Here is an 82078-nt window from a genome sequence, read left to right as displayed (position 1 = left end):
GGACACGAACGTCGCGTCATCCAGGACCTCCCCCAGGTTGTCCTTCAGCACAACCCCGGTGATGGTGCCGCTGATACTCGTGGCCGTGACCGTGTACACGATGGTCTGCCCCGGGGTGACGGACCCGTTCGCGGGAACTCCCCCGTTGACCGTGGCGGTCTTTTTGATCTTCCACGCCGCCGGTGCGGTGACCTGCGCGTCATCGACCGCCGTGACGGGCAACCCCAGCGGCGGGTTCCCGGTGACCTTCGCCGTGTTGGTCAGCAACCCCGTGGTGACATCCGGCGCCGTGACCACATATGTCGCGGTCGCGGTCACGGACTGCCCGGGCAAAAGAATGCCCGGAAGGCCAGGCCAGGCATAGGACAGGGCCGACATCGTGCCGGTTCCGGAGAACTGCGTCTCCGTGATTACCACCGACGTGAGCGTCACGTTGCCCGTGTTTTTCGCCACGAACGTGTACGTGGCCGTTTCACCGGCCACCAGCGTGGTCTTGTTCACCGTCTTCACCAGCGTGATCGCCGGAGCAGCGGCCGGAGCAACAGTGAAGATGTAATCTTCCACTTCACCGGAATCGGAGGCACCGGTCGGAGATTGGACCTGACTGGTGGTGTAACCGATCCGGAACCGCGCATACGTCGTCCCTGCCGTCACCCCCGCAGGGACCGTCCAGGTCAGTGTCGCGGTCGTGGCGCCAGCCACGAAGGAGGCGCAGGCCTGCTCGGCAKGGTTGTCGAATTTCCCGTTCTTGTTGAAGTCAATCCAGCCGCAGGTCCTGCCTGTCTTGCTGGCTGCACTGATCGCCACGGTTGTGGAGTAGCTCGTGGCGCCCTGCGTCATCGGTGCGAGCGTCACGCCGTCGTCCATCAGGTCCTGGGCCGCCGTCGAACCCGCGTTCGGGGAGGTGGTGCCGTTGGCCACAGTCGCGTTGTCCTCAGTGACGTTCGCCCCAAGCGTCACGTCCGACAGAACAGCCCAGGCCGCGTTGCTTTGGTCATAAGTGGCCGGGGCATCACCGAAATCCTGCGGGACGGTCATCGCGATAATGTAGTTGTCCTGGTTGTGGGCCGGATCCTGGACGTCGTTGATGGTGTACGGCGGAAGCGCGCTGGTGGTCTGCACGAAGACCGCGGTGATATTGAAGGTCAGAGAGGTGACGATTCCGTTGATCCGTACAGACCCACACGCCGCGGTCGCTTGTGCGTTGACAGGCTGGGGATTGTCGTTCGTGACTGTCGTGTTGCACTGGGTACCCGCGTTGTCGTTGGTAGCCGTAATGGCATTTCCGGACACACTAAGGTTTCCGCCGGAAAGCTTGGTCATCGTCAACCCCGTGGTTGCGAGATTCAACACGGCATGGAGCTGGGACTGTTTGTCGACAGGTCCTTTCTTGTTTCCGTACGCGTTCACGTTTCCACCGAGGCCAGCGATGTTGAGCACAGGATTCCGCACCGGCTGGCTGAAAGCTATGGTGACAGTCCCCAAGCCGCTACAGGGGCCGGTTGCCGCGCAATTGTTGACTGCGTTGGTTGAGAATTCAAGAGCCGGGGTCCCGGTTCCGATGTTTTGTGAGAAATCAGAGGCCACATATCCACGGCTGCCCATAGTTGTCTGCCCCACGAGGTCAGTCAGTCCGGATTGATCATAGGTGGCCGTGAGACCGGATCCCGGCATCGTCAAAATGGCCGCCCCACCGGTGACGTTCGCCTGGTTGGTTGCTACTTCGTAAGCGTGAGCTGGTGCAGTCGGGTGGAGCACCCCCAATAAAAGTGCGCCAAAAACGACCATTAACACGGTAACGAAGGCAGTAATTTTCCCAAGCAGATACTTCAAGGGATTCTCTCCAATGAACAGTGACCGACAGACCCCACAGCCGACGGCCAAACATATGTTGCGGAGACTGACCGATTGCGTCCGGCAAGGTCGGTCTCCAGTCAAAGGAGTGCAGGATAGGAATAGTTCATGTCGCAAAATGCGAAACTTTTTGAGAGACAGCTCTCGGGCGAGGAGGCGAATCAGTCTGATTGGCGCAAGACAGCCTGAATGCTCTCTAAGTTTGCGATCCATCCAATGTAGTCATCGTCATCTTCCCCGAGCTCCGCCCATGTATCGTGACCGTCAACTTCCGGGTCATCGATGACCGCCTGGATCGCATCCGCTGCCCCCAGTTTCAAGGCGGATGACGGGGCCGGTCGGCCAGCACACCATTCGATAACATTCGGGTGAACGTCTGTATGTAGGTGTCCGCTCAGCACGGCCAAAACCGCGCCGGAGGCAATGATGCTCTCGGTCGAGCCGTTAGTCAAAGTCTCTTCAATGAAGGGCATTGCTTCAGGGGCTTCCCGCAGATCCCCAAACCAATCGAGAGCCTCGTCATTTCCGAATGGTCCGGGCGACCAAGTTCCCATTGCAAACTCCCGTGTTTTTAGTGCCGCTCGCTTAGGCAGCTCATCCTTGGAAGCAGTATCGCGTGTGCTTGCGACGAAATCCGCTGACTGGGCGTGACAACTCCATCAATTGCGCGCAGGCTGGTCCGATGGGGGAATGGGAGCGCGGGCAGGCCGATGGGCAGCGGAGCGATGCACCGTCGGCGTCGGTTGCCGTTGCGATCCTCTATATTGCCAGGGGCGTTACTTTTCTCATGATCGTTGGCGGGCTCGCTCTGGCCATCTGGATGTACGTGTGGTCCCGGGAGGTGATCGCAAAATACCCTGTCGAGCCTGACAATGACGTAACACGCGGATTCTTCATCGGCATGGCTGGCGGCCTTGGAATAGCAGGACTCTCCGTCGTGGCCCTTATCGGATTAAGCCGCGGAAGGCGCTGGGGCGGCATTGTTGACGTGTTCCAATGGGTTGTCATTTGGGTTGCCCTTCTCATTTGGGCTTCAACAGTTCTCAGCAGATGCCTTGGCGATCTCCACGACCGTATCCCTGGTAGGTGCGCTGGTGGGTATGCTGGCGTTCGTTGCTGCGCCGCGGCCGCCTCCTCAAGGGCGGGCTCGGCATGAGAATTGGACTTGAGACGTCTGAAACGGGTGGCCCACAGCTCTATCCTCCGCAAAATGGCAGGCGTAATCTGAGTGGAATTCACTACCACCCAGCATTGCCCGGCAGAAGGGGACGTCCACGGCATGAGCATTAAACACGAATGGAATCGGCTCGACTCCGAGACCCGAACATGGCTCTTGGAGAATCCGGCGTGCCTCGTTCTGCCCCAAGCCCTATCGAGCAGGATCAGCAACGAAGCATACAAGGACGTCGAGTACGACGTGCACGGGCAGGTTGTACTCACCCGCGATGATCACGACTTCCTTCGGGACAAAGCGGAGGCCGCCGGAACCATCCGCGTTCCGGACACGGAGTACCGATTCTTCGACACAGCGCCCTTACCCGTCATCGGGACACCGTCCTCTGGCAAAGGAAAACATACCCAAGAGTCGGCCAATAAAGGTCGGTAGGAGCAATTACCCAGCTTCCACACTTTGCCTATCCCCCCTGCTCTTCCACGGCAGCAGGGAACAGCCCGGCCCTGCGCGCGCTCGGCGCCGAGGTTCAGGCTGATACAACGGCCAAAGTGAGCGGTGCTGAGGGCTGCAAAGCCACCGCCATCCGCACCAGCCTTACGGAACGGTCGTCTGGAGTAGCCAGGACATGGCCTCATCGCGGGAGGTGAAATACCGAGTAGGACAAGGGAGTGTCCGCCGAGCCATAGCAAAGTTGGCAATGACACGAGTGACCGGACTTGAGCCAAGCAGGGCAATCCGTGAAGCGGCGCACTTGACGCTGAAAACAGTCCTGGCCTGACGGGTCACCGCCTGAGTGTTCGCTATGTCGATCAACATCGGGTACTCGGCACCGGCGGCAAGTTCATTGACCTTTGCCATCGCCGCATGTACGTCAGCAGCCTCCAGAACAGTCCCCGGATGCCACACCAGCTGGAGAACTTCTTCGGCATCGAGTTCAACTGTGCCCTTGCCGCCGTCAACAGTTGTTGGCTTCATTTACTCCCCCAGAGTCTTGTGGAGCTAAGACTAGCTGCCTGCTTGAATATGCGCACCGGAACGAACGGACAAAGGCGTGCAATTCGTCGCAAATGCTGCTTCTGAATGGACGTAGACGGTCAGTCTTGTCCGATTTCGTTGGATATGGGCACAGTGGTGTCAGGAAACGGGTGCCTGGAGCAGCCAGGACATCGCGTCATCGCGGGAGGTGAAATACCGAGTGGGACACGGGAGATTCCGCCGTGCCATGGCGAAGTTGGCAATGACCCGATTGAGTGGGCTTGAGCCAAGCAGGGCAATTCGTGAAGCGGCGCACTTGACGCTGAAAACGGACTTGGCCTGAAGGGTCACTGCTTGAGTGTTGGCTATGTCGATCAGCATCGGGTACTCGGCACCGGCGGCAAGTTCATTGACCTTTGCCATCGCTGCATGTACGTCATCGGCCTCCAGAACAGTCCCCGGTTGCCACACCAGGTAGAGAATTCCTTGGGCGTCGAGCTCCACTGTGCCCTTGCCGCCGTCGACGGTGATTGGTTTCATCTCTTGCTCCCCCAGAGTCTTGTAGAGCTAAGACTAACTGCCTGTTTAAAGATGCGCACCCAAACGACCAGCCAAAGTTGGGGGCGCCGGGAAGCTCCTATGACTTGACCTGACCGAGCGCCGGCTCTTGAGCGTCCGGATACCGAAGCGGATACTGGTTGGGTCAACAGGCTTAGGCCGTTGTAAAAATACCGACAAGGATGACGGGGTGTTCGATATGGGAGCTGCAGAAAACGCTGAACTCGTTCGGCGCGGCTACGAGGCCTTCAACACTGGGGATTTGGCGACCCTTGGCGAACTATTCGCGGAGGACGCAGTCTGGTACGCGGCCGGAAGCGGCGTGCTGGCAGGCAAGAAAGAAGGACGCGAAGCCATCCTGGCCTACTTTGGCGAGCTGGGCGCTCGCTCCCAGGGGTCGTTCCAGGCGAACGTCCAGGACATCGTCGGCGGGGAAAACCACACCGTGGGGATCCAGCAAAGCCACGCGGAAAACAACGGGAAGACTTTGGACGTGGCGTCAGCCATCGTGTTCGTGCTCCGCGACGGAAAGGTTGTCGAGGGCCGGGAGTTCTTCGAGGACACCGCCAAGGCGGACGAATTCTGGACCTGAGTTCTGGAATTGTCCAAGCCGGAGAATTGAGAACTCCAGGGGGTAAGGACCCCGATAGTCACAGCCCCAACACTCGATCCTGTTTATGAAGCTTAGTCGGCCAGCACTGCGCCATGGCCGGCTTCCAAAATGCGCATACGGTCATCGGCCGTCGGCCCAAGCTTGACGTGGACCGCTGCGATGAGGGCTTCCACCAACACCGTTGCCGGCACGATGCTGTCGAACGAACCTGCTGCCTCCACCCGCGCCGGCAGAACGACGTCCGCGACAAAGGAAACCGGAGAGAGCCACGGGTCCGTGATGAGGACAATCTTTGCCCCCTTCTCGCGGGCTGCCTTTGCCAGGTCAACGGTGTCTTTCTGATAGCGGCGAAAATCAAAAAACACGCAAACATCGCGTTTGCTGAGGTCAGCTATGAACGTGGAGTCATTGTTCGGATGCTGGGCGTGCACTACGGTGTTGGGTCGCATCAGGCGAAGGTGCAAGTCCAAGTAACTGGCCAGCAGGTGAGAGAACCTGCCACCGATCGAAGTAATGTTCAGTGACGTATTGCATAGAAGAGCAACGGCCCGGTCAAACTCATGCTCCGGGAGCGAGGCGACCGTGCTCTCGATGCCCTCGACTGCGGTTTCGGCCACCGACTGAGCCAGTTCCGGGGCCGCTGAATCAACTCGTATTGTGCCTTGGAGCGTCAGCGGGGACGCCCGCCGCGCCTGCACTTCTTCCCGTAGGGCATCCTGGAAGTCCCGGTACTTGTTGAAGCCCAACCTGCTGACGAACCTGAGCACGGTGGGAGCACTGACATTTCCTTTCTTGGCAAATTCAATGGTGGACTCGAGCCCTGCAGTCGGGTAGTTGGCGAGGAACACACGGGACAGCTTGTGCTCTGCCGGAGAAAGCGAACCCTGAATTTGACGGATTCGGTCCGCCAGGGTCAACCGGGCAGATTGGTTCTCAGACTGTTCAAACTGTCCGGACTGCGTCATGGCGTTCCTTTCTTGCACAGACGGCAAAGCTGGAAGTTAGTATGAACTCCACCGCTTTTATCCCCATTCAATCAGGAAACCCAGAACGGCTTGAGCAGTAGCCTGCCGTCAGCTTGTTGGAGCAGCGACCAGGGGCAGCTCGTGGGCGGGCAGTAACGTCCTGGCGGCGCCAACGTATCCAGCCAGCAGTGCATGCGCTACATCATGGACGTGAGAGTCATCGGGCACGAAAGTGCTTGAGTGCAGCCGTTCCCCGGTTCCGCTGGTACCCACGAACATCATCAATGAAGGCATCCTTTCCGAAAAATACGAAAAATCGTCGGAGCCTGCCGACCTGAGATTGCTGTCCACTTCCAAGCCCAGAGCCAGCAGTAGAGGGGCAGTCGCCTTGACGATGTGCACATCATTTTCCAGGACGGGTTCGCCTTCGGTGACGCTGACTTCGCCGCTGCAGCCGTGCGCAGCAGCAACCAGGTGCACTGTCTCGGCAAGGCGACGCAGCACTTCCTCCCTCACTGGGGTGGCCATGGTGCGGACAGTTCCCCGGGCGGCCGCGGTCCCCGGTATGACATTGGCCGCGCTACCAGCCTGAAGGGTCGCAATGGTGAGCACCACCGAGTCCATGGGATCCACGTTCCGGCTCACGATGTTTTGCAAAGAGACCACTACGTGGGATAGCGCCAGGACAGGATCCGCTGCAATGTGCGGGTAGGCAGCGTGGCCGCCCCTTCCACTGATGTTGATGATGAACTCGTCCGATGAGGCATTCACGGCCCCCGGCGTGCATGCCACTGTCCCTCCGGGTAGCAGCGGCTGAACATGGGCCGCGACTGTGGCACGCACGTCTTGCTCCGCCAGTATCCCTGTTGCGCAGATGTCCTTTGCCCCGGACGGGTACGTTTCTTCCCTGGGTTGCAAGACCAGTGCCACAGGAGCTGCACCGGGTGTTGAATGGAGAGCCCTCGCCAAGGCAACGACGGCAGCCAGATGGACATCATGCCCACAGGCGTGCATGACACCTGGCCTTTGGGAAGCCCAATCGACTTCGGAATCTTCCACCGCCGGCAGTGCATCCAGCTCAGCCCTGATAGCGATCGCCTTGCCGGGCCCGCCGATTCGCAGTACTGCCCCTGTTCCGGCCACAAACCTCGGTTGCAGGTCGCCAGGCAAGGCATTCAAGACCAGATCCAGGGTCGGCCCCTCGGAACCGGATAAATCCGGCATGCTGTGCAATTTGTGGCGCAGTTCTATTGCATGCGGAATTTCCTGGTCAATGCGTCTCCTGAGCACTTCAAACAGTTCAGAGTTCACTTCTCCCCCAGCTCATAGACGCGCACCGCGTTATCCCTTCCGACCATGTGAACCACTCGAATGGCATCCTCCTCAGCCCAGTCCCCATCACGAACCCAAGCCCCCAGGACCTTGCCCATTCCTTCGCGCCATAGTCGCGCCCCGAGATAATGGAGTTCCGGAGGCCCCCATGCGTCCGTTGAAAACAGGATTTTGGAGAACGGTGCCAACTCGAAAGACTCTTTGATCAGTTCCAGAGACTGAACGCCTGTGTAGTTGGTCCCAAGTCCGACATCGAAGTAGACGTGCGGGAACACCTGCGCAAGGTAGCCTGCATGCCGGTGGAACGGATAGCAGTGGAGAAGGAGTACGTCCACCTTCAACGATTCAATCAGCTTCAACCAGGGAACCAGCAGCAACGGGTCGCAGGCCTCCAGACGCAGGTCGGGATCGCCGTATCCAGTGTGCATTTGAATGGGCAGGCCACGGTCGACGCCGGACCAGAGAAAGAAGCGTAAAAGCACAGGATCCGAAACACGAAGCGAGTAGCCGGCTGCTACCAAACGGAGCCAGGAAGCAGCCGCCTTCACCACTTCTTCTTTGGACGGCCTGATTGGATCAAAGTCGAACCCATGTCGGTAGGCAATAATGCTCTTGACTCCCACCGCGTTCTGGGTTGCCAGCGCAAGCCGGGCCGTATAGGCGTTAGCGAAATCGGCGGCTGATACGCCTTCCCACGCCAAAGACTCCGCTATGGATTCCAGTCTGACAACCTCACCTACCGTGGCTGAGCTGATGCGCTCCATCCCCGAAAGGCCATGGATTTGATCACCGCGATATCCAGTCTCGACCAGGAAATGACCTATCCCCGCAGACTTGAGCAGGCGTGAGGTTACTTCCGACGTCCCGAGCCCTACACGCCGTTCAAAGTACGCGTCGGCACTCGCATGTGCAGGAAGGCCCAACAACGGCGCACACCAACGACGAATCGCGAATCCCAACTGCGAATCGAATTGCGTCATCCATTCAGGAATGGGCCTGTCCGACTCCGTCAGCAGTTCCTCCAGTGAGGACCGGTCAACGTCATCCTTCAACGCTCCATGGACATGGTGGTCCACCAAGGGGATTTCCTCGATGGTGGTCAGGAGATCTTCTACGGAATTAGTAGACATCAGATACCGCTTTGACTCGGGCAGCATCGTCGAGTGTGGCCACGTGGGCGAGCTCATGCCGTTTGACCGCCAAATACGTTGCCAACAGATCAGGATGGAACCACGACGCCACGCTCTGGTCCTTTTCCAATGCCAGGAGTGCGTCCTGGAGTGTATGAGGCAGTCGAGGTACGTCGTTCAATTCAGCCGGGCCGGCCGACTCAGGGAAGATGTAAGGATTGGGGTACTCGTCGCCGCCTACGATTCCGGCCAACCCGGCCCGGAGGAGGACACCAAGCGTGAGCCACGGGTTGGCCGTTGCATCGGCTGCCCTGTACTCAAGGTTGAACTGATGGTCCGGAGCAGATCCACCTGCGGAACTGGTTGGACAGATTCGAAGAAGAGCCTCCCTGTTTCGTTCTGCCAGGAATATTCCCCCTACGCTCCATCGATCCGGGGCCAGGCGCATGAAGGAAGCCGGGCTTGGGGCTGTCCAGGCCGTCAGCGCTTCGGCGTGACGCAGGATTCCTGCGCTGAATCTTGATCCGACTTCGGATAGGCGCCCCGGACGGGTGGCGTCGAACAGAACCGGAGTACCGCCGTCGTCGACCAAACTAATGTGGACATGGACGCCGGTACCGGTACCATTCGGTTCCTGAAGCGGTGCGAAGGAAGCTCTGAGGCCGCGTCGGATTGCCAAATCGCGGACCAATTCGCGCAAGAGCACCGCCCTGTCTGCTGCGGTGAGGGGGTCGCTCGGTTCCACCGTGATTTCAAACTGGTTCGCCCCGTATTCAGGCAACCAGTTCTCCGGTGCGAGACCACAATCCGTCAAGAGACGCAGGAGGTCCATTCCGAACGGATCGGCGTGGAGGTGCCTGCGCAAGGAAAACGGAGCCGATTGAGGCAGGCCCTCCACAACGAACTCGTGTTCGAAAGTGGCGATAACGCGCAGACCCGTTTGCTCTCGAAAGTCGCTGATGGCCCGGCGCAGGAAGGTCCTGGGACAGCAGTCCCAGTCGGTTCCGTCAGGTTGCGTTTGGTCGGCGAGCAGAATCCTTAGTCCGCCCTGATTGGGGCCATCGACCACGGTGATTTCCGTGGCCTCGTCCGGCATAAGGCGCAGGTCCCCGGTTGAACCGAAGGCGCTGCCAGGCACGATGCTGCCGAAAGCTGAAATGCCAAGGTTGGCCGGCACCCAGCCCAGTCCCGAGCGAAGGACAGAGCCGTAGGCTTCCCCGGGTGCGCCTCGTCCTTTGACCTGGCCAGCGAGATCGCAGGTTGCAACGAATATATCGGGGGTGTTCACGGGAGCCTCCGGCCGGTCGTGGGTGGATTGATGCTGGATTCAGTAGCCGAGACGCCGCAATAGTCCATTGCAGACAGGGCGTACGTCTTTACTGCGGTGATGATCTGGTGGATTGGCACGTACTCGTTTTCGGCGTGCGCGGTTCGCCCAACCCCAGGACCGTAAACGAGCCCGCCGATACCTTGGGCATCCATCCATGTGAGATCGCAGACCCCTAGGAACCCCTCATGCTTGGGAGGGGTGGCCAGGTCAAACCCGCCCACGGAATCACTGTGGGCCTTCATGACCGCGGGGATGAGCTCATGGCCGGCCGCGGCGGTGTACGGCGGCCAAAGGAGCTTCCAGTCGAATTCAGGACGGTGGGTGCTCAGCCACGGATCGTTGGCACAGGCCTGACGCACGGTTCGTTCGATCTCGTCGATGACTTCGTCGTTGCTTCGCTCAGGATGATGGTAGACGCAGTATTCCACTGTGAGCGTGTCGGCGAGGAAGAACGGTACCAGGACGCCCTCCGGGTTTCCACGGATCACTCCAGGCAACAGATTGAAGTAGCCCGGCTGGAAAAGGGGGTGCCTGTCGCGCCGCGCCCAAGTATCTTCCAACTGCCGCAGGGCCTGGTAAATAATCCAGAACTTATCGATGGTATTGACGCCCAAAGCTTCGCCTTCGAGGGTTGGATGAATAGTAAGACCCCGCAGTCCTGAGTGCGCAGCTTTGCCGACAAGAGACAGGGAGAACCACAACAGGCCCGGCGTCGTGGGAACCAGATTGGGGGCTGCGTCGGAGAAGTTCGACGGTTCGCAGACGATTGCGGCGTCGGCCCCGTATCCTGCCTGTAACGCTGCCGTTGTACCCGCGAGGTGGTCACCGACTTCTTCTCCGACGACCGCCTGCAGTACGAGATCTCCATTAAGCCGGATACCTGCGCTGGCTAATGCGATGGCAGCGTATGCCGTGGCGACTGTGCCGGCTTTGTTATCCGTAGCTCCCCTGCCATGAACCGCGTCATCGGTAATCAACCCGGAGAACGGCGCGTGGTCCCAAAGACCTTCCCGGTTGGGCGGCACAACATCGACGTGCCCGTTGAGCAGCAGCGAGCGGCCACCGCCCGTTCCGGCAATCCGCCCGCAAGCATTGTCCCGGCCTTTCTCAACTGTGACGAGTTCCGTAGAGGCTCCCGCTTCGCGATAAAGATCGTTCAAGAGCGCGCTCACCTCGCCCTCGCCGCCCACGAGCTTCTGGTAGTCCTGACCTGGATACTTGGGGTTTATGCTCGGGATCCTGACTGCGTCGGCCACGGACTGCACGATCCTGGGTGCCAGACGATCCACAGCGTCCAGGACCGCCTTTCGCTGGTACTGCTCTGATGGTGCAGTGGCATCAATGGACATGCGTGGTGTCCTCGACTTCCATAGTCTGGCGTGCGGAATTTCGTAGAGCTCTATGGGCGGATTTGTTCGGGCTTCCCGGAAGTAGCCTCCGTGCTCTGGTCCATAAATCTTCAAGGAGCCCGGAAATGCCGCGTGGAAGGAAAATGAGAACCAGAAGGGTTCCAACGCCGATGATGATCGCACGCGCAGGCCCAAGGTCCGTGAGTTGGCGGTCGACGACGGTGACTATCAATGCCCCCAGGACCGGACCCCAGATGTGGCCGGTACCGCCGAGGAAGATCATGCTCAAGCCAAGGGTGACGAATCCGAAACTGAAGAGTGTGACGTCCGCAACGCGGAAGTATGCGACATACAGGGCTCCGGTGACACCGGCAACGGCTCCACTGAGGATGAAGGCCAGGAGATGCTGCCTTATGCGGTTTATTCCGCGGCTTACGGCAAGGTTTTCATTGTCGCGAAGCGCGATGAGGCTCTTGCCGAACGGGCTGCGCAGGGTGGCCCGGAGCAGAACCAGGAGCAGGACCACTGCGCCGCCGAGCAACCATAAGTAACCCAATCCCGAATACTTCGCGAAGGAAAAATCTCCTACGCTCAGGGCAGGTACGCCTGTCAGTCCGCTGGATCCGCCGGTGATTCCAGGAACAGCCAACACCAGGTAGTAGCAGAGTTGCACGAAGACGAAGGTGATCAGTGCGATGTAGATGCCTCGCATGCGTATCACCGGGACATAGGCCAGGGCACCAGCCAGCCCACCGGCAACGGTTGCCAGCATGAGCCCAAGCCATGGATTCATGTCCCATGTCACTGTGGCGACGGCCATCGTGTAGCCACCGACACCGAAGAAGCCAACGTGGGCGAAGTTGAAGATACCGCCGATACCAAGCGTCAGGTTCCAGCTGGCAGCGAGCAGTGCGTAAATGAGCGCTGTCGCGGCGAGCAGGCGGGCAGAGCCGCTCATGACGGCATATGGCAGCAAGGCGGCGGCAAGCAAGAGCAACGGCCACATCGCGAAGCGCTTGAGGGATCCAAGAATGTTCATCACGAACGTCCTTTCACTAGACCTTGGGGGCGGACCAGCATGATGAGGACCAGGACGAGGAAGACGGCTACAGGGCTCCATTGCAGGCCCAGCCAGTACGTTGTGCCCGCCTCCAACAGGCCTATGGTGAAGGCCCCGACCAAGGTGCCCCACAAAGTGGCCGACCCGCCAAACACCAGGACGACAAAGGCAGTCAGCAGGGGTTCGAAGCCTTTGGTGGGTGTAATAGTGGTGGTCGTTCCGTAGACGAACGCAGCGGCGCAGGCCAGAATTGATGCCACCGCAAATACGCCGGCGTATATGCTTGCTGGCCTGATTCCAACGAGCATCGCCATGTCCCGGTTTTGTTCAACTGCCCGGACGGACATGCCCCACTTCGTCTTGCGCAGCAACGTAATCAGTCCCACGACCAGGACTAAGGCCAGGCCCAGGGCAATGAGCGTGGAGCTTGCGATTCTTACGTCGCCCAAGGCAAATGTTGAGTTGCTCACGGACTTTATCTGCTTGTTCTGTGGTCCCCAGATTAGTTGTGCCGCGCCTTCGACTGCGTTGGCGATGGCGAGGGTCGAAACCATGACCAAGAGAGTTCCGTTTGGCCTGCTGATGAATGGTCGCACGGCGACTAAGTCCAGAAGCATGCCCAGTAGGGCCAGCAAGGGAATCGCAGCGGCGAAAGCGAGGAGTACCGGGAGCCCGACCTTTTCTGAGAACGTCCAGATGAGATAAGCGCCCAGCAGCAGGAGCGCGCCATGAGCGTAGTTGAAGACTCCGAGCGTGGACCAGATGAGGGACAATCCGCTGGCCATCAATGAGTACAGCGACCCAAGTACGACGGCTGAGACCAGGATGGAAAGGAGCGCATCAGACATGCTTGTCTCCTTCAATATCGCTGGTAGCGGATGACGGGTGGGAACCGACGTACATATCCATGACTTCCTCGTGGCTGGGCTTGACGTCGGTGGTTCCGCTGGAGGCGATCCGCCCGAGCTCCACAAGATGCCAACGGTCCGTGAGTTCGAAGAGGAACTCAATATCGCCGTCGGCGACTATCAGCGACAGACCCAGTCGGCGGACTTCGTGGAGTGTGTCAAGGATTTCGTACCGGATCTTGGGTGCCAGCCCGAGAGTTGGTTCATCCAGCACCAGAAGCTTGGGCTTGGCCATAAGGCCCATTCCGATGGCCACCATTTGGCGTTCGCCTCCTGACAGCGTGCCCACAAGTTGTCCTCGGCGTTGCTGGAGCTTGGGAAAGAGTCCCTGGACCATTTCCAGAGTCTCTTCCCGCTGGCCTCTCGCTGCCGGGATCGCGCCTGCCAAGGCCAGGTTCTCCCTGACGGTGAGCCTCGGAAAGAGCTGATTGCCTTGGGGCACATGCATCATTCCCTGATTGACTACCGTATAGGCGGGCATCCCGGTGATATCGCTACCATCGAAGACAACCTGACCTGACGAGATCCTGCCCAAGCCCGAGATGGCGCGCAGGGCGGTCGTCTTTCCATGTCCGTTTGGACCCAACAGGGCCAGAGCTTCACCCGGGAGGACCTCGATGGACAGTGATCGGACCACAGGCAGGCGGCCATATCCGGCCTCCAGGTCACTGACTCGGAGCAGGGGGCTAACGGTCTGCTGATCGGTGTTCATGCTGCGGCCTTCCCCAGATATGCCTCCATCACCCGCGGATCCGAAAGAACGGCGTCGGGGGTTCCTTCAACGAGGACTTCGCCGGCCGACATGATGACCATCCTTTTGGCCAGGTCGCGGATAAGACTGAGTACGTGCTCAATGATCAGCAGTGTCAGGCCGCCCTTCTGAAGTTCTCGCAACAGCAGGATCAGTTCAGCCTGATCTTCATCGTTGAGGCCTCCCGCTGGTTCATCCAGCATCAAGAGCCGCGGCTGTGAGACGAGGGCGCTGGCTATCATCAGCTTCTTTTTTGCGAGCAAGGGTATGTCCGCCGCCCGATCATCCCTGTACCTGGTGATTCCGACGGTCTCCAAAGCAGCTTGCACGTCCCCTTTGCTTCGCTGGCGCCCGCCGAGGTACTGGTTGGCCACTGCAATGTTGTCCGAAACGCTCAACGAGCGGAACAGCTGTTCCGACTGGAAGGTTCGACGCATTCCCGAGCGAGCGATCCGGTGCGCGGGAAGCGTGTCAATCCGTACGCCGTCGAAGACAACCTCTCCGTCCGTCGGACCGAACGGCACCCCGGAGATCAGGTTGAAGAGAGTACTTTTTCCGGCGCCATTAGGACCGGCAATCCCCAGAATCTCCCCCTCGTCAACATTGAGCGTGACGTTGTCCACGGCCACGAATCCCCCGAAGCGCCGACTGACCCGTCGTACTTCCAGGAGGTGCCCTGTAGACGTGCTGGGGGCAGGTGACTTGGCGATCCTCATTTCATCCACTCGGGCCTCTGGAACTTGCCGTCGGCGAACTCTTCGGGAGCGATGTTCAGGCGTTTGCCGTTTTGGATTTGGTAGTACGTCATCGGGATACCGTCCTTGCCGGCTACGGCCAGATGGGTTGTGGGATCAAAATGGACACGCCCGAGGGTGGTTTGTTTGTCCAGCTTGCCCAATGCAGCTCCCACTTCCTCTCGTTTTTTAGGATCCCCGACTTCCTTGACGGCGTCGGCCCACAGATAGACCTGTTCATAAAGGCCATAGCTATAAAGGCTCGGTTCGTTCTGGTAAGCCCCCGTAAGCTTCCGGGTAAGGTCCCTGGTTTCCGGCAATGCCGGCAATGGGGCAAACGGCAGGTTGTAAAGCACCCCATCAGCGTTCTTCCCTGCAAGCTCAGTGAACTCCGGGACGCTCGGGGCATACTGCGAAAACACCAATGACTGCGTGGGATTCTGGCGGAATTGAGTGAGGAATTTTGATGCATTTGCAGTCAAGTAGTCGAGGTTAATGATCACAGCCGGATCGACCTGCCGGATTTTGGTAATTTGCGTCGTCCAGTCGTCCACTTCCCCAAAGGGAACAGTGTCAGGGCCGGTCACCTCCCAGCCTTTTGCCTTGAAGTTCTTGTCCAGGCCAGACGCGATGCCATTGGAATATGCGTTGTCGCTGGAGATGATGTAGACCCTGCGATTAGTCAGTGGGAACGTGCCATCGGCGTTCCAGGCATCCAGTTGTTCAGGGATTCCAGTGCTGTAGCCCTCGTATGAAGGGGCAAGGGACCAAACACCTGGGTACTTCTCGGGGTTCTTGGCAATAATGTCCTGCGTTTGGGCGCTGTTGCCGCTGAGCAGGTAAGGAATTCCAGCTTCTGCGAGCTGATCGATTTCGAAGTTGGTAGTGCTGGCGTAGCCGGTGACCACTGCCGCAACATCGGGGTCTGAGGTCAGTTGCGTCACAGCAGACGAGACCGCATCCGACTTCTGGTCCCGTACGTCAAGGGCTTTGAGTTCAACCTTCCTGCCATCGATGCCGCCTTTGGCATTGATTTCGTCGACCGCGAGCCGTGCACCCTGTTCCATGAGCTTGCCATCGGCAGCAGCCACACCTGTGAGTGGGGCCAACAGACCGAGCGTGATGGCATCTTCGGATGTCCCGGAGTCACCACCTTCGCCGGTGGGAACGGTACAACTCACCATCGAAATGGCCATGAGCGCAGCTGCTGATAGAAGAAGGGAAGAACGTAAGTAGGGCTTGATTGAGGTGGGCATAGCGCTCCGTGGGAGATGGGGATTTTGGTCCGGGTTTGGGAGTCATAGCTGGAAGCATTTGGTGGACGGAGTTAGTCGCCTAACCAATCGGTGATAAGACACCGACAAGACCGAACAGGTCTTTGGGATCGTCGGGATTGGCAACGAGGTCGATGTCTTCAAAGAACTCGGAACCATCCACGGAGTCCCGCACATAACGCAGGGCTGCGAAGTCTTCCACAGCAAATCCGACGGAATCGAAGATAGTGATTTGATCTTCTGATGTGCGCCCGGGTGCGGCGCCAAGGAGGACCTTCCAGAATTCGGTAACGGCGAAATCGGCCGGCATCTGCTGGATTTCGCCTTCGATCCGCGTTTGGCTCTCGTACTCGACAAAGACGTCACCGATTTCCAGGATCAACGGATCCAGTTCCGTCTTTCCGGGGCAATCTCCACCGATGGCGTTGAGATGGACGCCAGGAGCAATGTGCTGAACGCTGAGGATCGTGGCCTGGGCCTTGTCTGCCGTGCACGTCGTGATGACATCGGCGCCGTGAACGGCTTCCAGAGCAGATGAAGCCATGTCTATTTCGAATCCAAGCGGAACCATGTTTCGGATGAACTTCTGCACTGCGGCCGGATCGGTGTCCCAAACCCGCAGCTTCGCAATGCCCAAAGCCGTTCTCATGGCCAGTGCCTGGAATTCAGCCTGGCTGCCGGTTCCAATCATGGCCATGACCCTGGAATCCGGTCGAGCCAGCGCCTTCGCAACCATGGCGGACGTGGCGGCGGTGCGCAGCGCGGTAAGGATCGTCATTTCGGCAAGGAACGTTGGATAGCCGTTCTGGACATCTGCGAGGACGCCGAATGCCGTGACGGTTTGGTAGCCGCGTGCAGGATTGGAAGGGTGCCCGTTCACATATTTGAATCCGTAAGTCTCATGATCGCTGGTGGGCATGAGTTCTATAACGCCATACGGGGTATGACTGGCTACCCGTGGCGTCTTATCGAACCGCGCCCATCGGCGGAAGTCTTCCTCCATGTAGCGGATCAGATCTTTGATGATCGTCTCCGGACCCTGGGATCTGACCCAGCTGATCATGTTGTGTACATCAACAAAGCGCGTCATCTGCGCTCCCTTCTTGTTGGTGCCGCTCGCGTCCTCGGGAACGGCTGATTCCATGATGCGTTACAAATGAACCAAAGTCACTAGTTTGGCAAGATTTGTTACATTTCTTTCAGAATCCGTGGGTCCGAGAACGGGTGTCGCGCTTCCTAGCCAACGACGGCATGGCCGGTCACCTCCAGCCGGCCGGTCACTCACCTCCCGGATCAACGGACACCCGCTGCAACTTGGTGGGGTGCTTACTATGTCGCAGCTCGGCAGTACACTGAACTATCGAACATATATTCGAATAAAGGTGTGTTGTGGGCGTGATAGTTGGCCCCCGTGTGATAGATGCGGGACTCTCTCTGGTGAAGGTGTTGCTGGCACCCGTTGCGGTGGCAGCGGGCTACCCCTCGCCAGCCCAGGACTACTTTGACGGGCGGATCGATCTAAACGAACACCTGATCAAGGACGTGACCAGCACCTTTATCGTCAGGGTCACCGGCCAGTCCATGGAGCAGGCCGGAATCAGCGACGGCGACGAGCTGATCGTCAACCGCGCACTGGAACCCAAGGACGGTTCCGTGGTCGTGGCTGTCCTTGATGGCGAGCTGACCATCAAGCGGCTGAGGATCACCGCTCACGGTGTCATCCTGCAGGCCGACAACCCGGACTTCCCCGATATCAAGGTTCCAGCGCTCTCGGACCTGACAATCTGGGGCGTCGCGACACGGTGTCTGCATTATGTCTAAGCCCGCGGTCATGCACCGCATGCAGGAGATAGCGCACGTGGACGTGAACTGCTTCTACGCCTCAGCCGAGCGTGTCTTTAATCCCGCGTTGGAGGGTAGACCCCTCGTTGTGCTCTCCAACAACGATGGCTGCGCAGTAACCCGCTCTCCGGAAGCCAAGAAGCTCGGCGTTCCCATGGGTGAGCCGTGGTTCAAGCTCAGGCCCCGGGCCAAGGAATGGGGACTGGTGGCCCTATCCAGCAACTACGAGTTGTACGGAGACATTAGCTCCCGCGTCATGGAACTCCTGGGCCGCTACTCAGCCTGGCTGGAGGTCTACTCCATCGATGAGGCCTTCCTTGGCGTCAAAGGCGAACCCGATGAGCTACTGGCCCTGGGCCGGGAGATGAAAGCCGCCTGCCGGCGCCATGTCGGCGTACCGGTCTGCGTTGGCATTGCGCCGACGAAAACCCTTGCGAAGCTGAGCAACAAATGGGCGAAGAACAACCCCGCGTTCAACGGTGTCTGCCGCTGGGAATCAGTCCCGGCCGAGCAGCGCGAAGCGCTGATGGCCAAGCTGTCCGTGATTGAAATCTGGGGCGTGGCCACCAGATTGACCAAGCGCCTGAACGCGATGGGCATCTTCTCCATCCTGGACCTGACCCGGGCAAACCCTGTCGCGATCCGAGACAAGTTCTCCATCGTCATGATGCGCACCGTCCTGGAACTGCAGGGAACACCCTGCATCCCGATGGAAGAGGAACGGATCGGGAGGGACCAGCTGATCTTCTCCCGGTCCTTCTCCACGCCCATCACCACTACTGCGGGGTTGCGGCAGGTCATGAGCGTGTACGCGCAAATGGCCTCCGCGCGGCTGGCCAAACACGACCTGCAAGCGAAAGTGTTGACGGCCTTCGCGGCGACGTCGCACTTCAACCCGAACGAAAAGTCCTTCCCCTCGGTCTGTTTGGTCCTGCCGATGCCGACCGCTGAGCCGGTGCTGCTGACCAGGGCAGCCCACGCGCTCCTCGCCCAGGTCCACGAGGGAGTGAAGTATGTCCGGGCCGGGATCATGGTCACCGACCTGCGACCGTCCGGGAACCAGAAACCCTTGGAACTGTTCGAGAACCCGCACGAAGAACGCGGCATCGGGACCCTGCTGGAGGACGTGGCCAAACGATACGGCCGTGGGTCCATCGGACTAGGCCATGCCGGGATCAAAGGCGGACCGGACTGGTCCATGAAACGCGACATGCTCTCCCCCAGGTACACCACCCACTGGGACGAACTCCCCCTCGTCAAGGCCGCCTGACCGGCGTCAAGTAAGAAAGGACACCACCATGACCCTTGCACCTGAATCCCCTACGACCGGCCATGACGTCGATGTCCGGTTCAGCCCCGACGGCACCCCGTTGGCGATCCGTCACGACGGCCGGATCTGGATGGTTGATCCCGACATCCACACAGCCCGCTGGTTCACCAGGGACGCATGGTGGGAAACCCGGTACCGGGTCACCGTCGGCACCGGCGACCTGGTCAGCGTCGAGCACTGGCAAGTGCAGGCCCGATCCTCGGGGGCCCATACCGAGCTGCACACGTTCACGCTGCGGCGGGAGCCCTTGGCTGAACACTGGCAACTCGAGTCCATCAGCTAGTGCGAAGTGGTGCAAGACTCGCTGCAGACCTGATCTCACCAAGTGGCCGTCTTTAGTTGGAGCGCCCCCGGACCGCGCATCAAGGGAGAGACCGCTGAGCTTGCGACAAGGGGTCACGGTTCTAGCGCACAAGCTCCACTAGATCCGGGGCTGTCTCCTTCTGCCAGTCTCCGAGGAGTCTTCGGGCGACCTCATACTGTTCCTGAATTGGTGCTCGCTGCTCGATGAGTTTTGAGGGGTCGATGAAGTCGAATAGAGGAAAAATGCCGTCTTCGTCGCGTCGGAACCCGTCAATTCCGGCCAATCCAAGCCCAAATTCCTCCGCGAGGCGCAATGCGTCAAAGGCAATCTCGGACTTGATCAAGACCATTGACTCTTCAAGCGACACATGTTCGGGAAACTTGTCTTGGAGGGCTGAAGCAAAGTCATCTTCTACCTGGGGCTCTTCCAATCGGGTTCTATTTCGTCTTGAATTTGCACGATCATTCCGTCCTGGTTCGCCGGATGGACGACCACGTCAACAGGACCAGTCCCGGGTTGCGACCACGGTAGACGGCCAGCGTCCTCAAGTACCTCATTGGCGTCTGCCACCGCCGCTTTCAGGCGATACCCCTTTTCTTCTATTGTGATGACGAAAGGGACCTCTTGGGTACGCCAACGATCGAGAATGCCCGGAAGCAACGATCCGAAGGCACCTGCGACGGGAGAGGCGTCGGTGGCCCCGCGAACGGTTACCAAGTAGCCGTGCGTGTTCCCAAACCATTCCAGGTCCGAGATGAGGTCAATTGCTGCATCAAGTCCTGCAGTCCTGTAAGGGTACATAAACTTTGATTCGAGGTACTGGCAGAGGGCTGTAACGTCCGAAAGTCCCGAGAAGTCAAGTTCGAAAACCATCATCCTGTGTGAGCGCGCGTCAGCTTTGAGTTGATCAAGCAGAGATTCAGTAACTCCCAGATGAACGGCGTACTGTTTGCTGATTTCGTCGATTTTCACGGGCCTACCTGATCTGAACCGGTGGATTTATGGGGCGTCAATAATAGATCCGAAGTCAACGCCACGATGCCCAGAAGCACGGCGGTCGGGAAGAATGTACTCCAGTTATAGTGCGTTCCCTACAGCTCAATGCCATTTTTCACGAACAAGAGCGCCCATAAGGGATCCTGCTGCGTTCGTGAACTATGGAAAAGGTTTACCGTCAGAGCCAACGGAAAATGCTTTCATGGTTCCGCCTCCCCCGGCCCTGTAAGGTTCCTCCGGCGTGCCGATTGTGTTTACCTCAGCATGGCCGTTCAGCGAGTACGTGATGTCGAACCCGAACTCGTAGTAGCCATCCTTTGGGAAAACCGAAAGCGTAACCTCCGCTGCATCGTTTTGCGCCACAGTGAATGCTGAACCCGCAAACCCGGTGGGGATTGTCGCTGCAAGCGGACCGTTCCCAACACCCTTAATGACGCCTTTATCTACTGCTACACCCTTTCCAGACTGGAGAGTAACTTCATAGTTCCGTTGGTCGGCACCGCCACAGCCTGAGCCTGAGCCTGAGGGGGACGTAGTCCACTGGGCGGCACCCTCAATATGCTTGTACACACGCGGCGATATCGATTCAACCAGAAGGGTGTCAGCAGGTTGGCGCGCCGTAAGCAACAATTTCAGTTGGGCTGTGTTCCACGGCACTGTTACCCCCGATTTGGTAAGAACGAACGGGTCCAAACCTTGAGCCGAGGTAAGAAATTCCTGAGGGGAAGGACCGCCTGGAATCACCCCGGCAGTGACCTGGCCGCAAGCCACCCAGGGCCAGGAGCTTTCCTTGGCGATCAAGGCGGAATGTCCCAATGAGTCATCAACGACTTGAAATAGCCCGGGGATATACCTGTCGACTGCTTTTCCCAATGCAGGGCTCAGAAGGGCCCCTGCGAGAAATCCAAGCACCCCAACAACGGCAGCTGACTTGGGGAACTTTCTTCTCGGGATGTCGCGGCGCTTGAGGGGCTTGTCGTTACCGAAGGAATCTGCGTTCGACACTAAAGGGCCTCCTCAAGCTCACGTCCTTGAGGACTCAACCTACTCGCAAGAGGTATCCGCTGAGACGATTGACACGTTTAAGCGACGCGGACCATTGGCCCTCGGCAACGACGGTTCGGTCTCTGACGCAGCCCCTTTCCGATGGAAGTGGAATACCAAAAATGACATAGCCTTGGACACATCCTTGCGGAATTGCGGCTTGCCCGGTCAGCGCCGGCGATGAAACACTCTGGCCATGAATCCTTGGTTCGAACGCCAGAAGGTCACGCCGCCAGCGGTTGAAGCTACCGTGCACTATGTATCTGCTTCTGCCGTTATCAATGCATCAAGACAGCGGGTCTGGGACTTCATCAAGCCAGCGGAGAACAGCGTCCTCGTCTCCCCCGATGTTGTGCGAGGCTTCCGAGCTCCTGGTGAGGAGGGGGCTGGTGAGATTCAGGTCTTCATCTCCATGCGCGATGGTCTGGAGCATGTTTCAGCCATAGAAGTCGTAGAAGAGATTCCACTGGAACTGGCCATTACCCGGAACCTCGGTGACCAAGACCCACGAGCGCGTGGGCGGACTTTCCTGCAAGGCGAGGCGGATGGTACAACGGTCCTTGAACACGGGCGGTACTTCAGCCTGCCAGCTGAGGCCGCAGGCCACTTCCATCACTATGAAAAGCACTACAGGCTTCACTGCCGGCAGTACGTCGAACGGGTGAAAGCATTTGTTGAACAACCCCAAGCTGCTGTGGCAGATGCTCCTCCGGATACCGAGCAGCCAGGTCCTCCATTGAGCTAGACACCAATACCGGAGAGGTGATCATCCTACTGATTCCCGCAGGACCTTCCCGCAAAACTACCCGCTGAAGGTGTCGGCTACTCGGCGGTTGTTCCACTCCCATGAAAGGTGCGCGCCTCGCGGCCATGGTGCAGTGCTCGAATCCAACCGTCCCCTTGGACGCTTCCTCCACCGACGCCTCGGGCCAGAGCGCGTTCCTGTCGGACTCCGGAACTTGGAATCTGTTCCATAGGACATTTGACCAACTGGCATGGTGACCCCCCTAAATTCCCCTCTCATCTGTGAAGACGATTTCGAACTGCTGCGGGACCACGTTGAAGGTTGACGGGCTAAGACCCAATGGTGTTCTTGTAACTAACAACGTGGATCCTCACCCCGGCTTGGGCTATTTGATCCAGCGCTGTGGGGTCGGCACTCGGATCTGTCACGAGGTCGTCGATCTGGGTCAGGTCGGCCATTTTCGCCAGCGTCACTTCCCCTACTTTGGAGCCGTCCGCAACGACGATGACGCGCTTGGCTGCGTTAACCATCGCGTTGTTGGTGCGGGCCTCTGTGTCGTCGTGCGTTGTCACACCTCCCTCAGCACTGATCCCGTCCGTCCCGAGCACTGCCGTGCCGATGTTCATGGACCTAAAGGTTGCTTCAGCCAACGGCCCCACCGCTTCAAGAGAGCTGGAGCGGACTTTTCCGCCGGTCATGATGACATTAAATCGCGGGTTTGCCGCACAGTCTGTAGCTATGGTCAGCGCGTTTGTGATGACCGTCAGGCCTGTCCTGTAATGAAGCGCCCTGAGGACGTCGTGCGTCGTCGTGCCACCGTTTACGGCGAGAGCATGGGGTCCAGTGGGGATCATCTGGGCCGCCGTTCGGGCTATAAGAATCTTGGCATCGCGCGCCTGGGAATCCCGCAATCGCGCAGGAATCTCGGCGCTGGATTCGTTTGCCCGGGCGCCGCCATGCGTTCTGACCAGAAGCCCCTGCTCGTCCAACTCGGCCAGATCCCGCCGCAGAGTCGCTTTCGATGACCCGAGCCGAACCACCAAAGCTTCCAGTGAGACGGACTGCTCGGTATGCAGCACCGATAGGATCTGACGCATCCGTTCCAGGCGTTTTCTACTCACTGCTTGCGGTCGAAGCTCTTGGAGGGGCCGCGTAACCAAAACGATCATTCTCCTAATCCGAACAATATTTCTGCTCACTTTAGCAGTTTCTCGCTCAAAAGATTGATCGCTTCGCTCACTTTGCGCACAATGGACATGACGGGAATCACAGCGGATATGGGCCCAGGAGCGGCCCGGTGTTTCCCACTATCGACACCTTCAACGGTCCTGCGATGCCGCTGCACTCTGCCATCCGGACACTATGTCCGGCTGTCTGGGCGACTGCCAGCACCGTGCCGAATCGCCAAAGTAAAGGAAAAAATTGTGAATCATCTTGCGGAGATCGTGTCCCGCAACAAAGCCGGGGAAGGAGTAGGAATCTATGCGGTGTGCTCAGCACATCCATCGGTTCTGGAGGCTTCGATACGCCAGGCCCGCGAGGACGGGACGTATTTGCTCATCGAGGCGACGTCGAACCAGGTCGACCAGTTCGGCGGCTACACGGGCATGAGGCCCGAACAATTCCGGGACTTGGTCTTTTCGATCGCCGATGCAGAAGGCTTCCCTCGGACTCGCCTCATCCTGGGCGGAGACCATCTCGGCCCGAATCGCTGGCAGAGCCTGCCGGCGGAAGAGGCAATGATGAACGCTGAAGGGCTAATCGCTGCCTATGTGGAGGCCGGATACACGAAGATCCACCTTGACTGCAGCATGTCCTGCGGCGGAGATCCCGTGCCGCTCGGCGACCAGACGGTCGCTGAGCGTACTGCGCGCCTTCTTGATCTGGCGGAAAAGGTTGCTGCCCGGCGGTCTCCGCTCAATGAGCCCTTTTATGTCATAGGCACCGAGGTGCCTGTTCCCGGCGGAGCACACGAAAAATTGGAGGATCTGGCAGCCACGACACCTGAGGCTGCGAGAGATACGCTCGACCACCACCGAAAGGCGTTTTCAGCGAAGGGTCTGGACTACATCTGGCCAAGAATTGCGGCGCTGGTGGTTCAGCCCGCAGTGGAGTTCGATCACGCCCAAGTTGTCGATTACAGCCTGGATAAGACCGTCGGTCTGAGCGACGTGCTTAACGGGATGTCCAACACGGTATTCGAAGCTCATTCCACGGACTACCAGGACACAGCCCGCCTCACTGACCTCGTAAAGGACCACTGGGCCATCCTGAAAGTCGGCCCCGGCCTGACGTTCGCAATGCGCGAAGCGCTGTTTGCTCTGGCACGCATTGAGGACGAAGTCGTTCCGGCAGAAAATCGGTCCGACCTTATCGAAATAATCGAGCAACGAATGCTGGCTAACCCGAAATACTGGGGCAGTTATTACCACGGCGATGCTGATGAACAAAGAGTCGCGCGCCGGTTCAGCTACAGCGATCGAATCCGCTACTACTGGCCGGATCAGGACATCGATCAAGCCGTGCGCCGCTTGTACGAGAACCTCGACAAGTCCGGAATTCCACTCACACTCCTCAGCCAATTCCTGCCGGCGCAATACGCTCGGGTCCGCGCGGGGCATCTGGTGCCGGGCCCACACGAATTGACGATAGATAAAATCCGCGATGCCCTCCGTCCTTACGCATTCGCCTGCAACCCGCAGGTCCGCGAGCGAGTCAGCAATCCCTTAGGAGCAGTTCGTGTTTGAGATCAGCACGTCCACCGTCGATGCCGGCGCCAGCGCCACCATGCGCGAGATAATGCAGCAGCCCCAGGTTTGGCAGGAGCTCGCATCAATCATCGAGGCGGGTCGGAATGAGATTGATGCCTTCCTCGCCCCACTCCTGAAGCTTGCCAACCTTCGCATCATCCTGACCGGCGCTGGCACGTCGGCCTTCATCGGTGAGATTGCAGCACCGGCATTGTCGAAAAGCCTGGGGAGGCGGGTAGAGGCCGTCGCCACGACGGATCTGGTATCCAACCCGACACAACATTTCGCCGAGCGGCTCCCGACTTTGCTGGTTTCATTCGCTCGTTCGGGTAACAGTCCGGAAAGCACTGCCGCCACGAATCTGGCCGAAGAAGTGCTCGGATACAACTTGGTCCACCATCTGGTGGTCACCTGCGACCCGGCAGGCCTGCTCGCCTCAGAACATCGCGATCAGCCGAATTCACTGGTCCTCCTCATGCCCTCCAAGGCAAATGACGAAGGCTTCGCGATGACGTCCAGCTTCACCTCAATGCTGCTCGCCGGCCTGCTTATCTTTGATGGAAGAAACGACCACGCCATACAAGCGCTGTCATCTGCAGCCTCCGACGTTATTTCGACCCGCTCGAAAGAAGTAGAACTGCTCGTGCATCGGGCCGGCAATAGAGTCATCTATCTGGGCAGCGGGCCGTTGACCGGTCTGGCGCGTGAGTCTGCACTAAAACTTCTGGAACTTACCGCGGGGCACACGGTCACATATTTCGATTCGGCCTTGGGCTTCCGGCACGGACCCAAAGCTGTCATCGACAAAGACACCCTCGTCATTGTCTTCATCTCCTCCGACCCTTACACCAGCCGCTATGACACCGATATCGTGTCCGAACTCCGAACCAATCTGGGTGAAGACCACGTCATGACCATTTCGGCGGACCCCACTGGGGCCGGGGACGGACCGGGGTGGACGCTGGAGGGACTGAGCGGCTTGAATGATGCCTACCTCGCCGTCGCCTACGCCGTTTTCGCCCAACTCTTTGGCCTTAACTATTCACTTCGCCTCGGCGCCCATCCCGATAATCCGTTCCCCGACGGTGGCGTCAACCGCGTCGTTAAGGGCGTCATCATTCATCCTCTGGGAACCTCCCAGCCATCGATGAGCGAGGACAACTGACATGCGAACCTTCCTAGGTGTCGACGGTGGCGGATCCAAAACCGCGTTCGTCCTTATTAACGAGGCCGGTGACGTCCTTGCCGAGACAAAGGGCCCCAGCTCCTATTACTTCGAAGAAGGCATCGGCCTGGTGGAACGTGTCCTGGGTGAAGGCATCGACACCATTTCACGGCAGGCCGGTCTAGCCGCGTCGGATATCACCCAGTCTTTCTTCGGCCTACCCGGCTACGGCGAAGCCAGTGCTGATCTTCAAACACTGGTTTCCATCCCAGAGAGCTTACTCGGCACTACTCGCTACTCCTGCGATAACGACATGATCTGTGGGTGGTCCGGATCTCTCGCCGCAGCGGACGGAATCAACGTCATCAGCGGGACGGGGTCCATGACCTACGGGGAGCGGCGTGGGCGTACTCACCGGGCCGGAGGCTGGGGCGAGCTTTTCGGTGACGAGGGGTCCGCCTATTGGGTCGCGGTACGAGGGCTCAATGCCTTCTCCCGCATGAGTGACGGACGCCTGCGCAGGGGGCCTCTCTATGAAGCCATGAAGTCCCGCGCGGGTGTGCAGAACGACCTTGACCTGGTCGGTGTCGTCCTCAACGACTGGCACGGCCGCCGCACAGCAATCGCCGATCTCTCCAAAACAGTCGTCGAAGCCGCCGAACTCGGCGATTTCGTCGCCCGCGAAATCCTCAACGACGCATGCGACGAGCTGGCGCTCATTATCGACGCCACCGCCAACGAGCTTGGATACACATCCGAGGAAGTTGTCCCGGTCTCGTACTCAGGTGGAATGTTCACCGCGCCGCATATGCTCGAAATCTTCGAAACCTCTTTAGGGTCACGATCCCTCCAATACGAACTGCGCACCCCACTTCTCGGCCCAGACATCGGGGCCGCCCTCTATGCGGCGAAGGTAGCAGGAAAACCCTTATCTGGTAGGGCACTGAAAAAGCTGGAACAACATCCAATTCAATCCGACGCCTAAGAAAGCTGTCATGAAAAAGACCCAATCCTGGATTGTTTATGCATCACTTCTGGTCCTCTTTTGGGGCGTATGGGGAGCCTTCTCGGCGCTGCCGAATACTCTCTACGGGTACCCCAATGAAATGATTTATGTGATCTGGTCCCTCACCATGATCGTTCCCGCGGCCTTCGCATTACGTCGGCAAAAATTCGACCGACGACCCAAAGCCGCCCTTTACGGAATCCTCGTCGGACTGAGCGGCGCGGGGGGCCAACTCCTTCTGTTCAAGGCCCTGACCATCGGGCCCGCCTACCTTATCTTCCCGATCATCTCCATCTCCCCGGCAATCACCGTACTCCTGGCAATACTTTTCCTTCGAGAGAGGCTTTCCAAAATCGCTGTCCTGGGTTTGGCTGCCGTCCTCGTCGCGCTGGTCCTCTTCAGCATCACCAGCGGCGGCGAAGACGCCGGCACCGGCCCTTGGCTGATCCTCTCGATCCTGATCTGCATCGCCTGGGGTGTGCAGGCATTCTTCATGCGGAAAGCCGCGACGATCGGCGTGAACGACGCGACCACGTTCGCGTGGATGGCCATCACCGGGCTGCTGCTGGCACCCATTGCCATCCTTGCAGCCGGCGGACTTCCCATGGACGCGCCATGGCAGGCGCCGGCTCTCACGGCGGCAACGCAATTGCTCAACGCAATCGGTGCGCTGTTCCTCGTAATGGCGTTGAGCAGGGGCAAGGCTTCCATTGTGTCCCCGGTCACCAACGCACTGGCCCCCGCGCTTACGATCGTCGTCTCCCTCGTCGTCTACCAGACACTGCCCACTGTATTCGGGACAATCGCCATCGTCCTGGCGCTAGTTGGTTCAACGCTCATGGTCTACAGCGACGAACGCCGTGGTCAAGCCCTCAGCGAGGCCGTCCTCGAGGAAGACCGTGACGGCAAGCCTGTTTCGCCCTAATGAAACCAGATGAGGGGCCCGGACAGCCGGGCCCCTCATCTGACTCACGCAGTCGCCTCACCCAACCAGCACAAACCCGGACCTCCATACAAGGAACACAATGCCACTGCTATCAACTGCAGATCTCATGGGCGAAGCACAACACACGCAGCACGCCGTCGCCGCCTTCAACGTCATTACCCTCGAGCACGCCGAAGGAATCGCTTTGGGAGCAGAACGAACAGGAATGCCCGCCATCCTCCAGATAAGCGAAAATGCTGTGAAGTACCATGGCTCGCCATACGCCATCGCCGCAGCCAGCGCCGCCGTGGCACGCAACTCCAGTGCGAGAATATCCCTTCATCTGGATCACATCACCGACCCATCCTTGGCCTATCTGGCACCCGAACTATCAGTCAGTTCAGTCATGTACGACGGCGCTGCCCTTCCCTACGAGGAAAACGTCAGACGAACACGGGAAGTAGTTGAATGGGGCCACCAGCGCGGCATATGGATCGAAGCCGAATTGGGTGAAATCGGCGGAAAGGACGGAGCCCACGCACCCGGCGTGCGTACCGATCCCGACGAGGCCCGGCAATTCGTGCAGGCCACAGGCGTTGCTGCACTAGCTGTCGCGGTCGGCTCCTCTCATGCCATGACGTCTAAAACTGCGTCCCTTGACCATGACCTCATCAGGAGGCTCAATTCGAGCTTGGAGATCCCTCTCGTGCTTCATGGCTCCTCCGGAGTCTCAGATGATGAACTCAGACTCGCGGCGCAGGAAGGCATGGTAAAAATCAACATAGGAACTTCCCTTAACCTTGCGTTCACTGCCGCCGCCCGGCGCTACTTGAACGATAACCCCTTGGGCACCGACCCTCGCAAATACCTGCGGGCTTCAAGGGATGCAGTCTCGGAGGTCGCAGCCCATACGCTGATGACTCTAGCAACAGCCCGATGCCCGATCCCCGGTGGGCCACATGCAGTTACCCGGCAGGCCTAAACCGCATTGATCCGTCCCGGCAGGTTCAATATCCCCCGGCTGGCGCCGGGGGGGACGGGTAGATTCTCGCTCTTTAGGCACCGAGATCCTTTAGCCGAAGATGTGCGCCGTTGGAATGTCCATTACCCAGCGCTGCCCTGTGAAGCCTCCGATTCCGTTTCCCTGGTACAGCCATATGGTGCCGCCGTCGTCTTGGGCAATGACGTCGCCACGACCGTCGTTGTCGTAGTCCCCGGGGGCTGCGACCAGGTCCATGCCCTGCCAGCCCCACCCGATTTGAATGCGGTTTTGCCATCCACCCGCCCCATTGCCTGGGTAGAGCCAAAGCTGCCCGTTGGTGTCCCTGGCTATAACATCCGAGGGGCCATCGCCGCTGAAGTCGTGTCCGCTGAAGATCGCGTTCATGACGTTCCACCCCCAGCCCACCTGGACGCGGCCGGGAAACCAGCCTCCATCACCGTTGCCTTTGTACATCCACAGGGCACCGCTGCCGTCCCTGGCCAGGACATCCGGAGCTCCGTCGCCGTCCCAGTCCCCCGGTGAGGTCAGGGCTGTCATGACATCCCAGCGCCAGCCGATCTGGTTGATCTGCGTACCACCGCTCCACCCGGGCACCCGTAGTAACTGGCCGTCCGGGGTCCGAACAACCCAGTCAGCGTGGCCGTCGCCGTCCCAATCCCCTGGCATGAGCACGGCATCAACGGCGCCTATGTTTCCTGCTGCCCTCTGTGGCTGGCTCTCACCATTCGCTGCATAAACCTCTATTTGCCCGCCGTTACCAATGGTCACGAGGTCCGAGTAAACCTCACCGGCATCGGAAGGTTCCTGGACCAAGTTGTGCCAAAGAAAATCGTCTGCACTTGCAGTGGCAGGCACAGCCGTTCCAGCTACCAGCATGGAGAGAAGGGCAACAACGGACATCATGAAACGGCGCACTGAATCCCCCTGATCCGAACCCTTCCCGCCTGCCGGCGGAGCTCCTTGAGCTTATATTGCCCCCTGCGGACCAACAATACTGAAATGAAACGGCGGGTTCGCGAGCACTATTGATGAGTCTGGTCGCCTCTTGGGCTCCCGGTGGGACTCAAGCTACGCTGGCGGGGTGCGGATCGACGGCGTAAAACTCTGGGCACTGCTGTACGAGTTGGACGATCCAGCGCACCTGGAGACGCCGCAAGGATTCGACTGGGAAGCCGCGCGCCGACAGTTCGACCACCTGGTCGCGCGCCTCAACGCCGCTTTTCAGACCACGTGACGCGACGGATCGGAGCATCGAGGATGCCTCGTATCACGCCGAGCTGACCGTTCCTGCCGACGCAACCGCCACAGGATGCGATCTCGTCGTCCGGGTCTCGAACTTCGGCAATCTCGCCGTTCTGGTGCTTGAGAACCCGGGAGCTTATGACCAAGAGGAGTTCGACGCGCTCGTTCACGAGAGTGACCTCACACGCATCTTGGAGAGCCTTGACGAGGGAGATTACATCCTCGTTCCGGAAGAGCCGCTTTGGTCGCCCTACGACGGCCGCGTCTCCGCTTCGGTGTTCCTGCAAAGCAAGCCGAGCTGGTGGATCAGGTACTTCGACTACCTATAGGCGTGCCACCGACGATACTCCGGAACAGTCTCAAGTCGGCCGCAGGCAGCCCTTTGTCCTGGACGGTTCGGCGCTACCTCTAAAGCCTTCCCAAAAGCTCCGTCTTCTTGCTTTCAAATTCTGCTTCGGTGATGATACCGGCGGCCTTCAATTCTCCGAGTTTGGTCAGTTGCCCCATCACATCACCCTGGGCCCCTCGGGCAGCGGCGGGAGCCTGCGTTACAGGAAGCTCGTGTGCGGGAGCGCTGTCGTTGGGCTGTTGTGTCGGATGTGTACCAAGGATGAGCTGAGTAAGAACCTCTTTCACCTTCGCAGCTTCGGAATGCGAGACGCGGAAATCCACTGTGTTGCCGGAGGTAATGACAGAAACTTTGCTGTTCAGCAAGCCGTCCCGCGACGTGGTCACACTGGACATGCTTTTGACTGGGATCATTTCTGTCCCGGACTTACCGTTTTTGAACCCCGTCGCAAGCAAAGACACGCCTGCCGTGAGTACTCCTGCAGTGAGCTTTCCGCTCGATACTCCGCGGGGCTTTATCCATTCGATCCGGTCCTTATACACCGACACCTTGGCGTTTTTCCCGTCAATGTGCGAGGTAAAAGTGAAAAATGGCTGTGTTTCCAATTTCGTTCCCTCCATGTTCCGGCCAACGGCGTTGTCAGCGATCCTCCCCCAAGCCCAGGAGAACCCAGCCTCTTGGCGAGGATCTTAGCAATATGACGACCGGAAAAAGTAGGGGCCGTGGCCATGCGAGCCGCAGGACTCCTTCCTTCCTTGGACGATGAACCCTACGGTTGTCTCGTGGCCAGAATGACTCCCAAGGAAGCTACTGCCGTCAATGTGCTGCTGGGCTACTTTGCAGGTCGGTCCGAACAACCACCTGCAGAGATTGTGCGGTCGCTTGAAACGCTCGCCAACCGGGCCCATAATCGTTTGCAGGCAGGATGGAATGAAACCGCGGTGCGGCAACAGTGGCCCTATGCCTTTCAATTGGAGACTGACCAAAGCAACGAACAGGCGACTGAACAAGCACCAGCAGCTCCTGAGGCTGATTAGATCAGCATCGACGGCAGGCTGTTAAGGCATTCCTCCAGAAACACTGAAGCTCTCGCCTTGCTTGACCTTGACCTGTAGGGTCACCCCATGGACCTCGTCTCGCCCCAGTTTCCAGCCTCTGTCATCGGCCGGCTCGTCGATGAGTTGTCCTGGGAAGGCAGGAAAATCCGCAGGCTGAGGAACGGCGGCAGAGGGGATGAGAACGTCCTCACCGCCGAGGCCCTGCTGTTGCTCTCCTACCTTCCCCGGGAAGCTTTCCTCGGCGACGTCCTGGCAGCTTCCCATGGCGCAGAGCAGGTGCGGTCCCGGATTGGCGCTGGTTCGGAGCAAGCAACGCTGCAGATGTTCCCCACCGAGATCAAAATCCCAGGCACCAGCATCGGGGTGCAGGCCGATGCTGCGATCTGGCAGGAGCACTCGGCAGTGCTGGTTGAGGCAAAAGGTCCACGGGCAGGTGCGCAATTCCAGAAGACCCAGCTTGCACGGGAGTTCCTGGCCCTCATGGCAGATCCAAAGGAGCACAATCTCCTCCTGGTCATCCTGGGCTCCCCTCCCCCTGTCCGGATCCAGTCTTCAGGTCGCGTTGGGCTTTACGACGGCGTCGCCACAGGGCTCGAAGAGCTGTGCGCCCTCAGCGGACGACCGGCTGAGGACTATGAGCGCCTGCGCCAGTTGATTCCCGAGACAGTGAGCTGGATAACCTGGCAGGAAATAAGGGACGTCGTGGCGGCCACGGCCGCTGACTTCAGCTGCCCTGATCCCAGCGTCTCCAACACTGTTCAAAGACTCGCCGGGGACCTCGTGAACACCATCGACTGGCACTGCGGCGTCGGGACTCCAGTAAGCCCGAGCCCAGTAACCCAAGCATAGGTAGGCCCGTCAAGGACGCCCAACGAAGCCAAGCTCGCCCCTCGACGGATCATCTCGCGGGGATCAAGCCCGAGCGCCCGGAGATCGTTCTCGACCTTGCCACAAATTCAGTGCACGCTAAGGCATCCGATGTGGCCGTGAACGTAACGCCATATCTTGAGAGCCAGCTTTGGCCCACCGACACACCACGACCGCGAAGGCACTGCCAACAACGGGGCCAGTGAAAGCAGCCGCCACCCAACGATCGTATGTCAGGGGAAAAAGCGTGTAGTACGCATAAATGAGCGCGGCGGACACCAGCATAGCGACGATACCAGCAACGAGTGCCCGGGCTGTTGGGGGCATCACCTTCGGGAGCCGAAGCAGGACGGCCAGCACAGGAGCTGAAACGACCAGACCCAAGATCACCATGGTAGGTATCTCGAACAGGAAAAGATTAATCAAGATCCATGGAACGTAGGCGATACTAAAGCGCCCTATGTTGTAAGTAGCGCTGAGCCCCACAGCTCCACTTGTGCCAAGAATTGCGCCCAGGAGGAAAAGTCTCCAATTCAGGCTCCTGGAGCGCCACCAATTCTCCGGACGTCGCCTATCCGCCATAGTGCTCCACCTCTTCTAGTTTCACTTTAGTTTGCTCCAGGGGAGCTACGCTTCAGGGGATGTTGATGCCTGGTAGATGCTGGCGCCACGCCCCACTCACGATTCGGCTGAACGCCTCTGATTTTGTCTTGCTTATCCCAGCAGTTTGGAAGGGATGATGTCGACTTGGCGCCGAGTGAACGCGAAGCCTCCGCTGCCGTTGCCCGGGTAAAGCCAAAAGGCGCCAGCGCTGTCCTTGGCTATGACATCGCCGTAGCCCTCATAATCCAAACCGCCAGGAGCAACAAGCAAGTCCATGTCCTCCCAGCCCCACCCGATCTGAAGCYGGGCATTCCACCCTCCAAGCCCGTTGCCTGGGTAGAGCCACAGATTGCCCTGAATGTCGCTGTCCATGACGTCCCCTGCCCCATCGCCGCTGAAGTCGTGGCCGCTGAAGATGGACGTCATGATGTTCCATCCCCAACCAACCTGCGTCCTGCCCGGTACCCAGCCGCCGGTTCCGTCGCCGCGGTACCTCCAAAGGGCACCGGAACTGTCTCTGGCCAGGACGTCGGGCTCCCCGTCCCCATCCCAATCCCCAGGAGATGTCAGAGCCGTCATGACGTCCCATCCCCACCCGATTTGGGCGGTATACGGAGATCCGTACCCCTCCATCGACCCTCCACGTAGGTGCAGTCCGCCGTCGGCATTCCTAGACAGCCAGTCGGCGTAGCCATCACCGTCCCATCCCCGGGCAGAAGCAGGGCATCGGCGTCAGGGACCACCGTGTGGCCTGCCTCGAGCCGATTGCTTTCCCAAGTGGGTTTGCCCTCGTAGACCCACTGGTCCCCGTTGTCTTCAACGACCAGAAGGTCGGAATAGACGACACCGTTGTCCCACTAGATCTGGACGAAGTTGTGCCACGAGAAGTCATCGGCACGTGCAGGCGCTGCCGTTGCAGGAGCAGTTAGCAAGCAGACCAAGAGAGCGGCAATGGAAAAACTTTTGCGACGCACGGTACTCCCCCTCAAACCGATATCCCCACGCGTACGGCGGTTTCTTGACCTTATCCAGCAGCCAGATGCCAGGCAGTGGCCGGTGATTAACCGCGACCGGGCTTAGCATCGGATAGCTTTGTCTGTGGCATCTGTCTGTCCTTGCGCGTCGTTGGATCGGGACGTCCGGCAGAGACACTGAAGGGGGGCCCCGAATGGCCGCAAATGCGGGTGCTGAACTGCTCAGTGATCTTTACCTGGACGACAGCTATGTGCTGGACATTCAGGCCAGCCGCGGGCGGCTGGCCATCACTATGGAGTTCGCCCTCGCCCCGGAACGTCCCCCGTACTCTCCAGCCCTTCCCGGCGAGCAATACTGCTACCGCAAGGGAGTCTTGGTGTTCGAGGGAGTAACCGAGCTGAACTGGACCGGACAGCTCACTTCCAGGCCGTCGCGGGACCCTGACGGATCGATCGACTATGGCAACATTGACGCCCTTGTCATCGATGGGAATCACTACACCGTGGAAGGAGGCATGGGGAGAATCAACCTCCAAGCCGCAGCCATCAGGGTCGCCTTGGTCTCCGACGGCACAACCCGCACGCCGCCACAATAATGATGGCAAATACAAGTCAACAAAGCTTCGCCAGTCCCCGTACCCTTGGTAGGCAGTCATGAATTACATCCTCGTATTGCAATGGCCAGGTCGCACTGAGGCTGACTATGACGGACTTCTCGCCATGGAAGACCTTCTGCTAGCTGAACTCCCGGAAGCGCATGGACTGGTTGATGGGCACGATTTTGGGTCAGGCGAGATGAATATCTTCGTCCACACTGAACGACCGTTGGAAGCGTTCGCGGATGTGATGACGACGCTGGGTTCTCACGCACGATGGGCCGATGCCCGGGCAGCATACAGGAGCATTGACTCAGATGATTTTGTGATTCTGTGGCCAAAAAGCCTGGAACAATTTGAAGTGTCATGACGATGCAACGAAGTCTCTAGAGGCCGGCATTTGGGTCTGGTTCACAGCGGGCCGCGGACGTAGGTGCTGCCCGGGCGAGGCCCAACGACGGCGAAAGCAGAATTAGTGGGGAATCAGCAGGCGATCCATATTGTCTTGGTCCCCTCGGCGTCCCGGAAACAGGGAGGGAACTCGCATGAAGGCCCGGTACAGCAAAGCGACGGAGGATGCATTCTTCTCAACATTGGGTCCGTTCCATATCGGCTATTTACTCTTGGGGGGAGGGTTCCTTTTCCTTGCGATAGTCCAACCCAACCTGAACGATCCCGGCACCTATTGGGCTATTGGCCTAGGAGCACTTCTCATGATCGTCGGAGGCGTCCTAATCATAGGAAACGCAGGAAGACGATGGCTGCGAGTACGCCAATCAGTGAAGGAAGACCGCAGGCGCATCCAAGAGGGTCGACCTCTCGAACGAGAGGATCCACCAGAAGCAACGCCGGGCAACCAGGCGTAATATCGTCCTTTGGTATCGCCAACAACGCCCTCCACGAAAGTGGTAAACAATGATCGGTCCGATTCTGATGGGAGCCACGCTTATCGTCATGGGCGCTATGGGATATGCCGTATCAACCACGCTTGCAAGGTGGGGTGCAAACTGGCATTGGACGCTCCGAGACGAAGAAAAGCCCGCATATGCGAGTAGGAAGCGGCAAACGCTTAGAATCGGGGCGATCTGCTTCATAGCGCTGGGTGGTGCACTGATAGTCATGGGCCTTCTTACCGCCCTTGTGACCGGTCGCTGGGTGTGGAGTTTACTCGCCGTCTGATCATCGCCCACGATGTATATTGCACAGTGGCCGTGCGACTGCGACAAAATCACAAGGAGAAAAAACGATGGCGTCGGGAACAATATTTGGTCTGGCCTTGATAGGAGCCGGCGTACTAATGACGGCCCTCTCCACAGTCCTGACAGAAGCCGCTGCAAACACGCAATCCTACTTCCGACCCAACCTGGACAAGCCTGCTTTCAACGTCGAAACGTCAAGGTGCTGCGCGTCATGTTCGGCGCCTGGATTGTCCTGGGCATTATCTTAGCCCTCGTCGCTTGGATCTCAGGGCCGTGATGATCGGTCTGCAGCACCCTGGAGATCAAGCCAAGTCGGCAAGATGAGGATTTCGCCGGGAAGAAGCCATCCGGAGGCTATTCCGGGTAGCTCCTGCTCATATAAAGCTCCACGACTTTGCGGCTAACGGCTCCCCTCGACGCGACATGGATGCCGTTTTCTTTGGCCCAGGCCCGCACCTTCTCGTTCTCTGGTCGTTGAGGCTTTGTCTTCTTGGGCCCTTTCACGACGCGGGCAGCTGCAGCATACGGAGCAAGCGCTGAACGTAACTGCTCGTCATGGGCATCGTTGAGGTCGATTTCGTACGAAGTGCCCTCAACGGAGAAGGAAACCGTCTGCTGCGCTTCAGTTCCATCGAGATCGTCGTGCAGGGTAATTATTGTTTTCGTAGCCACCCTCCGACAGTACCTCGGGGAATAGCTGGTTTTGAAGCAATTATGCGTGAACTGCGGCCTTTAATTTTAGATGAGAAGAGACCATCTCCGCGAGCGCGATTTCCCTTACGGTTACAGTGTGTTCCAGCTCGCAATCCTTACGCGAAAAGCGTCAATAGATATTACGAGTAACGACGAAATCATTGAATTTACTCGGCGAATGCTCAACCCGTCCAGGGTTATGCCGCAGACTTTGCTTTTGACTACGTGCGACTCCCCTGCCCGTCCAAAGCTCCACCCAGCCCTGGCGAACAGGTTCAGTCCTGTTCGCTTCGATCCTGTCGCAGTGATCACGCCACCCCAACTCGACACTACTGCTCGGCGCAGCCCGTAAGGCACCGTCCGCTGGCAACTCCCAACCTTGGATGTTTATCGCCGGGCTACGAGGGGACAGCGTTCACTCAAGGCTGGTCCCGCATCTGGCCCGAAGATCCTCAGCGTGGGCACCCGCTGCATCGCTTTTGGTGGCAAACCTCGCGCAAATTCACGTCGAAGACACCCCCGATTGGGAGTACTCGGAATTCTCCCGCTATGACCTCGGCCAGGCCGTGGCATATATGAGCATCCAGGGACTCTCGCTGGGTCTGGACGCCCATCAGTTCAGGGCCTTCGACCGCGAAGCCGTGGCAAACGAATTCAGTGTGCCACTGCCTTGGGAGGTCACATCTATGACAGCATTCGGTGTCGCCGCGCACGCACCAGGGGCCCACAGCTCAACAGGCACCAACAGGGACCGCGCCAGCATCGACGACATCACATGGGCGCGGGAGCAGTAGCCCCATCAGCTGCTTCACCAGCGGCCAAGCTGCTAGTCGCTAGTCCCCGACGAGTCGACTATGTCGACATGGCAGGCTCACTCAGCAAGATCGATCGCGCCAATCAACGACCGGGAAATTACTGCGTACCCAGCGCCTGAAGTACCAGTTCGAATAATTCCTGTCGTGTCAAGGTATTCGTTTTACGCAGCCCGTTGGAGATGTGATTCTGAACAGTCCTAGGGCTGATTCTCAAATTCGCCCCAATGTCCGCGTCCGAATAATGGCCGGCAAGGGCAGCGATCTCCATCTCCCTGTCGGTCAACGACAAGGTGCGGGAGCTGACAAGTTCACCCGCGATTGCAGGTGGATATTGCCCCCCGGCCTCGAAGTCATCAGTACGTGCAACAATGCCCGCAGACTTCAGAACGTCGGGACTACTCGACGGCAATCCCCGGAGAGTATTACTGAGTGCACTGCGTAGTATCCGCCGATCCGTGAATCCTTCTGCCTGCGGAAGTACTCGCCAACTGTGGGAGGGCGGATGGCTACCTTGGGATCGGCTGTTTCGTTTTCGAGGTAAGTGAGAAACCCTCGTTGCTCAAGGCCGCGGAGCGAATGCTGGTCCACAACGCTTTGCAGTCTTGCCAGGTATATTGTGCCCGTGATGGCCAGGGCGTGGAGTGCCGTGATTTCGCCCGGACTCAGATCCACAAGCAACGACTCAACGGTGCCCCGAAGATGGGCATTCCACAAGGAACTGCCCGCGGCGCGCCACTTGCCCCTTGAGATTCTGAGTATGCCGCTAAGCGCCGCTGTTTCTGCCATGCGCTCGATGAGACGTGGATTGCCTGCCGATTCGGTGAGAAGCAGTAGAGCCGTCTCCGTTTCGAGGGGTGTCCCAGTACCTTCAGGGCCAGGGCTTGTACCTGCTCGAGCTGAAGGGACGGCAAGTGCAACAGCAGGTCACGGCCCTGGCTGAGAACGGCAGAGACGCCTTCAGAAAACGCCGGGGATTCTGCAGCCCTGAACACCAGCGGAACCTCGAACCTGAGCCGTATTGCCTCCAGGACGGCAAGTGACTCGTTATCGAGAAACTGGATATCGTCTGCAAGAAGTACGTCATTGCCCGAGCGGGCCAGCCTGAGAGCAAAGGCGTTGGTGCGGTCTACTACTCCGCCCCTTCCGGCCATGATCTCCAGATCGATCGGTATCAGGCCCGAGAACGGAATGGCCCGATGGGTCACAAGTCCGCAGACATGGTGGACATCGAATCCTGCGCTCTTCAATCTGGTCATGACGCCCCGCAGCACCGTCGTTTTGCCGCTGCCGGATACCCCCACAATCCGTATGCTGTAGCCAAGGCGGACGTAATTCACCGTTCTCCGAACAATATGCTCGAACACCCGCTAGCCTTCCACCCTCGATAACCCCAACTTGCCTCATTAATAGGTGTGCGAAGGTTGGCTAACGTGACGGCCTCCAGCAGTGGTGAAGGTAGCAGCGACAGTAGTGGTCGCTATGGGAAGCCCCTCCCGATGCCCCGATCAGGAGCACAGCTGTAGTCGCCCGAATCGGGTAAGACATCGAAATCGGACCGCTGGCGCTTCAGTGTGGCGAGCCCATCAGCGAATTGCAGTCCCCAAGAAAGACCGTGGCGTCAGTCGCTTTCGGCTGGCTCGTCCAAGGTGGCACGCAGTTTATACAGCCACTCCCCCGTCTCCACAGCAAATCCGGCCAGCATCTCGGTTTCCCGGATGCTGAGCATGTAGATTCCCAACCCTTCATGCCTGAGTTCATGGTCGAATGGGCGGCTGGAATTGTAGCGATTCCACACCTCACTCACCTCCATATAGTGCAGGTTGGCGCGTTCCCAACGGTGCCAGGCTGCTGCGAACGGCTCGATCATCATGCCAGGAGTATTGCAGATCGAAGAATTGGCTACATGCAACCTTCATGGGTGCATCCCCGAGTAAGGACCAGGTGCTGCGGTGGTTCCGATGAGGAGCTCTTTGGACAGTAATCTCTATACCGCGCCCAGCGAAGTACGGCCCGAAACTCTCCCATAACAGCGTCACATTGGTTTGGCGGTGAGGATGACCCGAAGGGTCGTGAAAGGCTATGTCCTCGTCGGATGCCTTCGTGGCAAGGACGAGGTGACCACCTGGGGCCAGACCAGATGGCGGCGGGTCGTCAGTAGTCACGTTGCGGATGGCCGGATTCACCGACAGCATCATGACTGTGTTCGGTCGGCCCAGAGCGTCCCGAACGCGTTTCATGTCTACCGTCCTGTGCACCGTTCCGCTCAATCCCCATCTGGAGCGGATGTAGTCCACGAACGGATGATAAATGAGCCCGGTAACCTGCTGGCCACTGACTTGGTAGGCTCCGGCCCGTACCAGATCCGAAGTAAGCTCCGCCGCAGTCGCCGCACCTGGCGGGAGGATCATACGGAGACAGGCAACTCCGCATGTATGCCATGCCCAAAACCCATAGTCCCGAGCTCTAGTCCATCCCGAATTTCTCCAATTCGGATCCTCCGTGGTTTCCAGACGGCCTTCCAAGAATTCGGTGACGAGCTCTGAGGATTCGAACTGCGAAATGTAGCGTAGATGCGCGCTCATGGACTGTTCCTGGGGCTTGAAGGAGAAATGGTGCAGGTTGCAAGTTCGAAGTGCCTGGCTAACTTGGCGGTTAGCGCAACGCAGTGATCAAAGTGAGCACCTGGCCATTTCCTTCGAAAGAATGCCTCACACACGGCTTCTATTGGCCACATGTCAGTCCGTCGGTACTCCCTGGCTTTTCCTAATCCGTTTCTGGGCCTTCGCAGTAGTGGCATCCCACTTCACAGCCATCCTGGGCAGCCACAGATCGTTGGGGAGCAGGTCTGGAACTCTGATGATGTGAAGGGACAGCGCTGCCGCCTTGGGCATTTCGGTCAGGAACCCGCCGTACTTTTCGGAAGGGGCTTGGGGTGCCACTCGGGATCGTAGCTGTCATTGGGCATTCCTTTGCAGATTGGTCGTCGTGGGCTGGCCATAGCGTCCGGAAATCGTGCCCTTCTCTTGTCAGAACCTCTGAATCCCGCCGTAGCTGAGGATGCGGAAAGGGCCGGCCGTCGGAAGCATGGCTTCGGAGACGCGGGTGAGTCAGTTCGGGTGAGGCGGTGAGGATTGGTGAGTTCGTCGTGGAATTCGAAACCCATCTTGCTTAGTCGGATCGCGGTGCCACGCGGGTGCCGACTCGGAGCCATTTCACGGTTCCTGAGGCGTCCCTCAGGAACTCCACACGCTCACCATCTTGGGTCTTCATGACATCGTCAGAGATCGGTCTCAAGAGTCCCCCATTGCTTGCCACCTCTGAGAACGAAGGTTCCATGCCAGAGAGCCAATCCCGTTTAATGCGGGTGTTCAGATGCAATCCTTCCGGGGTCAGTGTGACGCTATGACGCTCACAGTCACCGTCAAATGCACCGGCGCGTTCGCTGATATCGGCAGCCGTGAGTGCAGACACCGACCGCACTGAATCAGCATGCATCCCCAAGTACCGCTCCACCACCCATCGCCAGGTTCGTTCCGCCAGTTCGGCACCCGTCGTGGCGTTGGTCAGGATGGCCATGGCGAACCCTTCCGAGGGAAGCATCCTGGAAAAGGAGGGCTGACCATGGGCCCCGCCACCGTGCCCAACGATTGGAGTCAGACCTGTTTGGCCTAGACGCCATGTCAGGCCTATCCAGGGACTACCAAGCCGGAATTCCTCGTCGTCGAGCGCCGGAGCGGCCATCAGGGCCCTTGATTGCCGGCTAAGCACGTGACTCTTCGGCTCGACCTGACCAAGGTGGAACAGCAGGAAGGTCATGAGGTCCTGCACCGTGCAAATGACACCCCCCGCGGCGTTTGTTGACCGGGGCATCGCCCATGGCCTAGTTATACGCATGCCTCGACCAACGGGCGCATGGCCGACGGAATACTTTGATGTGATCACCTCGTGCGCGAAGAAAGTCGCGGAGTCCAAACCCAATGGTTCGAAGATCCTGCGGCGCATGACGACCTCGAAGGGGAGCCGTTCGATCACTTCGAGGATGCGTCCAAGAACGTAGAAGCCGGTGTTGTTATAGGAGAACATCTTGCCCAGCGGGTGAATCTGTTCCAGCCCGGCCATTCCGGCAACCATCTTTTCCAGCGCGTCCTCCCCTCCGCCATGGTCATCGAACCTGTCAGCTCCCGCCCACCCGACTGAATGTGTCATTAAATGGCGTACTGTCACGGTGGCGGCGACGTGGGAATCTGCGACGGTAAAGCCAGGGAGGTAGCGCTGAACTGGAGCGTCCAGCTCGATCTTCCCCTGCTCGACCAAAGACATGATGGCCGTTCCGACCATCGGTTTGGTGATCGATCCGATCTGGAAAAGCGTGTCCACTTCAACCGGTAATGGCGCGAGGGCATTCGTGATCCCTAGTCCAGCACTAGCTACCGCTCCATCGTGGGCAAGCGCAATGGCCACACCGGGTACAGAGAGCTCAGCCATCTCCTGACGAACGAAGGCCAACAACTCACCGTCCAGTTCCTTCGTCGGTGCGGATTGGGCAGTCCTCCGGTCCCTTGTGACCTGGAATGGTGTGGCACGGACTGCCCTCCCAGTGCCTGTTTTGGGAGGCGTTTCGCCAGAAAGGTCTTTGATCACTTCTTCGTGTCCTTTCAGACGTTCTCTTGTTGTGCCAGTTCGTGGATTGTCAGCGGTGTTAGTTCCCCTGCGAAATGGCATGCACTGGGGTGTGGGGAGCCAGGACGGGCTACGAGGGCGGGCACGTCTTGGGCGCAGATGTCCTGTGCTTTCCAGCATCTCGTGCGGAAGGCACAGCCGGACGGCTTGGAGGTTGCGCCTGGTATTTCTCCGGCCAGAACGATTCGTTCGCGGGTTCCGTGCTGCGGGACGTCGGGTGCTGCGACGGCCGAGATCAGAGCTTGGGTGTAGGGGTGGCTTGCATGGCTGTAAATGTCGTTCTCCGAGCCATTTTCGACAATTTTTCCCAGATACATGACGGCGACTCGGTCCGAAACGTGACGGACGATGGATAGGTCGTGCGAGATGAAGATGTAGGAGAGGTTGAATTCTTTTTGAAGGCTGGCAAGGAGATTGACCACTTGGGCTTGGACCGAGACGTCGAGGGCTGAGACGGGCTCGTCGCAGATAATCACTTCCGGCTTCAGTGCCAGTGCACGGGCAATGCCGATGCGCTGCCGTTGTCCGCCGGAGAATTGGTGTGGATACCGGTTCAGGTGATCCGGGTTCAGGCCTACAACGTCCAGTAGGTCCCTCACCGTGGCCTTGCGTTTGTTCCTGTCGACGACTTCCGTGTGAATCTCAAAGGGTTCAGCAACGATCTCCCCGACGGTCATACGTGGGTTGAGCGAGGCGTAGGGGTCCTGCATGACGATCTGGATTCTGCGCCGCATTCGGCGAAGGTCACCCCTACGGAGGTCGTAGAGGTTTTGACCGTCCAGCAGAACCTCACCGGAGGTGGGTCGGTCAAGGGCCATCAGCAGCCGGGCCAAGGTTGATTTGCCGCAACCTGACTCACCCACAAGACCCAGTGTTTCGCCTCTGCCAAGGGTGAGGCTGACCTCGTCGACTGCTTTGACCACGGTGGTTGTCCGTTTAAACATGCCMCGTGTGACGGGATAGTGTCTGACGATGTTGCGGACTTCCAAGATCGGCGCGGCTGCGGTGCTGGTCGATGGCATGAGCCTTGTGGCGTCGTTTTTATTTTGAGGCATCGAGAAGAACTTCCTCCCAGAAGTGGCAGCCCGAGGTCCGGCCGCCCGAGATGGACACCAAGGGTGGCTCTTCGACGCGGCAAATCTCCCGGGCGCGCGGGCAGCGGGGATTAAACGCGCAGCCGCTCGGCGCGTTTGCCGGGCTTGGGGGCGTCCCTGGTATTGATTTGAGCATGCTGCCCTTGTCTTGGGCTGTGGGGGTGGAGGCCAGTAGCCCCTCCGTGTACGGGTGCGCCGGCGCCTTGTAGAGGGCATCTGCCGGGGAAGATTCCACGACCCGTCCGGCGTACATTACCACGATTTGGTCGGCGACCTCAGCGGCGACGTTGAGGTCGTGGGTGATGAGCATCAGACCCATGTGGTGCTCGCGTTGCAAATCGACCAGGAGCTTCATGATCTGCGCTTGGACAGTGACATCCAGGGCCGTCGTCGGTTCGTCCGCGATCAACAGCGCAGGGTCCATGGCCAAGGCCATGGCGATCATAATCCTCTGCCTCATACCTCCCGAGAATTGGTGCGGGTAATCGTGGTACCGCTGGGCAGGACTGGGGATCCGCACTCGATCCATCAACTCCAGTACCCGCTGATATGCATCGTCCCGGCTGAGTTCTGAGTGTTCCTGGATGACCTCCTGTATTTGCTTGCCCACCTTTTGGACGGGGTTGAGTGCGGAGAGCGCATCCTGGAAGATCATGGCGATCTTCTTTCCCCTGTACTTGCGTCTCTCGTTGGGTGGGAGAGTCAGCAGATCGACGCCTTCAAAGTACATCTGGCCTGATGTAATTTTGGCGCCGCTGCTGCCAAGAAGACCCATGATCGCCAGTGAGGTGACGCTCTTCCCGGACCCGGATTCGCCAAGAACAACGACCGTTTCGTCTGCTTTGATGGTCAGTGAAAGATCCTTCACGATGTGAACGGCCCGCTTCCGGATGAAGAAGTCTACGCGAAGGTCTTTGACGGAGAGCAGCTCTGTTGCGCTCTTTTCGGGGGCGATGGTCATGGGGTTACCTAAGTTTCGGATCGAATGCGTCCCGGACGACGTCGCCGAGCAGAACAAAGCTCAGGACTGTGATGCCGAGAAACAGCGAGGGAAATATCAGCAAGTGGGGGCTCACAGTAAACAGTGACTGGGCTGCTGATAACTGCAGCCCCCACGAGATGGCCGGGTACTGCAGTCCGACACCAAGAAAGGTCAGTGTCGCCTCAGCGACGATGAAGGCCCCGATATTCAGTGTGGATAACACAATGACCGGGGTTACTGCGTTAGGAAGAATATGGCGGGTGATGATCCTCCAGTTGCTGGCCCCCAGACCGCGCGCGGCAAGAACATAGTCAACGTCGACTACAGATTTGACCGTAGAGCGCATGAGCCTTGCCAGCGTGGGCCACCCAAGAAGTGCCAAAACGAAAGACACCGTCCAAATGCTGCGTTCAGAGAAGCTGGTGAGCAGGATGAGCGCACCAAGAAGGAACGGGAAGCCGAAGAAGACGTCACTGATTCGGGAGATTACGGCGTCATACCATCCGCCGAAGAAGCCGGACAGAGATCCGAGAATGACCGCCAGGATGAAGCAGAATAGGGTCACCAAGAGCCCCACGCTGATTGATGCGCTGGCGCCGTGGACGACATTGGCGTAGACGTCGCAGCCTTGGGTGTCGAAGCCGAAGGGGTGTCCGGGGGCGGGCCCGTTGTTGCTTGTTGCCAGGTCGCATTGGCGGGGATCTCCGGAGCCGAACAAGCCTGCAAAGAGTGCCGGCCAGGCCGCCATGATCAGCATGATGATCACGATGGTGGCTGAGATCAGGAAGATCGGGTTGCGGCGCATGTCGTTCCAGGCGTCGCGGGCCAGGCTCGACTGTGCGTGGTCGTCCTTGGGTGTTACTTCCGGAAGGACCGTGGGATTGTCGCTTAGGACTTGTTCACTCATATCTGATCCTTGGGTCTAGTACGCCGTACAGAAGGTCCACCAAAAGGTTCGTCAACAGGAAGATGAGAACGAGCAGACTTGCCACACCGACAACAACAGCGCCTTCCTGAGCGGCGGTTGCTCTGAACAGGAGCTGACCGATGCCCGGCAGGTTGAACACACCCTCGATGACGATTGCCCCGCCCATCAGGTAGCCCAGGTCGATGGCGAGGAACGTCACGGCGGGGACAAGTGAGTTGCGCAGCACGTGGCGTGTCAGGACGCGGAAGTTGGACAAGCCCTTGGCATGGGCTGTGCGCGTATAGTCTGCCTTCAGGTTCTCGAGCACGCTGGATCGGACAAGACGGGCGACAGATGCCATACCAGTGGTGGCAAGGATGAAACCGGGCAGGATGTAACTCATCCAACCATTGCCGATACCGGAGACGGGGAAGATTCCCGCCTTAACGCCCAGAAGAATCTGCCCCATGTATGCCAGTACGAAGACAGGCAGGGAGATGATCCCAATGCTGAAGAACAAGATGACGTAGTCAGTGATCTTGCCGCGGACCGCGGCAATGGTGCCCAAGGCTATGCCGATGACGGCTTCGAAGAGCAATGCCGTCAAGGCCAGGTTAATAGTGACCGGCCAGCGGGAACCCATCTGTTGGGCAACGGACCGGCCGTTGAAGTCCGTCCCGAGGTCCCCACGCATAAGGTTGCCGATATAGGTGAAGTACTGCATGTAAAACGGATCATTGAGGTGGAATTGCTCCCGCAATGAGTTGATGGTGCTTTCGGACATGGGGCGATTGCCGCTTAGGGCACGAATTGGGTCTCCGGGTAACGCCCAGACCGCGGCGTAGATTATGAGTGTCACGCCGAAGAACACGAACACCATTTGGATGAGTCTGCGGACGGTATATCGTCCCATTGAGTCACCTCCTGCAAATAGATAGAGCTAGGTAGCAGCCAGGGCAGTGTGGGTTGGCAGGATTTCGCACCCGCCAACCCACACCGGCTGCTACTTGAGGGCGATCTGATCGAGCATCGGCCCGGACAGGGTGATCGTGGGCTTCTGAATACGGTCGCTGTATGCGTTGACCTGGGAGATGTTGTACATCGGGGCCACGGGGAAGTCCTTCATGATTTGGGCGTCTGCATCGTGGAATCGTGCGGTTGCCTCTTCGTCGGTTTTGGCGCTTTTCGCCTGTTCGATGAAGTTGTCCACTGCTTCAGTCCCGTAGAACCCGGATCGCGGGTTGTAGGCACTGGTCTTCTGGAAGACTCCGGAGAGAACATCAAGCGGTGTGGGAAGTCCTGCCCAGCCACCGCTGAAAGGTCCCTTTGCGCCGGCGGTGAGGGTAGTGAGGTATTCACTGGCCGTGGGCGATGCCACAAGTTTCACTTCTGAGATCCCGAGGTTCTGACGAATCCCGTTGGCAACGGCCTGGAAGTATGACTCAAGGCCCTTGCCGGCCTGATACTGGATTTCCATCGGACCTGACCATCCACCAGCGGATTCCAGCAGGGCTTTGGCCTTGGCCGGGTCGTACTTGCAGTACTCGCCGCAGCTGTCCGGAGAACCACCAAGCGTGCCTGGAGCCAACAAACCATTGGCGGGCGTATAAAGGCCTCCAAAGATCTTGGAGGTAATGGCTTCACGGTCGATCGCCATGGAAATAGCCTGACGCACCCGCACATCCGAGTAGCGTGGATCCGCGATGGGGAATCCGAGCCATTGGGTGTAGACCTGGTCGGAGGTAACGACACGGTCAGCGAAGTCGGTCTTCACCTGGCCGAGCTTGCTGCTGGGCAGCGTCGTGTAGGTGCCGTTGAGGTCGACGTTGCCGGCCAGCAGATCCGTGTATGCAGTGTCGGCACTGGTGTAGATCTTGAACTCTATGTTGCTGACTTTGGGCTTGGTCCCCTTGTAGCCGTCATAGGCCTTGACCTTGACGCTGCTTGTGGTGCTTTCCCAGGTGCCGTCCATTTGGAAGGGCCCGTCACCGATGGGGGCTTTGTCGTACGCCTTCAGGTCTGCGAGGGCTGCCTTCGGCAAAGGAGACCACGCCGTGACGGTCATTGCCATCTCTACTTTGAGCTGGCTGTCTGGGCTCTTCAGCGTCACTTCGAAAGTGTGGGGGTCGATGACCTTAAGCCCGGAGAGTGTCTTGCTGGTGGGTTCACCGGTCTTCGGGTTCAAGGCCTCATAACCTTCGACACCGGCCAGCTGATAGTTCTGACCCCAGGCATTTGGTCCGTAAGCGGCGGTGTTGATGCCGTCAACGTAGCTTTGCGCGGTTACTTCTTCTCCGTTGTGGAAGGTCCAGCCAGGCTTGATTTTGACGGTCCAAACCTTGTTGTCCGTGGTGGTGATGCTTTCAGCCTGGACGAGTTCTACCTTGTTTTCCGCGTCGAATCCGACGAGTGGAGCGAACAAGGCGTTGTCCACATCGATGTTGTATCCGTTTCCCCATCCAGGGGTGATGTGGTCGAGTTCGAACATTGCAACGGAGATGCTTCCGCCGGTAGCTGTTCCGTTGTCACCACCACTGCTGGTGGTGCTGCATGCCGTCATGGCAAACATGCCAACCGTCAGCATTACTGCCGCTCCGGTTCTTAGACCGGTGAACTTCTTCCTTCGTTGATTCAATTGACGCCTCCTTCAGATGAAACTGTGAATTGTGGGAATGCTTAGCCACAGCTGCGCGACTCGTCCGCACCTTTCCCGTCGTGTTCGGCCAACCATGTCGGGGACTCAAGCCAGCAGTTGCTGCAGTAATTCGGGTGACTCCGCCCAGCGGAACCAGTTGCTAAACCAGTGGCCACCGCTGAGGAACACCATTTCCTGGCCGCTTTGACTATGGGACCGGACCTCACCGGGTGAACGGTTCCCCTGCCAGAAATCGGCGGAGCCACGAGAGTTCTTGCTCCCACCGGCCGATCAGGCCCGGGAGGGATGCCCATTGCCGCTTTTAAGGCTTAGGCGCAAACATAAAAGCTCGCACCTTATGTGTAACACCTCACACCTTGGCTGTCTATGCCTGTTTAGTAAATGACTTGTGAGTCGCCTACGTGGTGATGAGGCAGGCGGTTGGTGAGCAGGCTACTGCCCGCTTCCGCGGACATTTGAGTCTTCTGTGCAGCGTTGTCACGGCAGGTGAATCAGACGAAGATCTGTCTGGTCGGGCATGGTGGAGGGGATCGGGAGACGCAGGCCTCTGGGGTTAGGACTCTTCCCATGATCGGGGGTGCAGTCCGTGCATTCCGGCATACTCAGGCAAGCCCGGGGACTTCCAGCCTGACAAAATCGAGTCGTCTACTTTGTACACTTCCACCCCGATCGGGCGGCACACCTCGATGGGGTCATGTGCGCCGGGCCCCCAAAGGGGAACAGACAAGTCGCCACCGGGGCACGTGGAGAGTGCCACCAGAAGATCGACCTCGGCGAAGAACTCGAAGTAGTCCCCAACTTTTGCCGGGCAGGTCTTCATAAAATACTGGTCCTTGTCGTTCAGGCCGGTGCACTGAAAAACGTTCAGAACGTCATGGACGTCGAATTCGGTCAGCCCGAAAGGAAGCACTGCGCGGGTCAGGTTTGAGTGACAGTGGTAGTCGAAGTCCTCGCCTGTCAGCATGCGGTTGACGTACGGATCGCATCGCGTTCCCAGCGTGTCGTGCACACGTCCTCCCTCACTGTCGACGCCATAGTTTTCCAAGGTGTCCGCGGTGATGGTAGCCAGTGGGCGCAGGTAGGGCAGGTTGGACCAGAGGCGGTCGAACGTGGTGACGTGGGCAGCCTGCAGCTGCCGGGTCCTTGCGGCCCAAAAGCGTTCACGTGGGTTGTTGAGGTTCCAGATGTTCAGGTCAGCTACTTGCGGGCCGTCGACAGTCAATAGCCGGCAGACGTGTCCTGCAGGGACCTTCCAGGCCTGACCGGAGCGGATGGGAATGGTGAATGACTCCACTTTGGTCCGGCTATCGGTTTCCGAACCAATCCGGCCGTAGAGGTTTTTGTCGACGCTGAGTGCGGGTCCTTTGTAGGCCGCCTCTGTCAGAGCGGTTGCGTTGTTCATGTAACTCCTTTGTATTCGAGGCGTTGATGCGCCTGGGCTGGAGGTCTGGTGAAGTGCCAGACCGGCTCTTGTGACCTATAAATGCCGCGACGGCTGACTACTAGCTGACCTGTACCCCCGCGGCCCGGAAAGTGCTCCCCAGCGATGGTGTGTTGGTTATCAGCTGGCGGGTGTAGGGCTGTTCCGGGGACGAAAGGACCTGAGCTGTGTCGCCATATTCGACAATGTTTCCGTCGGCGAGGACGGCGACTTTTTGCGCGATGGAGCGCACCAGGGGGAGGTTGTGGGTCACAAAGACCATCGAGACGCCGAGTTCGTGCTGCAGCTGGCCCAGCAGTTCGACGATGGCCGCTTGTACACTCACATCAAGGGCAGACGTCACTTCGTCACAGATCAGGACCGAGGGAGACGAAATAAGAGCGCGCGCGATCGCGACTCGTTGCCTTTCACCGCCGGAGAGTTGATCGGGATAGCGGTTGGCGTAGCTCGCGGACAGCGACACTTGCTCGAGCATCTCGGCCACACGGTCCTGGGCTTCGCGGCCCTTCGCGATGTTAAAGACCCGTAGCGGTTGGCCCACGGAGTCGCCCACTGTCTTCCGTGGATTTAGTGATCCGTAGGGGTTCTGGAAGATGTACTGGATCTGCCGGCGCGACTCTTTGCTTCGGGCACGGGCCGCTGTTTCCAGCTCCTGATCTCCCAGCAGGACGCTGCCGGTCCAGTTGTGGTGAAGACCGGCGATGGAGCGGGCCGTGGTGGTCTTGCCGGAGCCTGATTCACCGACGACGGCCAGACACTCGCGCTTGCCCAGTGTCAGGTTGATCGAGTGGAGTACTTCGGCCTTACCGTACCGGGCTACCAGGTTGCGGAGGGTCAGTACAGCTTCGTTCCCATCCGTACCGAGAGTGTCGACACGGTCACCAGCACTCGTTGAAACCTGCTTGACCACCTCGTGTGCGCGGATGCATCGGGCGCTGTGCCCTGTTCCGACACTCACCAAGGGAGGAACGTCTTCGTCGCAGGCCGGCACGTGCATTGAGCACCTCGGGGCGAAAGGGCAACCCGGTGGACGCTGTCCTGGTGATGGTGCGTGTCCCGGGATACCAACCAGAGCCCTGCCGCCAGTCAATCGTGGGATGGCGGACACCAGTCGGCGGGTATACGGGTGCGCTGATGAGTTGAACAGGTTCTCAGCCGGTCCCAGCTCCGCGATTCGACCGGCGTACATCACCGCGACACGCCGGGCCAAGGCCGCGACCACCGCCAGGTCGTGGCTTACATAAAGTGCCGCCACTCCATGCGCTGCTGCAAGTTCCCGAACGGTCGAAAGCACTGTTGCCTGTGTGGTGACGTCCAGGCCGGTGGTGGGTTCGTCGAGGACGATGAGCCGGGGCCGGTTTGCGAATGCCATGGCCAGGCCAATCCGCTGCTGCTGGCCGCCGGAGAGCTCGTGCGGGTACCGGTTTAGATACTTGGGGTCATCGGGCAGTGCAACTTCGCGCATCATTTCCGCTATGCGCTTGTCGTGCTCGCGCCGGCTGCCTCGGCCGTGGGCTTCCAGGACTTCCCTTAGCTGGATACCGATGCGCAATGCGGGGTTAAGTGACGATGCGGGGTCCTGGGGGACATAGGAGATCTCCGATCCCCGCATCCGTCGCAGCTGCCCCTCCTGCAGGTCCAGGATGTTTTGCCCGCCCAACAAAACAGAACCTCCGGTTATGCGAAGGCCGCTGCGTGTGTGACGGAGGAGGGCCAGCCCGACTGTGGTTTTGCCCGAGCCGGACTCGCCAACAACTCCGAGTACTTCTCCGGCAGCGATGTCGAATGAGACGTCGCTGACGACTTCGATACCGGATGTTGTGGAGATACACAGGTTCTTTACTTGGACGGCGGCGCTGTTGGCTGCGTCCGATGTCGGCTGTTGAATGTTCATGCGTTCTCACGCTTTCGATCGATGCCTGCTGCGGTGCGTGCGATTCCGTCGCCAATCAGGCCGGTACCCAGGGTAAGCAAGGCGATGGCGATGATGGGGAGGAGCGCACCCCAGGGCTGGAAGGACAGGGCAATCCTGTTCTGTTGAATCATCGTTCCCCAGTTCGGGGCGTTCGGGTCAGAGGTCAGCCCCAGGAACGCCAATGCAGCGATGGTGCCGATGGAATACGTCAGCCGCAGGCTTGCCTCCACCATCATCGGACCCAGGATGTTGGGCAGCAGCTCATCTGTCATGATGCGGGTCCGGGACTGCCCCATCGTCTCCATGGCAGCAACGAAATCGCGTTCAATCACAGGAAGTGCCGCGCCGCGGGCCACACGGGCAACGCGGGGGGCAGTGGTAAGCACGATGGAAGCGATGACAACCCATTTCTGTGGTCCCACGAGGCTGACAGCCAGAAGCACCAGCATGATCTGGGGAAATGCCATCACGACATCCATGCCGCGCATAAGGACATCATCCAGGGCGTTGCGCGAATAAGCTGCGATGAGGCCGATGGCTATTCCAAGGACGAGCCCAAGACCTGTCGAGACCGCTGCCGTGACCATGAGGTCGAGTCCACCGTGCAGAAAACGGCTTAGTACGTCCTGGCCAAGGTAGTCCGTTCCAAACACCGCTTCAGCCGTGGGAGGGGTATTGGGCAAGGTGACGAAATCGCTGGGGTCGTGCGGAGCGACATAGGGGCCGATAATTGCAACGGCTACCAGCACCAGCACGAAAAGCGAGCCGATTCTGGTACGCCACAATCTCAAGGACCGGGCCAGAAGCGTGGAGGACTTTACCGGCGGCGTCGGCGTACCTGCGCCTTCAAGGCGAGCAATGGCTTCTTCAGTGGTGCTCACAGACGTGTCCTTAAGCGCGGAGTAACAAGAATTGTGGCTACGTCAGCCATCAGATTCACGACCACGTAGACGGCCGCGATCAGCATGGCGAGGGCCTGGACGACCGGAACGTCGTGGTTCGCCACTGCATCCTGCAGGGCGCCTCCAATGCCGGGGTAATTGAAGGCGTATTCAACTACAACGATGCCGCCGGCCAGGTATGCCAGGCTCAGTGCGATCGACTGGAAGGCTGGGCCGATCGCATTGGGCAGCGCGTGGCGGACAAGGACGATCCGCTCAGAAAGTCCTTTGAGCCTGGCCATCTCCACGAAATCGCTTTCGAGTACCTCGATCATGGAGACCCGCATATTGCGTGCAATGTAGGGAACGACAGTCATGACGAGCGTGAGCGTCGGCAGGACGAGGATCGCTGGATTGTTCCACGGAAGCTGTCCCGGCGGCACGGGGCTGATAGCCGGGAGGACGTGGAAGACGGTGGTGGAAAAGAAGATGACCAACAGCACGGCAACTACGAAGTCCGGCAGGGAAGCGAAGACGAGCATCAGGTTTGAACTGATGGTGTCGACAAGCTTCTCACGACGCAAAGCGGCCCACGAGCCCACGGCGATGGACAGCGGGACGGCGACCAGCGCCGCGCAGAGCACCAGGACCGCCGAATTTACAAGCCTCCCGGAGAGCAGCTCGGCCACCGGCTTTTGGCTTGTCAGCGAATCTCCGAGTGATCCCTGCAGCAGGCCCCCTGCCCAGTTCAAGTACTGCTCGAACGGAGAGACATCGAGGTTGAGTTCCTGCCGCAGGGCTGCCAGCCGCTCCGGCGTAGCGTCCCGGCCAAGGAGCGCTTTGGCTGGGTCGCCCAGCGCCTGCGTCGCCACGAAAACAAGCACCGAGACAAGTGCAAGCACCAGAATGCCGAGCAGCACTCTCCGCAGGATGAAGGCGGGGATCCCGCCGTGCCTAAACCAGGTCATGAATGATCTTCCTCCTTAGGCGAGCCAAATGGTTCGGAAACCATAGCCATAGTTGTTCAGGCCCAAGGTGGTTTTGGCCTGCGTCAGTCCCTGCAAAGTGGGGGTATGACCGTCAAACTTGCTGGGGAAGTACGGAATGATGTAACCGCCGTTGTCGTACTCGAGCTGCTGCATCTTGTGCTGAACCTCAGCGCGCTGGGCTTCGTCTGTTGCTTCGAGCGCCTGGTTGTAGAGCTTCTCGAATTCGGGCCCCTTGTCGCTCTTTGCCCACTGGGTTTCCGGGTACAGGGAGTTGGACAGTCCGGACAGCTTGACCTGGTCCAGGTACGGGCGCCCGGCCCAGTACACCGATGAGAAGGGCACTTTGAGGTAGTACTCGTCGGAGTAGAACTTGTCGCTTGGGAGGGTCTTGACGTTGACGGTGACTCCGGCATCTTTCGCCTGCCTGGCAAACACTGTCGCCATGGAGACCATGCCATCGGTCAAGTCCGCCGTATAAAGGTCAACCGTAAGGTTCTCTTTGCCGGCATCCTTGAGCAGAGACTTCGCCTTCTCGATGTCACGCTGGCGCTGGGGCAGCTTGTCGAAATATGCGGCGTCGTAGCGGCCATAGACGTCATTGCCGATCTGCCCCTTGCCGGAGGCGACCTGATCGAGCATGGACTGGCGATCRACGATCAGCCGGAATGCCTCTCGGACCCGGTTGTCATCAAACGGTGCCATGGTTGTCACCATGGACAGACCGACCCACCAGCCCGTCTGCGATTCGAGAACCTGCTTGCCGCTGGCCTGAACAGCGGCAACCTGTGCCGCCGGCAAATCCGTCGCTGCATCGACTTGTCCGGCGAGGAGTGCGTTTACCTGCGCGGTCGCATCTGCGAAGTCGGTAATCGTGACGGTGTCGAAGTAGGGTTGGCCTTCCCGCCAGTAGTTCGGATTGCGCTCATGGACGCTTTCCTGACCTGGCGTGAAGCTCTTGAGCTTGTAGGGCCCGGTTCCGATCTGCGTCGAAGGATCTCCGGAGAAGGCCTTGTAGTCCACGGGGACAATGCCAAAGTAATACGCGGCCAAGGTGTCGGGGACCGTCGAGTCTGCCGTTTTCAGCGGTAGACGAACGGTGTAGTCATCCATCTTGGTGATGCCAGTGATGTCCCAGGTGGCCGTCGCAGTGTGGCCCCGCAGAGTTTTGTCGGTGCCAATCCGCTGTAGCGAGTAAATGACGTCATCGGCGGTCATCGTCTTGCCGTTATGGAATTGGACGCCTTGACGCAGCTTGATCGTGTACTGGGTGGGGGTGTCTGCCACGACGCTTTCGGCAAGACCGTCATTGGACAGGCGGAAGTTTTCATCCCGTGTCAGGAGTGTTTCGAAGGCAGTCATCAACCGGGGCGCATCAGGGAACACCACGAAATTCTGGCCGTCGAATATGTCCTTGGATCCGCCACCGATCACACCAACCCGGAAATTCCCTCCGCGCTTGGGTGTCCCACTGGCCCCGCCAGTGGGACTGGTTGATGTCCCGCCTGGGCTACATGCGGCCAAAGCCGCGGCAGCGCCCAGACCGCCGGCTCCAAGGAGAAGTTGGCGCCGGGTAAAACTTGCTGCCGCCCATAACCTCCTGGAGTCGCTTCCCTCGGGGGCAAGGATTCCGTCTTCTTTTGTCATGCTGAACACCTCTGTCATTGGGTTGGGCTTGTTCACGCTTTGGACCAGATCTTGTCGAAAATACGCATCCAGTTCTCACCGAGGACCCCTCTGATCTCCTCATCGGTGTAGCCACGTTCGACAAGGCGGTCCGTGAGTCGATGCAGAGTTGAGGGATCTTCGATGCCTGCCGGAAAGTTCCACGGGGGCGGTGGGTAGTTACCGGGGTGCCACAACCCATCAGAGATGAACTGCTCGTACTGGACGATTCCGCACTGGTAATAGTCAAGGCCCAAGCCCACATGTCCCGAGCCTGCGAGTGAGTCAATGTGGACCATGTGGTCGATCAGATCGTCCAGCGTCGGCGCTCCTGCGTCCCGGACGAAGGCTGGAAAGCCGTTCAGCCCTATCACTCCGCCGTTTCCTGTGACGGCCCGGATCAGCTCATCGGAAAGATTCCGTTTGCTCTTGTGCACACTGCTGCAGTTCGAGTGCGAAACGATGCACGGTGAGGCAGAGGCCTCGATCGCATCCAGGGAAGTCTGTACTCCCGTGTGCGCAAGGTCCACTGCGATGCCTAGGCGGTTGAGCTCTTCGACTACTTTGTGGCCGAACTCGCTCAAGCCTGCGTTTCCGGGTTCCTCGCAGCCATCGCCCACGGCACTGCGTTGGTTGTATGTCAGCTGCACAATCCGGACACCAAGTCGTCCGTACAGCTCGACAAGGTTGTAGTCGTACTCAATGGGGTGAGTGCCTTGGAACTGCATGACGACCGCCAGTTTTCCGTCAGTTTTAGCCTGACGGATCTCCTCAGTTGTCGTGGCCAAAACAAGACGGTCGCTGCTTTCACTGAGCAGCTTATAGAAGCCGCCGATGCTCTTCATGGTCTCTCGGGCCGATTCGGTGGAAGCGACAGTAACCACGCAACATGTGGCTCCGCCGGTGATCCACTGATCGAAATTTTCGCTCCAGTGATCCCCAGGGCAGGTGCCGTCCACAATAATCGATGTCCTGTGGAGAGCCTCCGCACGCTGCGCAGCTTCCGGAGCGACCCCTCCCTGGGGTGCGCTCACTCCCTGAGAGGTGGCCAATGACGTTTGGTTCATCGTTCCGGGTTCCTTCATTCGTGCCTTTGATTAAGGCAGGTTGCTGTTTCGGAGGGGTCCGTGTCCGCTGACCCGGACTGCGCGGCGGGCACCACGCCCCTATGACAATGGGGCCGGCAGAGCGGGGATGTTCATTGGTCACCCAAAGAGCGAAGGCTCTGTTCAAACACACGATCTCGCCAGCAACCCTCTGGGTATGTGAAGCAGGTCATAACCAGACTATAGCGATTGTTCAACGATCCCGTCAAGGTGTAGGGCGTAAGGTATCGCTGGTGAAGATCAGTCTTGCTTTTTCTGCGTCATACCTAGGTTCCATCTGGATTTTTTGGTTGCCGGATCGTTGAACAGTCTCTAGTATTTCGGTATGACCATAAGCGATGCGCCTGAGCGCTCACCCCTTTCTGCAGCGGAGTTTGTGCAATCTGACCTGCGTCGGGAAATTACCGAAGGACGTCTTGTCCCGGGTGAACGGCTGGTGGATTCATCGCTCGCAGATCGTTATGGGGTTTCCCGAAACACTGTCCGGGATGCGCTGCGGTTACTGACCGCCGACGGGCTGGTGGCAAGCATCCGCAATGCGGGCAGTTCGGTCCGGAGCCTTGAGGTTAAGGACGTGCGGGATATCTACACAGCCCGGCGTCTGGTGGAGGGCGCCGCCGTCATCCAGAGTGCCCGCGCAACCGAAGAACAATTGGCGCATCTGGACGCCGTCGCAAACGCGACTGAGCGTTTCATCATCGAGCGAAACTGGAACGATGCCGGTACATCGAGCTTGGCGTTCCATCAGGCCCTTGTTCAGCTCGCCAACTCAACCCGCGTGAATGCATTCTTCGAGAATCTGGTTGCCCAGCTCCGTCTCGCGTTTGCCTTCATGCCCGACGAGCGCCGCTTCCAACGTCAGTGGTCTGCCCGGGACCGGGAGATCGCCGACAGAATCCTCTCCGGTCAGCGGGATGAAGCGGACGCCCTGCTCATGAGGTACCTGAACGAATCCGAGGCAATGGTCCTCGACGGTATCCGCCAGGCCGCCCGGGCAAGTCAGCAGCCCTTGGCCCTGTCCCCCTGAGCGCCCCCGACGCTGCCCGGTCGGTATCTGCGCCAAAGTCTGCGGCACAAGGTCCGCGCCCTACTGATCAACTCCGGTCATGAGTGCCGCCGTGACGGCTCCAGCGCCGAAGGTCAGCAATCCCAATCCCACTGCCAGAACTAAAGTCGACTGCGCCGTGATGATGCAAACGATGCCAGCTGCAATGGCCACCAAGGTTGCCACAGAATAGGCGCGCATCATGGATTCTCCTGGTTCTTGGCGTCCCTGCGTACGGCGGCCGCTTCCTGATCGTCATTCACGGATTCCTGGGCTGGTCCCGCATAGACCCACAAAACGGTCTCGCCCTCATGCGCCGGCATCAGCTCACCTTCACTGACCATCCTCTGCCGTGAGGGGCACTCAGCCGGGGACCAAGCACCGCTCTGGGGGCAGTGGCTGCCTGTTGATGCGCTGAGGCTCAAGAAGCCGGTCTTTAAGCTACGTGCCAGGGGCCTGATTCTGGGTGTCATCCGCTACTCCTCGAAGGGGCTACTGCTGGGTAATTGAAAACGGACAGTTCGGGGATCGCCGAACGTGGCGCTGACAGTGCCACGGTCGGCCCGCCCAGGTGTTTCTGAACGGGCCAACCACTGCCGCGATCAGATCAACGTGTCGGAAAGGTCGTTGGGCGTGCCGAACCTGTGCGCGGTAATAGAGACAGCCTGTTCCTGAAGGAATGTCAGCAACTCGACACGGCCGGCAGCGACAACGTCGTTGGCGTAGAGGGCTACATCGGGCTTGCCATCAAGCGCCGATGCCGCGGCCTGCGATGACGCTCCGATCAGACGGATTCGGGCACCAGCATCCGGCCCGTTCTTGGCAGCGTAGGACGCAAGACGCTCTGCCAAGGCGTGCTCGTCTTCGGTGACCACGACGACTCCTGCATCATGGAGTACTTTCGTCACCATCGCGGGTAGCGAATTGTCGCTGCTGATGATGATGGCCTCCCGTGGTGCGGTACCGTTCCAGGCCGTAACTCCGGCAGAGGCGATGCGCAGCACCTCGGCCAATCCGTGTCCCGACGTAGGTCCCTCGAAACGGACAGTCACAGGAACCGGCTTGTAGCGGAAGACGTTCCGTTCGGCCTGCAGCCCGGAAACGTCCCTTGCGATCCCGAAGTCCGCGCTCCAGACTTCCGCGTCCGAGTACAAGGCCGACTGCAGCCACGAAACATCCGGGCCAGCAAGGGCCCCTGCCGCGGTAAGGGTCTTCGCTGCGCCAAGGATCTGTGCGGAGTGTGGAGGCAAGTGTCCGGAACCAGGGGCGTGGATTGGTGCGTCCTTCCACGATCCGAGTCCGACCAGGTAGTTCGGTCCCCCGGCCTTGGTGCCAGCGCCGACAGCCGATTTCTTCCATCCACCAAAGGGCTGGCGCCGAACGATGGCACCAGTGATGCCACGGTTGATGTAGAGGTTGCCGGCCTGGATGTTCTCCAGCCAGTACTTCAGTTCAGCCGGGTCCAGGGAGTGCAGCCCGGAGGTGAGGCCATAGTCGATGTCGTTGACGATGCCGACCGCTTCTTCCAGGGTTTCAGCGGTCATGACCCCCAGGATGGGTCCGAAGTACTCTGTCTTGTGATATTCGCTTCCCCGCTTCACACCTGCCCGGACGCCAGGGCTCCAGAGCTTGCCGCTGTCATCGAGTCTGCGGGGTTCAAGAACCCAGTTTTCCCCGGGGCCCAGGTTGGTGAGGCCATGGAGCAACTTGCCGTTGGCCGGTTCGATGATGGGGCCCATTTGAGTTTGCGGATCCACCGGGTAGCCGACCTTGAGTGAGCGGGCGGCATCGATGAGCTGCTGGTTGAAACGGCGGGAGGTGGCCACGGATCCGACGAGAATGACCAGTGAAGCGGCCGAGCACTTCTGCCCGGCATGGCCGAAAGCGGACTGAACGACGTCCCTGGCCGCAAGGTCCAGATCCGCGCTCGGGGTAACGATGATGGCGTTCTTGCCGCTGGTCTCCGCCAATAGCGGCAGATCCTTGCGGAAGGATCGGAACAGTTCAGCAGTCTCGTAGCCGCCGGTGAGGATGAGCCGGTCAACGGACGGATGGGAGACGAGCTGTGCGCCCAGGTCCCGTTTTGCGAGCTGGACGTATTGCAGGACGTCCCGGTCGACCCCTGCTTCGTCGAAGGCCTCCCAGAGGGCTTCGACCATGACCGCGCCGCAGCGGCGTGCCTGGCGGGCGGGCTTGATGATGACAGCAGAACCGGCTGCCAGCGCCGCCAATGCGGAACCGGCCGGGATAGCCACCGGGAAGTTCCAGGGCGGGGTGACAACCGTCAGTTTTGACGGGACGAAGTGTGCACCATCAACGGTGTCCAGTTCTTTGGCCAGTTCGGCGTAATAGTGGGCGAAATCGATGGCTTCCGAAACTTCCGGATCACCTTGTTCAAGGGTCTTGCCGCATTCAGAGGCCATGACCTCGAGTAGCTGCGCGCGGCGGGCTTCCAGGCGCACACCGGCACGATGGAGTACAGCCGCTCTCTCGGCGCCAGTGAGTGCACCCCATTTTGTCCCGTGAGACGTTGCGGTGCGGATGACGCTTTCGAGAGCATCCTTGGAATGCAGTTCAAAGGTATCGGCCGTCGCCCTGCCGAGGTTTGAAGCAGGCACGCGTTCGAGAATTGCTCGGCCCCATGTCCTGTTGGCCGGCAGGTCGGGGTCCGTATCAGGAGTGTTCTCGAAGCTTGCCGTTGGCCCGCCATGTCCGGAGCCTCCCATTTCCAAAGATGCCCGCCCGGTCTCTTCAGCGAGTTTTGCCTCAGCGTTGAATCGGGTACGGTCCTGGACGCGGTTGGGTCCCGGGACGGTGTTTCTGAGCCGGGCCAAAGAATCCAAGGAGGCCAGGAATCGCTGCTTTTCGCGCTCGAACAGGCCTTCATTCTTGTCCAGTTCGAAGACGGCGGACATGAAGTTTTCCTGGCTTGCGCCCTCTTCAAGACGGCGGATGAGGTAGGCGATAGCCACGTCGAATTCGCTGGGATGCACGACAGGGGTATAGAGAAGTAAGGATTTTACGTCGCGCTTGACGGCTTCTGCTTGGCCGGTCGCCATGCCCAGGAGCATTTCGAACTCGAGACCTGAGGTAACGTCCCTGGATTTGGCCAGCAGGTGCGCCAGTGCCACGTCAAAGAGGTTGTGCCCGGCAACGCCGATCTTGACGTTTGCGATTCGTTCCTTGGTCAGCGAGTAGTCCAGGACGGCTTTGTAAGAAGTGTCCGAACCCTGTTTGGTTCCCCATGTGGCCAGAGGCCAGCCATGGAGGTCGGCGTCAACCTGCTCCATGGGAAGGTTCGCACCCTTGACCACCCGGACTTTAACGGGGGCTCCACCGCCCGCTGAGCGCTTGGCAGCCCACTCCTGCAGGTCGATCATCGCCGCGAGAGCGTCTGGAAGATAGGCCTGGAGTACGATGCCGGCTTCAAGCTCGCGGAATTCCGGACGCTCCAGCAGCTTGGTGAACACAGCGATAGTCAGACCAAGGTCTTTGTACTCCTCCATATCGAGGTTGATGAACTTTCGCGGCTTCGCCGTCGCAGCCAGTCGATAGAGCGGGGCCAGCTTTTCCACGATGTGCTCCACTGCTTCGTCGAAAGCCCAATGGTTGTGGGGGGCGACGGTAGAGGAGACTTTGATGGATACGTAGTCCACATCCTCGCGCGCAAGCAGCTTCCGTGTTCCCTCCAGCCTGCGGGACGCCTCGCCTTCGCCGAGGATGGCTTCACCCAGAAGGTTGACGTTCAGGCGGATCCCATCCTTCCTGACCTTGGCGATCGAACGGCCGAGCTTTTCATCCGTTGCATCCACAATCAGATGCCCCACCATCTCCCGGAGCACTTTACGTGCCACCGGAATAACGACGCCGGGCATCAGCGGCGCAAGGGAGCCGCCAACGGCCACAGCTGATTTCATGTACCACGGCAGAAACGATGGAACCTTCGGAGCAATGGCCTTCAGGTTCCGGGCCGCCACGCTCAAGTCCTCCGGGCGTACCACCCCGTCGACAAAGCCAACAGTGAATTCAAGGCCGTTAGGGTCTTTCAAAACACCAGCCAGTTGAGCCGCGGAGGCATCCACCGGAATCTTGGCCCCTTCGGCCAACCAATGACGGACCAAGGCAACAGCTTCATCTGCGAGGTCTTCCGGCTGGACAAGCTGGACCCGGGTTGTTGAGTTTTCAGTCATTTGTACTCCTAGTTGGAAACACGCAACGGTTCAGTCGGAGCTGGTGTTGCGAAGGGAGAGGAACCGGGCTGTGTGGGCGGGATTCCCTGGCCGGTCTGAACATCAGTATGGAACCCCTCCCCCTTAAGAAAAAGCGATGATTAGTGGAGGGTACCGATCGAGAAAAGCGACGTATTGAAGTGAGGCCCTACATTTCGAGGCATTCATTGGAAACTGGGTATCCCTTACACGAAATAAGGAAAAAGCTTGCCTTATCTACTAGTAAGGTATTACGCCTTATGACTACTATGGGTCTATGAAACGCAGAGATGTGGACTGGCAGGCTTCGCCGATCGCCGTCAGGCAGTTACAGACCGGGCGGCCATGCCCTCGGTCGGGATGGTGGTCCGCTGATGGCCAGAACGCCCTCCCGGTCCTTGTTCTGGAAGGCAAGTCAATGCCCACCATTGAAGGCAAGGTGGTGGCCTGGCGTCCCTTCGCGGAGCCGCTGCCGGTCTTCTTCGATAGCGATCCCGACTTCCGCTGACGTGGCGCCGCCAGGTTGCCCGTTCACATCGGCAATAGCAGCCGTACGGTTTCAGCAAGTGCTGCGCGGACTGCCCTCAATACCGGATGCCCGGCGCTGGCACGYCTCATTGAAGTAAAAAGGAGCCGTTGCGGGTCCCCTTCAAGACCCAGCAGCCTGGCTCCGATCGACCTCTCCACCCAAACGAGATCAGGCAACAGCGCCACGGCATTACCCGTCTCCACCAGCCGCACGTGGGCCTGCAAGTCCGGGGTTTCATAGCGGACGTCGGGTTCAAATCCCGCAGCGCGGCAGAGTTGCTCAGCCCAGTGACGGGACGCAGCTCCATGGGGTTCCATGACCCAAGGAACATTGGCCGCTTCCGCAAGGCTGGTCACGTCGGCGAAGCCAGCTGTTGCCGTCACGGAGGGAACGGCCAAATGGATTGTGTCAAGCGTCAGATGCTGTCTGTCCACGCCTGGATAATGGGGCGCCGCGTGCCCCGGGTACTGCTCAGCCACGACGAGGTCGAAGTCACGGGCCCACACTTCATGCAGTGCCGTCTCGGGTTCATGCTGAACCATTTCAACCCGCAGCTCGGGATACGACTCCCTCAAAGTCCGCAGCGTCATGGGCATTAGCGCCAAGGTGGCCGTCTGGAAGACCGCAAGGCGCACCGTGCCGCGCACTTGTCGGCGGCTGGCCGCCAGGGCAGTTTCGGCCTTCTCAAGGGCATCGAGAAGAGCGTCAGTATGCTCAATAAGAACCATGGCCTGGGGGGTCAGGGCGACCCGGCGACCCGCCTTACGGAAGAGCTCGACCCCCGCCTCTTTCTCCAGCAAGGCGAGCTGCTGGGAAACCGTTGAGGGGCTGTATGCCAGGGCCGCAGCTACTTCGGCGAGTGTTCCACGGATACCCAGTTCGCGCAGCAGCCGCAGGCGGCGAATCTCCAGCATGACTTCTTCTCCATCCCGCCGCACAACATTGGACGTGGTTTCCTCTGAGCCGTGTTGATTCGGCTACCTACGGGCGGGCACCTCCTGCCGATGACCCCCGGGACAACATTGACAAGGGCTGCCAGGCTGTTTATACATAGTAAGGTATTACATATCAATACTTAAGGCCTTGGCGCCCCGGCGACACCGTGGTCGCCAGGCGATGCCCGAGGCAGAACACGTTGGGACCTGCGCGTCTTCCCACGGTCAGGGTGGTTCAGCACGTATTCCACCGGGGGCACCCCGCAGGACGACCCAGAAATATCGATAGGACATTCATGAGTCTCTCGGCGGCGTCGGATCCGACGACCCTTGCTGCGCCCACACCTTCGCTTTTAACGGCAGCCAGCACTTCCGAACAAACAGGGCTGGAGGTCATCGAAAGCTCTCCATCCACTTCTGCCGGACATTTGATAGTGGAGTCGCTGGCGGCTCACGGAGTCCGGAGAGCCTTTGTCGTTCCCGGTGAGAGCTTCCTTGACGTTCTGGATGGCCTCCATGAATCGTCAATAGCTACTGTCGTGTGCCGCCATGAAGGCGGAGCCGCCTATATGGCAGAAGCCGACGGAAAATTGAATCAGGTGCCCGGAGTGGCAATGGTGACCCGAGGTCCAGGGGCCGCAAATGCCCATGTAGGGCTCCATACCGCTTGGCAGGATTCAACTCCCATGGTCCTTTTTGTTGGACTGATTCCGTTTGCGCACCGGGACAGGGAAGCCTTCCAGGAATTTGACGTCAAGGCCTGGTTCAGCTCGGGGGCCAAGAGGGTCATGATCCTGGACCATCCGGAAAGGGCCTCGGAAATTGTCGCCGAAGCGATGTTCGCCGCGATGAACGGCCGGCCCGGCCCGGTCGTTGTGGGTCTACCCGAAGATGTGCTGCAACAATCCGTGCCAGCAGCAATCCATCCTCCCATCCCTGTCGCCACCGGCGGCATGACCACCGTGGACGTCGAAACGCTCCGCACAGCCCTGGCTGCCTCTTCCTCACCTTTGTTCGTCACCGGCGGCAACGACTGGACCCAACAAGGCGCCTACGAACTCACCCGCTGGCTCGAACGGAACCACATCCCCGCCGCAGCGGAATGGAGGACCCAGGGCACCATACCGTTCGACTCACCGTCGTATGTGGGGCCGATCGGCTATGGTCGACCCAAACCGACCTACGACCTGCTCGAAGAGACAGATCTTCTCATTTTCGTTGGAACCGTCCCGGGCGATGTCATCACGGACGGCTTCCTCTGCAGGCAGGACTGGACCAAGAAGAACTTCCTGGTCACCATCGACCCTTCCCTGCGCGGACGCTCCGGCCCTGTTTCATACCAAATCGTGGCTAAACCAGATGTCTTCGTCCGGGACCTCGTGGCCATTGAATTGCCCGTAAGAGATGAATGGAAAGCCTGGTGCGGGCGGATGCGACGCGAACAGGAAGACTTCGCAGCACTTCCCCCCGCAACTCCAGCCGACGGCCCCGCGCGCATGGACACCTTGATGGCAAACCTGGTACCAGCCCTTCCCCGCGACGCCATGGTCACTTTCGGCGCCGGCGAACACACCAACTGGGCCCACCGGTACTTTCCGACCCGCCTGTACTCATCCATGATCAGCGCACGAAACGGATCCATGGGCTATTCCATCCCGTCCGCGGTCGCAGCATCCCTGGCCCAACCCGGACGACGAGTCGTAACCATAGCCGGCGACGGAGAGTTCCTGATGAACGGCCAGGAACTGGCAACTGCGGCCCAGTACGGCGCAACCCCATTGGTCATCGTCATGGACAACCAGGAATACGGAACCATCCGGACCCATCAGGAACGCCACTACCCCTCGCGGGTCTCCGGCACTCAACTGAAAAACCCCGACTTTGCACTCGTGGCTACGGCCTTTGGCGGGTTTGGAACCCGGGTGGAGAACGACAAGGACGTACCAGCGGCTCTGGATGCCGCACTCTCGGCCATCGACAACCAAGGCATTTTCGCGCTGATCCACATGGTCGTTGAACAACGAGTTAAGGCCTACTAACGCCCGAACATCCCACTCCTATCCGTAACCGAAAGGGGCACTGTGGAAGGCATTTTGGACCATATACCGCAAGATTGGACGGATCTGGATATCGGCGACCCTGTCACCGTCACCGAACCCGGGCAGGACTTTTACCAGGCGACGGTCGACGCCAAGACGCTTGATTCCCACAATCCTGTGGGTCAACACATCCCCCGGCAGGCGCGCTTTCGATTTCCGGGAGGGTGTCCTCATTGCCCACGATCAGTCAGAGGGATCATCCCGCTTTCAAACCGCGACCGAATGAGCACCGCTATGGGAATTCCCGCAAAAGCGCCTTCCTCAGGACTCAACAAATATCCACCCTGGAAGATACCTCGCTTGATTCGTTGGGGTATTACACCTTGAGGATGATATTGGCTAGATTCAGCATGCGTCGCTGAGCCGGGCGGCCTGCGAGGAGCGCCACATTCGGCAACAACTTGTACTGAACCGCCCCACCCCCAGCTCGACATTGAACCGCTGTGTTTGGCCGTTGCGCCAGCGTCAGCACAAATCACAACCCGGAAGAACCATGAAAACAATAGTGATTGGGGCGGGCGCAATTGGCCTGTCTTCGGCCTACTACCTGCGCAAAGCGGGACATGAAGTAACGGTCATTGATGCGGGCCAGCCAGGCGCCAAGGCTTCGGGACATAACGCAGGCTGGGTGGTACCCAGTATGTCCACTCCCGTTCCCGCTCCTGGAATGATGCCGCAGGCTTTGCGTTGGATGCTCCGCAAAGACAGTCCCCTATATGTCTCCCCCAGCATCAGCCCCAAGTATCTTGGCTTCATGTTGCAGATGCTGCGCAACTGCACGACCGCGCGCTTTGAAGCGGGTCTGGAGGTCCTGTCGCATCTGAGTCGTGAGACGCTGCAGTTGTTCGATGACATGGCCGCTGACGGGGTATCGTTCGAAGCCCACAACGACCCCCTCACGATGCTGTACACCAGCGCATCCAACCTGGATAAGCACGCGGCCGAACTCGAGACGATGGAAGGGCACATCGAGGACTTCAAATGGCGGCTTCTTGAAGGTTCCGACCTGGCCAGGGAAGTACCTGGCACTGTTCCGCAACTGGCGGGGGGATTACAGACCTACGGCGATCGATCCCTTGACCCAGCTTCCTTAACCCAGGGGCTGACGGCTGCCTGCCGACGGGACGGGGTGGAGTTTCGCCTTGGCCGGCGCGCACGTCTTCGCAGCGCAACACATGGGTCAGTGACAGTTGAAGTTGGTCAGGAAGCCCTTAGCGCGGACAAGGTTGTTGTTGCGGCGGGGGCATGGACCAACGAAATCCTTGCCGGCATTGGAAGCTCCATCGCCTTGGCCTCCGGGAAGGGATACGGTTATGACCTTCCGCTCCAGCCTGATGGCCCACAGCATCCGATGTATCTTGCTGAGGCAAAGGTGGCCATTACACCGCTGAATTCCAAGGTCCGCATCGCTGGAACCATGGGCTTCGGCAAAGGCACGAACGAACGCATCAGCAGGGTGCGAGCTGAGGGGCTGCTGAAGAGCCTCCCGGCATACTTCACCCAATGGCCATCTCTCCCGACACCGGCGGAGCCTTGGACGGGTCTCCGCCCCATGACCCCCGACGGGCTACCGATCATCGGCCCTTTACCAAAGCACCACGATGTCCTCATAGCTACGGGACACGCAATGTTGGGAGTTAGCCTGGCGCCCCCGACGGGCCGGCTCATAGCGGAGCTGGCTGTCGGTGAAGCATCTTCCCGGCACCTTTCCAGCCTCGCCGCCGACCGTTTCAAGCTCTAGCCCAAAGTCAGCACCGGCCCCGGCGCCAGCCTGGGGCTGGCCGGCTGCGGGAGCCTAATTGGTTTGCTTGGCAGCCTCGTCGCGCCCTGCCCAAATACCGCGAACGTGCCGCATGTGGCTGCTCATTATTTCCGCGGCCCTTCCTGCATCCTTGGCCTCCATGGCATCCAAAAGGAGCTCATGCTCCTTTGTCGATTGGACGAAGACTTCCTTCCCCGCGAGATCTCCCAACCCTAGAAGCCTGCTCTGGTCCCTCAGGGTTCCAATGATCTCGAGGAGCTTCTCGTTCTCCAGCGCTGAAAGGAGCGTCAAATGGAATTCCCGGTCCGCTTCCACGAAGTCCTCCCACTCCCCAGCTGCAGCAAATGCATCCGTCCGCCGGCACAGGTACCTGAGGTTGGTGAAGTCCTTGATGAGTGTACGTTCCGTAATCTCCCGCACCGAGGACACCTCGATCATCGCGCGAATCTGCACAACGTCGTCAAGCTCCTTGTTGGTCAACTTTCGGACAAGGAACCCCCTGTTGCGCTTCATCTCGATGAGCCCCTCCTTGGCGAGGTCATGCAGCGCCTCGCGAACGGGGGTGATGGAAACGTTCAGGCGTTCAGCAACCGCACCGATGGAATGCATGGAACCCGGCTCCAGACGGCCGGAGACGATCTGCGAACGGATGATGCGTACTGCCTGTTCCCGAAAACTCTGGGTTCTGACTTCATCGCCAGCTCCCTCGTTCCACGCCAATGCCGTAGCCATGGCCACTCCTGTTCCTCTATAAGGTCTGACACCCCATTTTAGACCCGTTGCATGGAAACGCAGACAAAGTACGACCACAGCGGCCGCTTTACCCCTCACAGATTCGCCCGCCGCTGTGAGTGGATGCCGCAGGTCCTCCATAAGGAGCTTTTCGTTTCCAGAGCCCGTTGACGGGTAGATTGGTTATACTTAGGTGTAATACCTTACAGTGGGGACCGCGGGACGATTGCAGACTCAGCGTTGAGTCCCAGGTTCGGCGTAAGTTGCGAACGCCGCGACAGCTCTTTCGAGCATTCAGTTGAACAACCAACCACTTAGGTAAGTGGCGAAAAGACAGGTGGAAACAGTGATTCCAACACGAAAAGGACCCGATCTGCGCGCGAAGTGCGGGGTTCCCGATGCAGCTTAATTTCATTTCCGATGATCAGGTTCGAGCTCTGCTCTCACCCCGCCAAGCCACGGCGGCCATCGCTGACGCCCTCATTGCCGGGCTGGATCCAGCAGATGATCCTGAACGCAGCCTCATCCCGCTCAAAGATGGACAATTTCTCATCATGCCCGCGGAGGTCCAAACCCATACCGGCGTGAAAGTGGCTACCGTCGCTCCGGGAAACCCCGAGCGTGGGCTGCCGCGCATTCAGGCGCTCTACCTCTTGTTCGATGCTCAAACACTCGCACCACAGGCGATCCTGGACGGTACAGCTCTTACGACGTTGCGCACGCCTGCCGTTTCGGTTGCAGGTGTGCTTCCCGTGCTCACCCAGCGATCGGAACCACTAAGGCTCGCGGTTTTCGGTGCAGGACAACAGGGGGTGGGCCACGTAGAGACCATTTCAGGAGTCCTGAATGGGAAACGTCGCATCGAGCACATTACGTACATTGTCCGGAACCCCTCAAGGGCAGCGGTACCTGCAACTCTGGGCCAGGAGGTTATCGCCTCGGGCTCACCCGAAGCAGCCGCGGCAGTAGCCGCGGCTGACGTCATTATTTGTGCGACGTCTTCGGCAGAACCCCTCTTCGACTCCGAGCTCTTACGCTCGAACGCCATAGTCATCGCCGTAGGTTCCCACGAGCCGCACGTCCGTGAAGTAGATGCGGCCTTCTGTGAGCGTGCGCAGGTCGTCGTTGAAGACGTCCCCACAGCACTGCGCGAATCAGGTGACATTGTCCTTGCAATAGGCGAAGGCGCATTGACCGAAGAGAATTTGGTTCCAATGCGGAGCGTCGTAACAGGAGCCGTTCAGCTCAGCCCTGATCGACCAGTCCTGTTCAAAAGTTCCGGTATGTCCTGGGAAGACCTGGTCATTGCCAGTGCCATCGTGAAAAAACATGACGCACGCAGCAACGATCGCGTGTTCGCCAGTCACTTAACAATCCGCTGAGCACTCCCCCGCCAGGGGCCGGCCCACGGCACGGGAACCTGAGCATCACATTCAGCAGAAAGAGCAATTCCTTGAGAAATTCCACCACTGCCCCAACAACCGGCTCGCTCGACCGCCGGCAAAAGCATGAAGCTGGCGGCATGACCCCGCAGCCACACAAGGTCTGGGAGGCCTACAACGAGGCAGAAAACACGAGGGACTTCACCGCCATGGCAAAACTCGTTGCCCCGGATATAAGCATCACCGTGAACGGTATCAAATCTGTGTCTTCTGCCGAGGAAGATCAAAGCGAAATGCGTCACGTCATGGACATGTACCCCGACTATCGGCGAATCCTCGTAGAGATCCTCAGCTGTGGGAACCGGGCGGTCGCCCGCTGGCAGATGCTGGGATCCTCTCCCACAGCACCCGTACTGAACGCCACGGGCTGCTCCATCGTGACAGTCAAAGATGGACAGATCACAGATGCATACCTCTATTACGACAGTGCCGCACTGGACTCGGTCTTAGGACAGCACTAGAAGAGTCCTCGCAGCTCCTCTTCCCGTCATGAATCCTGGTGGCAGCGAATATTCTCCGCCCTGAGGTTGATGTGGCCCGCCTAATCTGACGAACACCCCACCCAAGCAGACCGCCGCCTGTTAGGAAGAGGCGGCGGCGATCGAAGATGTGTCGGCTTCAATTCGTGCAGAGAACCTTGGAGCCGACCTGAATGTGCTTGGCCCACGACGAAACAAGTCCCATCTGGCGATGAGCAGGTGCCGGTCGATCGTGCCTTCGTCAAGACGCTCAGCGATGATCGGCACATCCTGGGTAGGAGCCACATTCCAGCTCGGAGACGGTGGGGTGCCTTCTACTCCTTTGGCATCGAAGTACGTCTCAAGCATGGTGCCATCTGCCTCATCCGCTGTGAGGGCACGTCTGATTCTCCGAGGCAGCTCACACAGGGCGAGTGTGCCCTAGCCGCACCAGGATGCTGGCAAGTCTGGGAAAGGGAGCCCCAATTGTTCATGACAGGATTGCTCCGTGATTACCGAGACGATGAACGAGGCGATGCGGCCCCTTCGCGGCATGGCACAGCCTCGCTCGGAGACCAGCTATCTGGATCCTCGAATCAAGGCTGAACTCGACGAGGGCCTGACAATCCGAGACGGGTGCCTCTTCTTTGTCTCCCAAATACACAACATCCGCCAGAACAGCGATGCTGACTTCGGCGGCCCCACAGGATTTGAGGGCTACATCAACAAGCTCCCCCTGGACTGGCTTATCGATGGTGCCGATGATTCGCCAGCTTGGCGGGATTTCGCTGGGACCAGCGACTGGGTGGCTGGTTGTTTGACCCAGGGCATCCTGCTGGGCCACCTGGTCATCGCCGCAGCTGCTGAGCTCACGGACAATCCCATCGATGTCTGGATCCACGTCGACTACGGCCACGACGAGGAGAATCCCTCTGCGTCTTTCCGCTTCGTGACATACCGGGAAGAAGACCTCTGGGCTAGCAACCTGGACGGCTTCGAACAGCCGGTCCTGCGGATGACTTCCGGGAACAAGATCAAGAGCGTCGGAACATGATTCAATCGGCCGCAGAGTTCGTGAGACTGCGCTCGAGCGAAGACCCCGCGGAGTATCACCGGGCAGCTCATGAAGAGGCGGACGTTTCGGTATGGCTGGACGTCATCGACAAGTACCCTGACATGCGCTTCTGGGTCGCCCACAACAAAACGGTGCCACTGGAAATCCTTGAACTACTCGCGTCAGATCCCGACGTGCGCGTCCGCTCCTTCGTGGCGACAAAAGAAAGATCAACATTGATCTCCTGCAAAAACTCGCCCTGGACGAAGACGACACCGTCCGGCCGCAGTCACCCGCCACCGCCGAGCAACCACCGAGCTTATCGAATCACTGCTTGATGACGAGTCCTGGTTCGTCAGGGATGCCGCCAACGAGGCACTGGCCAAGAGGACAATCAGCCGCGGGCTCGCCTGAAATTGACTCGAGACTCAGGCCATGGGGAACGATCCGTCCTTGCCTTCCCTTTGCAAAGGGGCGCGGATGACTGCCCGCCACAAGAGAACGGTTGGGCTGCGATGCCGCTACTAAAGTCCACTAACGAGTCCGGCCAGACATGGGAGGATCCTTCCGAGGATGCCTTGTTCATGTTCATGGAGGACATCGAGCAGGGTGAAGAGGCATTCCTGATCGTGGAGCTACTGGCTGATCCCAGCGGTCAGACCTTCATACAGTCAACCCGCAACGATGACGGAACCTACGTCGTCGAATTCCGTGAAGGCAGCCCGAGCCAGCACTTCGGCACGGTAGTGGACGACATGGGCGCCGCCCATGCCCTTATCGCTTCGTGGTCCTTTGGTTTGGACGGCTGGCGCGAGAGTGTGGAATGGACCAAGATTCCGTTCGACGAATAATGGCCAACGTGGAAGGGCAGCTCCGCGGGCATGGCAAGTTCATCTCGAGTGACCCGCAGGCGGGTTGCAGAGTTTCGGTGGCGCAGCTGTCATCGCTGTTGCAAGCGCGTGTGCGCCACTAGAGCTGGCGGATTCAGTGTGGTGCTAACAGTCGCCCCGATGCTCAGGTAGCAGTTTCGGGCAAGGTCCAGTCAAAGTCGCGGGGACTTAATTGCTCATCGGTCGGACTGAAATCCAAGGTGATGAACTCTCCTGAATCGGGATCTATCTCGCCGTCTACAAACCGAATGCCGGACCAGACGCCCATCACGCAGGAACCCGGATGACGGCGGGCATGATTGACCTCGTTGCGGGTAACGATGACTGACTCACCACGGCTCTGGGTACCTTTTGCCTCAAGATAGATCCGCTCATTGCCTTTGACGGCCAGTGCATCGTACGGATGGTTCAGTCGAGTGTCCGTCACCGTCCATCCTTGTTCGACGTAGAGCCCCATCAACCGGTCCTGGGCAGCGTTCTCGATGACCCGGCGGATCTCGGCGTCCATTTGCTTTCCCTGACCCCGTGCACCGGGCAGGTCGATTCCACCATTGAGCAAGTCAGAAGCAGCTGGGCCTGCAACGGCAGGGTCTGCAGTGTAGAGGATCGAGTTCCGGCTGCCTGCTGGATAGTCCACCTGTGTTCCGATGAGCGCATCGTAGATGGCAGAACCGCCTTCCAGGACACGGCCAAGGAGGGCCTTCTTCGGCACCCTTGAAGTGCTAGGAAGAATCTCGTGATTCGGGTCCAGGAGTTCCGCTACCAGCACGATGCGGCCCTGATAGTTCAGCACTGCCCAACGATGCTCCGAAATCCTGTCCGCATTCAGGGACCAGTCGCCGCGGTTGTTCTCCCACAAAAGCTCCGGCGTCACGGAGGGATCGTAGCCGTACCACGTCCGTCCCAACGGGTCGTCGCTCTCGGCAGTCTTTCGATCGCTGAGTCTAATGTTAATGACCATGAATTGAGTATCGCCGATCGACGCAGAATCAATTTTCTCGATCACCACAGCAGGTCCAGGCTAACGATGCCCACAGCCGGTCTTGACTGCTGCCACACCTCCACCAGCTCGCCCAAGTCTGACTCATCGCCGGCCAAACCCAACAGCAGAGCATCCGATGCCGGCGCCTCGTGGTCGTGTCCGTCGCGTGGCGAGCCGTGAGAACAGTCCGAGCACATCATGCGCATCCCAGACCATTCATCAACGCCCAGTCCCCGCGGCCCGAGAGTGTCCGCCAGAGCTTGCAGGTCCTCCTGACCCGCGCCGGTGATCTGGGCCTGCCACGTCGGTATCCCGGATGATTCCAGCCGTTCGAGTTCATTGAACACCGGCACTTCCTGGCCCTCAAGCAGTCGCGTCCCTTCAGGCGCCCCGTCATGAAGCAGGACGTCCCTGAATCGGTGACCTGACTTAGGCAACGGAACGCTGTTGATCACCGCATGCGCCGGGCTTCGCCGCCAGCACCATACGACCTCCGTCGCTCCCATATCGGGCAGCAACTGGTGAGTAAGACTTGCGCGGTCCGGATTGATCCGGACAGGGGCCACGCCGCAGTCCACGTCAATGGGCCCATCCTCGCCATCAAACCCTGACAGGCCGTACGCTGCCCACGCCCGGCGCGCAGTAGCCCAATCCCCCAATGCCGTAGCAGCAATTCCCAGGTTCCAGGCAGCCGGGCTGGCACCGTCGAAATGAGCGGCTTCCCATTCGGTGAACAGATCCAGAGCGTGCTGATTACGTGCCACGCTTTCGGCCCAGTTGCCGCGTGCCTTCGACAGCAGGCCCGCCTCAAACCAAGTGAAGAAGGAATCCGGTGTGACCGTCAAGAGCTCAGAAGCGTACTTTGCGGCGCTGTCGGCGTCGGCGGCCTCGTTGGCAGCCTGCCAGTCTGCCCACACGTCCTGGGGAGCCCGCTTCTTCCTGAACCCTGACCACACTCGTCCACTCATCGGACAATTATGCAGGCTGCGCCGACACCGACGGAAAATGGACAGGATTGTTCGCCTGATCATGGGATCGGGCAAGCCCGCATCCTGCCAACATCGCCGAGGACCTGGCTTTTGTGGACGTTTCCTTAGCTCAGCCGATCTTGGTCCACACGCCGCAACGCTGGGATATGAAGCCCTCCCCTGTGTACACAGTGACTGTCACGCCGTCAGGGGCGAAACCGACGAAATTGTTGTCAATGATGTCCCCGCCCCCGGTTGATCGTGACCAGTAGCAGTCCTTCACCCCGGGTTTGGTCTTGTACGTTCCTGGCTCCATGGTCTGGCCTACAACGTTGGTGCCGTCCCATATTTTGACCGCAGTCAGCACCTCCTGGAACACCGCCGCATGAGGTGCGTCGGGACAGACGGAGAGCGCCCCTAGAACGTCGGCACGGCGCCAGTCCATTCTGGCGACCACCACGTCTGCGAAGTCCTGGTCTACTGTTGCGCACATCAACATGACCTTGCCGACTGTTGCCGTAGGAAGGCTGACATCTCCACCGTGAGAAGCGATGAGGTCAACCAGTGCTTGCTCGCTGGGTACCAATGCCTGCTTGGTCGATGGGTGCAGGCCGTCAATTTGAATCGAGCAGCGCCCGCTGGCGTAATCCCGGCTCGCCCAAACTTCCTTGTACGACCGATACTCGTTTGTGGTGACAAGGCCGTCACCGCAGCTATAGCTGTATCTGTTCGCAAGCCTCTGGGCTGCCGCTGCGGCTTGGTAGGCTTCCATCGCGGCCTTTCCAGCTGCCAGCTGTTCCGCCTCGGTGCGGTTGAGGATGACCTTGATGGTTTCCTCGTTCGTTTCCGAGCCTGCCGCCGGCTCGGTCGCCACAACCGTGTCGTCTCTGCCCGGAAGTGCACGGTCCCAGCGCGCACCATCCCGGCCGTGCGGCACAGGCGTTCTGAACCCGGCCTTGGAAAGAAGCTCGCTGGCCTCCGGATATGTCTTTCCCACCACATCCGGCACGAGAATCGCAGGCTTAGGAGTCGGACTGACAGCCTTGGCCGACGCTGAAGCCTGCGACTGCTGATCTTGGCCCGAGCACCCGGCCAACCCAACCACGACTATCGTCACCAGAACCAATGCCAACAAGCGCTTCATCGTGCCGACTCTCCCGCAAGGTTCCGCCCCGTACCCCACGCATCCTGCCCCCGTGTTGGCTGCTGCGGTTCCGACCTCCGTAGTGGGCCTCATCCTACGGCGGCATCGCCTTGGCTCCTACCGTTTTCGGCAGGCAATTCTTCGCTTAGGACTGTTCTTGGCAACGGCCTAGCCATAGCCGTCAGCCAGCCGCTGACGGTACATGTCTGCCGTCTTCTTCAGAAGCCCCGCATTCGTGTCCCGTTGGGATGTGCCGTCAGAGTACCTCCATTACTATTTGGGCACCGTACTCCCCTAAAGCGTTCCGGCGTACCGGGGAAGATTTCCACGGAAATCTACCGGTGGGCGGCCCTTGATGTCGTAGTCTGATCCCAAGTCGCGCCAGCTGAAAACTGATGCTCGGCAGCGGAAATCAGGAGGAACTGATGGGTGCCGGAGAAGCTGTCGATCCCGAGGCCTCAGCTCTACCGGCTGACCGTGAAACCCCAAACCCAGCCACCCAAAGATCACGGGAGTCGGAACCGAAAGGCGCCGGTTGGCGCAGGTTCCTCGGACTGCTCGGGCCAGGACTTGTAGCCGGCGCGGCCGATGATGACCCGTCCGGCATTGCCACCTACGCGCAGGCGGGAGCGACATTTTCCAACGGGATGCTTTGGACCGCTCCCGCTACCTTGCCCATGATGATGGCCGTCCAGGAAATTTGTGACCGCACCGCATTGGCCACCGGGGACAGTCTGGGGAAACTGGCCCGACGAAAGTTCTCCCGCAAGCCCCGGGTCGTGATCGCGGTCCTGATCGTGGCACTGCTGGCAGCCAATACCCTCAACGCTGCCGCCGATCTGATGGCTGTGGGCCAGGGAATGGAGCTCCTCGGCGCTGGACCGGACCATCTCTGGAGCGCCATCGCCGGCATAGGAATCGCGATCGCACTCATGACCGGTTCCTTCGCCGCCATTGCCAGAGTCTTCAAATGGCTCTGCCTTGCCTTGCTGGCCTATGTGGCTGTCCTGTTCGTCGCCAACGTCAATTGGCCCGACACACTGGCGGGACTGCTGGGCCGCCAATTCCGCTTCAGCATGGAGTATCTGGGATTGGTCGTAGCGGTCCTTGGAACCACGATCTCCCCGTACCTGTTCTTCTGGCAAAGCGCCCACCGGGTCGAGGAACTCCGCTCCGAGGACCGAGGCGGGGATAGCGCCGTTGGGTTGAAGGAGCGAAGCGAAGCGGCGGCCGCCCACAAGCTCCGTAACGCCAGGGCCGATGTCTTCATCGGCATGGCCTTCTCGGTGCTGGTCATGTTCGCGATCATGGCTGCGACCGCGGCGACGCTCGGCAAGGACGGAACGGACGTCAAGACTGCTGCCGATGCTGCCAAGGCGCTGGAACCAATTGTGGGCTCGGCCGCGAAATTTCTCTTCGCCGCCGGCTTCATCGGTTCCGGCATCCTCGCCGTTCCGGTCCTGGCCGCTTCCGGCTCCGCAGGCCTGGCCGGCCTGCTCGGGAAACAATGGGGCTTTGACCGTAGTCCCCGCAGGGCACCCTGGTTCTACCTGTTGCTGGGCATAGGAACACTCGGCGGGGTGCTGATCAGCTTCTTCGCTACCGATCCCATCGGCTTGCTGATCCTTAGTGCGATCATCAATGGCGTCGCCGCCGCACCGTTCCTCGTCGTAGTCATGCTGATCTCACGGGACAAGGCAATCATGGGTCAGTACCGCAACGGACGACTCGCCGCAACGCTCGGCTGGGGAACAACCATCGTCATGGTCTTTGCCGGGGCCATCGGCATCTGGACAACCCTCAGCGCCCTCGGCGGATAAGCGGCCCCAAAGGGCAAACTACGCTAACCATGAGGATCCTCGCGGTCTCATAAACCCATGGAACGACGCTGGAAGCTACTCGGAACCGCCAAGGTCACACTATGAATCCGGGCATCACCGTTGACAGTAATGACTGCCCTGGCCCCCCGGTCGCTAAGCACTCTGAGTTCGACAACGTCATCGGTCCGTGGCTTGGGTCTCAGCCCCGGCCGCCTATAGAACATGCTGAAGATGCGGTCATCCCCTGACGTATCCTTGGCCTCCAAAAACAATGTCGTACCTTCCCGACCGTCCATCCGGGCTCGGACAGTGACGCTGAGTTCACGCCAGGACTTTGCTTCGTACATGAAAAGACGGGTCGTGGAGTAGTACGACCTTGCAACGACAACCATAAACACGACCAAGGTAACCATGGCCATGGGGGCCATGACAGCAATGCCCTTCCAGGCGTTTTCCCGGGGGTAGTCGTACCCCTGAAGAACTACGTCCTCCGTGTTGTTGGGATTGAGAGCCAGATGGACCGGCGTACCAGTTTGTGCGGACGCAGCGCAGGCTCTTCCGGATTCGACTGCAGCATGTCGCAACTGTCCATCCAGCGTGTAGGTGATCTCAAGAGTGCAGTAGTCGTTGCCCTTGAAACGACTCGCCTGCTGACTTGTCACCACACCTTCAACCCTCAAGGCGCCAGCAGCTAAAGGTGCGAGTGCAGCTCCAAGGCCAAAACCGGCTGCCACAAGCAGCGTGACCATAGCCACAGCCAACCCGACCATGGTCGCCCGCATTCGCCGTCGCAGGGAACTGTCCTGCCACACGGGCACCTGCTCTGCTGAGCAGGGGGTGGCTTTTAGCAGCACACCCCCAGGCAGAGCGAGTGACCAAAGGTTGGCACCGGGTAGAGGACGCTGAGTGGATTCGCCGCCGACGCGCTCAATGGGCGGCCCACTCCCCTGCGAATCCGTCATAGAAACCTTCCCCAAATCCACCATCACTATATGCCGCAGCAAGTTGATGGACGTTCAACACACTCCGTAACGTAACAGCACGTGTTACGCTTCGACCCATGAGCGGCGTATATGCGGGTTCAACTACAGTAGACAGCCATCAGTCACGCGCGGAGATTGAGCGCACGCTGACACGGTACGGGGCAACTGCCTTCTCCTATGGCTGGGAAGCCAGTCGGGCAGCGATCAGCTTCGTCGCTGACGGCCGACAGGTACGTTTTGTGCTGCCGTTGCCGGACCGGAATCTCCGGGAGTTCACGCACACGCCGGCCACCCGAAAACTGCGGGCGCCCAAGGCCGCCGATGCCGAGTACGAGAAAGCCATCCGTCAACGCTGGCGCGCCCTGGCCCTGGTGGTGAAGGCCAAGCTGGAAGCGGTCAATGCAGAGATCGTGACGTTCGAGCAGGAGTTCTATGCCCATACTGTTCTGCCGAATGGTCTGACGGTTTACGAGCACACCAATGAATCAGTGAACCGGGCCATCGCCTCCGCCAGTGCAGACAACCTCAAGAGCCTCGGCCAACTCGGCGCATGAGCCCCCGCAAAAAGCACGCAGTCCCGCTAGAGCAGGCTGAGCGCATACTTGCCGCATTGGCAGCACGTGCTGACGCCCAGATGCAGGTCGAGCAAGCTGTCGCTGATGCGCTGAAGGCCGGCGGCAGCGTCCGGGAGGTGGCAGCTCTCTCGGGACTATCCGGAACCACGGTGCAGAAGTACGGCCGCGCCCACGGATGGCCGGCTCCTGACAGCACTTCGGCCGGGTAGGGCAAGACAAGATGAAGACGTCTTCGGTACTCGCAGTGGCACCGCACGAAAAAGGTCCTGCCAATTTCGGCTGCAACCCTTGATCCCGCCCGTAAGCTTGTCCCGAAAGGGGCCCACGTGAAATCACAGAGAATCTGCGTTGTCATCGAAGACGATCCTGACATCCGCGACCTCATCTCACTAATCCTCACGGGCGCCGGCTTCGAAGTCCATGCCTGCGAAACGGCACATGAAGGCATGACCGCAGTCGAACGGCTGAACCCTGTATTGATCACCCTTGATCTGGGACTGCCCGACATGGACGGTCGCGAAGCCGCCCGCCTGCTTGCAGCTGTATCCAACGCGCCTATCCTCATGATCACTGCCTTCGCTGAACGGGACGATGAACTCCATGGCATTGCCTCTGGCGCCACGGCGTACCTGATCAAACCTTTCCGGCCCCGCCAGCTGCGTGAACTCGCTCTGAAGCTGAGCCCCCAGGAAGTCTCCTCGGGGGCAGTCTTGCCTGATTCAAACAGCAAACCCTGAAGGAACCCTGCGGCAAACGGGAGGCCACGAAATGCCGCGGCACCCCTAGTGGCCCGAGGCGAGCAAACGCTCGATAGGCTGTGCCCATGGATCCGACCACGACCTGGGCGCTTGGCATCGATTTACTGCTCTTGCGGGAGGGTGGTCGGCAAAGTCCTCTCTTGGGTGGCCACGCTGTAGAGAACAGATTCAAGTACCGGCCTAACTGGGGCCTCCCAGGCTGGCCTGTCGGCGAGCAGACGGCAGCGCCGGTGTTGGGTTTCTCCAAGGAAAATATCCAGCTCGGGGAGTCAGCCCGAGCGGTGATAGTGCCGCTATTCCTTGACTCCGTGCCCGCATGGGCCGAAGTACGACCCGGCGACGAGCTGCGAATGTACGAAGGCCCTCGCATCTGCGGGATGGGAACCGTCCTCTGGATCGAACGGGCAACGTGGCCAACACCGGCAGATGATCAGGAGCGGCTGGCGACTTGGCTCTCTGCACCATTGGGGGAACGACCATGAAGGTCAGATGCACACAGCTCCTCGCCCACGACGGGCGGGGACAACTGGAATCCAGTCCCTGGCTCACAATCGACGCTGAGTACCACGTGCTCTCGCTGACGGCGCACCCTGACGGCCGCGTGTATTTACGGCTTCTCACTGATGACAGTGACAGTTACGGTCTCTTCGATTCGACGGCCTTCATGACCGTGGACGAAACTGTGCCAGAGAACTGGCAAGCCCGCATCGGCGACGGAGGGGTGCTGCACTTCGCACCGGCCAGCTGGCTGGTGCCCGGCTTCTGGGAGGACTACTACGACGGTGACCCCGCTGCCGCCGAGATTGTTAAGACTGAACTGAGGAAGATCCTGAGCACGCAACGCGACCCCCGCATGCCTGATCTCAGCGGACCGATGACTTCGCTGGAGCTCCAGGCGGCGGCTGAACAGCTTGCGACCGCTCGAGGAACGGACCGTTGGAAGGGCCTGATGCTGGTGCTGCTGCACTACATCAAGGAACTTCCAGCACCGAAAGAGCTCTCGGACGTGATGGCCACAGTGGATGCATATTGGACCTCGGGCAAGGGAACCCCGGCGACCCTGGAAGCAGCCAGAGCAAAATGCCGGAATCCCTGAATGAGTTCGAGATGCAACCGCACTTGGACAATCCCGAGGCAAGATTCGCCCGTGCCCTGTTGTGTGTCCTGGAACCCTTGGGCGACGAGGACCACAGATCCGATACAGCGGATTGGTTCGCCGGCGTAGTTTGGGACACCTGGTGACTCGGCTGCATACTCCAGAACTTATGTGGAAGGTTTGTATGCAAGGAACTCCCCGCTAACGGGATCACCCATATGGCTCAAGACATATCCGCCTGAGAGTCCTCCAAACGCGACTAATTGCTCGGCGGAGTCACAGACACAAGGATCCGGGTCTGATTCTCGGACGGATTCACGAACCTGTGCGGCAGGGTTGAGCTGAAGTAACAGCTGTCGCCTGCGTTCAGCTCATGATTCGTGCCGCTGACTTCAACCACGAGCCGGCCTTCCAGGACGAGCACACATTCCTCGGATGCGTGGGTCCTGGGTTTGCTAGACGACGCAGCGCCCGGTTCCAGGACCGCCTCCAGCACTTCAAGCTTGCCGCCTGAGCGGGATGCTTGTGAATATACAATTTGGCCCTGGGGTGAAGAAACCAGCCGACGCTGATCTTTCCTTATCACAGCGACTTGCTCCGCGTCCTCGGTTCGGAACAGGTCGAACAACGGCACATCCAGCGTCTCGGCAAGCCGACGAAGCGATTCCAGGCTGGGATCTGATAGACCTCGCTCAACTTGACTGAGCATCGCAACGGATAGCCCACTCCGTTGGGAAACTTGATTGAGCGTCATGCCGCGGTCTCGGCGCAGCTCACGGATACGGGAAGGCAACATACCTCCAGTATCCATCAGATCATCGAGCCACTCCCTTGAGGACCACATGGGTTCCGCAAAGAGGTTGTGAGAGTTCCGATGTAGACGCCAAGGCAGTCGGAAGTCAAAAGGATCTTTTACATCTCTATTGAAATAATTCACAGGCAGTGAAACTATGTGATTGGCACAACACAAGCAGTTTGTTGTGAGGTGCTCGGCCGGATCTGTCACCACAACCAGGACTGATCCCAGACACAGCGCAAGTCGGAAGTCGCCTTGTCCATGTTCAGGTTGACCCGCCAGACTTCCCCCCGGATCGGAGACAAAATCCATGACCGTCATCACCCCTGAAGCCTTCCGTAGCCAGTTCCCTGGACTTGCAAGCACAATACATTTGGCGAGCTGCAGTCAGGGTGCTCTATCCCGGGATCTATCCGGCGAACTCCTTGAATTCCAAAGCAGCATCATGGAGCACGGAGCACCGTGGGGCCCGTGGATGAACAAGGTGGAGCAGGCGCGCACCATGTTCGCTGAATTCATCGGTGCATCCCGGGACGAGATCGCAGTGGTTCCCTCCGCGTCGGAAGGTGCCTACCAAGTGGCTTCAACCCAGACCTACTCGGCTCGCGACGCTATCGTGACAACCGATCTCGAATTCCCGTCCATTGGACACGTCTGGCTTGCGCAAGTTGCGCGTGGCGCACGGACACTTCACGTACCAGACCGTGCAGGTCTTGCCTTTGCCGAAGACTACGCAGCGGTGATCGACGACCGAACGAAACTTGTTTCCGTCCCGATGATTACCTATCGGAACGGCTCAAGACTTCCAGTTGAGGAGGTCATAGCCATCGCCAAGAGCCATGGAGCAAAGACCTTCGTGGATGCCTACCAGGGCGCCGGAGTCGAACCGATCAACGTCCGCGAACTTGACTGCGACTACTTGGTCAGCGGAACACTGAAGTACATGCTGGGTATAGCGGGTGTGGCGTTCCTCTATGTCCGGGGAGGCCTATCGGACGATTCCGACCCCCAACTTACCGGATGGTTTGGACGGAGAGATCCCTTCGAATTCGACCCGCGTGCTCTTGGTTTTCCAAGGGCAGCACGCCGCTTCGAGTCCGGTACTCCTGCCATACCCTCTGTATATGGGGCGGTTGCTGGTATGAGGATGTTGCGACAACTCGATCCACAGGCCGTGAAGCAGCACATTGGACGTCTGACGCAGCAGTTACAGGACGAATTAACTATTGCCGGTGCTGTTCTCGATTCGCCCAGTAACCCATCGCTCCGCGGGCCACAGGTGGCTCTTGTGGACGAGAATCCCCAAGAGCTTAGCGATTTCCTTAAGGCGCGAGGCATCGTCACGAGCCCCCGGGGGGCGATTGTAAGGATGTCCTTCCACTTTTACAACGTCGAAGAAGACGTCATGGCCGTGTTGAAGGCACTAGGCGAATGGCGCGGAAAGTAACACCATCCGCTCGCGTGTGACCCCCTCACTAACAACCGTCAGTGAAGGAAGGACTAATTCGTTTGGAATGGCCCTACCAAACTATGAGGAGAACAATGTCTGTTCTAAATGAGCTCACCGCAGCCTTGTCATCCGGCGCCATCGACGTCGTGGACCTCACCACGCCGCTCAGCGGTGATACCCCCATTCTGAATCTTCCCCAACCCCTGGCCAACACGGTTGGACTCTCGCTGACTCCCGTCAGCAATTTCGACGACGCCGGACCGGCCTGGGCGTGGAACGACGTCACGGTGGGCGAACACGCCGGGACGCACCTGGACGCTCCCGTCCACTGGATCACGGGCAAGGACGGGAAGTCCGTTGACCGGATCGAGCCCCACCGCCTGGTGGGGCCGGCCGTGGTGATTGACAAGAGCGCCGAAGCCGCCCAGGACCCCGACTTCCTGCTGGAGCCCGAACACTTCGAGCAGTGGCAGCAGGAGCATGGCCCCTTCCCGGAAAACTGCTGGGTCATCTTCTTCCGCACCGG

87 protein-coding genes are annotated in these 82078 nt (G+C 59.2%); 37 read left to right on the top strand and 50 right to left on the bottom strand.

Annotation, left to right across the window (positions count from 1 at the left end; all coding sequences use genetic code 11):
* Both AB4Y87_RS20185 and AB4Y87_RS20180 read right to left on the bottom strand, forming a co-directional pair.
* On the bottom strand, window positions 1-1620 hold a 1620-nt coding region (locus AB4Y87_RS20185; RefSeq protein ID WP_442006058.1), incomplete at its 3' end, for a DUF7507 domain-containing protein.
* Window positions 1621-2015: 395 nt separating this feature from the next.
* Window positions 2016-2408, bottom strand: a complete 393-nt coding sequence (locus tag AB4Y87_RS20180) for a DUF4259 domain-containing protein (RefSeq protein WP_442006057.1) — start codon at window positions 2406-2408, stop codon at window positions 2016-2018.
* 128 nt (window positions 2409-2536) lie between these two features.
* Between AB4Y87_RS20180 and AB4Y87_RS20175 the strand changes: the two genes are divergently transcribed.
* Both AB4Y87_RS20175 and AB4Y87_RS20170 read left to right on the top strand, forming a co-directional pair.
* Complete coding sequence (locus AB4Y87_RS20175; protein WP_442006056.1) at window positions 2537-3010, top strand: hypothetical protein; 474 nt, start codon at window positions 2537-2539, stop codon at window positions 3008-3010.
* 123 nt (window positions 3011-3133) lie between these two features.
* Window positions 3134-3460 carry a hypothetical protein gene (locus AB4Y87_RS20170; protein ID WP_442006055.1) on the top strand — a complete coding sequence of 109 codons (327 nt, stop codon included), beginning with the start codon at window positions 3134-3136 and terminating at the stop codon, window positions 3458-3460.
* Window positions 3461-3622: 162 nt separating this feature from the next.
* On the opposite strand, the gene AB4Y87_RS20165 is transcribed toward AB4Y87_RS20170, so the two are convergent.
* Entirely contained in the window at window positions 3623-4003 is a 381-nt protein-coding gene (locus AB4Y87_RS20165; protein ID WP_442006054.1) for a DUF7793 family protein, read from the bottom strand.
* A gap of 159 nt (window positions 4004-4162) precedes the next feature.
* Complete coding sequence (locus tag AB4Y87_RS20160) at window positions 4163-4543, bottom strand: DUF7793 family protein (RefSeq protein WP_442006053.1); 381 nt, start codon at window positions 4541-4543, stop codon at window positions 4163-4165.
* Window positions 4544-4760: 217 nt separating this feature from the next.
* On the opposite strand from AB4Y87_RS20160, the gene AB4Y87_RS20155 reads away from it, so the two are divergent.
* Window positions 4761-5153 (top strand): nuclear transport factor 2 family protein, encoded by a 393-nt coding sequence (locus AB4Y87_RS20155; RefSeq protein ID WP_442006064.1) that lies wholly within the window; start codon window positions 4761-4763, stop codon window positions 5151-5153.
* Window positions 5154-5245: 92 nt separating this feature from the next.
* Here AB4Y87_RS20155 and AB4Y87_RS20150 read toward each other — a convergent pair whose 3' ends face one another.
* From AB4Y87_RS20150 to AB4Y87_RS20100, 11 genes are all read right to left on the bottom strand, one after another.
* Window positions 5246-6139: a MurR/RpiR family transcriptional regulator gene (locus AB4Y87_RS20150; protein WP_442006052.1), complete on the bottom strand. Its 894-nt coding sequence runs from the start codon at window positions 6137-6139 to the stop codon at window positions 5246-5248.
* Window positions 6140-6247: 108 nt separating this feature from the next.
* Window positions 6248-7429 carry a M20 metallopeptidase family protein gene (locus AB4Y87_RS20145; protein ID WP_442006063.1) on the bottom strand — a complete coding sequence of 394 codons (1182 nt, stop codon included), beginning with the start codon at window positions 7427-7429 and terminating at the stop codon, window positions 6248-6250.
* 17 nt (window positions 7430-7446) lie between these two features.
* The gene (locus tag AB4Y87_RS20140) at window positions 7447-8601 is read right to left on the bottom strand and encodes an amidohydrolase family protein (RefSeq protein WP_442006051.1); all 1155 of its coding nucleotides are present in this window, start codon (window positions 8599-8601) and stop codon (window positions 7447-7449) included.
* Complete coding sequence (locus tag AB4Y87_RS20135) at window positions 8591-9889, bottom strand: glutamine synthetase family protein (protein ID WP_442006050.1); 1299 nt, start codon at window positions 9887-9889, stop codon at window positions 8591-8593. The genes AB4Y87_RS20140 and AB4Y87_RS20135 overlap by 11 nt, the downstream gene beginning before the upstream one ends.
* Window positions 9886-11280: a M20 family metallopeptidase gene (locus tag AB4Y87_RS20130; RefSeq protein ID WP_442006049.1), complete on the bottom strand. Its 1395-nt coding sequence runs from the start codon at window positions 11278-11280 to the stop codon at window positions 9886-9888. Before AB4Y87_RS20130 ends, AB4Y87_RS20135 begins: the two co-directional genes overlap by 4 nt.
* Window positions 11270-12319, bottom strand: coding sequence for a branched-chain amino acid ABC transporter permease (locus tag AB4Y87_RS20125; RefSeq protein ID WP_442006048.1), 1050 nt, complete (start codon window positions 12317-12319; stop codon window positions 11270-11272). Before AB4Y87_RS20125 ends, AB4Y87_RS20130 begins: the two co-directional genes overlap by 11 nt.
* Complete coding sequence (locus AB4Y87_RS20120) at window positions 12319-13188, bottom strand: branched-chain amino acid ABC transporter permease (protein ID WP_442006047.1); 870 nt, start codon at window positions 13186-13188, stop codon at window positions 12319-12321. The genes AB4Y87_RS20125 and AB4Y87_RS20120 overlap by 1 nt, the downstream gene beginning before the upstream one ends.
* Window positions 13181-13960, bottom strand: coding sequence for an ABC transporter ATP-binding protein (locus tag AB4Y87_RS20115; RefSeq protein WP_442006046.1), 780 nt, complete (start codon window positions 13958-13960; stop codon window positions 13181-13183). The genes AB4Y87_RS20120 and AB4Y87_RS20115 overlap by 8 nt, the downstream gene beginning before the upstream one ends.
* Complete coding sequence (locus tag AB4Y87_RS20110) at window positions 13957-14715, bottom strand: ABC transporter ATP-binding protein (RefSeq protein WP_442006045.1); 759 nt, start codon at window positions 14713-14715, stop codon at window positions 13957-13959. The genes AB4Y87_RS20115 and AB4Y87_RS20110 overlap by 4 nt, the downstream gene beginning before the upstream one ends.
* Window positions 14712-15989: an ABC transporter substrate-binding protein gene (locus AB4Y87_RS20105; RefSeq protein ID WP_442006044.1), complete on the bottom strand. Its 1278-nt coding sequence runs from the start codon at window positions 15987-15989 to the stop codon at window positions 14712-14714. The genes AB4Y87_RS20110 and AB4Y87_RS20105 overlap by 4 nt, the downstream gene beginning before the upstream one ends.
* Before the next feature lie 79 nt (window positions 15990-16068).
* Window positions 16069-17097 carry an ornithine cyclodeaminase gene (locus AB4Y87_RS20100; protein WP_442006062.1) on the bottom strand — a complete coding sequence of 343 codons (1029 nt, stop codon included), beginning with the start codon at window positions 17095-17097 and terminating at the stop codon, window positions 16069-16071.
* A gap of 299 nt (window positions 17098-17396) precedes the next feature.
* Here AB4Y87_RS20100 and AB4Y87_RS20095 point away from each other — a divergent pair, with 299 nt between their 5' ends.
* From AB4Y87_RS20095 to AB4Y87_RS20085, 3 genes are read left to right on the top strand one after another with little or no spacing between them, the layout of a single operon-like run.
* A complete protein-coding gene (locus AB4Y87_RS20095; protein WP_442006043.1) occupies window positions 17397-17828 on the top strand; it encodes a LexA family protein in 432 nt (143 codons plus the stop codon).
* A complete protein-coding gene (locus AB4Y87_RS20090) occupies window positions 17821-19119 on the top strand; it encodes a Y-family DNA polymerase (RefSeq protein ID WP_442006042.1) in 1299 nt (432 codons plus the stop codon). Before AB4Y87_RS20095 ends, AB4Y87_RS20090 begins: the two co-directional genes overlap by 8 nt.
* A 28-nt stretch (window positions 19120-19147) precedes the next feature.
* Window positions 19148-19462, top strand: coding sequence for a hypothetical protein (locus tag AB4Y87_RS20085; RefSeq protein WP_442006041.1), 315 nt, complete (start codon window positions 19148-19150; stop codon window positions 19460-19462).
* Between the two features lie 121 nt (window positions 19463-19583).
* On the opposite strand, the gene AB4Y87_RS20080 is transcribed toward AB4Y87_RS20085, so the two are convergent.
* From AB4Y87_RS20080 to AB4Y87_RS20070, 3 genes are all read right to left on the bottom strand, one after another.
* Window positions 19584-19913, bottom strand: coding sequence for a hypothetical protein (locus tag AB4Y87_RS20080; RefSeq protein WP_442006040.1), 330 nt, complete (start codon window positions 19911-19913; stop codon window positions 19584-19586).
* Window positions 19895-20455, bottom strand: a complete 561-nt coding sequence (locus AB4Y87_RS20075; protein ID WP_442006039.1) for a barstar family protein — start codon at window positions 20453-20455, stop codon at window positions 19895-19897. The genes AB4Y87_RS20080 and AB4Y87_RS20075 overlap by 19 nt, the downstream gene beginning before the upstream one ends.
* A gap of 183 nt (window positions 20456-20638) precedes the next feature.
* Window positions 20639-21172 carry a hypothetical protein gene (locus tag AB4Y87_RS20070; RefSeq protein WP_442006038.1) on the bottom strand — a complete coding sequence of 178 codons (534 nt, stop codon included), beginning with the start codon at window positions 21170-21172 and terminating at the stop codon, window positions 20639-20641.
* 547 nt (window positions 21173-21719) lie between these two features.
* Between AB4Y87_RS20070 and AB4Y87_RS20065 the strand changes: the two genes are divergently transcribed.
* Window positions 21720-22268, top strand: coding sequence for an SRPBCC family protein (locus tag AB4Y87_RS20065; RefSeq protein ID WP_442006037.1), 549 nt, complete (start codon window positions 21720-21722; stop codon window positions 22266-22268).
* A 329-nt stretch (window positions 22269-22597) separates the two neighbouring features.
* On the opposite strand, the gene AB4Y87_RS20060 is transcribed toward AB4Y87_RS20065, so the two are convergent.
* Complete coding sequence (locus tag AB4Y87_RS20060; RefSeq protein WP_442006036.1) at window positions 22598-23365, bottom strand: DeoR/GlpR family DNA-binding transcription regulator; 768 nt, start codon at window positions 23363-23365, stop codon at window positions 22598-22600.
* A 153-nt stretch (window positions 23366-23518) separates the two neighbouring features.
* Between AB4Y87_RS20060 and AB4Y87_RS20055 the strand changes: the two genes are divergently transcribed.
* From AB4Y87_RS20055 to AB4Y87_RS20035, 5 genes are all read left to right on the top strand, one after another.
* Window positions 23519-25015, top strand: a complete 1497-nt coding sequence (locus AB4Y87_RS20055; protein WP_442006061.1) for a D-tagatose-bisphosphate aldolase, class II, non-catalytic subunit — start codon at window positions 23519-23521, stop codon at window positions 25013-25015.
* Window positions 25008-26183 carry an SIS domain-containing protein gene (locus AB4Y87_RS20050; RefSeq protein WP_442006035.1) on the top strand — a complete coding sequence of 392 codons (1176 nt, stop codon included), beginning with the start codon at window positions 25008-25010 and terminating at the stop codon, window positions 26181-26183. Before AB4Y87_RS20055 ends, AB4Y87_RS20050 begins: the two co-directional genes overlap by 8 nt.
* A gap of 1 nt (window position 26184) precedes the next feature.
* A complete protein-coding gene (locus tag AB4Y87_RS20045; RefSeq protein WP_442006034.1) occupies window positions 26185-27168 on the top strand; it encodes an N-acetylglucosamine kinase in 984 nt (327 codons plus the stop codon).
* A 10-nt stretch (window positions 27169-27178) separates the two neighbouring features.
* Window positions 27179-28114 carry a DMT family transporter gene (locus AB4Y87_RS20040; RefSeq protein ID WP_442006033.1) on the top strand — a complete coding sequence of 312 codons (936 nt, stop codon included), beginning with the start codon at window positions 27179-27181 and terminating at the stop codon, window positions 28112-28114.
* A 100-nt stretch (window positions 28115-28214) separates the two neighbouring features.
* Window positions 28215-29096 (top strand): class II fructose-bisphosphate aldolase, encoded by an 882-nt coding sequence (locus AB4Y87_RS20035; RefSeq protein ID WP_442006032.1) that lies wholly within the window; start codon window positions 28215-28217, stop codon window positions 29094-29096.
* A 90-nt stretch (window positions 29097-29186) separates the two neighbouring features.
* On the opposite strand, the gene AB4Y87_RS20030 is transcribed toward AB4Y87_RS20035, so the two are convergent.
* Entirely contained in the window at window positions 29187-30032 is an 846-nt protein-coding gene (locus AB4Y87_RS20030) for an FG-GAP repeat domain-containing protein (protein WP_442006031.1), read from the bottom strand.
* 166 nt (window positions 30033-30198) lie between these two features.
* On the opposite strand from AB4Y87_RS20030, the gene AB4Y87_RS20025 reads away from it, so the two are divergent.
* Together AB4Y87_RS20025 and AB4Y87_RS20020 are read left to right on the top strand one after the other, a co-directional pair.
* A complete protein-coding gene (locus AB4Y87_RS20025; RefSeq protein ID WP_442006030.1) occupies window positions 30199-30351 on the top strand; it encodes a hypothetical protein in 153 nt (50 codons plus the stop codon).
* A gap of 124 nt (window positions 30352-30475) precedes the next feature.
* On the top strand, window positions 30476-30688 hold the full coding sequence (locus AB4Y87_RS20020) for a hypothetical protein (RefSeq protein WP_442006029.1): 213 nt from the start codon (window positions 30476-30478) through the stop codon (window positions 30686-30688).
* A 79-nt stretch (window positions 30689-30767) separates the two neighbouring features.
* On the opposite strand, the gene AB4Y87_RS20015 is transcribed toward AB4Y87_RS20020, so the two are convergent.
* The gene (locus tag AB4Y87_RS20015) at window positions 30768-31313 is read right to left on the bottom strand and encodes an SHOCT domain-containing protein (protein WP_442006028.1); all 546 of its coding nucleotides are present in this window, start codon (window positions 31311-31313) and stop codon (window positions 30768-30770) included.
* Window positions 31314-31499: 186 nt separating this feature from the next.
* Here AB4Y87_RS20015 and AB4Y87_RS20010 point away from each other — a divergent pair, with 186 nt between their 5' ends.
* Together AB4Y87_RS20010 and AB4Y87_RS20005 are read left to right on the top strand one after the other, a co-directional pair.
* Window positions 31500-31745: a hypothetical protein gene (locus tag AB4Y87_RS20010; protein WP_442006027.1), complete on the top strand. Its 246-nt coding sequence runs from the start codon at window positions 31500-31502 to the stop codon at window positions 31743-31745.
* An 87-nt stretch (window positions 31746-31832) separates the two neighbouring features.
* Window positions 31833-32615 (top strand): hypothetical protein, encoded by a 783-nt coding sequence (locus AB4Y87_RS20005; RefSeq protein WP_442006026.1) that lies wholly within the window; start codon window positions 31833-31835, stop codon window positions 32613-32615.
* Between the two features lie 732 nt (window positions 32616-33347).
* Here AB4Y87_RS20005 and AB4Y87_RS20000 read toward each other — a convergent pair.
* Entirely contained in the window at window positions 33348-33815 is a 468-nt protein-coding gene (locus tag AB4Y87_RS20000) for an FG-GAP repeat domain-containing protein (RefSeq protein WP_442006025.1), read from the bottom strand.
* Between the two features lie 589 nt (window positions 33816-34404).
* Here AB4Y87_RS20000 and AB4Y87_RS19995 point away from each other — a divergent pair.
* Together AB4Y87_RS19995 and AB4Y87_RS19990 are read left to right on the top strand one after the other, a co-directional pair.
* On the top strand, window positions 34405-34806 hold the full coding sequence (locus tag AB4Y87_RS19995) for a hypothetical protein (RefSeq protein ID WP_442006024.1): 402 nt from the start codon (window positions 34405-34407) through the stop codon (window positions 34804-34806).
* 58 nt (window positions 34807-34864) lie between these two features.
* Entirely contained in the window at window positions 34865-35176 is a 312-nt protein-coding gene (locus AB4Y87_RS19990; RefSeq protein WP_442006023.1) for a hypothetical protein, read from the top strand.
* A 1183-nt stretch (window positions 35177-36359) separates the two neighbouring features.
* Here AB4Y87_RS19990 and AB4Y87_RS19985 read toward each other — a convergent pair.
* Window positions 36360-36677 carry a histone-like nucleoid-structuring protein Lsr2 gene (locus AB4Y87_RS19985; RefSeq protein WP_442006022.1) on the bottom strand — a complete coding sequence of 106 codons (318 nt, stop codon included), beginning with the start codon at window positions 36675-36677 and terminating at the stop codon, window positions 36360-36362.
* 404 nt (window positions 36678-37081) lie between these two features.
* On the opposite strand from AB4Y87_RS19985, the gene AB4Y87_RS19980 reads away from it, so the two are divergent.
* The gene (locus AB4Y87_RS19980; RefSeq protein ID WP_442006021.1) at window positions 37082-37492 is read left to right on the top strand and encodes a hypothetical protein; all 411 of its coding nucleotides are present in this window, start codon (window positions 37082-37084) and stop codon (window positions 37490-37492) included.
* A gap of 118 nt (window positions 37493-37610) precedes the next feature.
* On the opposite strand, the gene AB4Y87_RS19975 is transcribed toward AB4Y87_RS19980, so the two are convergent.
* The 17 genes from AB4Y87_RS19975 to AB4Y87_RS19895 all read right to left on the bottom strand — a co-directional run bounded on the left by AB4Y87_RS19975 (window position 37611) and on the right by AB4Y87_RS19895 (window position 55787).
* A complete protein-coding gene (locus AB4Y87_RS19975; protein ID WP_442006060.1) occupies window positions 37611-37796 on the bottom strand; it encodes a response regulator transcription factor in 186 nt (61 codons plus the stop codon).
* Between the two features lie 98 nt (window positions 37797-37894).
* Window positions 37895-38185 (bottom strand): hypothetical protein, encoded by a 291-nt coding sequence (locus tag AB4Y87_RS19970; RefSeq protein ID WP_442006020.1) that lies wholly within the window; start codon window positions 38183-38185, stop codon window positions 37895-37897.
* Window positions 38176-38850 carry an ATP-binding protein gene (locus tag AB4Y87_RS19965; RefSeq protein WP_442006019.1) on the bottom strand — a complete coding sequence of 225 codons (675 nt, stop codon included), beginning with the start codon at window positions 38848-38850 and terminating at the stop codon, window positions 38176-38178. The genes AB4Y87_RS19970 and AB4Y87_RS19965 overlap by 10 nt, the downstream gene beginning before the upstream one ends.
* 281 nt (window positions 38851-39131) lie before the next feature.
* On the bottom strand, window positions 39132-39383 hold the full coding sequence (locus AB4Y87_RS19960; RefSeq protein ID WP_442006018.1) for a hypothetical protein: 252 nt from the start codon (window positions 39381-39383) through the stop codon (window positions 39132-39134).
* 865 nt (window positions 39384-40248) lie between these two features.
* Complete coding sequence (locus AB4Y87_RS19955) at window positions 40249-40452, bottom strand: hypothetical protein (RefSeq protein ID WP_442006017.1); 204 nt, start codon at window positions 40450-40452, stop codon at window positions 40249-40251.
* Between the two features lie 229 nt (window positions 40453-40681).
* Window positions 40682-42154 (bottom strand): serine hydrolase domain-containing protein, encoded by a 1473-nt coding sequence (locus AB4Y87_RS19950; protein ID WP_442006016.1) that lies wholly within the window; start codon window positions 42152-42154, stop codon window positions 40682-40684.
* Between the two features lie 14 nt (window positions 42155-42168).
* A complete protein-coding gene (locus AB4Y87_RS19945; protein WP_442006059.1) occupies window positions 42169-43215 on the bottom strand; it encodes an ABC transporter ATP-binding protein in 1047 nt (348 codons plus the stop codon).
* Window positions 43216-43234: 19 nt separating this feature from the next.
* Window positions 43235-44248 carry an ABC transporter ATP-binding protein gene (locus AB4Y87_RS19940; protein ID WP_442006015.1) on the bottom strand — a complete coding sequence of 338 codons (1014 nt, stop codon included), beginning with the start codon at window positions 44246-44248 and terminating at the stop codon, window positions 43235-43237.
* A 4-nt stretch (window positions 44249-44252) separates the two neighbouring features.
* Window positions 44253-45176 carry an ABC transporter permease gene (locus tag AB4Y87_RS19935; protein WP_442006014.1) on the bottom strand — a complete coding sequence of 308 codons (924 nt, stop codon included), beginning with the start codon at window positions 45174-45176 and terminating at the stop codon, window positions 44253-44255.
* Complete coding sequence (locus tag AB4Y87_RS19930; protein WP_442006013.1) at window positions 45169-46089, bottom strand: ABC transporter permease; 921 nt, start codon at window positions 46087-46089, stop codon at window positions 45169-45171. Before AB4Y87_RS19930 ends, AB4Y87_RS19935 begins: the two co-directional genes overlap by 8 nt.
* A gap of 90 nt (window positions 46090-46179) precedes the next feature.
* Complete coding sequence (locus AB4Y87_RS19925; protein ID WP_442006012.1) at window positions 46180-47811, bottom strand: peptide ABC transporter substrate-binding protein; 1632 nt, start codon at window positions 47809-47811, stop codon at window positions 46180-46182.
* Between the two features lie 574 nt (window positions 47812-48385).
* Window positions 48386-49234, bottom strand: coding sequence for an urea carboxylase-associated family protein (locus tag AB4Y87_RS19920; RefSeq protein WP_442006011.1), 849 nt, complete (start codon window positions 49232-49234; stop codon window positions 48386-48388).
* Window positions 49235-49334: 100 nt separating this feature from the next.
* On the bottom strand, window positions 49335-51167 hold the full coding sequence (locus AB4Y87_RS19915; protein WP_442006010.1) for a dipeptide ABC transporter ATP-binding protein: 1833 nt from the start codon (window positions 51165-51167) through the stop codon (window positions 49335-49337).
* Window positions 51164-52069, bottom strand: coding sequence for an ABC transporter permease (locus AB4Y87_RS19910; protein ID WP_442006009.1), 906 nt, complete (start codon window positions 52067-52069; stop codon window positions 51164-51166). Before AB4Y87_RS19910 ends, AB4Y87_RS19915 begins: the two co-directional genes overlap by 4 nt.
* Window positions 52066-53037, bottom strand: a complete 972-nt coding sequence (locus tag AB4Y87_RS19905; protein WP_442006008.1) for an ABC transporter permease — start codon at window positions 53035-53037, stop codon at window positions 52066-52068. Before AB4Y87_RS19905 ends, AB4Y87_RS19910 begins: the two co-directional genes overlap by 4 nt.
* 15 nt (window positions 53038-53052) lie before the next feature.
* Window positions 53053-54702, bottom strand: a complete 1650-nt coding sequence (locus AB4Y87_RS19900; RefSeq protein ID WP_442006007.1) for an ABC transporter substrate-binding protein — start codon at window positions 54700-54702, stop codon at window positions 53053-53055.
* Between the two features lie 32 nt (window positions 54703-54734).
* Window positions 54735-55787, bottom strand: a complete 1053-nt coding sequence (locus AB4Y87_RS19895) for a dipeptidase (RefSeq protein WP_442006006.1) — start codon at window positions 55785-55787, stop codon at window positions 54735-54737.
* 364 nt (window positions 55788-56151) lie between these two features.
* Here AB4Y87_RS19895 and AB4Y87_RS19890 point away from each other — a divergent pair, with 364 nt between their 5' ends.
* Window positions 56152-56853 (top strand): GntR family transcriptional regulator, encoded by a 702-nt coding sequence (locus tag AB4Y87_RS19890; RefSeq protein WP_442006005.1) that lies wholly within the window; start codon window positions 56152-56154, stop codon window positions 56851-56853.
* A 60-nt stretch (window positions 56854-56913) separates the two neighbouring features.
* Here the strand turns inward: AB4Y87_RS19890 and AB4Y87_RS19885 are convergent, their stop codons facing one another.
* From AB4Y87_RS19885 to AB4Y87_RS19875, 3 genes are all read right to left on the bottom strand, one after another.
* A complete protein-coding gene (locus AB4Y87_RS19885) occupies window positions 56914-57075 on the bottom strand; it encodes a hypothetical protein (protein ID WP_442006004.1) in 162 nt (53 codons plus the stop codon).
* A complete protein-coding gene (locus tag AB4Y87_RS19880) occupies window positions 57072-57194 on the bottom strand; it encodes a hypothetical protein (protein ID WP_442006003.1) in 123 nt (40 codons plus the stop codon). Before AB4Y87_RS19880 ends, AB4Y87_RS19885 begins: the two co-directional genes overlap by 4 nt.
* A 279-nt stretch (window positions 57195-57473) precedes the next feature.
* Complete coding sequence (locus AB4Y87_RS19875; RefSeq protein ID WP_442006002.1) at window positions 57474-61061, bottom strand: proline dehydrogenase family protein; 3588 nt, start codon at window positions 61059-61061, stop codon at window positions 57474-57476.
* Window positions 61062-61356: 295 nt separating this feature from the next.
* Between AB4Y87_RS19875 and AB4Y87_RS19870 the strand changes: the two genes are divergently transcribed.
* On the top strand, window positions 61357-61587 hold the full coding sequence (locus AB4Y87_RS19870; RefSeq protein ID WP_442006001.1) for a hypothetical protein: 231 nt from the start codon (window positions 61357-61359) through the stop codon (window positions 61585-61587).
* Window positions 61588-61610: 23 nt separating this feature from the next.
* On the opposite strand, the gene AB4Y87_RS19865 is transcribed toward AB4Y87_RS19870, so the two are convergent.
* Window positions 61611-62522, bottom strand: coding sequence for a LysR substrate-binding domain-containing protein (locus AB4Y87_RS19865; RefSeq protein ID WP_442006000.1), 912 nt, complete (start codon window positions 62520-62522; stop codon window positions 61611-61613).
* Between the two features lie 317 nt (window positions 62523-62839).
* Here AB4Y87_RS19865 and AB4Y87_RS19860 point away from each other — a divergent pair, with 317 nt between their 5' ends.
* Together AB4Y87_RS19860 and AB4Y87_RS19855 are read left to right on the top strand one after the other, a co-directional pair.
* Window positions 62840-64582 carry a thiamine pyrophosphate-dependent enzyme gene (locus AB4Y87_RS19860; protein ID WP_442005999.1) on the top strand — a complete coding sequence of 581 codons (1743 nt, stop codon included), beginning with the start codon at window positions 62840-62842 and terminating at the stop codon, window positions 64580-64582.
* 553 nt (window positions 64583-65135) lie between these two features.
* Window positions 65136-66383, top strand: a complete 1248-nt coding sequence (locus AB4Y87_RS19855) for an NAD(P)/FAD-dependent oxidoreductase (RefSeq protein WP_442005998.1) — start codon at window positions 65136-65138, stop codon at window positions 66381-66383.
* A gap of 54 nt (window positions 66384-66437) precedes the next feature.
* Here AB4Y87_RS19855 and AB4Y87_RS19850 read toward each other — a convergent pair whose 3' ends face one another.
* Window positions 66438-67136: a GntR family transcriptional regulator gene (locus tag AB4Y87_RS19850; RefSeq protein ID WP_442005997.1), complete on the bottom strand. Its 699-nt coding sequence runs from the start codon at window positions 67134-67136 to the stop codon at window positions 66438-66440.
* 398 nt (window positions 67137-67534) lie between these two features.
* Here AB4Y87_RS19850 and AB4Y87_RS19845 point away from each other — a divergent pair, with 398 nt between their 5' ends.
* The 5 genes from AB4Y87_RS19845 (at window position 67535) to AB4Y87_RS19825 (ending at window position 70941) form a co-directional block, all read left to right on the top strand.
* On the top strand, window positions 67535-68518 hold the full coding sequence (locus AB4Y87_RS19845) for an ornithine cyclodeaminase family protein (RefSeq protein WP_442005996.1): 984 nt from the start codon (window positions 67535-67537) through the stop codon (window positions 68516-68518).
* A gap of 140 nt (window positions 68519-68658) precedes the next feature.
* Complete coding sequence (locus AB4Y87_RS19840; RefSeq protein WP_442005995.1) at window positions 68659-69039, top strand: nuclear transport factor 2 family protein; 381 nt, start codon at window positions 68659-68661, stop codon at window positions 69037-69039.
* Between the two features lie 505 nt (window positions 69040-69544).
* Entirely contained in the window at window positions 69545-70090 is a 546-nt protein-coding gene (locus AB4Y87_RS19835; protein WP_442005994.1) for a hypothetical protein, read from the top strand.
* Complete coding sequence (locus AB4Y87_RS19830) at window positions 70087-70428, top strand: hypothetical protein (RefSeq protein ID WP_442005993.1); 342 nt, start codon at window positions 70087-70089, stop codon at window positions 70426-70428. The genes AB4Y87_RS19835 and AB4Y87_RS19830 overlap by 4 nt, the downstream gene beginning before the upstream one ends.
* A gap of 177 nt (window positions 70429-70605) precedes the next feature.
* Complete coding sequence (locus tag AB4Y87_RS19825) at window positions 70606-70941, top strand: hypothetical protein (RefSeq protein ID WP_442005992.1); 336 nt, start codon at window positions 70606-70608, stop codon at window positions 70939-70941.
* Window positions 70942-71104: 163 nt separating this feature from the next.
* Here the strand turns inward: AB4Y87_RS19825 and AB4Y87_RS19820 are convergent, their stop codons facing one another.
* The 3 genes from AB4Y87_RS19820 to AB4Y87_RS19810 all read right to left on the bottom strand — a co-directional run bounded on the left by AB4Y87_RS19820 (window position 71105) and on the right by AB4Y87_RS19810 (window position 74074).
* Window positions 71105-71941, bottom strand: coding sequence for a protein NO VEIN domain-containing protein (locus tag AB4Y87_RS19820; protein ID WP_442005991.1), 837 nt, complete (start codon window positions 71939-71941; stop codon window positions 71105-71107).
* A gap of 41 nt (window positions 71942-71982) precedes the next feature.
* Window positions 71983-72930, bottom strand: coding sequence for a tetratricopeptide repeat protein (locus tag AB4Y87_RS19815; protein ID WP_442005990.1), 948 nt, complete (start codon window positions 72928-72930; stop codon window positions 71983-71985).
* 130 nt (window positions 72931-73060) lie between these two features.
* Complete coding sequence (locus AB4Y87_RS19810) at window positions 73061-74074, bottom strand: PASTA domain-containing protein (protein WP_442005989.1); 1014 nt, start codon at window positions 74072-74074, stop codon at window positions 73061-73063.
* A gap of 425 nt (window positions 74075-74499) precedes the next feature.
* Between AB4Y87_RS19810 and AB4Y87_RS19805 the strand changes: the two genes are divergently transcribed.
* The gene (locus AB4Y87_RS19805; protein ID WP_442005988.1) at window positions 74500-75894 is read left to right on the top strand and encodes an Nramp family divalent metal transporter; all 1395 of its coding nucleotides are present in this window, start codon (window positions 74500-74502) and stop codon (window positions 75892-75894) included.
* Window positions 75895-75941: 47 nt separating this feature from the next.
* On the opposite strand, the gene AB4Y87_RS19800 is transcribed toward AB4Y87_RS19805, so the two are convergent.
* Window positions 75942-76856: a hypothetical protein gene (locus AB4Y87_RS19800; RefSeq protein WP_442005987.1), complete on the bottom strand. Its 915-nt coding sequence runs from the start codon at window positions 76854-76856 to the stop codon at window positions 75942-75944.
* A 98-nt stretch (window positions 76857-76954) separates the two neighbouring features.
* Between AB4Y87_RS19800 and AB4Y87_RS19795 the strand changes: the two genes are divergently transcribed.
* The 6 genes from AB4Y87_RS19795 to AB4Y87_RS19770 all read left to right on the top strand — a co-directional run bounded on the left by AB4Y87_RS19795 (window position 76955) and on the right by AB4Y87_RS19770 (window position 79452).
* Window positions 76955-77431 carry a hypothetical protein gene (locus AB4Y87_RS19795; protein WP_442005986.1) on the top strand — a complete coding sequence of 159 codons (477 nt, stop codon included), beginning with the start codon at window positions 76955-76957 and terminating at the stop codon, window positions 77429-77431.
* Complete coding sequence (locus tag AB4Y87_RS19790) at window positions 77428-77661, top strand: hypothetical protein (RefSeq protein WP_442005985.1); 234 nt, start codon at window positions 77428-77430, stop codon at window positions 77659-77661. The genes AB4Y87_RS19795 and AB4Y87_RS19790 overlap by 4 nt, the downstream gene beginning before the upstream one ends.
* A 117-nt stretch (window positions 77662-77778) precedes the next feature.
* Entirely contained in the window at window positions 77779-78189 is a 411-nt protein-coding gene (locus AB4Y87_RS19785) for a response regulator transcription factor (RefSeq protein ID WP_442005984.1), read from the top strand.
* A gap of 86 nt (window positions 78190-78275) precedes the next feature.
* On the top strand, window positions 78276-78692 hold the full coding sequence (locus AB4Y87_RS19780; RefSeq protein ID WP_442005983.1) for a hypothetical protein: 417 nt from the start codon (window positions 78276-78278) through the stop codon (window positions 78690-78692).
* A complete protein-coding gene (locus AB4Y87_RS19775; protein ID WP_442005982.1) occupies window positions 78689-79306 on the top strand; it encodes a hypothetical protein in 618 nt (205 codons plus the stop codon). The genes AB4Y87_RS19780 and AB4Y87_RS19775 overlap by 4 nt, the downstream gene beginning before the upstream one ends.
* Window positions 79291-79452 (top strand): hypothetical protein, encoded by a 162-nt coding sequence (locus AB4Y87_RS19770; RefSeq protein WP_442005981.1) that lies wholly within the window; start codon window positions 79291-79293, stop codon window positions 79450-79452. Before AB4Y87_RS19775 ends, AB4Y87_RS19770 begins: the two co-directional genes overlap by 16 nt.
* Window positions 79453-79565: 113 nt before the next feature.
* Here the strand turns inward: AB4Y87_RS19770 and AB4Y87_RS19765 are convergent, their stop codons facing one another.
* A complete protein-coding gene (locus AB4Y87_RS19765; RefSeq protein ID WP_442005980.1) occupies window positions 79566-80423 on the bottom strand; it encodes a cupin domain-containing protein in 858 nt (285 codons plus the stop codon).
* Between AB4Y87_RS19765 and AB4Y87_RS19760 the strand changes: the two genes are divergently transcribed.
* Together AB4Y87_RS19760 and AB4Y87_RS19755 are read left to right on the top strand one after the other, a co-directional pair.
* Window positions 80413-81549, top strand: coding sequence for an aminotransferase class V-fold PLP-dependent enzyme (locus AB4Y87_RS19760; protein WP_442005979.1), 1137 nt, complete (start codon window positions 80413-80415; stop codon window positions 81547-81549). The two genes, AB4Y87_RS19765 and AB4Y87_RS19760, sit on opposite strands and share 11 nt — an antisense overlap.
* Window positions 81550-81644: 95 nt before the next feature.
* A partial coding sequence (locus AB4Y87_RS19755; protein ID WP_442005978.1) for a cyclase family protein occupies window positions 81645-82078 on the top strand: 434 nt, incomplete at its 3' end.

Source organism: Paenarthrobacter sp. RAF54_2, from assembly GCF_052113945.1.
Taxonomy (GTDB): Bacteria; Actinomycetota; Actinomycetes; order Actinomycetales; family Micrococcaceae; genus Arthrobacter.
This window is presented reverse-complemented; position numbering and strand designations above follow the sequence as displayed.

Excerpts from the sequence above, each read along its gene's own strand:
- AB4Y87_RS20180 (WP_442006057.1), bottom strand. The coding sequence starts at position 2,408 with ATGGGAACTTGGTCGCCCGGACCATTCGGAAATGACGAGGCTCTCGAT.
- AB4Y87_RS20175 (WP_442006056.1), top strand. The coding sequence starts at position 2,537 with ATGGGGGAATGGGAGCGCGGGCAGGCCGATGGGCAGCGGAGCGATGCA.
- AB4Y87_RS20170 (WP_442006055.1), top strand. The coding sequence starts at position 3,134 with ATGAGCATTAAACACGAATGGAATCGGCTCGACTCCGAGACCCGAACA.
- AB4Y87_RS20165 (WP_442006054.1), bottom strand. The coding sequence starts at position 4,003 with ATGAAGCCAACAACTGTTGACGGCGGCAAGGGCACAGTTGAACTCGAT.
- AB4Y87_RS20160 (WP_442006053.1), bottom strand. The coding sequence starts at position 4,543 with ATGAAACCAATCACCGTCGACGGCGGCAAGGGCACAGTGGAGCTCGAC.
- AB4Y87_RS20155 (WP_442006064.1), top strand. The coding sequence starts at position 4,761 with ATGGGAGCTGCAGAAAACGCTGAACTCGTTCGGCGCGGCTACGAGGCC.
- AB4Y87_RS20150 (WP_442006052.1), bottom strand. The coding sequence starts at position 6,139 with ATGACGCAGTCCGGACAGTTTGAACAGTCTGAGAACCAATCTGCCCGG.
- AB4Y87_RS20140 (WP_442006051.1), bottom strand. The coding sequence starts at position 8,601 with ATGTCTACTAATTCCGTAGAAGATCTCCTGACCACCATCGAGGAAATC.
- AB4Y87_RS20130 (WP_442006049.1), bottom strand. The coding sequence starts at position 11,280 with ATGTCCATTGATGCCACTGCACCATCAGAGCAGTACCAGCGAAAGGCG.
- AB4Y87_RS20125 (WP_442006048.1), bottom strand. The coding sequence starts at position 12,319 with ATGAACATTCTTGGATCCCTCAAGCGCTTCGCGATGTGGCCGTTGCTC.
- AB4Y87_RS20120 (WP_442006047.1), bottom strand. The coding sequence starts at position 13,188 with ATGTCTGATGCGCTCCTTTCCATCCTGGTCTCAGCCGTCGTACTTGGG.
- AB4Y87_RS20115 (WP_442006046.1), bottom strand. The coding sequence starts at position 13,960 with ATGAACACCGATCAGCAGACCGTTAGCCCCCTGCTCCGAGTCAGTGAC.
- AB4Y87_RS20110 (WP_442006045.1), bottom strand. The coding sequence starts at position 14,715 with ATGAGGATCGCCAAGTCACCTGCCCCCAGCACGTCTACAGGGCACCTC.
- AB4Y87_RS20105 (WP_442006044.1), bottom strand. The coding sequence starts at position 15,989 with ATGCCCACCTCAATCAAGCCCTACTTACGTTCTTCCCTTCTTCTATCA.
- AB4Y87_RS20100 (WP_442006062.1), bottom strand. The coding sequence starts at position 17,097 with ATGACGCGCTTTGTTGATGTACACAACATGATCAGCTGGGTCAGATCC.
- AB4Y87_RS20090 (WP_442006042.1), top strand. The coding sequence starts at position 17,821 with ATGTCTAAGCCCGCGGTCATGCACCGCATGCAGGAGATAGCGCACGTG.
- AB4Y87_RS20085 (WP_442006041.1), top strand. The coding sequence starts at position 19,148 with ATGACCCTTGCACCTGAATCCCCTACGACCGGCCATGACGTCGATGTC.
- AB4Y87_RS20065 (WP_442006037.1), top strand. The coding sequence starts at position 21,720 with ATGAATCCTTGGTTCGAACGCCAGAAGGTCACGCCGCCAGCGGTTGAA.
- AB4Y87_RS20060 (WP_442006036.1), bottom strand. The coding sequence starts at position 23,365 with ATGCGTCAGATCCTATCGGTGCTGCATACCGAGCAGTCCGTCTCACTG.
- AB4Y87_RS20055 (WP_442006061.1), top strand. The coding sequence starts at position 23,519 with ATGGACATGACGGGAATCACAGCGGATATGGGCCCAGGAGCGGCCCGG.
- AB4Y87_RS20045 (WP_442006034.1), top strand. The coding sequence starts at position 26,185 with ATGCGAACCTTCCTAGGTGTCGACGGTGGCGGATCCAAAACCGCGTTC.
- AB4Y87_RS20040 (WP_442006033.1), top strand. The coding sequence starts at position 27,179 with ATGAAAAAGACCCAATCCTGGATTGTTTATGCATCACTTCTGGTCCTC.
- AB4Y87_RS20035 (WP_442006032.1), top strand. The coding sequence starts at position 28,215 with ATGCCACTGCTATCAACTGCAGATCTCATGGGCGAAGCACAACACACG.
- AB4Y87_RS20010 (WP_442006027.1), top strand. The coding sequence starts at position 31,500 with ATGACTCCCAAGGAAGCTACTGCCGTCAATGTGCTGCTGGGCTACTTT.
- AB4Y87_RS20005 (WP_442006026.1), top strand. The coding sequence starts at position 31,833 with ATGGACCTCGTCTCGCCCCAGTTTCCAGCCTCTGTCATCGGCCGGCTC.
- AB4Y87_RS19995 (WP_442006024.1), top strand. The coding sequence starts at position 34,405 with ATGGCCGCAAATGCGGGTGCTGAACTGCTCAGTGATCTTTACCTGGAC.
- AB4Y87_RS19990 (WP_442006023.1), top strand. The coding sequence starts at position 34,865 with ATGAATTACATCCTCGTATTGCAATGGCCAGGTCGCACTGAGGCTGAC.
- AB4Y87_RS19980 (WP_442006021.1), top strand. The coding sequence starts at position 37,082 with ATGTTTATCGCCGGGCTACGAGGGGACAGCGTTCACTCAAGGCTGGTC.
- AB4Y87_RS19960 (WP_442006018.1), bottom strand. The coding sequence starts at position 39,383 with ATGATGATCGAGCCGTTCGCAGCAGCCTGGCACCGTTGGGAACGCGCC.
- AB4Y87_RS19940 (WP_442006015.1), bottom strand. The coding sequence starts at position 44,248 with ATGACCATCGCCCCCGAAAAGAGCGCAACAGAGCTGCTCTCCGTCAAA.
- AB4Y87_RS19935 (WP_442006014.1), bottom strand. The coding sequence starts at position 45,176 with ATGAGTGAACAAGTCCTAAGCGACAATCCCACGGTCCTTCCGGAAGTA.
- AB4Y87_RS19930 (WP_442006013.1), bottom strand. The coding sequence starts at position 46,089 with ATGGGACGATATACCGTCCGCAGACTCATCCAAATGGTGTTCGTGTTC.
- AB4Y87_RS19920 (WP_442006011.1), bottom strand. The coding sequence starts at position 49,234 with ATGAACAACGCAACCGCTCTGACAGAGGCGGCCTACAAAGGACCCGCA.
- AB4Y87_RS19915 (WP_442006010.1), bottom strand. The coding sequence starts at position 51,167 with ATGAACATTCAACAGCCGACATCGGACGCAGCCAACAGCGCCGCCGTC.
- AB4Y87_RS19905 (WP_442006008.1), bottom strand. The coding sequence starts at position 53,037 with ATGACCTGGTTTAGGCACGGCGGGATCCCCGCCTTCATCCTGCGGAGA.
- AB4Y87_RS19895 (WP_442006006.1), bottom strand. The coding sequence starts at position 55,787 with ATGAACCAAACGTCATTGGCCACCTCTCAGGGAGTGAGCGCACCCCAG.
- AB4Y87_RS19890 (WP_442006005.1), top strand. The coding sequence starts at position 56,152 with ATGACCATAAGCGATGCGCCTGAGCGCTCACCCCTTTCTGCAGCGGAG.
- AB4Y87_RS19885 (WP_442006004.1), bottom strand. The coding sequence starts at position 57,075 with ATGATGCGCGCCTATTCTGTGGCAACCTTGGTGGCCATTGCAGCTGGC.
- AB4Y87_RS19880 (WP_442006003.1), bottom strand. The coding sequence starts at position 57,194 with ATGCCGGCGCATGAGGGCGAGACCGTTTTGTGGGTCTATGCGGGACCA.
- AB4Y87_RS19875 (WP_442006002.1), bottom strand. The coding sequence starts at position 61,061 with ATGACTGAAAACTCAACAACCCGGGTCCAGCTTGTCCAGCCGGAAGAC.
- AB4Y87_RS19870 (WP_442006001.1), top strand. The coding sequence starts at position 61,357 with ATGAAACGCAGAGATGTGGACTGGCAGGCTTCGCCGATCGCCGTCAGG.
- AB4Y87_RS19860 (WP_442005999.1), top strand. The coding sequence starts at position 62,840 with ATGAGTCTCTCGGCGGCGTCGGATCCGACGACCCTTGCTGCGCCCACA.
- AB4Y87_RS19855 (WP_442005998.1), top strand. The coding sequence starts at position 65,136 with ATGAAAACAATAGTGATTGGGGCGGGCGCAATTGGCCTGTCTTCGGCC.
- AB4Y87_RS19850 (WP_442005997.1), bottom strand. The coding sequence starts at position 67,136 with ATGGCTACGGCATTGGCGTGGAACGAGGGAGCTGGCGATGAAGTCAGA.
- AB4Y87_RS19845 (WP_442005996.1), top strand. The coding sequence starts at position 67,535 with ATGCAGCTTAATTTCATTTCCGATGATCAGGTTCGAGCTCTGCTCTCA.
- AB4Y87_RS19840 (WP_442005995.1), top strand. The coding sequence starts at position 68,659 with ATGACCCCGCAGCCACACAAGGTCTGGGAGGCCTACAACGAGGCAGAA.
- AB4Y87_RS19830 (WP_442005993.1), top strand. The coding sequence starts at position 70,087 with ATGATTCAATCGGCCGCAGAGTTCGTGAGACTGCGCTCGAGCGAAGAC.
- AB4Y87_RS19825 (WP_442005992.1), top strand. The coding sequence starts at position 70,606 with ATGCCGCTACTAAAGTCCACTAACGAGTCCGGCCAGACATGGGAGGAT.
- AB4Y87_RS19820 (WP_442005991.1), bottom strand. The coding sequence starts at position 71,941 with ATGGTCATTAACATTAGACTCAGCGATCGAAAGACTGCCGAGAGCGAC.
- AB4Y87_RS19815 (WP_442005990.1), bottom strand. The coding sequence starts at position 72,930 with ATGAGTGGACGAGTGTGGTCAGGGTTCAGGAAGAAGCGGGCTCCCCAG.
- AB4Y87_RS19810 (WP_442005989.1), bottom strand. The coding sequence starts at position 74,074 with ATGAAGCGCTTGTTGGCATTGGTTCTGGTGACGATAGTCGTGGTTGGG.
- AB4Y87_RS19805 (WP_442005988.1), top strand. The coding sequence starts at position 74,500 with ATGGGTGCCGGAGAAGCTGTCGATCCCGAGGCCTCAGCTCTACCGGCT.
- AB4Y87_RS19800 (WP_442005987.1), bottom strand. The coding sequence starts at position 76,856 with ATGACGGATTCGCAGGGGAGTGGGCCGCCCATTGAGCGCGTCGGCGGC.
- AB4Y87_RS19795 (WP_442005986.1), top strand. The coding sequence starts at position 76,955 with ATGAGCGGCGTATATGCGGGTTCAACTACAGTAGACAGCCATCAGTCA.
- AB4Y87_RS19790 (WP_442005985.1), top strand. The coding sequence starts at position 77,428 with ATGAGCCCCCGCAAAAAGCACGCAGTCCCGCTAGAGCAGGCTGAGCGC.
- AB4Y87_RS19780 (WP_442005983.1), top strand. The coding sequence starts at position 78,276 with ATGGATCCGACCACGACCTGGGCGCTTGGCATCGATTTACTGCTCTTG.
- AB4Y87_RS19775 (WP_442005982.1), top strand. The coding sequence starts at position 78,689 with ATGAAGGTCAGATGCACACAGCTCCTCGCCCACGACGGGCGGGGACAA.
- AB4Y87_RS19770 (WP_442005981.1), top strand. The coding sequence starts at position 79,291 with ATGCCGGAATCCCTGAATGAGTTCGAGATGCAACCGCACTTGGACAAT.
- AB4Y87_RS19760 (WP_442005979.1), top strand. The coding sequence starts at position 80,413 with ATGACCGTCATCACCCCTGAAGCCTTCCGTAGCCAGTTCCCTGGACTT.
- AB4Y87_RS19765 (WP_442005980.1), bottom strand. The coding sequence starts at position 80,423 with ATGACGGTCATGGATTTTGTCTCCGATCCGGGGGGAAGTCTGGCGGGT.